Source organism: Vibrio sp. T3Y01 (genome assembly GCF_013114525.1).
Classification (GTDB): domain Bacteria; phylum Pseudomonadota; class Gammaproteobacteria; order Enterobacterales; family Vibrionaceae; genus Vibrio; species Vibrio chagasii_B.
This window is the reverse complement of the sequence record NZ_VTXJ01000001.1, coordinates 115,344-230,686: the sequence shown is the minus strand read 5'-3', so window position 1 is coordinate 230,686 and position 115,343 is coordinate 115,344. Positions and strand designations below refer to the sequence as shown.

Genomic DNA, 115,343 nt, shown 5'->3' with positions numbered 1-115,343 from the left:
AGGGCGTAGCAACAATTATCGCATAACGTCTGGGATGAATACTCAGCCATTATTCACTGATAAGTTACAAAAAAGGAGCGTATATACGCTCCTTTCTATTCCATCTAACACATATCTTACACTAGGTTCTATAAAGAACCTTAACCACGTGCCAGCCGAATTTCGTTTTAACAAGATGTGGGACCAGCGTCTCGCCAGAAAAACAAACCTTATCAAACTGAGGCACCATTTGACCTTTTTGGAACTCGCCTAAATCGCCGCCCTTTTTGCCCGATGGGCACGTTGAGTGCTTCTTCGCTAATGTTTGAAATTTAGCGCCCTTTTTTAGCTGTTTAATGATGTCTTCTGCTTGTTCTTTGTGCTTCACCAAAATATGAAGCGCTGCTGCTGTTCTTGCCATGATAACTCTCAGTTTGTTGCTGTCTGCTTGCCGACTTGCATTCGTCGACAGCGAGTATTTAGCGTGATTTTAACCCAAGAAACACCATTCTTCACTCAATAACCGAAAACAACCGCCTTAAAGCCCCTAAAAACAGTAGAGTTACTTGCCGCGACTGCTATTTCCCTTTAAATTATTCTTTATAAATTAAGCGTGTAGTAAATAGGAGCCAATTATGGCCAAACCGATCAGTAAAGCGAGTCAGTCACAGGGAATGTTGATGTTCAAATTGTCCCTCACTCAAAGTTTTGCGATTGGCACGCTTAAAGTCAGGGAAATCGTGCCTTTTCAACCGATGACCCAAATTCCCTACTCTCACCACCATGTGATTGGCACCGTGACCATTCGCGACCTTACGGTTCCAGTGATTGATATGTCTGCAGCGATTGGCTTTCGCCCGATCACTCCCGCTGAATACAATGATTGTGTACTCATCGTGACCGACTGCTTAAGAACGGTCGTAGCATTCTTAGTTCGCTCAATCGATAAAATCATTGAATGTGATTGGAAGAGTATTGAATCGCCACCTGCGAGTGTCGGTCGTAATGTATTTGTGACGGGCATTACTCGTTTTGAAGATCGTATCGTGCAAATGCTCGATGTCGAACTACTGCTCTCTAAGATCTACCCAGATTACGAGAACGCGCATATTCCAATGCTGACCGATGTAGAAAGGGAGCGCCTCAAGGCACTAAACATCTTATTGGTGGATGACTCTTTGATTGCGCGTAAGCAGCTATCTGACGCTCTCGACAGCATCAACATTCCTTATAGCATCTGTAATAACGGTTTGGATGCGATTGACCTAATGCGACGCCAAGCTAGCGTGGGCAAAGCGATTGACCTTCTTGTCAGTGACATTGAAATGCCGGGATTGGATGGTTACGAACTTGCATTTGAAGTACAAAACGACAGTGCATTGAGCCATGCTTACTGTATTTTGCATACCTCACTATCGAGTGAGATCTGTGTTGATCGTGCGAATCAGGTGGGTGCCCATGAAGCGCTTGAAAAGTTCAATGCGGGTGAGTTAATCGAAGCCATGCTACGCGGCGCAAAGGTCTTAAACGACGCCTCTACGGCTGCTTAGGGCTCTTCACGAAGCTAAACCAGCATCATGCTCAATGGTTTAGCTTCTAAGTCTCTTATTTCTTCAAATATCAATAAGTATAGAGCTAATCGCTAGCCACTCTTTTTCGGCGTAGCGCTTTTGGGCATAGAATAGCTCTTACTCACGAATTCCACTTCCTCTACTTCATTGACATGATTAGTGAAAGACGCCAATGCATACAGTGTGTTCGCAACTAAGTTAGCGTATTTAAAAAGAATCGGATCCGGTGACTTTTTACTTTCATGATGCTCAATGCTCACCAAAGCTCGCACCACTTTCTTAGCCTGGCAACGACACAAATGAAGCTCACTCGATACTCGATTCCCACCAGGTAATACGAACCCTTTGAAGCCACCTTCTAACTGCTCACGGATGCGGTGGTAATCTTGCTTAAGCTCGACCAGTTCGGATTCAGTAATCGCTAACTTCCCACGTACGGAACCATTCAAATGATAGATGTTCGGCTGCAGGCGTTGCAGGATCTCGCGAACTTGTGGTTCCAATTCCAATGAAAGAACCAATCCAACTCGGCAACAAAGCTCGTCCGACAGAATCTCAAAATCACAGATAGGACTGTCTTCATAAATAAACGGGTAACAGAACTCGTCCCAATCTCGACTTACTGGTTTCACGTAGCGATCCTTACACATAAATATTAATCAAACGCCAATATACCAAACTGTTTGATTTAGTCTGCTTTTTCTCACATCAACGCCCAGTGTGTTTACAACGATTTTTAGACGTAAAAAAGCCCTCACATTGGAGGGCTTCTTAAATAACCAGTTACATGAGGTTACTCGTTAGATACTTTTTTGTGGCCTTCTTGCAAGTGAACGAAATCTACTAGATCGTCACCCGATACTTGGTATGCCTGACCAAAGCCTTTAACGAAAAGGCCGTTCTCTGCTTTCAAGTTGAATAGAGAGAAATCTTGAAGCTGGCTCAAACCATCAATGATCTCGCCGAAACGCTCTTGCATCTGGCCGATCACTTGAGTCCAAAGCTCTGTTTCACGTTCTACAACACTCGCTTGCGCATCAAACGTTAAACGCTTACGTGCGTAAAGCTGCTTTGAGCTCTCTTCATCTTCAATCATCATCAAAGAAACTTGTGGGTTCTCTTTCAAGTTACGAGCGTGACGAGCAATATCAGAAATTAGAACAAAGTAACCTTCTTGGTTTTGAACGAAGGGCGCGTAGCTCACGTTCGGGCGGCCCTCTTCATCAACCGTTGCCAGTTGGAGGGTACGGCGCTCTTGGCGAAACTCTTTAATTTCTGGACCTAGGCGACCTTGTAGACGTTCTTGTTTTACTTGCTGTTCCATGGGTAGTTCCTTACTTCGCTTTCTCTGATTTATTATGTTTGCCCGAGGTTGAGCGATCATTAGCAAACTAAACGATCCTCGAGCATTGATGTCTTATTAACTATTACTGCTGATTCTTTTTAAGCTTGTTCTTTTAGTGCTTTGAAGCGTTCTACTTGGTCAGCAATAAGCTCTCGTTTTTCATTGCGGCCTAAGTAGATCTTGAAAATGTTCTCGCCCGTTTCACTGAAGAAACCGAAGTAATGACTTTCACGACCCATGAACGCTTTGCTCACCAAACCGATCTGCTTGATGTTGTCGAGTTTCAGGTGACCATGAAGCTCGCCTTCTTTGCCCATAAGGTTGTAGTAACCACGCGCTACATTGCCTTTCGGGAACGGCGCTTTTACTTCGAAGATTGAGCCGAATGAATGCACGATTGTAGTCACTGGGCCCCAACCCACTAAACCTTCAAGAATTTCTTGAGCACGGCTGCCATCTAGCATCACTGCCATGTCGTTTGGAAAAGCAGCAACCACTTCAACCTCTGAAACTCCGAGCTTCTCAGCAATCGCTGTAGGAAGCAGTTTTGGCTCTTCTTCTAGAATGCGAGCGACACGTTGTTCTAGAGTTTCTGTCATTTCTAATGTTGTATCTGTCATTGGATATATTTCCGTATAAACGAGTAATTTACGTAAGTTTAAAATTAAAAATTCGATATTAAGCGTGCTTCAAGCTTGCATGCGGGTGAACCCCCGAACCTGATGCTTTCTGCGCTGGGTGCATCGCTTGATATTCAGCGTTAAGCACTTGAATTACACTCTGAGCTAGGCTTACTGCCCAGAAGCTGCCAGCGATTGTGAGAGTCAGGTAGTCTTCAGATAGCTCAACTAAACCATTCTGTTCCCAGTGTTCGAACAGCGGTTTTAAATAGTCGAACGTCTCTTGTCCCATAAAGCTTGGAAGTGTGCTTCTTCTAACCACACCAGAATCAAAACCGGCCTTTAATGTGGAGAACGTCGGTTCCAAGGCACTCTGTTTAGTCATCATGGCAATAGGTAATTGGCCTTGCTTAATAGACTCCATGTAGCTATCTAAAGTTCGATGTTGCATCACACCATGGCCGCCAATGTTGCCACCAGCACCACAACCAACCGGAAGCACTTCGGCATAAGTTTTCGCTAAGCTGTTGTAAATGCTGCGTTCTCGGTTATCGCGAGTCCAGTGATTTATGCTCAGCTGTTTAACTTTGTGCTTAGCCATAAACTCAACGCCCGCTAAATACATGCTTGCCTTATCGGGTGTGTTGGCCGGTGGTGGGATTTTTCCTTTCTCAACGAGATTAAGCATAGGTGCATTGCCAGCAACGATCAGTTGGTAGAGGTCAATACCGTGTGCGCCCGTAGACATGTAGTCTTCTAAATCTTGTTGGAACACATCCATCGACTGATAAGGTAATCCATACAGTAGGTCGAGAACGATCGGTGCTTGCTCAGTACGACTTAAAGAGCTGATACGTTCTAGAACCACTTCACGGTCATCTAAACGTTTCGCGCTACGTCGTACTTTGGTATTGAAGCTCTGAATACCAAATGAGAAACGGTTGAAACCACCTTCAAGTGCGCTGTCGAACATGTCATCACCGAATCGGTTGATGCGCCCTTCTAAAGTCATTTCCACATCGTTTGCTAGAGGGAAGTGTTGGCGAATAGCCTTACCTAATAGCTCGACTTGTTTAGGCGACAGATCGGTTGGTGTTCCCCCACCAATATAAACGGCATGAAACAATCCAGACTGAGCCCATGGTGTGTTGGCTTTTTGCTTGAGCTCGACCATCAATGCATCGAAATACTCGTCTACCAATTTGCGACTTGCCGCATTTTGGAAAAAATTACAGAAAGTACAACGCACTCGACAAAAAGGAATATGGATATACAAGCAACGCTTATCCTCTTTTTTCCCTTCACTCAACATCAACTCATCAAAGAGCTCCAACTTCTTGCTCGGATCAACCGGAATTGAGCTTCCTCCGGCGTGTGCAGAATGCTTTTTGGCAAACGCAAAACGAAGCGGATCAGGGCTAGAAATGCCCAAGATTGATTCGTCAAATTTATAAATATTAAGACTCATATAATCTCTCTAAACACTTACATAGCAAAGTCTGGAAGACTATTCGCTAAAAACTGAGAGAATCATAAATAGGCGCAAATGATAATGCAATTGATAATTGATCTTATTTAGATTCTAAGCAATAATCTGCTACAGAATTTAGATTTGGTAAAGGATTGAAAGTGAACGTTCCTAGGTATGTTATTGCAGGTGGCGCATCGTTAGTGATTCATGCGGCACTATTGTTTGTCGCTCAAGAATCCAAAGTATTTGCGATGCCTGCAGGTAGCCAATCGAACACGGTATCGATCAACTTCACTCCAAAGAGCATGCCTTCTCAAGCTCAACAAAAAACTGTCACTGAGCCCGTAGAACCAGAACCAATCAAAGAACCTGTTTCAAAGGCTGAGCCTAAACCAACGGAGCCAAAAGCCGCTGAACCCAAGCAAGCTAAACCAACACCTAAGAAAAAGGCGATCACCAACAAGCCACAGCCAAAGAAAGTAGAAAAAAAGGTCGTTGAAAAGAAAGTCGAGAAGAAACCGGTTCAAAAGAAACATGTGACTGAGAAAAAGGTCGTGAAGAAAGAACGCCCTAAACCAAAAACAGAATCAACACCACAACCTGAAAAGTTAGCCGACAAGAAAGTCGATAAGAATATGGACGAGTCTGCCAACCAGCCTCAGGAAGTAAACCAAGGCGTCTCAAACCAAGAGCCAGTGTTGGTCACGAAGCCATCCTTTTCTGCTCGCCCTACACCGCCAAACTACCCTCGCCAAGCACGACGTCGTGGTATTGAGGGTGTAGCTACTTACGAGATCTGGCTAGACGCTGAAGGTAAACAAGTTAAACAAGCATTAGTAAATTCATCAGGCGCACTGATGCTCGATAACGCCGCATTAGAAGCCATTAAACAATGGAAGTTCTCACCTCACACTGTCAACGGCCGAGCAATCGCTCACCGTGTACAAATACCTGTTCGTTTTAGGTTGGATTAATCATGCAACAAATCAGTTACTTACAAGATCAACTTGGCTTAATGACTTGGCCTTTACTTATCTGTTCAGCACTCACGGCAATGATCATCGCTGAGCGAACCTTCCAAGTCATGCTCAGTATTGGTGTTGGCAAGCGTGCTATTCGCCGCGAGCTCAACCAAATATCACCAACCAACAGCCAAGAAATTGAAGCGCTTGCTCAGTCGATTTCAGGTAAACGACCGCTATTGTACAAGGGCGTGTCAATGTTGCTTGCTCACCACTCTTTCTCAAAAGGGTTGCGTGAAGATGCTGCTGGTATTTGGCTACAAGAAAAACGCCACCAGCTTCATGCAGGTTTAAGACTGCTTGGTTTGATCGGCGTGATCAGCCCACTCATCGGCTTGCTTGGCACAGTACTTGGTCTTATTGAGATGTTTAAAGGTGTTGCCGCTACAACAGGCAGCATTACACCGAACGATCTAGCCGACGGATTAGGCTTAGCAATGAGAACCACGGCAGCAGGTTTGATGATTGCGCTTCCTGCTATCTCAGGGGCGCAGCTACTAGGGTTATGGGCCGATCGAGTGCTAGCTCAACTGGAGCATACATTGAACTATGTGAATGTATGGTTAGAAGGCATGTCGATTCAAACCAATCAGTCCGGCGATGTGAATAGCGCAACCGTAAACCAAGCTTCTACCGGTGATGTGAGCCAAGCATGATTAAAACGCCCAACTCATCGAACACGCAAAGCCTAGCGCCGGACTTAACGCCGCTACTCGACATCATTTTTATCGTGATGGTTTTCCTATTGCTTACGGCATCGGTAAAGCTGGAATCGCTAGAAGTTGAGCTACCAAGCTCGGATGTCAAAAACGTTTCTGAAGTCCACAAAGATTCGATTAGCGTCAATATTTTAGACCACGAACCCTACTGGGCGATTAACGGCCAAGAGTACATCGACTGGGAAAATTTCAAGATAGCCTTGTTAGAAGAGACAGGTTCTACGAATAAAAAGCCAATCATCATTGGGGCAGATAAAGCCGCCAACGTGGAGAACCTAGTGAAGTTGCTTTCATTCCTTCAAGAGAACGGCATACCAGCGACTCAATTACTCACTGACGATGACTAGAACAACTCTCTATTTTCATGAGGTTAGGCTCCTGATTGATAAGACTAAACAACCAGAACTCAGCCTCTCTTTAGATTCGAACTCACAATGCGAACGGACTGCTCACTGAGTATCTTCGCGATACAAAAAGAAAATATAAAGAACTTATTATGAACAACTTAAACGTGCTCAATAAATTAAAGACCAAGACACATCTCCTTTCAGTTGCCGCTATGAGCTTGGCACTTAGCGCACCCGCAATGGCCAACGACGCTGAACAGCCTCGAATCATCAGTGCTGGCAGTGCCGTTACTGAGTTGGTTTTGGCATTAGGTGCTGAAGAGCAGTTAGTCGCGATAGATGTAACCAGCCACTTTCCTCAAGCAGAAAACCTGCCAAAAATTGGCTACCATAGAAACCTCTCAGCTGAAGGCTTGCTTGCTCTCGAACCCACCACATTGATTGGTTCTGATGAAATGGGACCAGACAACGCTATCTCTCAATTAAAATCGGCGGGTATCGATGTAGAAATCGTCAACACCGAGGCTAACGTTGAAGGGCTACTAAAACGTATCGACCAAATCGCAAAGATCACACACACCGAAGATCACTCACAACAAGTCAAAGCCGATGTGAATCAAAAGATTGCTGCACTAAAAGCAAATCAAGTACCGAAGAATGAAGCAAAGAAAATACTGTTCCTATTGCTGCACGAAGGTCGCCCTGCGAACGTTGCTGGCGGTGAAACATCACCAAATGCGATCATTGAGTTGGCTGGCGGTATCAACCCAGCCGCTCAAAGCCTTACATCTTACAAACCATTATCAATGGAATCGCTTGTCGAAATGCAACCTGATGTCATTTTAGTGAGTGGCCGTAGTTACCAAAAAATGGGCGGCGCTGATGCGATTCTTAAATCATTACCCATGTTAGCGGCAACCCCTGCAGGTATGAACAAGCAAATCATCACCGTGAATGGCAGTGCTTTGGTTGGTGGGCTTGGCCTAGAAAGTCTCTCTGAAGCCAAGCGTTTAAACGCACTTATCTACCCGCTATAACTCGACCACCCTATTTCTGCTATCGCTAATCCACTCCCCCTCACCACAGACTCACGTTGTTAGTAAAGGGGGTTAAAGTTAGAGATAGATATTGAGGCCCTTTATGTTGTTACGATCCGTCCCACTGAAAACATCGATGTTCGGCCTAGGTGCAACCCTAGCTTTTGTCGCACTGTACTCGATTACTGTTGGGCCAATGAACATTAGCTTAGCGGACAGCGCCACAAGCTTAATTCAACCAAACAATGACTTAGCACCTCACATCAACTTGGTGATTCAAGAAATTCGCTTACCTAGAACCATCTTGTGCATGCTGATTGGTGCAATCCTCGCCTTGTGTGGCGCAGTGATGCAGGGTTTGTTTAGAAACCCACTTGCAGAACCTGGCATCATCGGTGTGTCTGCGGGCGCAGCATTAGGTGCGGCATTGGCTATTGTTTTGTTTTCTGAGCTTTCACTTCAATACCCGGCATTCATGAACTTTGCCGCAGTGCCTGTATTTGCCTTTTTGGGTGGCGCTCTAACCACATTGCTGGTTTACAAACTTGGTACTGGCAAATTCGGCACCTCAGTGACTATCATGCTATTGGCAGGTGTGGCGATCAGCGCACTTTCAGGTGCAGGGATTGGCTTCTTAAACTTCATCGCAGATGATCAAATGTTGCGTGACCTGTCGCTATGGTCGATGGGGTCATTAGCAGGCGCTAAATGGTCAGGGATTATACTTGCTGCTGTCACCCTCGTTGGTCTATTCGTCGTTTTCTACCGCCAAGCAATGTCTTTGAATGCCTTACTCTTAGGTGAATCAGAAGCGCAACACCTAGGCATTCCAGTTCAAAAACTGAAACGACAGCTGATTCTACTGACGGCTGCAGGCGTTGGGATCACCGTTAGCCTGTCCGGCATGATTGGCTTTATCGGGCTGGTGATCCCTCATTTAGGCCGCATGTTAGCGGGTCCTGATCACCGAGTTCTATTGCCATTGTCAGCGGTGCTAGGTGCACTACTGTTAACAGCGGCAGACATGTTCTCACGCGTTGCTCTTGCACCAGCCGAATTACCGGTAGGTATTGTCACTGCGATTATTGGCGCGCCCTTCTTCTTGTACCTACTATTCCAACAGAAAGGGAGAATCCTTTAATGTTTCCTGCAGCGTTAAAAGCAACCGACATCGAAGTGAAGTTCGGCAGCAAAGTGATTTTAGATGGCGTTTCTATTGAGATTGAAGCAGGAAAGGTAACCACACTACTTGGGCCAAACGGCGCAGGCAAAAGCACACTGCTCAAAGCCTTATGCCAAGAGATATCAAGTATCGGCGACATTCAATATTTTGGGCATGCTAAAGACAAATGGCCTTCACACAAGTTGGCGAAACATCTGGCTATGCTTCCTCAACACAGTACGTTGACCTTCCCATTTTTGGCACGCGAAGTTGTCGAGCTTGGTGGCATTCCACTGCAAGAGTCAAACAAAACACTGACCAACATCGCGAACCAAAAAATGGACATCGCCGATGTATCTCACTTAGGAGAGAGGCTATACCCTTCTCTGTCTGGCGGTGAAAAGCAGAGAGTTCACTTGGCTCGAGTACTCACCCAACTCCACCACTCTGGCGATCAATGCATCTTAATGCTCGATGAACCCACCTCTGCATTAGATCTTGCCCACCAGCACAACACGCTAAAGATCGCGAGAGAACTTGCAGACAATCATAATGCTGCCGTTATCGTGGTATTGCACGACCTCAACTTAGCGGCTCAGTACTCAGACCGATTGGTGGTTCTGAAAGATGGCAACCTAGTGTGCGATGGCAGCCCTTGGGAAGCGCTCAAGCCGTCAATGATTGAGGATGTTTATGGATATAAAAGCATCGTAGAAAAGCACCCTACGATGAGCTTTCCTCAGGTACACCCAGCACAATAAACTCGATTTAGATCCTGCTCATTTTGAGCACCCTCTACTAATAACAATTAAGCCACTATAAGCCTCGATTTTATCGAGGCTTTTTTTATTGGCTCATAGCCTCTCTCTCGCCTTAAACTCAATTTTATTAGCAACCATAGCAATGAACTCCAAAACGCCTCACTAAGAGCGCTTGAGGCTCTATAAGTGAACATTATCAATTAGGGTTGCTTAGCTTTTCACAGTAAGGGCGAAGGAAGGGCATGAATGTAAACGGTTAAAAAGAAAAGAAATAACGACCTTGGATACAAAGAAATCAGATAAAGAAAGCGCGGTGAGTACGATGGAAAAAGAACAAGAGTACAAACGATAGGCACAAAAAAAGCTCCCGTAGGAGCTTCTTTCAGAATGCGTTGATTATTGGCTCATACGAATCAATGATTTACCAATCAACCACTCAAGTTCTTTACCGCTTGTATCGCCAAACTGAGTCTCGGTCAGCTTGTAAAGACGATCTATACCGTTCGCCGCAAATTCGTGCGCGCTTTCAGCAGTAACGATATGATGGAAAAGTAAACGTAAGATTGCTAGGAACTCCGCGTCTTCAAGCGCTTTAACCCAGCTAGCTGAAAATGCATCAAGACCATTTTCGAAATCAATGTGCTCCATGAACATCTTAAAGATTCGACCGTCTAGAGCAGCTGTGAAATCTGTTTTCTTTGGAAAGTGGTGGCTTATACCTGTACGAGAAACGCCCGTTTGCTGACTCAACGTCGTGTATGACATCTTGTCGTAACCCAACCTTAGTAACTGGTCTACAACGGCATCCATGATCTTCTGGATTGTGATTTCTGTATCTTCTTTACTACGCTTTGGCATATTCAGGCTCTTCTCTTTGTAAATCCATCTAACTCAATCAAATGAAGTCAGAATGAAAATTGTTATCAGCATTATGTGAGCAAGGCATTTTTTCGCAAGTATTTCCATTAAAATACCCGCCAGTACTTCGCATAAACAACTTTACAGTGCTGCCTCTTTGGGCACTTTGTCTAATTATTCTTCGAAAGTAACCTTACCGCTCTAAGTGGTTAATCTAAAATAACTACTTAGAATATCAAATACCCAACAATAAATTCATTGTATAAATACCTATCAAGCAATAGATAGTCTTATAAAATTAGTCACGACGCAACTAACTGAATGATATTCTAACAAATTAATGACACTGCTTTTCAACAAAACATGAGATAGATCACATACATATTTGTCGGCGCGAATGTACATATTCATTTAATCCCACAACAAACAACATAGCATACCAGTACAAATTAGTTCAAAGATTTTAATTTTTGTAGATACAGTTCAAATTGCTCGTTAGAATAACCTCAGATTTTGTAAGAGGATTATTTATGAGCCAAGATATTGGTAACAACGACGTATGTGAAGCTTGCGGCTGCGCGGGCGAAATCGGGTTCATCATCAAAGAAGGCGACGATGTTGCTGAGGTAACGGTTTACGGTAACTCAAAAGCCCTAATTGAAACTGAATTTGCAAAGTACGTAGAGCTAGCAAAGCAAGTATCTAGCAATGTTGAGTATGAAGCGTCAGAAATGACCGAAGAAAGTACTGAATTGCATGCACGCTTCAAGTTCGAAGTAAGCGCAGAAAAGATTATTTTCGAACTTAAGACTCGCTCTCTAGCGCGTTAATATAAGCATTTATGCTCTTATATAAAGACGAGTAAAATTACTCGTCTTTTTTTATTTGTATCCAAGCAAGTGCCCCATTCGTTTCAAAATCGTTTTCCGCAGCACACTGAATCACAACACCAGAGACTTCGAGTACCGCTCCAATACTGTATGCCTTGTCATCGTAATAACAAACTCGTTGCTGTTGACCGCTTTGAGTAACGACCACCGCAGCCTTCCCCGGCGTTGAAATTACTTTATTCGCATTGGCAGGCATTGAGCAAAACATTGCACTTGCTACCAAGACGCTCTTAATTATTTGTATATTTACTCTAGTCATCCATTTACCTGCCATTGTCGCTGAATTTCTGATTAGCCAAACGATTTCTATTTTATCTACCGCCAAATGGGTAAAACACTGTGCGAGAATAATTTTTCCATTATAGTGTTAACGTCTATCGTAATAAGAAGCCTGTTATGCTCAGAATAATTGCACTTATTATTGGTTCTTTAACCATAACAAATGTCAGTGCAGAACCAATCGATCACTATCAAATATTGAACCATCTGGACAATTACGGAAACTTATATCTCCGAAATAAGCCTTACACAGCGCTTCCAACCGGTTTAGTGGTCGATGGTAATCTTAATATCGAAAACACCCCGATCACACGTTTACCTAAAGGGCTTGATGTTAACGGCAGCCTCAAGGCTTCTAATAGTCAGCTAACCAGAGTAGCAAGTGGTGTAAAAATCAAAGGCTACGCCGACTTCATGGGGAGCAAAATCACCAGCTGGCCTAAAGGTGTAAGAGTCGGCGGGTTCATTAATTTCACTGACACTCCATTGCAAAGGCTGCCCAACGGCCTGCGAGTGAGAGGCGACCTCAGTGTGATTCGCACCCCTTTAACCGAACTGCCGAATGGCATTGTGATTGATGGTGACCTGTATATCGGCGGCTCAGCAATTACTGCATTCCCAGAAACGATGACGGTGAAAGGCAATATCTATTTAGGTGGCAACACCGTCACGACTTGGCCAACAAATTTAGAACTTGGCGGTGCAGTGGCGCGCTAGCCTTGCCTATGGCTTAGCCTCTTACCATCAAAAAGTATAAGTAAAAAACAAAAAAGGAGCTCAAGGCTCCTTTTTCAATTCAATCAATTAAGCGAAATCTTCGTTAACCAATGTTCTTCACTGGGTTCGCGTAGCTGTCGATCAAGTACTGACGCGCACCTTTTGGCAACGTTGCTAGCTTGTCTTCGAACTCTTTCTTAACCGTAGCTGTGATCGAGTCATCTTCTTTCTCTGCCGCCAGCAGGTTTACTGGGAACAGCTTGTAGTTATCATGGATCTGACGGTCAATCTCTTCAGCCAATGCTTCTGGAGTCTCAAAGTCTTGATCGATAACCTGACCAAATCCAACGTGGATGCGCCCTTTATTACCCACGATACCTTGGATAATGCTCTCGATATCTTCAAATTCGCCTTTTTCGTAACTGCCGTTTACATCTTTTTCAAACAGCTCGATCGCTTTAGCCGTATCACAAGGATCATTCTCATATGAGATAGAGACAGGAACAATCTTCAGTGACTTAACGTATTCAGGGAACGCCAGCTTCTGCTTACGTCCTTCAACATGAAACATTTTAAGGATGGCAGGATCAGTGAAGTCATTACCGTCTTTTGCACGGCCTTCTTTCTGAGCGATCCAGATAGAGTTACCAGTATCTAAAGAGTGCTTAATGTAAGAAGAGAGCTGGCCTAACGCTTTCATCATTTCACGCGGCCCTTTAAGCGAGCGCTTAACGATAAAGCTCTTATTCAAGCGCATCAACTCTGTCGCACACGGCTTCTTCAGAAGGTTATCACCGATCGCAATGCGACAAGTTTGGTGATTCTGTTGATGTAATGCGTAGTTCACCAACGCTGGATCCATAGCAATGTCACGATGGTTTGATACAAACAAGTATGCTTGATTCACATCCAATGACTCTAAGCCTGTGTACGTCACACCGTTTGTGGTGTTCGCTAGCGTGTCACGTAAGTACTTTTTCACTTCAATCTGAATGGATTCAACGCTAGTCAGCTTGCTCCACTTCATTTTTAAGTAAACACGTAGAATTGGGCTCATTAATGCTTGGAACCAAGCTGCGTGATTTGAAAAACGGTAGTTCAGAATCGCACTGATGAACTCTTCATCATTAATAAGACGGTTTAGTGCCGCTGGAATTTCATCATCGCCGTAAGGACGAATATCAACATATGGATCGGTTGGAGAGGTCATTTTTTCATTCATATAATAAAAAGCTGGCTCATTCTACGCGTTGTTTTGACTTCTCGCAGCTACAGAGCCCATACTTTTGACAAGGTCAGACCAGAAACAGTGAAAATCCCCTGTTATTGTTGGCATTCTTTAAGATTAACGGTAATCTTGACGCCCCAAAATTAAGGTACTATCTATGAACTTCGCTATTGAATATACATCGGCTTACTTTTCACACTTGGTGATCACACCACGCAAGAAAGTACTAAAACATAGCCTTGTATCGGTTCAAAGTGGCTTGGTTTTGATCAAACTGGGTAAGCAAGAGTACGCTGTTGAACCTGGCCAAAGCGTTTGGATTCCCTTTGACTGCTTAACTTCGTTGACTTACTTCCCAAACACTCAAGTTAGCCGTGTCGATTTCTCAGTGCGACTGACAGATGCCTTCCCGCGCCAAGCTGGTTACATCACGCAAACTAACCTCTCTTTGGCGTTGCTAGAGAAACTAGAGCTGACTCACGGCCGAGCTTCAGGTGCGAACAATACCGAGCAAGCGTGTAAAGATATGCTCTCTGTACTCAAGCAAGAAGTGTTGGCATTCAAACCACTGCTTTGTGAAAGTGCGTTGTCTCAACGATTCAATCAGTGGAACATTGATGACTCTAACCTGCCACAAGAGCACACCTTAGTCATGGTAATGCGCGAAGCGAAGAAGCGTATGCAATCAGGTCAAAAGCGCTCTGCCGTAATCGACGACTTATTCTCAGGTAAAGAAGAAGAGTTTGAACAGTTGTGTATGCTGGTGTTTGGTGACGACCTATAGTCATTAATCAGACCGATCGTCGCTAAGAAAAGCGAGAACCTAGATACTAAAAAGCCGCAAAAACTGAGTTTCTGCGGCTTTTTTAATTCTTAGTACTAATTCAGGTTAAATAGAAGCTAAGTTAGCAATCTTGAAGAACAATAGCGTACTTCTAAAACGGTAACTCGACCTGCATCATCAAATCGGCATCTCTTGAATCATGCCAACGATAATCAAAGCGCATACGAGGTTGCCCTTCTACTTTCTCTCCGAAGCCAATGCTTAATTGCAAACCATGGTTCAGTAGCCACTCTTCAGTAGACATATCATATTGCGCATCTTCTAAGTCTTCAGGAAACCACATCCCTAAGCCAACATAATTTGACTCAAGGCTTTGAGTTAACAGTGGTGCATCTTTGGTTTGAAGTACCCAGTCAGACCAATAGTCTGGTGTGCTCTCGGCTTCGTCTTCACTCATACCAGTGATTTCCAGCATGCGCTCACCAAAAGACTCAATGCTCGTAGAAAGATCTAGACAGCTATTCTCATCATCAGAAGTCAGCATGATTGAATCTAAGCTAAAAAAGTCACATTCAGCCTGTGCAGGTAAACTGCATGCTGCAATGATCATCGTCGCTGGTATCGCGCGCTTTAGCATAGTCATCAGACCTCTTGAATTAGTGAATCTACATTATTGTATACAGTCCGCTATCTTGCAACATCTTTGTAACTGACTTTGTGCTCAGTTTTGATACATCGCTTCCACTTATCAACGCATTACGAATGTCTGTGCTACGGATCTTCACCTTCTCTGGGCAAGCCATTACAGACCATCGCTCGGTAATCTCACCTGATTTATAGAACGATGAGAATTTGAAGAAGTTGTCCGGTCCGATAACAAACGTGAGTTCAGCGTCACCATGTAACTTTTGTAATTCACTGAGTACAGCATAAGTTGTCACACTTTCACCGGGCGTAAACAAACTCTTTTCGATCAATGATAGTTCAACTTGATCCAATGAAAGATCACTAATAAATGCGTTAACTAACTGACATCTCGTATCAAAGTCTAGCATCTCTTTTCCCCAAGCATGGGCAATACTCGGTACCAGAAGAATCTTGTCGAAATGAGCCAGTGAATCAATCACACTTTTATGCCCTAAGCTCGGCGGATTAAACGCACTACCGAAAATGGCTATTTTTTCCATTATTAATTGCTGCCTTCTCTTTCTAAGCTTGTGCAAAGAGGTTTTTAAATCGAATGATTTAGGTATGATAACACTAGATTTTTAATTTGCTTGCAGGAAAGGAATACGAATGGAACAGTTAATTCGTGACGAAATGCGCGTACTACCTTCAATTGACCCTCACTTCGAAGTGACTCGTCGTGTGGACTTTATCAAAACGAAACTTCAGCAGTCAGGCTGCAAGTCCCTGATCCTTGGTATCAGTGGTGGCGTAGACTCGACTACCTGTGGTCGTCTAGCACAACTGGCTGTTGACAGCTTGAATGAAAACTCTGGCAGCAACGACTACCAATTCATCGCAGTTCGCCTACCTTACGGTGAGCAAAAAGATGAAGATGAAGCACAACTTGCTCTCTCTTTTATCCAGCCTTCTCAATCAGTTTCTGTGAACATTAAAGCAGGTGTTGATGGACTTCACGCGGCTTCTCACGTTGCACTTGAAGGAACGGGTCTACTACCAACAGACTCTGCGAAGATCGACTTTGTAAAAGGTAACGTAAAAGCTCGAGCTCGTATGATCGCGCAGTACGAAATCGCAGGTTATGTAGGTGGTCTTGTGATTGGTACTGATCACTCAGCAGAAAACATCACTGGCTTCTACACCAAACACGGTGACGGTGCCTGTGATCTAGCGCCTTTGTTTGGCCTGAACAAGCGTCAAGTTCGTGAACTTGCAGCAACGCTAGGTGCGCCAGAGCTATTGGTTAAGAAAGTTCCTACTGCCGACCTAGAAGAGCTTGATCCACAGAAAGCCGACGAAGCAGCATTGAACCTTTCTTACGATCAGATCGATGATTTCCTTGAAGGAAAAGAAGTCCCTCAAGATGTGTCAGACCGCTTAGTAAGCATCTACAAAGCGACACAACACAAGCGCCAACCCATCCCGACGATCTACGATTAATAGTCTAAATTAATCTCAGAATCAAAAAGGCCGTAAGTTCAGTAAACTTCCGGTCTTTTCTATTCTATGTGCGGAATAACTTAACTAGTTAATCAACAACTTCGATATCGGTTTGAGGCACACTGCAACACGCCAGTATCTGTCCCATGTTCCGTTCATGTTCTTGCAGCGCTGGTACATCCGGTTGATGAACTTGTCCTGACTCAAGGGTCACTTTACAAGCACCACAGAAACCTGCACGGCAGCTTGATGCAATAGGCACACCGGCCGACTCGGCTTGCTCTAGTAAGGTTGACTGGTTATTACCTTCGAAAAGATAGCCGTTAACACTCAGTTGTAATTGCTTCACGGCTTCTTCAGTAGCCTGAGCGACACCAAATGCTTCTTGATGATAATGCTGAGGGTTAAGCCCCATTTGAATCAGCAGTTTCTTGGCATTATCCATAAAGCCATCAGGGCCACACACGAACGCTTGGCGCTTGTGTAACTCATCAATTTTAGCGACATGAGACACGCTTAAACGACCAGACAAACCATCCCACTCTTTCGTTGGTTGGCTCAATGAATAGATCACACGTAAACCTTCATGCTCTTTGGCGATCTGGTCAATCTCTGCTTGATAAGGGATATCTTCTTCGCTGCTGCATTGATGATAGAAAACCACATCATTAATCTGACCATGGTCTGCTAAATAACGAAGCATCGACAGCATAGGCGTGATACCGCTACCCGCAGAAAGCAATAATAAAGGGTGCGTTGGGTTCTTCTCTTCTAAGTAGAAAGCACCATCCGGGTTTTGCGCCACTAAGGTATCGCCAACTTGGAAATGGTCGTTCAACCAATTAGAGATCTGGCCATCATTGACGCGCTTCACTGAAATCGCTAAACGACCCGCGCGAGATGGGCTCGAAGATAACGTGTAACGGCGAGACACTTTTTCGCCATCAATCACCATTTCAATCGGCAGATGCTGACCTGGTTGGTAACTTGGTAAAGAGTGGCTCTCTTTCGCTGGCTCTAACCAAAACGTCGTAAAGTCTCGAGCTATCTCCTCACGCTCAACACAGGTTAGGTGCAGCGACTCTACCCATGTGTCTTCGTAATGCTCTTTTTCTTTGGTTTCGAGTACTTCAACCACATCACCTGCTCTAACCAAGCCTTCATTTTTCGCGACTAGGTTTTGACCAAAGAACACGCCACCACGATCATTGGCTCTGAATTTAGAGAAGGTATTCAGTGGCTCTTTTGTCGCTCTTAACTCGCCACTCTTAACATCCACAGTAGTTAGAATACAACGTTCACAAGGCTTCACCGCCTCGAACTCAACCTCACCAATTCGAATACGCTTCCAACCATCTTCAGCAAACGCTTCAGTGTTTGAGACCACGAAATTGGTACGGAACTGATCCATGGAATGCGTTTCAGGACTACGACGATTCAGCTCATCAAGAGAGGCTTGGCTGATGATTAACATTGGGTAGCCATCGGCAAAACTCACGTTATGACCCAACTTTTCACGAACACGATTCGATTGCTCACCAGAGAAAAGCAGCTCAACGCGTACACCCAATACATCACTAAACCAATCATCCGCTTCGTCACACGTTGTGTAGGCTGTGAAGCTATCTTTCCACACTGTTGCTGGTGCTTCTTGCATCTTAAAGTTCGCATACTTAAGGCGCAGTGGCTCTTTACCTTCATAAGTAAAAATCAAACCATCTGGCAGCAAGCTGGAAGACACCTTAACCATTTTCGGATATTTACGCGCCGTAACCATTGAGCCGTCAGCCAATGCCAGCATGAAACGTCTGTCAAAAGTGAGACCTTGTTTTTCAACCCAAGCAGAAGAAAGCGCAATGCCGCCCACTGATTTAACCGGAAACACATTGATTTGAGATAAGGAAGGAGCTTGCTCTGAAGCCTTTCGATCTAGAGGTGACTGCGACATAACGATTCCAATGTTTTGTAGTTTGTCCCAATGCTAACAAATGGTTATAAATAGATAAACTGGCAGCTATTAAACACTTGATACTAAGTAGACATAGGTAAAATGTTAGAGTCACAATATGTTCTAGTAGATCTACAATCTTAGAAGCTAACGACGATGATGCCAGACAAACTAATATCGCCCCTTTGTTATCCAACAGCATCAATATTTTCTTGCTATAACAACCAACAAAATTCAACTTCAGCTCCAAGTCCCCTTACGGTTCAATAAACACAATGAACCCAAAACTACATTTAAGGAGATGAGCAATATGCTGTATGTTTTTTTGACAACTGATTCAGTGAGCCCGGCTTACCCAAGTAATACCCTTGGAAGTAAGCTATGCCCTGTGCCTTGGCAAAACGCAGGTCTTCATAACTTTCAACCCCTTCTGACAGCAATTCAATTTGATATTTTCGAGATAAAAACCTAAGACGCTCCCAAAAAGCCGAATGCTCACTCCTGTTTCTCATTAAAGACCTATCAATCTTTAACACGTTTGGTTTAACTACACTAAGTAGAGCTTCACCAACGTTATATCCGCTGCCATAATCGTCTAACGCAATCTTAATCCCAAGGCCTCGACATACTCCAAACTGTGAGACCATCCGTTTCTTATCTATACCTTCTGGATATTGTTCATTTTCTGTAATCTCAATCCAAAGGGTGATACCTAACTTATTGCATGCCTGCCAAATTGGGTAAATATCACGAATAAAAGTAAAGCTCAAAACATGTAATGGAGAGATATTAATCGTTAGAAACTCTATATCAGTCTTACGAGACAAAAGCTCTTTCGACACAGCGAGTAAGAATTTTCGTGTAAACCATGCAATCTTCTCAGAGTCTAATAGACAGCGGATTGACGATTCAACGTCATGCCCTCTTTCCCAACGTAATAAAACCTCAGCACCGACAGTTCCATTGCCATTAGTTATCGGTTGAAAGACAGGGTAAAACAATCCCTGGTCAACATCTTCAATAAGTGCTTCGGCTTGCAAATTTTCAGACAACATGCTCGTATTCATAAACAAACCTCTTTTTGTGATTGATCGATACTACAGAGCAATAGATGGCAATGTTTAGCACGAACAAATCACATGTTGCTTTGAATGCCTATTTCCTGACACCAGAAGAGGACGAGAACACAAGCAGTTAAATGAATTTATGAGTCAGCTACCTTTAGGTATGTTACTAAAAAGACGCCATAATCCATCTTGACTAGCTATACTTCAATGAAGTCAAATTACACATAGAGATAATGGATGTTTGGTGACTATTTAAAGGAATTGAGACTCTCACTTGGCCTTACTCAGAATGAACTTGCTGTTAAGTTAAACCTTGCAGATGAAGAGTTTCGCTCTGTAGACGTAGTAACGCTAAGCCGCTGGGAAAGAGGAAGAACTAAGCCAACGCTTGCCAAGTGCCTTAGAATCTTGCGTTGCTTACAACTTGACTTGAGCGATTTTTATGAATTAATACCAAACCCAAACGAATCAAAATTATTAAATGAATTTTCTAGACTACGTTTTAATAACCAGCTGAGCAGGCTTTCATCGTCAAATTACGAAACGACGCAAAAGCCACAAGTATGTTTGATTACTGAGTTGCCACTTCTTCTGAAAGACGATGATAAAATACTATATAACCTTAAAGCTTTTTACGAAACGGCCAGCTATATTCCCAAAGGTCTATTCGACATCAATTTATACGACTATCAGCAAAACAAACGAGCTATTTTCAAAAGGTTTACGACAAAAAGTGGGCAACTTATAGGCCATTCACTTAGTTTTATCTTTGAAAGTGAATATTTTGACAAGGCAATCCATTCCAAAAACTTCAACATCAACCTAAAAAAGACTGTCAGTTATAAAAGTACGACTCCACTAGCCGTCTGTAACTATAACCGTTACTCTACTAGTTTCGAGGTGTTTAGGTGCATGTTAGTTTCTCAGTATATAAATCTAATCCGCTATTCAAATGTGCAACGTTATTACTTCTTTAATGCCCTACCTGAAAGTGGACAAATTTTAGAACAACTTGGATTCACGAAGGTAGCGTTTGATATTGAGTCAGATACCGGAGGTTTTAAATTGGGTAACCGAGCATTCGAACATTGTTTGTATGAAATTGATACTGCGACACTTCTTTCTCATCCTGAAATAATAACTCTTATAAAAACAACACAGTGGAATAATCAGAACTTAACACAAAGTAATTAAGCAAACCCAGAAAGTGCATACACTGTAATACCTACCAGATTAGAACCCCATACGTTCTATAATGTGAACACGGTTATCGCATTGAACTTTCATTGAATAAAAAGGATTTATCATGAACAAACTCGTCATTATCATCTTATGTGTACTGCTTCCACCTGTTGGTGTGTTCTTCGCTCGCGGCGCCGGGAAAGATTTGGTGATTAATATCATTCTTACTTTCTTCTTCTGGGTTCCGGGAATGATCCATGGTCTGTGGGTAGCCACCCGCTAACCCTTATTAACAAATAGATACCGAATAAAATACTTAGAAAAACAAGCTCCTAGCACTGAAGAGTTAAAAATAGGATGAAATGAAAGTGCTTTTCCACTATCATCCTGTCGCCTAAACGTAAGCGATTGCTTTCACAGATTTCGCCGAGTTTAGGCTCCAACTACATAACACTTCAAATGGTGGGAGCCTTCAATGACACAACTTACGATTACTCGTCCTGACGACTGGCACGTTCATCTACGCGATGGCGAAGTATTAAAAGATACAGTGCGCGATATCAGCCGCTACAATGGTCGAGCGTTAATCATGCCAAATACCATCCCACCGGTAACTGATACCGAAATGGCTCTAGCTTACCGTGAGCGCATCATGGCAGAGCAACCAAGCGAGCAGTTCCAGCCTCTAATGGCACTTTACCTGACAGACAACACAACACCTGATGAAATTCGCAAAGCGAAAGAATCTGGTGCTGTTGTAGCTGCAAAGCTTTACCCAGCTGGCGCAACAACCAACTCTGACTCAGGTGTAACCTCTGCAAAGAATATCTACCACGTACTAGAAGCTATGCAAGAAGTTGGCATGCTACTTTTGGTACACGGCGAAGTAACCACTCACGATGTTGATATCTTTGACCGTGAGAAAGAGTTCCTAGACACCGTTCTTGCGCCAATCGTGAATGACTTCCCTAACCTAAAAATCGTTCTAGAGCACATCACGACTGCAGATGCTGCGAACTTCGTAAAGAACGCGAACGACAACGTTGCCGCGACAATCACAGCTCACCACTTGCTTTACAACCGTAACCACATGCTGGTTGGCGGCATTAAGCCACACTTCTACTGCCTACCAATCCTTAAACGCAACACTCACCAAAAAGCGCTAATTGAAGCAGCGACAAGCGGCAGCAAAAAGTTCTTCTTAGGTACAGACTCAGCACCACACGCAAAAGGCGCAAAAGAGTCAGCGTGTGGCTGTGCGGGTTCTTACACAGCACACGCAGCTGTTGAACTGTACGCAGAAGTGTTCGAATTAGAAGGCAAGATTGATAACCTAGAAGCGTTCGCAAGCCACAACGGCCCAGACTTCTACGGCATCCCACGTAACACAGACACCATCACTCTAGTAAAAGAAGAGTGGAACGTTGCTGAAACCATGCCATTTGGTTCAGACATCGTTGTGCCAATTCGTGGCGGCGAGACGATCGCTTGGTCAGTAAAATAAGCACTCGCAAGGCAAAGTAAATACGTTGTAGATACCTCGTAAATACTTCACTTCAACTAAAAAGGGTCACCAGATTATGGTGACCCTTTTATTATGTATGAAAGGAACGCTCTAAGACGTTGTTTAAGCCCTACTTGCCGCGAACCTTCTCTACCACACTCCAAACCGCGACAACAAGTAACCCTGCCACTACACCAATCACGCCATTCAACAAAGTGGGAACAACTGCAGTAGCAATCGTATGTCCGCTGAAGTCCATGATGATAGGCTCAATCAAATGATGAATTGCGGGAACGTTATGAACCACGATACCACCGCCAACCAAGAACATGGCAGCCGTCCCGACAACAGCAAGCATCTTCATTAGCTTTGGCGCAAAGGAAACAAGCCCATTGCCAAGCTTTTCTTTTACTGCGCTACCGTCAGATGTACGTTGAAGATAGAAACCTAAGTCATCTAACTTAACGATCCCTGCAACCAAGCCATAGACGCCAATCGTCATCACAACAGCAATCAAACTCACGACAATAATCTGGGTCAAGATGCTGGTCCCCGTCACGGTACCCAGAGCAATCACAATGATTTCTGCGGATAAGATGAAGTCGGTACGAATTGCGCCTTTAACCTTTCTCTTCTCATAGTCCTCAATGGATTCACCGGCTTTACCTTCATCTCCATTGTCACGCTCTTGGTGAGCATGCGGAAAGAACTTTTCTAAGATCTTCTCAGCCCCTTCAAAGCAAAGAAATAAACCACCAATAAGAAGCAGTGGCATGATCAACCAAGGAATAAACGCACTGATCAATAAGGCAGCAGGTACAAGAATCAACTTGTTCTTAAATGAGCCTTTTGCAACCGCCCACACTACGGGGATTTCTCGTTCAGCAGAAACACCCGACACCTGCTGCGCGTTAAGTGCTAAATCATCGCCCAATACACCTGCGGTTTTCTTCGCTGCAACCTTAGACATCAGTGCAACATCATCTAGCACTGTGGCTATGTCGTCTAACAGTGTGAGTAAACTTGCTCCAGCCATTTTATTGTCTCTTTTAAAGGATTGAACAACAGATAAAATGTAACACTATCAATTCACTCATCAAAGTTATGAGTCTGTAAAAAATAAAGTCACAAACTGTGTTTTCTATTGCCGTCTCAGCGAGACAGGACTAGTCTGTCTGCATCTTTCACGAACATAAAAGAAAAAGTATAGATGAAAAGTGAATACAACTACCCTATCGGTGAACCTGGAAAAAAATGGCAAGAAGCAGAACGTCAAGCATGGTTTGCTCAAAGAACCGTTAAGCGCGAATATCAGCAAGAAGTCGTTCCTAAAATCCAAGCATTAGCAGACCGCTTTGATATCGAGCAATACGGCGCACTAAGCTACGATGAAGCTCGTTTCCCGCTTTTTGCAATCAAGAGCAAAAACTGGGATACATCAAAGCCAACCGTTCTGGTAACCGGCGGTGTTCACGGTTATGAGACAAGTGGTGTGCACGGTGCGATCAACTTCGCAGATACTCAAGCAGAGAAATACGCAACGCATTTCAACGTAGTGGTTGCACCTTGTGTCAGCCCTTGGGGTTACGAAGTCATCAACCGCTGGAACCCAAATGCCGTTGATCCAAACCGTTCTTTCTATGAAGGTACACCTGCTGAAGAATCAGCAAACTTACGTGCATTAGTGGCGTCTCTACCAGAGGTACTGGTTCACGTTGATCTACACGAAACAACAGATTCTGATGAAACTGAATTCCGCCCGGCACTTGCAGCTCGTGACGGTATTGAGTACATCGAAGGTATGATTCCAGATGGTTTCTACACAGTCGGTGACACTGAAAACCCTCAGCCAGAATTCCAAGCGGCTGTCATTGCTTCAGTTGCAAAAGTAACGCACATTGTCCCAGCAGATGCAGACGGTAAGATCATCGGCTCAGAGGTGACACAGCACGGTGTTATTAACTACCCAATGAAAGAGCTAGGCCTGTGTGGCGGCGTAACTAACTGCAAGTACGGGACAACGACAGAAGTTTACCCAGACAGCGACAAAGTGACAGACGAAGAGTGTAATGACGCTCAAGTTGCTGCGGTAGTCGGTGCTTTGGATTACGTAATTCAGCACGAATTAAACGCGTAAACTAATACCTAGCTCCCTAGAGCTAATCCCTAAAACTAAAAAAGAGCCACAAGTGACGATTCACTTATGCCTCTTTTTGTCCTTTCTGCTTGTCTCTAATTTCTTCTCAGGCATAAAAAAGCTCCCTTACACAATGCAAGAGAGCTTTGAAATCACGCTTAGCGAGGAGTCATTCACTAACTCCCTGCTTGGTTTCTTTAGTTAGCCGTTTCGCTAACGCTTGCTTGCTCTTTATCTACTTCAGTCAGTAGACCTTTCAACAAGCTGAAACAACCAATCAGAAGGATGATCGTAAACGGCAGTGCTGCAATGATCGTGATCGATTGCAGAGCTTGGATAGATTGAGTACCACCAATCCACAGCATTACCATTGCAATAGCGCCTGAGATAACCGCCCAAACCACTTTCTGTTTCACTGGTACTTCTAGTTTACCACCCGCTGTCATGCCATCAATAACAATCGAACCTGAATCCAGTGTCGTAACGAAGAACACAATGATCAGTGCAACAGCAATAACAGACAGAATGCTGCCGAACGAGTACGCATCTAACATATGGAACAAGCTTAGCGATACATCTGTGATGCCTTGGTCGAGACCGAGTTGACCCACGTGGCTGATCACCTGCTCGATAGCCACGCCACCGAAGATAGACATCCAAGCCGAGGTTACTAATGTCGGAATAATCAGTACGCAAAATAGGAACTCGCGAACCGTACGACCTTTAGAAATACGCGCTACAAACATACCAAAGAATGGTGCATACGCTACCCACCACGCCCAGTAGAATACAGTCCAGCCGTGCAACCATGTGGTGTCTTCACGACCTGAACTCTGGCTCAATGCTACGATATTTTTCACATACCCTGTTGCTGCAGTCGCGACAGAATCAAGCACAGTAGTGAAGTTAAGCACAGCAATAAGACCTAAGAACACAAATGCAATAACCATGTTTAGGTTACTTAGGAACTTAACACCACCGTCCATACCACGTAACACAGAGATGATCGCTAAGCCCATGATCAGAACGATGATAGATTGCTGAAGGAAGATGTTGTTATCCAAGCCAAACACGTGGCTGATACCACTTGCTGCTTGTGTACCACCCAAACCTAACGAAGTCGCCAAACCAAACAGAGTAACCAGTACTGTTAGCACATCGATCACATCACCCGTTTTGCCCCACACTCGCTCACCCAAGATTGGGTAAAACACTGAGCGCATAGATAGTGGTAGACCTTTGTTATAAACAAAATACGCTAGGCAAAGTGCTGTCATGCCGTAGATAGCCCAAGCATGGAAACCCCAGTGGAATACCGTTGCACCCAGCGCTAACTCACGACCCGCTTCTGTAAAAGGTTCTGCATTAAGCGGAGTACCAAACCAGTTGGTAAAGAACGCGGTTGGCTCAGCAACACCCCAGAAAATAAGTCCAATACCCATACCGGCTGCGAATAACATCGCTATCCAAGAGGCCATTGAATAGTCTGCTGTTGCGTCTTCGCCACCTAAACGAACTTTACCTAGAGGTGAGCATGCCAAAATAACAGCAAAAATTAACATGATGTTAGCTCCCCACATAAATAGGAAGTCAAACTTTGATAGAACTGCACCCTTGATGGAATCAATTGCCGCTTTGGCATCTGCTGGAGGCAGTGCAAGAAGGGTGATGATGAAGAGAAGAGATAAGCCGACTGAGGCTACGAAAACTGTGTTATGGACATCCATGCCCCATTTACTGACGTTGTCTTGACCCACTTGATAGTCAGTAGAATCAATACTGTACTTTTTTGATTTAAAACTCATAAATTATGATGTTCGCATATCCGATTCAACGAATATAAGGACGCTCTCCATATCCAACTACTACTTGATTGGCTCGCCGCACCGCCTAAATAAAAGGCAATAAAAATCACAATAGTTAGTGATAAATGGACTTACTGGCTCAATCCCAAGGCGCGCATTATAGCACAGCTCAAAGCATTTTGACTGAGATTTCGCTCAATAGTCGCCCAAACCACCGTTGATAATGATAGTTAACCTAATAAAAACAGAATAAAATAAAAGAACAAAATTATTTAAATACAATAACTTAAACCAAAAACACACACTGTAACGTCACATCCAAAGTTTCTGCATATAATTTTGATAATCGCCCAATTTACTTATAGCTCTAATAAAAAAACCCGCTATAGGGGCGGGCAAATTACCAAAGGTAAAAGAGAAATGGATGTTAGCGCTGCGTGCTGCAGCGCTCGACATTAGAGTGCGAAACAGAATCCAAGATTGTAGTCATCACCATTTTTCGCCGTGAACTCTTTATCTTCACTTGATGCATTTGGTCGGCCGCTTTCATCGCCCTTCACTAGGCTAACCCAGTGTCTGATTCCAGAAGAAATACTTGCGTCTGTTTGACCGAAGGTAGTGCATGTCTCTAGTTGGATATCTTCAATATCAACAAGCTCAAGGTTACCTGTGCCTTTCCGAGCGCCCATCGTCACTTCAACGTGCGTACCGCTTTCATCGCGAAACAGGATTGATGATGGTTTGGATTTATCACCTGTGTATGCCACAAAATGCTTAGCACGTTTCAGACCTGTGTGTTCACCATTTTTGAAGTAAACCTGAACATGTCGGTAGTCAATCTCATAGCTCACAACATCTTCATGAGAGCCCGACTCAAGAGGAAATAGAGTATCTAGCAACTGTTTCGCCATCTTCTGCTTTTCGAGTTGCTTGTCTGCTTTCACCATTTCGACGGCAAAGACAGCTTCAGCAATAAAAGTTGAATGGTTTCTGTGAAGTTCTGTTTTGTCTAGTGTCAGCATATTCATAGTCTATCCCTCGTACGGCTTTAAATTTCACTCGGGTCAAACATCCTAATTGACCCTTTTCAGATTTGTTCTTTACTGCTTGGTTTCCATGTTTTTCATACTACTGTTATTCTTGAAACAATTTCACAACAAAAATTACACACTGTGAATTTTACTAAATTGCTTTTTTACACACTCCTATTTTTAGGGGCAAAATGAGCATTAAGTCATTAATTTAAATAGACTTACACTCACCGCACTCTCATTTTTACGTCTTGTTTGATTTTGTGTAATATCCAACCCCTACCAGCTTGTTATCGATGACTCGATAGTAGGTATGCTTGGTTTCGACCTTACTCGATAATGGATTTAACCAGCGGTAGGTGTACACACCACGGCCATTTTCGCGTGCAAGATTCAACATATCGGTGAGTATCGGCTTATCATCTGGGCTCAGGATTTCGTTGTGTGATCGCCCAACTAACTCCGGTGACACGCCATGAGCTAGTAGCTTTCCAGAACTCATGTCCATCACAAACACATACAAATCTCCTTCCACAAAGCTGCCTTCAGCGTCATTGAACTCAACCAAGCTATCTTGTTCAGACTCCACTATCGCAGTCATCGCTCTCGCCAATAAATTCTTTGCCTCGGCCGCACTCGAACGTTCAGGGTAATAACCGACAGCGACAATCACATCGCCTACTCGCTCAAAGAACGTAGTTTTCGGTTCACCCATACGATCAGTCGGGTTCGTCCAGTGATATTTCACCTCGCCAAAACCGTTATGGACCGCTTTTGTGATCATTTCTCGGAAAAATGGATTGCCGTAAACATCTTGTGTGTCCAATACACTGTCGCCCACCAGCACCATGGAAGAGCCGCCACTGGCAAGAAATTGACCATCAATTCCGAGTGCAAACACGTATAACTCACCGTCTATGTACTCAGGGTCACTCATGAAATCTTTGACGCTTTCATCCCCCTCGGTTTGAACGTGGATTACCGCTTTCGCCAGCAGAGTCTTGGCTCTTCTCTCTGCCTCGCTCACCACGTGGGGCTCAGAAATATCAAGCACATTAACAGGCTTAGCTTGTTTCTCTGTTTCAGAATGTTCGGCACGTAAACTAATGCCACTCACGACAGCAAACACAGCACAGCCAATGAGAATGATTCTGGATAAATTCATGGTTATCTCTCCTAATAGCCCACTAAGGACGGAAGCCAAAGCGTAATTTGTGGGAAGAAAGCGATAACGAAAACGCCCACAACAGAAGCAAGAACAAAGGGATGGATCTTCGCGGTGATTTGCTCAACCGTGGAACCCCCTATTCCCGAGGCAACAAAGATGTTTTCGCCAAGTGGCGGCGTAGCAAAGCCTATCGATAAGGTACATACGACCACAATACCCACGTGGGTAGGATCCGCGCCTAACATGTACATGATTGGTAATAGAACCGGCACGATGATCATAATCGCGGCTAAGGTTTCCATGAACATACCGATGAACAACAGCAAAGTAATCGTAAGCGCCCACACCATGTACATGTTGTCAGTAAAACTGAGCAAAGATTCAGCCACCACCACTGGAATTTTTTGTTCAATCAACAAACGACCAAACACAGTAGCGGCAAAGAGGATCAACAACACACGCCCGGTAATCCACGTCGTGGTAGATAGCGATTTCATAACGCTTTTAAATGACAATTCGCGGTGAATAAAGACACCCACAAACAGCGAATAAAAAATTGCCACAACCGCTGATTCTGTTGGTGTGAACATACCGCTGTAGATACCACCTAGAATCAAGAATGGTGCCAGTATCGACCATAAACCTCGACGCAAGTAATGCCTTACATCACCAAATGACCAATTTTCAGTGAGCCCTTTATAGCCTTCACGCTTGGCTATGAAATAGTTGGTCAGTACCAATGTCGATGCCATGATGAAACCAGGCACAACGCCTGCGACAAACAGTTTTGGAATCGATAAAGAAGCGAATTGACCATGTTGAGCAATAGCTTCTGGTGGCGCCATTAAGCCCATCGCAGAAATACCAAAGATAACCAAAGGAATGGATGGTGGAATAATAATCCCCAAGCCTCCGGATGCAGCCGTAACGGCCGATGCGTAGCTCTTATCGTAGTCACGCTTAACCATCGCAGGCACCATTAGCATACCTACCGCGGCGGTTGTCGCTGGGCCAGAGCCAGAGATAGCACCGAAGAAAAGACAGGCCATTACCGTTGCCGCACCAAGTCCACCTGTTACGGGCCCAGCTAAGCTTTCGGCAATATCAACCAAACGTTTGGAGATCCCAGCCGCCTCCATTAATGCGCCCGCAAGCACAAAAGCAGGCAGAGCCATGAGCGGGAAGTTACCTACCGAAGTAAATGCGATTTGTACCAGTGCGATAGGATTTTTGTCGAGCAACATATAGGCTGCCATCGAAGCGCCGGCCAGTGATACTGTGATTGGTGCACCTAGAATTAACAGGGTTAAGAAGCCACCAAATAAAATTAGAGTTAAATAGGATTCCATTATTACATCTCTCTATTACGACTATTCTCTGTGACTACTGCATAGACTTTTGTGCAGTCATTTTTCGCAGCTCTTTCACTTCTGGATCTTCATTGGTTGCACCTTTGAATAGGCGCTCATAGTTGTTCCAGATAATTCGAATCATCATCAGGGAAAACGCGATAGGCAAAATCATGTAGAAGTACTTCATCGGGATGCCTGTGGTCTGAGACTTCCAAAACAGGTTCATTTTGTTGAACACGAAGTCATAACTGAGATAGACAAAGTAACCGTTAAAGCAAAGCCATAAGAAATCAGCGATAGTTTCACTGACGGTTTGCACAATGGGCGGAAAGAATTTGAAGTGAAAGCTCACTCGGTTGTGTGCTGACATCTTGGCCGCCACAACTGCCCCTAGATAAGCGAACCAAACGAACATATAAGTAGCGACTTCATCTCCCCACGGGATAGAGTAGTCGAATAGCTGACGCGTCAGGATTTGTGTAAACAGCAATAGGACAAAGCTTGCAAGCAACAAACAACAGGTATATTCCTCAATGTTGTTCAGGTGTTTTTTTATTGTTTTAGCGACTGACATATAACCTCCAATGTTGATTTTCACATGACAACCAGTCGCTCACGGTCCTAAAAGATCAGGTACAGAACAGCTCAACGAGTACAGCCATGTAAATGCCCTATCTCACTGTTCTATCGCTAGGTGATTAAGTCGCGGAGAACAGCAGATAGGGCGAATCTAATCGTTACTTTCTACCTAGTAACTCAAGAACGTCGTCTAGCTTGTCTTTGCCTCCGATGCTTGAGTAGAACTTAGGCCAAACTGATTTAGTCACCTTGCTGATCCACTCTTGCTCGTTGTCTGCTGGGTCTGTGAATACCATGCCTTTCGCTTGTAGCTCTTCGCGAATTTGATTTTCCGTGTTTTCTAAATAAGCGAAGCTGTGCTCTGTCGCTTCCTGACCAGCTTCAAGAATGATCTTCTGCATTTCAGGTGTCTGTTGTTGGAAGACCGTTTCACTCACGATGAGAGGTTCTAAAGAGAAAATGTAGCGAATGTTGGTCACGTACTTTTGTACTTCGTTAAACTTCATCGCATGCACTGTGATGTAAGGGTTATCTTGACCATCTACCACGCCCTGTTGCAGGCCAGTAAAGGTTTCAGACCAAGCCATTGGCGTTGGGTTTACGCCCCATGCTTGGTAAGAAGCAATCATGATTTCGTTACGAGGAACACGAATCACGAGCCCTTTAAGATCTTCTGGGGAAGCGACAGGCTTTTTCGAGTTAGTCAAAACCCTAAAGCCAGAATAAGCCCAACCGACAATACGAACACCAGCATCACGAATCGTGTTATCGACTAAGTCTTGGCCTACTTGACCTTGAGTCAGTAGCACAGCTTCTTCTGCGCTTTGAATCACGTAAGGCATGGTCAATAGACCAACGGTTGGAGAGAAAGGCGTCACGTTGTTGATCGCCAGTACAGAGAAGTCGAGAAGACCGATTGCCGCATCATTTACGGTGTCTTGCTCATTACCTAATTGGCCGTTCGGGAACAGATCGATTTTCACTTTACCGTCTGTTTTTTGCTCCATGAGTTCAGAGAACGATGTCGCTAATTCCCACTGCGTACCACCAGCAGCATCGCCGATGGCCATTTTAAAATTCGCTGCTGCCGCGGTATGAGATAGCACCGCTGTTGCTACAATGGTGACACCAGCAATAATTTTATTTTTAATAAATTTCATAGTCTTAACCTTTCCTTTCATACAGACTTCCTGCCTGTACTTTGCTCACAAGGTGACCTGGTACAACTTTCCTGGTCGTAGTTCTATTTCCCTATTTTGGAAACAATGTTCGGGTAGTTACAGCCTTTCATCCTTTAACGAATACCACTGATAAAGGAACCGCTGCCCCATTCTTCGAAACGGCGCAAACATCTCTGATTCCACCACTTCCCTCACGTTGGGGAACGGAAGTTTTGATTCAAATATTGGTAGTTCGAGCGTGTGACCTTCGCCTGCAATCCACTGAGCAAGACGCTTACCCGCTTGAGCGGAATACATCACGCCATTACCGCCATAGCCAAGGGCGTAGAAGATGGATTGTTTTGGATTCGGTTGATAGATCCTCGGCATCATGTCGTGGCTGACGTCCACCCAACCCCACCATGAATAATCGATTTTGATCTGATCGAGAGACGGGAATTTCCGAGTAAGGTCCGCTCTCAACATGTCTTCATATTTCTTTTCAGGTGCGTTCTTGCCACTGATAGCACTGCGTGTACCTATCTGTACCCGGTTATCCGGTAACAAACGGTAGTAGTGGCGCAGAATTCGAGTATCAGTAATCACCTGATTAGTTTTGAAGTTACACGCGACGATTTCGTCTTGAGTTAGCGGACGTGTGACCATTGAGTTAGACAGTACTGGCAACAGGCGATTCTTAAGTTCTGAATGCAAGCCTTGGCTGGTATACCCACCCGTACAAACACCGACAGAACGCGCCTTCACAACACCACCTGGCGTCTTCAGGTAATGCACACCGCCACGAGTCTCCCAGCCCATAACGGGACTCGATGGGTGAACTTTAACACCGAGTGCTCGCGCCTTTCTTAAGTAACCAAACGCCAGCTTCCCAGCATGAATGCCAATCCCTTCTGGCTCATGCATCGCACCTGCCGCTTCTTGATCACCAACGTAATCACGCTTTACGGTTTCTGCATCTAAGATCTGCGCATCGTAGTCAAACGTGTCGCGCAACAATTTGGCTTCTTTCTCGAGTGTTGCCATCACTTTTGGACGGTGAGCAACATATAAATGACCGCCAGGTTGTGGGTCACAATCGATGTCTTTGATCAGTGACTTGAAGGTTTCCATGCCATCGACACATTCGCGGTGCATCTTTAGCGCCGTTTCGAGGCCCCAGCGTTCAATCCATTGTGAACGCTTCAAACGCCCTGAGGCACACTGCGCTTGACCACCGTTTCGAGTGCTGCATCCCCAGCTTGAACGGTTCGCTTCAATCACTGTCGCTTTAATGCCATACATCTCAGCAAGGTGTATCGCAGTGCTTAGGCCGGTAAAGCCTGAACCGATAATCGCCACATCGACATCCATGTCCGATGTGATTGGGCCATCGTCTTCAGGTGGGGAACCTGCAGTATCTACCCAATACGTTGGGGCGTATTCTTTACCATGACCTGGCGTTTTATCCTTCAATGGATCGTACTTTGGATCGTATCTATCTTTTGCTTGTGTACTTTCTTTTGCTTGGGTGTTTTTCACCTTTGGCTGCACATCGGCAGCCGGTTGTTCCATTACTAAACTCATAATTCGACTCTCCTAGTCATAACACGTGAACGGGTTGCGATTTCGTGTCTAGCTTGTGGGAGTCAAAAGAGGTCTTGTTTTACGGAAGGCATTTTTTACGCTGATTTTTCCATCTTTCAGAGTAAACACATCGACCATGCGAGCTTCGATAATGCTGCCATCTGGGTTCGTAGCAGAAAACGTTGATTCACTCACAGCGCGATCACCGCACACAAAGTGGACAGGGTCACTCCAAGCAGCGTCTGGAAAATTCTGCCAAACCAATTCAAAGCTATTTCGAACCGCTTCGTACCCTTCGATAGTGTTTCCAACTAAGCCTTCACCAGCCACAGTATGGAACACACAATCTTCAGTCATGAACGACATTAACGCTTCGATATCATGGTTATTCCAAGCATCACTAAATGACTGTAAAAAGGCGGTGTCGACTTGGTTTTCCAGCACGAACGTCTTTGCATTGGTTTGCATATTCATATTCCAGAATCCTTTATGTTTACGTTATTGGTTTAAATTTCAGTAGCTTTGCGCCACTTTTTTATTAGAGTTTTTAAACTAGAAACCTGATTAATTTAACAACTTGATAACAAGTCGCACAACTCTAACTTCGAGTAGTGTTATATACAATCTCTAAGCTCACAGATTTCGTATTTTTATAAATTTAATTAGTGTTCTAAGTTTATTTAAACAAGACTTCACTCTATTTAAATAATTAAAATCAGACTTGAGCGAAGCCTTAATTCTCAATAAAGATATTAGTCGTTAGTCGAAGTCAAAATCTTGATGGTACTTTCGACCATATTGTTCCAAAGTTCGATTATGAGTATTAACTTGTAATTCGATATTGCTTCCATCTTTACCCATAACCTTATTTCCATCGACGTGTGATTCATTTTTCAAATCAACCAGTGTCTCTTCGTTATACTCTGTAGGTTCATTTAACACATTCATGGATATTAACTCCTTTATCAGATTTACTTTGGCGGACGGCAGAACATGAACGGATACTAGACCGTTTGAATATCCTTGCTCGTCGTACAAAGGTTGAATGGCATCATTGCAACCTTCCTTAAACGGATGAATGGAATACCATTTGTCCTTACGTTGTTCTTGCTTATCACAATCAGCAACATGAAATATCTGAGTTTTCTCAACACCACATGGTGTGAAGAAATCACTAACTCTTTCAAAATCAATTGCTTTAGTAATATTAATGCAGTCTTTACTCTGGCTATGACACAAAGCCCACAGCGCATTAACCAGGTTATCGCTCCATTCAAGTAAACGAGTGGGAAATCCCTGCTTCTTTGCTAAGCACATCAGCAACCAATCATTTATGTCGTGAGAGTGCAATGAATGCCCACCATAGATACGAACCGTTGAAAGCAAATCTTGTTCGACTCGGCGTAAGTTCTTACGATTAGAACGACCCAAGCTAGGCATTAAGTTATTGTTTTCGTAATCACAAACGTTATAAATCAACCCACAAGGCTCATTGCACTCGCTAATAAAAGAATCGATTATTTGATAAAGTTCTTTGAGTGAGCTTATATAACGTTTATTGTTCATGTTTATTTTCTACCACTCACCCATATAAATAATCATTCTTAGCTAAAAAATAAAGGTTAATGACTCTTCGAATACTCATACTAAAGTCGAATAAATCCAGTGACTCATCAATAATTACTATCTTAATATTCGGTTAATAATAATTATTGATAAAACCTCAGTTTAGATAAAATATTGTGTGGAGTAATCGCTATTTGGTTAGTGCTCTAATATTAAGAGCAATAAACGTGAAAAATATCACTTAATGCAAAAAGAGTTTTCTTTCACGTTCAATTTAATATCAAAAACCACCACTTAATTTGCTTGCCCGGCCCCGACCTCGATGGCATTCTCCTTAACACTTTCGATAATACGGTCCCGGACAAACTTCCTATTGGTTATACGTAATCTTTGTATTTATCTAGGAAACGAACCGGTTTAGACAATGCGTCTCGACGGAACGGGTCACCCAGTTCTTGAGTACACATGATCTCTATGATGGTTGTTTTACCTTCATTCATTTGCATGTCGATGGCTTTTTGTAGAGTTGGGCCAACATCTTCTAGCTTATCAACCGTGATACCTTCAGCGCCCATTGCTCGAGCGATCTCTGCAAAGCTTTGGTTATCCAGTTCACCTGCCACAAAGCGTCGGTTGTAAAAGTCGACTTGGTTCTTCTTCTCTGCGCCCCATTGACGGTTGTGGAATACTACCGCAGTCACAGGAATGTTATGACGAACACACGTCATGGTCTCCATCAGGCTCATGCCCCAGGCACCGTCGCCAGCATAAGAGATAGCAGGGCGATGAGGTGCAGCCGCTTTCGCACCAATAATGGTCGGGAACGCGTAGCCACAGTTACCGAAACTCATTGCCGCAAAGAAGCTGCGCGGTTTTTCAAAACGTAAATAGCTGTTTGCAACCGAGTTGATGTTACCGATATCCGTTGAGACCATTACATCTTCTGGCATCGCCTTTTCGAGTTCACGAAGTACTTGGCGTGGGTGAAGGTATTCGCCACCAGAGAAAGGAGTCTCATGCGAGTTTTCTTCAATCATGTCCAAGCTGAACGAGTCACGTTCGTGCGTCCACTCATCAAGTTCTTTTTCCCACAGCGCTTTTTCTGTTGCGACTGTGTCTTGGCGAGCGCCTTTGTTGTCATCACATAAGAGAGCACGACCTTCCAATCTCTCGGTTAGTGCCACTGCAGCCGCTTTCGCATCACCACAAATACCGACAGAGATTTTCTTAACCAAGCCAAGCATCTTGTTGTCTGCATCAATCTGAATGATTTTCGCGTTCTTCGGCCAGTAATCCATACCGTGTTGAGGCAATGTGCCAAATGGACCAAGACGTGTACCGAGAGCAATAACCACATCCGCTTGAGCCATCAATTTCATTGCAGCTTTCGAACCTTGGTAACCTAGTGGACCACACCATAATGGGTGACTTGCTGGGAACGAGTCATTGTGTAGGTAGCTGTTTACTACTGGCGCGCCCAGTCTTTCAGCCAGTGCTGCACACTCTTGAACCGCATCAGCCATTACCACGCCGCCACCAGAAATGATGACTGGGAATTTCGCTTCAGCAATCAAGTCTGCCGCTTCGTTCAGAGATTTTTCACCACCTGGGCCACGGTCTAAGCGTGCTGGTTGAGGGATCTCAGTTTGAGTCTCACCGTAAAAGTAGTCACGTGGAATATTAAGTTGAGTAGGCCCCATCTCGCTCATTGCACGGTCAAAGCATCGACCCGTGTATTCCGCCATACGGTCAGGGTGCGTCACATGCCCTTGATACTTAGTAAACTCTTGGAACATTGGAAGTTGGTTACACTCTTGGAAACCACCTAAGCCCATTGTTTTAGTGCCGGTCTCTGGCGTCACAATAACAACAGGGCTGTGTGCCCAATACGCTGCTGCAATTGCTGTTACACAGTTACTGATACCCGGACCATTCTGGCCGATAACCACACCGTGGCGACCAGAGACTCGAGAGTAACCATCTGCCATGTGAGCAGCACCTTGCTCGTGTACCACTGGGACCAATCGAATGCCAGCCGGAGCAAAGATATCCATTGCATCCATAAATGCCGAACCCATGATGCCGAACATATCGGTGACATCATTGGCGACCATAGTTTCAACGAACGCTTCTGATGGTGTCATTGTTACTGTGCCGGAAACAACCGTACGTTTTTCTTGCTCACTCATTCTTCCATTCTCCTTGAGTTAACCTAAATTTCATTTTTCGGAATGAATTGTCTCTTTTTCGAATTCAAATTCACCTTAGTAGTAGATTTTTTGCGCGTCAACTTTTTACGTTAAAATGGAACAATTCATTCTAATTAATAAAACTGGATCACATTATTGGTAGTTTTTCGTACAAAAAGTGCCGTTAACTCCAAGAGAGAGGTTAATAATCGATAGCAGTTCAAAAATCACAGCAGTCATGGAAGCGATAATGGGGAATAAAGAATGAACAATGAGGAATTGCGACCAACGCAACAGGTAAGTGTAAGAGAGCATTTCGGCATCGATAGCGACTTAACGGTATTGGCCTTTGAGAAAGCGGGAGAGTACGTACCGAAGATCGATCCCAACTACTGTTTTGATCCTGAAGTCACGCTCGCAATATTAGCGGGCTTCACATCTAACCGTCGCACGTTGATACAAGGCACACACGGAACCGGCAAGTCTTCTCATATAGAGCAAGTGGCAGCACGATTAAATTGGCCATGTTTGAGGATCAACCTAGATGGGCACTTAAGCCGATTGGATTTCATTGGCAAAGATAGCATCGTCATTAAAGATGGAATGCAGGTAACGGAATTTAAGGAAGGCATTCTTCCACAAAGCATCCAGCAGCCTATCGCATTGGTATTGGACGAATACGACGCGGGCCGACCTGATGTGATGTTTGTGATTCAGCAACTCTTAGAGCAAGACGGCAAATACACTTCTCTCGAGCAAAACCGAGTGATCACTCCCCACCCTTCTTTCCGCCTGTTTGCTACTTGCAATACACTCGGTTTAGGTAACTTTTCCGGTTTGTACTCCGGTACTCAAGTGCTTAACCATAGCCAACTTGACCGATGGAACATCATCGCGACACTTAACTATTTAGACCCACAACATGAAACTAAGATCGTGTTGTCAAAGCGCCCTGAGCTAAACAATGAAAGCGGTCAACAGTTAGTAGAGAAAATGATCGCCACCGCTGGTTTAACGCGAAATGGATTTAGAGCGGGCGACTTGTCGACGGTTATGTCGCCAAGAACGGTAATTACATGGGCTGAGAATATTCGAATATTCAACAATGTAGCCACAGCATTTAGGCTGTCGTTCCTCAACCGTTGTGAAGATGAAGAGAAAGAGCTAGTTCGCGAATATTACTTCCGCTGCTTTGGTGAGGCGCTAGAGGCTCATACTCAGAGCTATGCTCAGTCGGAGTCTTAATCAATGGCTAATATTTCCTCCCAACAGAAAAAGATCCTCGATATTGGCGTGTCGGTTGCCAGAGCGATCAGCGGTGAGTTGAACCTGAATTACCGAGGAGAGCGCCTCTACAACGGTAGTCGTCCTTGTTATCACTTATCGGCACACACCAACGATCTCACCTTTGTGTCACGCCATGAGCTCATCAACAGTAAATTATCGATGAACGGTAAAATTGACTCATCGGCATTGAGACTGCTGCTTTCTGATGCTGAACTTCACTATTCACTGCGCCCAAAAAACGAAGTCGAACGTTTACTTTTCGATTTTTGCGAACAGGTGCGAATCGAGTCACAAGTCCCGCTTTACCTAAAAGGCGTCACTAAAAGCATTCAGTTCAACTTTGCGTATTGGAGCGATCAATATCATCAAAATGGCTTTACCGAATCTCGCATTGGTATTTTGTTATTCACATTAATGCAGGTCATCCACACTCGATTAACAGGTGTCCCAGTCTCAGAGCCCATCGCTGAAACCATTGAATCAACTCGGGCAGGCATAGTGCCTATTTTCGGAAGCAGCCTAAAGCACTTGAAAGAACATCGAGCCGATCAACAACAGTTTGCTCACTATGCCAACGAGCTCGCGTCTCTGGCGCAAGGGCTCATCAACCAAGAACAAGAGAGTAATAATTCTCCGACACCAACGGTTGAAGCGGACATCAAAATCCTCGCGCAACTTGCTTTAATCGTTGATGGTGACATAGAAGATGAAAAGATTGATGCAGACATCACTGGCAGTAGTAAGGTCTTCGAATTGTCAGGCGCCAATTATCAAGTATTCAATTCAGAATTTGACCAAGTGATCGCCGCAGATAAGCTCGTCCGGCGTGCCCTATTATTCGAACTGAGACAAAAACTCACTGATGACTTGATGGCGAGACAAGTGAATACCCGACGCTTAGCCGCCATGCTCTCTGGTTTTGTTGCCACACCACAACGAATTCGACGCCAAGAACACCTAGAAGAAGGCATCGTCAACACCACCGCCATCACAAAGCTCATCACTTCACCTTTAGACCGTACGGTTTTTTATCAGCCTGAAATTGGTCCGTCCCACCAGTGTGCCATCACGTTTTTGATGGACTGCTCAGGGTCGATGCAAAAACACAGCCACAAGCTAAGCCTACTAATGGATACGATCCTCAAATCCGTTGGACTCGTCAATATCCCCTTTGAAATTATCGGCTTCACCACCAACAACTGGAACGGTGGCAAGGTCTATCGTCAATGGCTTAAACAAGGCCAACCGAAACATCCCGGGCGTTTAAACGAGGTTAGACATATCGTATTTAAAGATTTTGATACGCAATGGAGGCGTGCTCGACTCGGTATTGCTAGCCTTCGAAAAGCGGACATCTTCAAAGAAGGAATTGATGGAGAAGCGGTTCAGTTTGCTAGCCAGCGATTGCAGCAGCACGGTGCACAACGAAAGATCTTATTTGTGTTTTCTGACGGATGCCCAATGGATACCGCCACCAGCACAGCCAATGATCAATTCTATTTAGACAACCACCTCAAACAAGTGATTGATCGCGAGACGACCAAGAATAATATTGAAATCCACGGCGTCGGTATGGGGGTAGATTTAAGTCCCTATTATCGCAGCAACATCACGTTGGATACTCAAGAGAGCTGCTTGTTTGGACTATGTAGAGGAATCTTTGAGATGCTAAAGCGTGTTTAAACGGTGAAGCTTCGGCTAGCAAGTCGCTAGCCTCATTGATAGAGCGTGTATTACGAAGAGCCCAACAATGACCATGCCGACACGGCCATCAAATATCCACCAATCAACATCAATACACCAAACACCAACTTCCTCAGTTGATCATTAGACAAGGGTGGTGGAAAGCGCCGCGCAAACATGGTCACAAGCGCCACTACGGGAATAGCAATCGCAGATAGCCACAATATGCTGGCTTCCATATCGCCTGCAGCGTAAACATTCACGGTACGAGACATCGACGTGCAAGCGAACACCATCAGCAGTGTACTTCGCACCAGATCGAGCGTAAAAGGCTGCCGATAGAGATGGTAAACAATCGGTGGACCCGCCATCCCAAACAGCCCGCCCGCGAGACCAGAGCTAAACCCTGACACCAAAAAAGACAGGGTTGTAGAGCGCTGTGTTCTGGTTTTAGGTTTGAACATAAAACTCAGACCAGCGAATAACACCATAGCGCCCAACAAAGCTCGTAGGATATGCGTTGCAGATTCGCTCAATTCGCCCAGCAAGAACACCCCAAGTGACACGCCGGGAATAATACCGATCACCAACACCACAAGGATTTTTAGCTCGCCAAGCAACGGCTTGCCCATCAAAGCAACCAAGCAATTGAACAAGGTGACAATACTCACCACCGCGGCAATAACATTTAGAGAAACTAGATTAAGGCTGACCGTCAAACCAATCACAATGATGCCTAATCCAAAGCCCGTGACGGTTTGAAAATAGGAGCCTAGCGCAATGGTGGCCAAAATGGCGAGTAAAACCGGTAACTCCATTAACAATCCTAATTAGGTTATTTGGGGGTAAATATGAGTGCATATCAGCGTTAGTTTAAGCAACTAATGTTAATACCTAAATTCAAATGTCGGCTCTTGTCTTTCTTCAACATTAGCTTCAGTGTCAGCCTTAGAGCTAGACACTTTCCCTTGCTGCGCTTGTACCGCGGTAACGGCAATGACGTTAAAGATATCCTCTGCGCAGCACCCTCTTGATAAGTCATTGGCCGGTTGATTCAACCCTTGGAGCAAAGGACCAATGGCGACCGCACCACCTAACCTTTCTGCCAACTTGTAACCTATATTGCCCGCTTCGAGGTTGGGGAAGATCAACACATTGGATTGACCTTTCACTTCGGAATCAGGCAACTTTTTAGCCGCAATTTCGGTAACAATCGCTGCATCAAGCTGAACATCTTGGTCAACCGCAATACCAGGGCAACGCTGTTTCACGATCTGCGCAGCACTGCGCACCTTGTCCACCGACTCATGTTTCGCACTACCGTTGGTCGAGAATGAAAGCATCGCCAACTTAGGCTCTTCCATTAGCAATGCTTCAGCACTTTGAGAAGCGGCGACCGCAATTGATGCCAGCTCCGTTTCATTGGGGTTAATCACCAAACCACAGTCACTGAAAATCAGACCACCTTTTAGATTATGGAAAGGCTCACACAACATCATAAGGAAGAAACTCGATACCAACTCGCTATCGGGAGCAGGGCCGATGATCTGCAGTGCAGCTCGCACCACATCAGAAGTGGTATACACCGCACCATTAACCGTGCCATCTACTAACCCTTCCCTCACCATCAAGTTGGCAAAAATAAGTGGATCTTTAACCTTCTCCAAAGCATCTTCATACGTCATGCCTTTGGCTTTTCTTAACTCATATAGGCGCTCAGCTAATACGACTTTCAGAGCTGACGTTTGAGGTGAAACAATGTGAATACCGGCAAGATTAATATGATGCAACTGCGCAGCTTCAATAATCGCCTTCTCATCCCCCACTAGCGTGATATGGGCGAGCTGTTTGTCTATCGCTAATCGTGCTGCGGCGAGCACTCGAGGATCTTCCGCTTCGCTCAACACCACGCGCTTACGATCTAAGTGAGCCTTATCAATAATCCGTTCAATTGCCTTCATGATAAAATTCCATTTATTGAGATTAATTGTTCCATAATTTAACTTTATATTATTGAAATAATAAAAAAGGTCAAATATTATTCAGATAATTGAAGGAAATTGATTTGCTATGTACACTCTTACACATAGACATATCGCAAGGATGAATCACTGTATGCAAACAGAAACACCACAAGTTCAAGGAGATACGCCCACTCTTCGACTTTTTGCTCTATTAGAGGTAATCGCACAGAAAGACGAATTCATTTCTCTTCAAGGATTAGTCGAAGAAACCGGGCTACCGAAACCGACGTTACACCGTATGCTGCAACAACTGGAGTCAGCAGGCATCATTCAAAGAGATGGTGACGATAAGCACTACAGCTCAGGTATTCGACTCAGAAAACTGGCCGAAAACCTACTCTTCAATAGCACTATGCACAGTGCAAGACGCACGATTCTTGAAAACCTGCGTGCAGAAGTTGGCGAAAGCTGCAACCTGACAGCGCTATCAAGCGGCGAGATCATCTACCTTGACCGTGCAGAAACGGAAGCCCCACTTCGTTTCCACCTCCAACCAGGTTCTCGCGTTCCTGTGCATTGTTCGGCTACCGGCAAACTGTTTTTGGCTCACATGTCGAAATCACAGCGCAGACGACTGATCGAGAATGTGCCTCTGACGCAGTACACAGTGAAAACCATTACCGACTACTCCGTTCTAGAACAAGATATCGAAGAAGCGAAGATCCAAGGCTATGCCATTGACGATGAAGAGTTTCTTCCAGGTTTGGTGTGTATTGCGGTACTCATCCCATCACCAACCGGTCAATCCAACCTTGGTTTAGCAATTCAAGCACCTGTGATTCGAGTGAAGCCAGATGAAGCGATTAAGTTTTTGCCTGCACTGCAAAAAGCAGCGAAAGCACTAGCGAAAATCGAAGCAGACAACTGGGGCCAACAATAAAGCGTTAGAGGCTATCTGGCTCCTGGTCAGCGGTAAGTTCACTCACAAGGTCAACACGTGTTAAGTAATCATCAATAAGGAACCACAATGCTCAAAATCAACAACAAGCAATTACTCTCTTTTATGGTGACAGAAGCAGACAGCGCGGTTGCGGTCACCAACCCAGCAACCGGTGAGGTTATTGGCTATGCGCCAATCTCTACCGAAGTGGAGCTAGATAACGCTATCAAGCGTGCAAATATCGCGCAGAAAGAGTGGGCACAAGTGCCAGCTAAAACTCGCGCTGCGCTTTTGAATAATTGGTATAAGTTGATCCTTGAAAACAAAGATGATCTTGCTCGCTTAATGACTATGGAACAAGGTAAACCATTGGCAGAGGCCACTGGCGAAGTGGTTTACGGCGCAAGCTTTATTGAGTGGTTCGCCGAAGAAGCTAAACGCACCTACGGCGACTCGATCCCTAGTACGGCGGCAGATAAACGCTTAGTCACCATCAAACAGCCGATTGGGGTAGCATGTGCCATCACGCCATGGAATTTTCCAGTTGCGATGATCACCCGTAAAGCAGCGCCTGCACTAGCGGCTGGCTGTAGCTTCATTGTGAAGCCTTCTGACGAAACACCACTTTCTGCGTTTGCGGTCGTTAAACTGGCTTACCAAGCTGGAATCCCTGAAGACCTTATTCAAGTGGTTTTAGGTAATAGTCCGGAACAAATCGGCGAACTGTTTACCTCTCACCCATTAATCAAAAAGATCTCATTTACCGGCTCTACCCGTGTTGGCAGCATCTTAATGGCGCAAGCCGCCAAAGGCATCAAACGTACCTCAATGGAACTTGGCGGCAACGCACCCTTTATTGTATTTGACGACGCAGACATCGACGCTGCCGTGCAAGGTGCAATGGCATCTAAATTCCGCAATGCAGGGCAAACCTGTGTTTGTGCTAACCGATTCTATATCCACAGCAAGGTACACGACGAATTTGTGGCTAAGTTCGACCAAGCTGTACAGCAGCTTAAGGTCGGCAACGGCTTAGATGAAGGCGTCAACATTGGTCCAGTCATCAGTGAAAGAGCAAAGCAAAATATCCAAGGCTTAATTGACCGAGCGATTGAACAAGGTGCACAGCCAGTGACACCAACTCAATTACTCGATGGCCAGTTTATTCAACCCGTCATTCTTAAAGACGTGAAACATGACATGGACATCGTTCAGCAAGAGATTTTTGGCCCTGTCGCTCCAGTTATGAAGTTCGACAATGATGAAGAACTCATCGAGATGGCGAACGATACGATTTATGGTTTAGCGTCTTACTTCTACAGCCAGAATATTCACCGTGTGTGGAAGGTAGCAGAAGCGCTGGAATACGGTATGGTTGGCATCAATGACGGCTTGATCTCTACTGAAGTAGCACCATTTGGTGGGGTGAAACAGTCGGGTATTGGTCGTGAAGGGGCAAAAGAAGGCATCGATGAGTACATGGATATTAAGTATCTATGTTTTGGGGGAAATTAAGGTTTTGGTGGAACTTAAGGCTTCGGTGGAAACTAGACTTTTCTCTTCGCTCCTCTAACCCTCTAAAAACGAAAGCTAAAAAAAAGCCGCGCTATTATTGCGCGGCACCTTGGGCTCGGTTAAGGGGTGTTTCTTTTTTAGTATTTTACATTCTCTGTTTTTATTATTCGTTCACTCCGCTATTTCAGCGGATTTGGCTTTTTGTGCTTTCGCTTATCTGCGATTCAACACTTTCCGACTCAAGCACTCTGCGCTTTCAACTTTAGACGCATCGCGTGTAACACTGGCTCGGTATAACCGCTTGGCTGAGCACAGCCTTCAAACACCAACTGACACGCTGCAGAAAACGCAATGCTGTTTTCAAAATTAGGCGCCATATTCTGGTAGCTTGGATCCCCAGCGTTTTGCTCATCAACCACAGCAGCCATGCGCTTCATTGTTTTCATAACTTGGGCTTCATCGCAAATGCCATGGCGTAACCAGTTTGCAATGTGCTGGCTTGAAATACGCAGCGTGGCACGGTCTTCCATCAGTCCTACGTTATTAATATCAGGAACTTTCGAACAACCTACACCTTGGTCAATCCAACGCACTACGTAACCTAGAATGCCTTGCGTATTGTTATCCAATTCATTTTGAATATCTTGTGCAGTCAGCTTTTGATTACCCAGTAGAGGAATAGTAAGGATATCGTCAACGTTCGCTCTCACACGCTCGCGCAGCTCTTTTTGGCGACTCGGAACACTGACCTTGTGGTAGTGTAAGGCATGCAAAGTAGCCGCGGTTGGCGAAGGAACCCAAGCGGTATTAGCACCCGCTTGTGGGTGACCAATTTTGGCATCCATCATCTTCGCCATGTTATCTGGTTCTGGCCACATACCCTTACCAATTTGGGCTTTACCTTGCAGGCCACAAGCTAAGCCCAGATCAACGTTTTGATCTTCGTAAGCGCCAATCCATGTCATGGTTTTCAGTTGTGTTTTAGGTGTAAATGGACCCGCTTCCATACTCGTATGAATCTCGTCACCCGTTCGGTCCAAGAAACCAGTGTTGATAAAAACAACTCGATCTTTAGCGGCGCGGATACACTCTTTCAAGTTCACAGAGGTACGGCGCTCTTCATCCATTATGCCAACTTTGATAGTAAAGCGCTCTAACCCTAATGCATCTTCAATGCGACCAAAAAGTTCATTGGTAAATGCTACTTCTTCAGGGCCATGCATCTTAGGTTTTACGATATTGATGCTGTTAGCTGTCGAGTTTTGATAAGCACTGTTGCCTTTCAAATCGTGCATTGCGATCAGTGAAGTGATCATGCCATCCATGATGCCTTCAGGTACTTCATTCCCTTCCTCATCAATGATCGCTGGGTTCGTCATTAAATGACCAACATTGCGAACAAACAACATGCTTCGGCCTTTAAGCGAGATCTCACCACCCGTTACGCTGGTGTATTGACGATCTGGATTCAAGCTACGAACAATAGTCTTGCCATTTTTTTCTAATGACTCTTGTAGATCACCTTTCATCAAACCTAACCAGTTACGGTAAGCCAGTGCTTTATCTTCACCATCAACAGCGGCTACTGAGTCTTCACAATCCATAATGGTAGTCAGTGCAGATTCCACCAGCACATCTTTAATACCGGCTGCATCAACGCTGCCGATTGGTGCACTAGGATCGATTTGAATTTCAATATGAAGGTTATTGTGTTTAAGCAGGATACAAGAAGGCGCACTAGCGTCACCCTGATAACCAATAAATTGATTGCGGTCGATTAGCGTGACTTCTTCGCCGTTATCTAGAGTCGCGGTAAGCGTGTTGCCGATACTCACGTTACTGATGCTGTATTTAGTCACGTCTTTATGAGAAACGCCATTGAGCGGTGCGGCATCATCAAGGAAACCACGAGCATAACTCACCACTTTGGCACCACGTACCGGGTTAAAGCTGCCGCCTTTCTCGGCGCCATCACTCTCGCTGATCACGTCTGTGCCGTAGAGCGCATCATATAGACTGCCCCAGCGCGCGTTTGCTGCGTTAAGTGCAAAGCGCGCGTTCATGATAGGCACTACAAGCTGCGGCCCAGCTTGTGTTGCGATTTCAGGCTCAACATTGGCAGTCGTTACTTGGAAGTCATCGCCTTCAGGTACTAGGTAGCCGATCTGCTGTAAGAACTGTTTATATTCTGCAGCATCCAGTGTTTGACCCGCACGCTCTTGGTGCCACACATCGATTTGATGTTGGAGATCTTCACGCTTGATAAGCAATGCTCGGTTCTTTGGTGCCAGATCTTTAAGGATGGTTGCAAATGACTGCCAGAAGTCTTCTGCAAGAATACCCGTGCCGGGGATGACCTGTTCATTAACTAATTGGTAGAGGGTGCTATCTATGCTCAAGCTTCCCTGTTGAATACGACTGCTCATAAAATCTCTCTCAAGTTAATCACTGACTACTTACTTAAATTTACGTAACTGACGAAAATTTAGCTAATTTATGCAGCTTATAATGGACATTCACAAAAGAAATACCATAAAAATAGGGTTATTCTGTCACACCACTTTCGATTTCATTGGCGACACTTTTTATCAAGCGACGCATCCACTGGTGGTCTGGATTGGTTTGTAACAATGGGCTCCACGCCATCTTCACTTCAAAAGGTTCGATGGCAAAGGGAGCGGGTTTGATCAATAACTTAGGGTTGTTACGTTGCAGCTGTGCCGCTTTGGTTGGGATGGTAAGGATCAGGTTTTTCTGTTGCGCGAATAGAATCGCTGACAGGTAATGTCGAGTGAACACAGTAATGTTTCGGGTCTTACCAATACGCATTAGCGCTTCATCGATCCACCCTAACTTCTGCGCCTCACTTGGGTTAATCCCGACCCCCGTACCCATACCGGTTTTACTCACCCAAATGTGTTGCGCTTTTAAATAAGAAAGAATATCGAAATTGTCAGCTATCGGATTATCGCAGCTAAATAGGCAAGAAAAACCGTCGTGCCAAAGGCTCATCTGGTGAAAGGATTGAGGAATATCGTCGAAGCGGTTAATGATGATATCAACGGTCCCCTGCTCTACATCCTGATAACTCACGTCACTTGGCGTCATAATATCGAGTCGTATTTTCGGCGCTATCTCACTCAACCTTCTTAATAGCGGCTGGATAATGGTGGATTCAGCATAATCACTCGCCATGATACGGAACACGCGTTCACTGTCTTCTGCATTAAATTCCGTCGTCGGCTGCAAGGTCTTCTCTACATTCGCCAAGATGTTGCGAATCAAAGGTTGCAACTTTTGCGCTCGCTCGGTTGGCACCATTCCTTCACTGGTTCTCACCAATAATGGATCCTCAAACAGATCGCGTAATCGGCGCAGTCCATTACTCATGGCTGGCTGAGTAATACCTAACTGATTCGCTGCACGTGTAACGTTTCTTTCACGTAGCAACATGTCTAAATACACAAGTAAATTAAGGTCTATACGAGCAATATTCATATAAAAAATACCGAATATAATAACTATAAATTAACAAAATTATCACATGCGTGGTTATTCTTTGTCCATAGCAAAGTTTTAATCCAAGCCAATTTGGCAACCATACCCCACGTGAAACTAAGGAATAGTTATGTCGCAAATTACACAAGATATCGAAATGATAGAAGTTGCAAAAAGCGCTGCAGGTGCTCCATGGGATGCAATCAATGCTGAATCTGCTGCTCGTATGCGAGCTCAAAACAAATTCAAAACAGGTCTAGATATCGCGCAATACACGGCAGATATTATGCGTGCGGATATGGAGGCTTACGATAAAGACAGCTCTCAATACACTCAGTCTCTAGGTTGCTGGCACGGTTTTATCGGCCAACAAAAGCTGATTTCTATTAAGAAGCACTTTGATGGTAAAACAGATCGCCGCTACCTATACCTTTCTGGTTGGATGGTTGCAGCACTTCGTTCAGAATTCGGCCCACTTCCAGACCAATCAATGCATGAGAAAACGTCAGTTGCAGGCCTAGTTGAAGAGCTATACACCTTCCTACGTCAAGCAGATGCTCGTGAATTAGGTGGTTTATTCCGTGAACTAGATGCAGCTCGTGAAGCTGGCGATGTCGACCTACAAGACCGCATTCAAGACAAAATCGACAACCACGTAACACACGTAGTGCCAATCATCGCCGATATCGATGCAGGCTTTGGTAACGCAGAAGCGACATACCTAATGGCTAAGCAAATGATTGAAGCAGGCGCATGTTGTCTACAAATCGAAAACCAAGTTGCCGATGAGAAGCAATGTGGTCACCAAGACGGCAAAGTGACCGTACCTCACGCTGATTTCCACGCGAAACTTCGTGCACTTCGTTACGCTTTCCTTGAGCTAGGCATCGACAACGGCATCATCGTTGCTCGTACCGATTCACAAGGTGCAGGCCTAACCAAAGAAATCGCAGTAGTGAAAGAGCCAGGTGACCAAGGTGACATCTACAACTCTTACCTAGATGTTGAAGAGATCGATGTAGCTGACATGAAACAAGGCGACGTTTGCTTCAACCGTGAAGGCAAGCTGGTACGTCCTAAGCGTCTACCATCTGGCTTGTACCAATTCCGTCAAGGTACTGGTGAAGACCGCTGTGTATTTGACTGTATTGAAGCAATTAACGCTGGTGCCGACCTACTTTGGATTGAAACAGAGAAGCCTCACATCGGCCAAATCAAAGAGATGATGGATGGCGTTCGTGAAGTACACCCTAATGCGAAACTGGTATACAACAACTCTCCATCGTTCAACTGGACACTAAACTTCCGTCAACAAGCATACGACGCAATGGTTGAAGCTGGTGAAGACGTTTCTGCCTACGACCGTGCTAGCCTAATGAGTGCTGAATATGACGAAACTGAATTGTCTAAACGAGCTGATGACAAGATTCGCACATTCCAAGCAGATGCGTCTCGTGAAGCAGGTATCTTCCACCACCTAATTACTCTACCTACTTACCACACTGCAGCGCTGTCTACTGACAACCTTGCAAAAGAGTACTTCGGTGAACAAGGCATGTTGGGCTACGTTGCTAACGTTCAACGTAAAGAAATACGCCAAGGTATCGCATGTGTTAAACACCAAAACATGTCTGGTTCAGATATGGGTGATGACCACAAAGAGTACTTCGCTGGTGAAAACGCACTAAAAGCAGCGGGTGAACTGAATACATCGAACCAATTTGATTAATCGCTAGCACTTTTTTGATTAGTCACTAACACTTTTGATTAATCGCTAACGCTAAAGCCTCCCCCGCCCTTCTCTCTTACTTAGGTAAGATCCGGGGGAAGGCTTTGAGATAAAGCTTGTATGGCCGGCTTTATCTCAAAGTCTCAGATTTGTGCCCTAACCCACGGTCAGCTAAGCAACATCTGTTTAAGCTAACCGTATTCATGTTTTATTAGATTCCTGTTTGTTGAAATTTCTTTTGATTGAGAGTGCCTATGACTTCAATACCTAAACACCTACAAGATGCAAAAACACTGCTATCAGAAAATGGTTTCGCAACAGGTGATACTTGGTATCACGGAACCTCTTCAGCATTAATCGCTTCCATTAAAGGCCAAGGGCTAAAACGCTCGGGCGATAAAGCACTCAACCAAGCCGCCGTAAAAACCATGGCAACCATCGGCAATAACTACACCGAATCTGTAGAGCCTGTGTTCCTAACTCAGAGTAAAGAGCTTGCGTACTACTGGGCACAACAAACGGTGAGAGAGCGCAGCGTTCGTTTTGAAGGTGAGGAACAACCTGTTGTATTAGAGGTGAATTTATCTGAAAAACAACGCGCTAAAGTAAGACCAGACGTTGGCGCAATGAGCTTGCTGATGATGAGTGTGGGCGAGCAGTTCATGGCTCATCTCGCCAAGGTTTACCAAGATAACAAGATTGCAGGCCCTGATATCGATCTTCGTACTGCAGACCGCATGGATTACCTAAATAAACTGGGTATGGCATACATCGATGAAGATATCAGCCGAGCTTGCGTTGTTGAGTTATCCGAAAGCGAAGTATCAGAACCTGAATTATCTGAGGCGGAATAAACCGTTACGAGCTTACGACAAGACACTAGTCAAAAAAAATGGCTCCCAATCGGGAGCCATTTTTGTGTGAGACGTTATATTTGATAGCTAGCTTAGACTACTGACACAAACGGCCTTGCTGCGCGGCCTGAACCATTTCGATATCGCCTTGTAGAGAGCGGTATACAATCGTATTCCACACTTCACCATTATCCATTTCAAACTCAATCGCGTAATTCAAACCAGCCACCACTTGAGTTCGAACACTCAAGATTTGTTGAAGCTTTGCAGACGTGTTCATTTGGCTAAGCACGGCGTCTAGCGCTTGCTCTGCTTGTGGTGTGACTTCACTTTTCGACCAACCACCAGTTAGGTTTTTAGTACTACAGATCGGATTCGTATTCTCTTGTGATTGACTCATCACTTCACCATTCTGACTGCATCCAGCCAGAGCAACCACGCCAACTAAAGTCGCTACTCCAAGTAGTGATGTTAATCGTGCTTTCTTCATAAATCCTCACTAAATAAATCATTCAGTTTTAACAAGTGATCACACCGTTATCTCGGTGTTTCATATGCTTACAAGCTTAAACCGCTAATGTCATCACTTCATCAGAGATTATGGTGTAACTACTCTATTAACACAGAAAACTGTCAGAAAAACAAAGCCGAGCACTCATACTCGGCTTGTTATCTATATATTCGAGATTTGCGCCTTAATGAAAATAGACCAACATCTCGACATCATCACCTTGCTGTTCTGCACTTAACAAGAAATGTAAGTACCCTTCCTCAGTCACAGGTATTTGTAGATACTCATTGCTGCCACGATAATCCGACGCATAGTCATGCTGCCCAACGGTTGGCCAATATGCACCGCTTGCAAACAGATCAACATTACCTTTCTCTGCTGGATCATTATTTTGATCGATTAGCCATACGCGAACTTCTTGTACTCCCTCTGGAACATAAACGGCAGCGTAACGTTGTTGATGAACAGTAAACAGATGAGCTTTACCAGATTCTAATACCACAGGTGTTAGGTCATCTTGCTCTGGAGACGGTGGAACGGGTTGTTCTGTTTCTAACGATGCAAGCAATGTAACACCACTAAAACCGGTACGCCCAGTCACGCTCATGTAGTAACGGCCTGGCTTAATATATCCCGTTGTCTCTGGCTCAAACGTCACCAACTCATTACTGCCATTACCATACTGGCTGAACTCAAAGTCATAGTAATGCGCAGCGCGGTTGTAGCTCATGTAGAGATCAGCATCCCCTTGAGGTTTCCCTTGAATTGACACCTCAAAGTGTATGGTGTTCTCAGGGACGTCTACATAGAATAGCTGCTCACTGTATGCTTCACCACTCAACACTAGGTTTTGGTTGGCAATAAGAGTCTTGATTTGATCACTTGGTTCTGTCGGATCCGTGGGTTCTCCAGGCTCAGGTTTATCTTCACTTGTTACCGTATCTAGCCAACGTTCAAATTCACCGTCGTACTGTTGGCCAAGCACTTTTACCTGCTTTGCCCATTCAGCAAACTGACCAGAACGAGACAGCGCCAGTAAGCTTTCCACTTCATTTGGATGCTCTTCTAGCATAAAGCGGGTCGCCAAATACCCCCATCGGTAAATACGGTTTGAATCATGAGAGTAAGTGGTCGCAAGTACATCCGATAGGCGCATCTTTCCACTATCAATTAAGCGAATTGCGGCATCATAGCCTTGCTTGTAATGCATATACTCGGCGAACCCTTCCAACCACCACACCACATAACCATGAGCCAAGTTATCATTAAATGAACCATGTAGATTGAAGCGCGCATCTAGGTAGTGCGTGTATTCATGTTCAAAATTCAGAATGGAGAGCTCATCCCCATTGTCGTAACGGTAAGCCACGAAACGCGCTACATTCTCCAAGTCGGCCGGATTGCCTTCTAAGTACTGACCACCGTTATCCGTCGTATTACCAAACAGGAATGAAGAGTAGTCAACATAACTGCCTTTACTACCAAACACCGCGATCTCAACATTATGATTGTTGTCATCAGCCACCGGTTGCTGCCCTGTATTGGCAACTTGGTGAAAGTCTGCCTCTTTAGCTGCCAATACATCACACGCCTTTGCAGCTTGTAACTCAGTTAAATCTTGAGAGCGAAGAATTGCAGGGCCTGGGCACTCGTAGCGGTTAGGTAAGATACGTTGAGCAACGTCGCGTTTCGCCTGTTCAAGATCGAGTCCGTTCAACCCCTCTGGTGCAAAATATCCCAGCATTTCTACCGCCGCTAGCCATAGTTTATCGTGCTCACTACCCAGAGGATTTTGCACTATTACATCTTGCATCACCTGCAACGCTTTATCTTTAGTCGCTTTATCTGGGCTTGCTAGCAATCTTCCCGTCTCGCGCACCGCGTTATAAACCAAAAAGCTCGCATCTGTATCCAAAGCCCAGCGATTGTCACGAGCAAACCTCGCTAGTGTATCTATATGTTGAGTGTTGTTTGCTAGGTAATTGTAGAAGTCATCTCGAGCAGCATGCCCGGCCATCGCTCTGAATAGATTATTGAGCCCATCAACCCAATGTGAGTCTTGCGCCGTTTGACGGTTGAAGTGGCTAAGTGCCGCAAGTTGTGCATCCATAGTGAGTGGAAGTTGCTTCACGTTGTCGACCATAAGCGTCAGGCTCTTCAGCGCACCAACTTGTTCTCGCCCTTGATTTAGCGAATTAGGATTAGCAAGAAATGCATTGGTTGAATGCGCAAAGCGTTCACTTAAAGCCTCAGAGAAATCTTCTTCTCGCGCGTTATAACGAACGTAATAAGCTGCACGAACAAATTCACCTAAGTTTTCAAGTTTGCGTGCTTGCTCAGCTTCGCCTCGGTAACGGGCTATCTCTAAGTTAAGTAGATTACTGATTTGGTTCAGACTAGCTTCGCTGTAGATATTGGCTAACGAATTCTTCGATGCTGAGAACCAAGATCTATAGCAACTGTTGTCTGCTAGTGAAACGGCATGAGCGAGATCAGATGACAACTGAAGCTCAGGCACCTCACACTGATTTTCAGCGAAAGAGAAAGTAGATGCACTAGAAAGTAAGCAAGCTAGCGCCAAACGGTGACGTGGGAATAAAAGAGTTTGAGACATAATTATATTTATCAATTGTATGCTTGGCTCGTCGTTATATTCCCTACAATTATAAAGGTGAATTTAGTTGCGTATTAATTATGAGATTGCTTCAAAAAATAGATATTTGGTATCAGTTTATAAAACCAAAGGTTTATGCTCGCTAGCTAAATGTTAGGCTAGATCTATGAATAGCACCTAAGTTATTGAGAAAAAACTAATTTAGCACTTCATAAACTAGAAAAAGTTCGGTTGTTAAGAAAATACGCAAGTAGTAGACTTGCGCTCGATTATGCAACTTGTTTTCATTTCATAGACACAAGCAACGTTATTTATACACAACTGAAATAATGTTAGCTCAAGGCTTACATAATATAAGTGTCAGGAAATAAGTGCAGATCGAATAAAAATAATTATATAAACCTAGGCTAGATTCACACCATGAAATTACTGACGTCTTTAGACTCGCTGTTGGCTAGCGATGAGTCTATTGAAAAGAAACAACGAGTATTGATCGATCTCGTTATCAATACTTATCAGCCACAACAACGCACTACTCTTTTCCAAACCGTTACTGATTATCGCCGTAACCTCCTAGGTTCTTTGTACCCAGAGCACCAACACAAAAGTCTTTCAGTATTATTTGAGTTGATGGATTATCGGGACCTGGTTCAACGGTATCCGAGTACTTTAGCTCCTGATATGGTTCTGTTAGAAAGAGCGGCCAGCCAATTCTATATGTCTTGGTTGGACTTTTGGTGTGAATGTGAAATTGCCGCAATAAAGACAAAATCGCCGCTCAACGATAGAGCTATCTCACGTATCGAGCTACCGATTAAAGATTGCGCGTACTACGGCGCGATCATTGAACACATCGAATCCGACTCTCTCATGGTACAGACACCGTGCCACCCACAAGCGATGCCAATCAGTGATGCTATTGCTTTGAGTAACCTAGAAACCTTCATAAAAGGTGAGAAATGGTTTGAGATGCTGCCTCTGCTGCACCTTTCACAATCTGGGAAGCACTTTATCTTACTTAAGCACCCTGTTGATGAAGCCTTTCCAACGCTGGTCTCTTCAGCGCTGATTCAAGACTGGGCAAAAAATGATACTTGGTTAAGCTATGCCCCCCCCTTCAGCAACGAAAACTGGCAATACTGCTTGCCCGAGCACGGCTACCAGCAACTCTCAGAGTTACAGATTTTTACACCTTCAATACTTTCAAAGTGTTGCTCTCTGCCAGAGTTCGACAGTACCTTCCACTTACAGCTGTCGGATACTAAAGCCATATGTGAAGTATTACGCCTAACCGTCAGCGGCAATACTCAGCAAAAACTCTACTTCCTCTACCTTGCTCAAAAAGAACTCATGAGTGTACTGCATCAAGTAGGTTACAAGGCTGGCTTCACTATCATCGAGCAACCTTTCATGCTCCAGTTTTATCAAGCTATCGATCCTAAAGCCTATTTCCACTCTGGGTTCTGTGAGCTAAATAACGACGGTACCACTATTTATCGTGGCTTTTGGAATTTTGAAAAGATGGTTAACGTATTCAATGACACTGATTTTCGTGGCTACAAACACGCCGTGCGTAGCAGTAGAAAACTAAGAGTTAGAACAACGTCAAGCTCGGAAAAAAAAGATGAACATGTTTGATTTCGGCTTGGAGGCGATTGTCTACGCTAAGGCGATAACGCTTCTCGCAACCGTTGCCATCGTAGTCATGTGGTTAATCTACTATTGCTATTGTCTTAAGCAAAAAGGTAAAACCATTGCAGGGACTCACCACGTCCCGTACATCGCTTATTCGGTTTGTATTGTTGCTTGGATAAGCAGCAATGCCTACTTCCATACCGATTTATTGCTGGAACTTGGTTCGTCCGTAGCCGTGTTCGCTGCTAAATTTGCCAACCTCGCCTCTTGCTTTGCCTTTGCTTTTGCATATTTTTTCTCGTGCCAGCTTGCAGCTGAACAACGTAATGGCAAGGTACACCTATGGCAACAAGCCATCTTCGTCAGTTTTAGCGTCTATTCCTTGTTTATCAACCTTAGCCCGAACTTAACTGTTGAAGACGTCACCATTTTTGGTCCAAGTCTGTTTGTCATCGAGTTCGGCCCGCATACGCCTTACTTCTTCACTGGAATGATCAGCTTAGTGGTGTTAACCCTTTGCAATCTGGTAGCGATGCGCGCCAACAGCAGCAAACTGGTACTCGCCAAAACCAGCTATATGATCGCTGGTATCTTGGTATTCATGCTGTCTACTGCAACCATTCACCTCGGCATGACGTACTTCTTAAGAGATTTCTCACTGACTTGGTTACCACCAGCACTATCAATCAGTGAAATGCTGTTTGTAGGCTACGCGCTTTTAACCTCTCGCTTCTACAGTGTGAAATATCTTGCTTACATGAGCCTTAATGCGTTGTTGGTCTGTGCAATACTGGTAATACCCTTCGGCGCGATCTTCATCCCTCTGACTGACGATAATCAGTGGCTAATCGCAATCCCGATCTGCGCGCTGATTGGCATCACATGGCACGTCCTCTACAAGCGTGTCAGCCGCTATGCCTCTTTCTTTGTTTACGGAAACAAGAAAACACCAGTACAGCAAATACTGGCCTTAGAAGAAGACTTTAAGCTGTCGATTGATGATGCAATGCGCCGTTTAGGTCAGCTGTTGCAAATCCCTGAAGACAAACTTCGCCTTGTTAATAGCAACTACAACGAAACCTTCTACGAAGACTATCTTTCAACCAACAAGTCAGTTCTAGTGTTCGACGAGTTATCGCAAGAACTTGATTACACAGCGCCTTCCAAACTTTCGCTCAAAGCTCTCTATGACAAAATGAGCTCAAACAACACCGCTTTGGTTATGCCGCTGTTTGGACAGGGAGAATCGGTCACACATCTGCTGGTGTCGTCCCACAAGAGCAACGATCAAATGTTCTCTAATGAAGAGATCTCAGCGCTGCAAACCCTGCTTACCCGCGTTCAAAGTACTATCGAAGCTGATAGGCGCATTCGTCAAAGTAGAGCGCTCGCCAACTCCATAGCCCATGAAATGCGTAACCCACTTGCTCAAGTACAATTGCATTTCGAGGTCTTGAAACAGCACATCGAAAACCAAGCCTCAGCAAAGCAGATCCAACTTGATATTGAGAACGGACAAGCCGCAATTCAACGTGGGCGACAGCTCATAGATATCATCCTAAGAGAGGTAAGCGACAGTTCTTCTGAGCAAGGTCCTATCCTGATGACTTCTATCCACAAAGCCGTAGATCAAGCCGTCAGCCACTACGGGTTTGAGAATGAAAAGATCATCGAAAGGATTCGTTTACCACAACATGCTGACTTTGTTGCGAAACTAAACGAAACCTTATTCAATTTCGTGATTTTCAATCTGATCCGTAACGCGATTTACTATTTTGATTCGTACCCAGATAGCCAACTCGAAATCAGCACCCAGGTCGGTTCTTACGAAAATATCCTCACTTTCAGAGATACAGGACCAGGTATTGATGAGACGATCACACACAAGATCTTCGACGACTTCTTCTCTTACCAGAAAAGCGGTGGTAGCGGCTTAGGGTTAGGCTACTGTCAACGTGTTATGCGCTCGTTTGGCGGCAGAGTCGAGTGTAAGTCGAAGCTTGGTGAATTTACTGAATTCCACCTGTATTTCCCGGTTGTGCCCAATGCACCAAAAGCTGATGCGTTACGTACGCCTTATTTCAACGACTGGAAGCAAGGCCAAGTAAATATCGAAGAGACTAGCGAAGAGAACAGCGAAGCCAGCCCGCAAGTTCAGAGCACTCAAACGGAACAACACAGCGCGGACTCACTGGCAACACCAGTGACAACCAACGGGATAGCGCCAACCGTGCTCATCGTTGATGATAAAGAGGTACAACGCACCCTTGTTCAGATGTACTTGAGCAGGCTCGGTGTAAATAGCTTACAAGCTAAGAATGGTGAGAATGCAGTTGAACTGTTTAGAACCCATCAAGTCGATTTGATTCTCATGGATGTACAAATGCCAGTCATGAACGGCTTTGACGCAAGCCAGATCATCAAGGCACGCTCACCTAATACGCCAATCATCGCGCTTTCTGGTGAGTCAGGGCAACGTGAGTTAGACATGATCAATCAGTTAATGGATGGTCGATTAGAGAAACCAACATCACTAGATGCACTGCAAGTTGTACTTGATAAATGGCTGTACAAAGGTACGGCAACAGAGGCTTCCAAAGAGGCTGAAAGTGAATAATGAAACGCTATCGTGCTACTAATAATGATCTTTTAACTTATCCATAAACGCAAAATGTCCCCTCAAGAAAGGTTCTTGAGGGGATTTTTATTATGGGGTGAACTCGTGAAATTCAGCGAGTTATATTTCATTAATATTGTTGTTCGATCAGCCGAACAAAGTAACCCCCGTTTCTTGGTTAATTGAAATAGACTGTGCCACTCCATTTCTGACCAAGCTTAAATTAATAACGTTCGATCGCCATTCGATATCAGAAACTCGAACCTCATCGTTTTGCGTCAAGTTATATACCGTGGCAACTTTAAGAACCGCTTCTTGGCTACGCAAAATAGTGTAAGCTAAATCACTAGTTGCAGGGTTGTCCGGCGCATACCCCAACAACAGAGTTGCTGAACTATCCGTTATCAGCTGCTGATTAAATTCGGTTTGTCCATCAATCGAATAACGTAAATTAGTGGACGCTTTAAGAGCCATCTCATGGCAGCCCGTCATTCTTGCTAAAGGCCCATCTAGTGGATTGTCGCAACCTTGTGCCTCTGCCAAAGCGCAGTGTTGTCCTCTGACATGCCAGACCAAATCTAGTTGTTGTTGGTGAGGATTTTCCGCGGTATTGAATTCAATCGCCACATCCCCTAACCACAGAATTTGACGGCGAAACATCACATCTTTGTACGCGACCAAATCCCACTGAACAATAGTATGGCTATCGACCGTCGGTAACTCACCACACCAATCTGTTTGTGTGTCTAACCATGTGTAGGACTGTTCTTTTACAAACGTATTCACTTGAGGGTTGGCTGGCGGTTGATTCTCCTGATTCACCGCCAAGGTGTTGTGCGTCACCGTATTTTTATAGTACCCATAATGCAGTTCAGCACCGTACCCTGTTGTTCCCAAGTCAGGCAAAATTTCTTTACCATTTCGAGTAATGATCACCCCTAGTCGATCATAGTGATCGTGCTCACCACCATACGGAGAGTGCTTAATTAATAGCATGTTATCGTGCTCTCGATCGTGCATGATCGTAACGCCTGATTGTTCTGCATGAATAGACTGGCACATAAGCGGCTCTGCCACAGGTAATGCATCAACACCGTACAACAGCGCGTCGATATTGTTGCGTGGCGAATCTTGATAGATGCTCTGTAACGCCGATGCAAATAAAGGGTCTCTGAACTCACGATACCCGAATTCGAAGAGGTGGCTATGAGTTAACTTCTCTTGACCCGCAATACAATCGTTCAGACGTGGAAAGTCACCCGTATTGATGAGTAGTTTGAGCGGGAACGCCAACATGGTATGGAAGTTTGGCACCGATTGTAGTGAGTACTCTGTTTTACATGCCATTTTTTCGAAATTCAGAAGTGCTTGTAAAGCGTAGTAATGATAATGGATAGAACCTTCAAACCATAAGCCCTCCCCCTTTACACCATGCTCTAACTGATACTTCAAGCCATAAGGGGTGCTCACCGCAAAGTCGATGAATTTTCGGTCACTAAGTATCAAGCCTATTACGCCAATCGTCGCGGAAATCTTCATTTCATGGTTATGCAATTGATCAGCTCGATGTTGCATCAGGAACTCAGCACCCTCGCGTAACAAGCGCTGTTCAATAAACAATTGCTCTTCGGTATTCAACTGCTCTTTAACGAAATCATAGCCTCGAGCAAAATCAATATTGCAATTCGCTTCACAGAGAGTCTGCGCATTTGCTTTGCCTGGACCGTTATATGGAATTCCGCCGTGTTCTTCGTAATTCGGGTAGTATTCAGCGTAACCCAATAAGATCTCACGAACTTTTTCGAAGTATTTGCGATCTTGAGTAATGTGCCAAAGCAAACCCAGGTCATTACACGCTTTCGAATTGAGCCCATTAAGCCAACGCCACCATGCTCCGTCATAAGGCTCCCCAGTAAGCACCTCGCCATCAACAGGGCATACATGTTCAGTAGGTCGATCTCTATCCCAACTTAAGCGAACCCCATGCGTGGGGCAAAAATAATATAAATTCCATGTTGCGCGGGCATCAGGTGGAACGAGAGTGTCTGAAGTAAGCACAACCTGATTATCTTGAATAATTTGTTCGATGATCTCTTGGCTGGCATTTTGGCGAATGACCGCCATTTCCGGAGAGGTAAACTGCAGCATAATGGATACCTATACTAAATCTTTAGATGAATGAAAATTGAAGTATTGTTTGGCGTTTTGATAACAGATGTTCTCGACACTCTGTTTAAGCAAAGGCTCATCATTCGGTAATTCCCCGTCATCGACCCACTTACCGAGTAAGTTACATAGAATGCGACGAAAATAGTCATGACGAGAGAGTGACAATACGCTGCGAGAGTCGGTTAACATTCCGACAAACCGTCCTAGAGCCCCTAAATTTGCTAGATCTTGAAGTTGTTTTTCCATACCCGCCTTATGATCGTTAAACCACCACGCAGAACCAAGCTGCACTTTACCTGGCTGCGCATCACTATCTTGAAAGGCACCTATGATTGACCCAAGCACCGGGCTATCTTTCGGGTTAAGGCTATATACGATGGTCTGAGGGAGTTGACGGTCTTGATCTAACAAACTCAATAAATGACTAAGGTTTTCTGCAATTGGGTTGTCACTGATAACACTGAACCCCGTACCGCCACCTATATCATCAAAGCGGCGCTTATTCACATTAGTTAACACTCCAATATGAATTTGCATCGACCAACCATGCTTATGATAAGCCTTGCCAAGCACTTCAAAAACGGCCGTCTTAAACTGCCAAATTTCTTCACTATTCAGCGTATCACCACGTTTGACCTTTGCTATAGCTTGATCAAGTACGTCAGGGTGATAGTGTGAAAAATCCACAACTTTTAACCCTAGGTCAGATAATCGGCAGTTATGCTGCGCAAAATAGTCCACACGAGACGTGATTGCTTGAGCGTAGCTTGCAAAATCGACGATATTAATGTCAGTGATAAACGCCAGTGAATCGAGTGTCTTTTGAAAACTACTTTGATTCTCTATTTCAATCAGGCTGTCAGCGCGAAATGTCGGCAAGACTTGTACAGCAAATTCTGAACGATTCAGTTTATCGTGATAGCTCAAATCGCTAAGTGGATCATCGGTAGTGCACAAGGTATCGACTCGACTCTCTTTAAGCAGACTTTGGAATCGGTGAGACTCTTGGCTGAGTTTTTGATTACAGTGTTGCCAGATAACCGCGCAATTCTCTGAGTTGAGTAGTAAATCGAGGCCGAAGTATTTCTTAAGCTCCAAATGACACCAGTGATACAGCGGGTTGCCGATAAGATACGGCATGGTCTCACACCACTTTTGAAACTTTTCATAATCACTCGCATCACCTGTGATGTAATACTCATCGACTCCGTTACTTCGTAATGCACGCCACAAGTAGTGATCGCAACTCAACCAAGCCTGAGCAATATTGTCGTATTGATGGTTGTCATGAATCTCTTTGGCATCTAAGTGGTTGTGATAATCAATAATGGGAAGCCCTGCCGCGTAATCGTGATATAAATGCTTGGCAGTGTCCCCCTGCAATAGAAAATCTTTATGTATGTATGAAGGCATAATTCAAACTCTTGTAGAAAACTGTATTGATAAACTTTAGGGAAAAATTCAATCATGAAATTGTTTCCTAAAGCCCCTCTACGAGGTGGTTCATATAAGCCAGAGAGACAGCCCCTCTGGCCTATGCTCGTGTTACTTTTACCTAACTAGTTGTTGAAAATTAGTTAGATGTAGACACTTCTAACCGAGGCGTTTTCTTCGCACTCTTCAATAACAGAGAACCCACAGTAACAATCACTGCGCCGCAGAAGACAAAGGCCATACGACCCCAGAACGGGTTCGGGATTAGTACCATCGCCGTTACAAGCGCACCGAAAACCAAAATGAGCTTGCCCAACATGTCACGTTGTTGGCGATCCATTTCATCTTGTCCTTCCTCTTCGATAACAGGGGTTGCAACATCACTCCAAAACTCTTTAAGTTCGGTGTTTCGTTTACCGACTGGCTCTTTGTAGAACTTGGTTGTTAGACAGAAGAAACCACCAGTAATCACAAGGTGACCAATAACTCCAAGCAGAACTTTTAGGTCACTTGCTTCGCGTCCTGTGAAAGGAACCTCTAGATTGAATAAATTGGCAACGACGTCTGCTGTAAGCACAAAACTCACGACATAAGATACAATCATACCCACCACTAATGTCGCCCAAGCTGCCCAGTCAGGTGTTCTCTTAATAAACATACCGAAGAACAATGGCACTAGAATTGGCATTTGTAATAGCGTACTTACGTACATCATTGCGTCGAAAAGGCTCAGACCACGCAGAGAGTTAATGAACAGAGCCACCATGATGATCAATATGCCAAAGACCATGGTCATAAACTGACTCACTCGCATCAACTTCTTGTCATCCGCGTTTTTGTTCATGATTGGCGCATAAAAGTTACGCACAAACACACCAGAATTTCGGTTTAAGCCTGAGTCCATGGAAGACATCGTTGCCGCAAACACAGCAGACATAAGCAGTCCCACCATACCAACAGGCATAACGTTTTCGACAAACACTAGGTAGACCGCATCAGCTGCTTTACTACCAAGTTCAGCCGCGTGCACAGTTGCCGCTTCAGGATAGATAATTGCCGTTACCCAAGGTGGTAAGAACCAAATTGCCGGTCCTATCAACATCAATGCAAACGCTAGGAGTGCTGCTTTACGTGCGTTAACTGAATCTTTCGCTGTTAAGAAACGATATGAATCTTGCATGTTGTTGATGTTTTGCAGCTGCTTAACGAACATGAAGATAAACCAAGATATGAACAGCAATGGATAGTTCATATCAGAACCCATGACACTATCGGCAGGGAACTGTTCAATAAGATTCGTTGGGCCACCAATTTTTGCCAATGCAGCCACAGCACAAACCACCGTCACCGCCATGATCACAACCATTTGCACAAAGTCTGAAGCAACCACCCCCCATGCTCCGCCCAGTACAGAAATAAAGAGAACAATCAAACCAGTGACAATAATCGTGGTTTCGATATCAACTTTAAACACAGCACTAACGAAGAGTGCGAGACCATTTAGCCAAATACCGGTGTAAACCACACTTGTCGGCATTGTCGCCCACGTAAACACTTGTTCATTCGTTGCACCGAAGCGACGACGCACACCTTCAATAGGTGTAACAACACGCATTTGTCGAAAGCGGTATGAAAAGAACAACCACGAAAGTAGAAAGCCAAATGCGTTCGCCATGAAAATAACCATGATTGGGAACCCATCGGTAAAAGCTTTACCCGCAGCGCCAGTAAATGTCCAAGCACTAAACTGCGTCATGAATGCGGTAGAGCCAACCATCCACCACAACATCTTGCCTCCTCCACGAAAGTAATCACTGGTAGAGCTGCCTGCAAAGCGTTTGAAGATGACGCCAATCGCTATCATAAAGATAAAGTAGACACCAACAACGAGCATGTCGATATTCATTAAGAACCCCTTTTCATTATTGCTCCGCTAAAATGATTTAATTTTTAAAATACCGTTTCATTATTGCATTAACGACATTTTATTTAAGGGTAACCTGTGATTTTTGTGATCCAAATAATGCAAAAGTCATACAAATGAGATCGAGGTTGGATTATTGAGATCGGCGCTTTTTAGGTTGAAAAGATCATTGATGGATATTTAGATACATCGTGGCGAGAAGGAGCAAAAATAGATCAAGTAACCTAGGGATATAGCGACCAAATTACGAGCCTAGGAGGTATACCAAGCCATGACTCAGGCGCCTATCGCTTGGTATTTACTGAATATCAGCCACTAATTATCCAAACACCGGATATAAAAAAGCCAGCCTCATTGGGCTGGCTCTCTGAAATCAAACGTTTGAATTAGTCCAAAAGCGAACGAACATAATCAGTAATTTCTTGGTTTTGGCAGTTATCAAAGAAACACTGTTGGAAACGAGGGCTACCCACAGCAGTCTTCACTAGACCTTGATCGATAGCGCGCAGTGAATCAATAAAGTTATCCTTCACTACCGCTGCTTTTACCTCATTAAGAAGCGCGGCATTGCGTTGTTGTGGCTCTGCTCGCTCTAACGGGTAACCTTGACCACGCTCACCTGTAAAAGCTTTTTCAAAGATGTAACGAACGTTCAGTTCACCAGCCCAACCAAAACCTTTCGCAAAAGCGAGCGCGATAGCGTTGCCGTTGTTGATTTGGTTAAACAAGAACGCATCAGAAGGCTCTAAACAGTAACCACAAACCACGCCTGGATGTAAGTTCAGCGACATCAAAGCACCTTGGCCAGTGCCACATCCTGTCACAACAAAATCAACAGCCTTTGAGTTAATCAGAATGCTCGCCATAATACCTAGATGAATATACGTTAAGTGGTGATCGTTCTCGTCTGTCATTCCTAGGTTGAAAACATCGTGACCAAAACCACCAGCAACTGAATCTAGTTCAGCTGATACCATTGCATTTTTGCCTGCTTGACTGTTTTCCATCATTAGTGCGATTTTCATTTACTTTCTCCCGCAGCATTGCTGCAAATTTAAAAATTAGTGCTCAAATGTTCGTTCTAAAAAATTTAGAGCTTAAACAAAGTCTTTACGCATTGGCGTAAAGTTATCAATTAATACGCCGGCTTCTAGGCAAACACAGCCATGTTCGATACCCGGCTCTTTGTACATAGTGTCGCCTGCGCGCACCACTTGCGTTACATCGCCAATAGTGAACTCAAAGGCTCCCGACAAAACGTATGTGAGCTGCTCATGAGGATGGGTATGCAACGCACCAACAGCGCCGGTTTCGAAATGAACTTCTACAGCCATCACGTTCTCGCTATGAGCAAGCACCTTGCGAGAAACTCCCGCGCCAAGATCTTCCATTTTCACGTCTTCGTTATACACAAACATGTCGTTTTTATTCCTGTTGTTGCGGCGTAATTTTGCACTTGGCGTTATCTTGGTATAGACGAAAAATAGTAACGAGGTTAATACCTATCACTGATATTTCCATCAGCGAGCCACCAATTGAACCAATAATCAGATTATTAGTTAGCCAGCATGCAGCTCCCAATAAAAAGCCGACTCTTAGTGCAATGCCGTTCAATCTAAATATTGAGTACGTTCCGATAATCGTTCCCGCTAAAGGCAGAAGTTGATACCAATGCTGGGCAAAACCGATTCCACTGCCAACCGCAAGGGCAATAAATAACCCTGCAGCCCACAGCGATTTGGTATACATCGAGGTGCCAGTTCTTAATGCTGAAATCAAAGCACCGATTGCCGATGTAATGGAACCCAATAATACAAAGTGAATAAGATGGTTAACGTTCAACATCAACATAACCACTTTGAGCTTTTTGTCGTCCTTCTGGTAAAAGGTCGAAAGGCCCAGAAGGAAACTTACTAGCCCTATAGCTTGTGCAACGTTCTCATTAACCATCTTATATTACAAAAATCGTTATCGTGCTAACCATCCACCATCAACAGCAATGGTATAGCCATTAATGTAATCCGATGCAGGTGATGCTAAGAACACACATGGGCCAGCGACATCTTTTGGTGTACCCCAGCGATTAGCAGGAATGCGCTCAAGAATAGCTTGGTTACGATCAGCATCTTCACGCAATGCTTGAGTATTGTTGGTTGCCATATATCCAGGTGCAATAGCATTAACATTAATGTTATCACTCGCCCATTCGTTCGCCATTGCACGGGTGATGCCCATTACAGCACTCTTAGACGCAGTATACGAAGGAACACGAATACCACCTTGGAAAGAGAGCATTGATGCGATATTAATGATCTTTCCGCCAGTACCCTGCGCTTTAAACTGCTTCGCAACCGACTGAGACATAAAGAAAACGGTCTTAGTATTGATGTTCATTACGTCATCCCAGTTTTGCTCAGAAAACTCAATCGCATCTTCTCGGCGAATAATGCCAGCATTATTAACAAGGATGTTGATGTGGCCAAACTCAGTCAGCGCTTTATCTATAATTCCAGGAATATCTTCCTGCTTTAGAAGGTCAGCACGTACGTCTAAAAACGTATGACCCGCTGCATTCATTTTTTCGATGGTATCTGTTGGCTCAACACGATTTACGCCAACCACTTTACATCCAGCTTCAGCTAAACCAATTGCCATACCTTGACCAAGACCGGTATCACAACCCGTCACTATCGCTACTTTACCTTCCAGATTGAATAACTCTAACATCATGTTCGCTTCCTCAATTACGTTTAGTGTTGTGGCATTTCTGTAATGTCGCCCACTCGATTTAGTCATACAATAAAACATAAAATCGTTACTGACAATTATTTTTGAAACGACATTTCAAAAATAATTTCTAATTAAGTTAAAACTTTGAAGTTGATCGTTCTCGTTTTTTATTTTTTTGAAAAGGCTTTTTAGAAATTACGAAAAGTGGTATTTTGTCTTGATATTAGATAGCCCAAAGGAAGAAAAATGGAGAAGTCCACCCAACCAGAAGCCGTTTCATCGGTATTAAAAGTTTTTAATATTCTTGAATCTCTGGGGGAACAGAAGGAAATAGGCGTATCAGACCTTTCGCAACGTCTAATGATGTCTAAAGCCACTACCTACCGCTTTCTACAAACAATGAAAATGCTTGGCTATGTGTCTCAACAAGGCGAAGCTGACCGATACTCACTCACATTAAAGATGTTCGAACTTGGTTCAAAATCACTCGAGTGGGTTGATATGATCACAATTGCAGAGAAAGAGATGCGTGTGATTTCAGAAGAGACTAATGAAACCATTCACTTAGGTGCGTTGGACCATGGCTCTATCATCTACATACACAAGATCGATTCTAGCTTCGCGCTGCGCATGCACTCGCGCGTTGGTCGAAGAAATCCTCTGCATACGACTGCGATTGGTAAGGTTTTATTGGCAGAACGTGACGAAGAATTCGTTCGCACTCAGTTGGCAGACGCCGAGTTTGTGAAAAGCACAAAAAATACCCTTGAAAACGTCGACCAACTTATCGACGAACTTAAAGCGGTTAAGCTACAGCACTTTGGCGAAGATAATGAAGAACAAGAGCCAGGCTTACGTTGTATCGCAGCTCCAGTTTACGACCGTTTTGGTACCGTAATTGCTGGCGTCTCAATTTCATTTCCTACCATTCGATTTGATGAAGAGAAAAAAGCTCACTATGTGGCGTTACTGCACAACGCAGGTAGAAATATATCCAAGCAACTAGGGTTTAATGATTACCCAATCAAATAATGAAAAGGCAGCAATTATTGCTGCCTTTTTTATTGCAACTTGTCCCATCGATTACCTACCCAAGAATCATCGACAAGTCATGCCGTGCGTAAATTGAACAACATAAAGCTCAGATAGATCACTCCCCCTTCCTCAAATCATGTGAAGACCATCAAGCCTATAACCCACCATAAACCGTGATCTCGAAGATCACCTAAACCAGATATTTTAGGGATTTGGCAACAATTCCATGATTTATAAGGCAAAAAGGTTTATACATAATAATGTGTTATCTAATCGACTAATTCATCATGACGCTCAAAGAAATCCTAAAAATTCCCAATGTCCGCTACTTCTTGATGTTCAGAAGCAGCTACTTTGCGCGTTTTTACTACCCTATATTCACCTTACTTTATTTAGATTACGGCTTGACCCTGTCTCAATTCGCCATGCTCAACGTAGTTTGGGCGGCCACCATCGTGCTTGCAGAAGTGCCATCGGGGGCGTTCGCCGATACCTTAGGTCGCAAAAAACTTGTAGTGCTGTCTTCGATTGTGATGTTCATTGAGATCGCCATGATCGCACTTGTGCCAACCGGAGACGCTAACTTGGTGTTCATGGTCTTTTTGGTCAACCGGATACTCAGCGGGTTAGCCATGGCATTGGCAAGCGGTGCTGATGAAGCACTGGCGTATGACACTTTAAAGGAACAAGGCAATGAAGAGTTGTGGCCTCGTGTGTTGCAAATCCAGCTTCGTGTCGCCTCAAGTGTAGGTATATTTGTCACCTTAATTGGTGCGGCGATGTACGATGTGAATTTCATGGCGAACATCTTTCATGCTCTTGGATTAGCAGAGCCAGAAAGCACCAAAGACCTGATGCGTATTCCTGTATTTGCCACGCTATTGGTCGCGCTACTCGCGATTTATGCTGCGGTAAACATGCGTGAAGAGAAGAAAGTGATACCAAATGGTCAAACGAAGTTAGCAACGACCATCGCCAGCCTCAAGTTAACCGCTGATACAGGTAAGTGGGTACTCGCTACGCCCTACGTGCTTTTCATACTGCTCTACTACAGCCTGTTCGAACACACATCGCGCATGTTCCTCACTATGAACAGCCAATACTATCTTGCCATCGATATTCCAATTATTTACTTCGGTTTTATTGGCGCGGGAATCAGCCTATTAAAAATCATTTTAGCGGGCCAAAGCCGTAGACTGGCAGAAAGTATCGAGCCGAAAACCTTTATTATCGTCATGGGCTTAGCAAGTATCGCTACCTACTATTGGATCAGTTTGGGTTGGTCAATCTATGGGGTAATTCCTGCACTGGTGCTTATCTTTATCATCATGACGATGAACATTTTTATCAGTTACCACCTGAACAAAAAGACCGAGTCGCATAACCGTGCCACCGTTCTTAGCTTTAAAGGTTTGATGTTTAACCTCGGTTATGGGCTGATCGGTATTTTGTATGCTTACTACTACAAATTGGTTTCTAATAATTACTCCGAGCAAGAGATAGAGCAAAACCTCGCGTTCTTGGCGTCGCTATCTTCGTTCTGCTATTACTTCGCCTTTCTGTTCGTAATAATCAGCGGGTGGTTCTACTTTAAAAACAAGAAGACACCGATCTTTTAAATTTCAGTGCCATGCCAAATCGGAGCAAAGGTGAAGCTCTGCTCATAAAAAGACCGCTTTCACTTCTCAGCTGGTAATTTTTTGTTAACATAATCATTAAATTACCTCACACACGGAAGCGCCATGTCTTTTAGTTGGATCGCCTTTACCCTGCTTGCTGCCTTTAGCCAATCTTGGCGTAATGCCTTTCAAAGCAAATTAAGTGGCACCATGAGCGTGGCTGGTGTGACGCTAGCAAGATTTATATGGGCAGGTCCGATCGCCCTGCTCTACCTCTACGCTTTGTATCAATGGCAGCCAGTCTCCGCGCCCAATTTTTCCAGTGAGTTTATTTTCTATATCGTTGCCGCAGCAATCATGCAGATCCTCGCGACCGGCTTGATGGTGATGCTATTTAAGCTCGAAAACTACGCCATAGGTGCAGGGCTTGCCAAATGTGAAGCTCCTGTTTCTGCTGTACTTTCCGTGTTGTTCTTTGGTACAGCGTTGAGTGTTACAGGTTGGATAGGCGTATTGATCGGCACATTGGGCGTGCTCATCATGAGTAGCGCTTCTGGTTGGCGAAGCCTCTCTCCTAAAGTCTTTTGCTTGGGTATGGCATGTAGCACCGCCTTTGCCTTGACCTCGCTTTGGGTACGTGAAGCGAGCCTAAGTATTGGACTCCCTTTCCCTCATAGCGCTGCTTGGGTGCTGTTTTTGGTCATTAGCCTGCAGACATTAATTATCTGCACGTTTCTCCTGATTAAAGAGCCAGATACATTGCACCTGATATTCAAAAAATCAAAACTGGTTGTGATGACAAGTTTAGCGAGTGTGATTGGTTCTCTTGGTTGGTTTAGCGCGATGTCTCTTCAAGCCGTGCCATACGTGAAAACATTAGGCCAAGTCGAAGTGGTCTTTATGGTATTAATCTCCTACTTCTGGTTAGGGCAGAGCATTGCCCGCAAAGACATCCTTGCGCTGATATTGCTTTCCGTCGCTGCAATCCTTGTGATGTGGCAATAGAGGCTATTGTTGCAATAGAAAGCTTCGTGGTAATCAAGAGTTATGTGCTAATAAATAGCTGCGTGGCAATAAACAGTAAGGTTTATGCTCACTTTTCAGTTACTCTCTCCAAACCTTTACGCCGTCTAAAAATCATACGATGGCGTAAAATGATAAGAACCACCTTCCCATAATTTTTATAGTGCGCCTATCAGCTATCCACATATAACTTTAGCCAATAGGAAAACAATCTATGAAAACATTTGTTCAAATCACTCTAGCCACGATCCTTGCGACAACGTCAATGATGACACTGGCAGAAACAACAAACGGCGCTCACTCTCAAGCCGAAGCTACAACCGTAAAACATGAATCGATGACAGTAACGCTTAACGATAAACACTTTGCGGCTACGGCAGCTACAGTCAATGCAATAAGTACTACACAGACAGCCACACAAGCGTCAAACAACAAAACAAAGTCAGCACAAGAATCCGACATATAGTCTCAAAATCAGTGACACGAAAATGAGTTACTTGGTTGAACAGCACCAGTCTGGCATTATGAAACAGCATTGATGGGAATAACTTACCAGTTCCCACCAATGCATATCCTATTGCCAACACCAGACTGCTTGTGAACGCGCTATCTAGAAAGCGAATACGTTCACTTAACCCAACTTAAGTAATCGACTCATGACAGATACCAAAAGAAACACCCGAATTAGCCAGTTCCGATTCGGGCAGCCGAAAGAATCTCTCAAGATCGAGCATGTCACTTTAGGGGCACTCGATATAGATAAGGTTCGAGTACAAATTGAAGCGACCAACATCAACCCTAGTGACCTATTGTCGATTTACGGTGTTGGACAATACAAACACAGCCACCAGCCGCCCAGAGTGCCAGGGTTTGAAGCAGTAGGTACGGTTGTAGAGTCTAGCCACTCTGAGTTTACTGTGGGCCAGCGAGTGCTCGTGGCAACAAGTGGAACATGGCAGAAATACGTCGATGTTTCACCTGACAACCTTTTCCACCTGCCTCAACATCTAGATAACGGATACGCGTGTCAGTTGTACATTAATGCACTCACCGCATGGATACTGACAACTGAAGTAGCAAAGTTGACCCAAGAAGATGTATTAATCATCAACGCTGGCAGTTCAGCCATTGGTAAAATTTTCTCCCAACTATCACAATCGCTTGGCTTTCAAACCATTGTTGTAACGTCACAACCCAAACGCGCTCTTACGACTTCAAAGCATGTGTTGGATACCAAAAATGACTTGGTTGCACAAATCAGGCAACTTGGCCTACCTCAACCAACTGTTGCTTTTGATGCGATTGGCGGGTCACCCGGAACAGATCTCATTCATACTCTGGGCAGACAAGGGCGCTTTATCAACTATGGCACGCTGTCTCTGGATTTTTATGAGCCACGCTTCTTCGAATACGCAAAAGAGCACGCTATCGATTTCAGTACCTTCTTCTTGAGGTATTGGGAAGAAGCTGAAGGTAAAAAAGTACGCCGTGACCAATTCGAGTCCATGCTCGATCACTTCATCGAGAACGAGATTCAACTCGAAGTCGACCGTTATTTTCCTCTCGAACAAATTCAGACAGCGATTGATCTTATTGAATCAAAAACCACACGATTAGATGGCAAGATCATCCTGATCCCTTCTTAACACAAGATGTACTCGGAAGTTGTGGTTCTCTATCAACAACTTCCACCTGCCACTGATCTATTCCTCCTCTTTTAAAGTACAAGTTATTAATAATTCGATATAAATCGCTCTAATTACTGAAATTGTCGTCTACAGTTTGATAGAGCCTATCGTGATAATAATCGCCAACACGTAACACCTTTAATGATCATTTTTTGATTACAAGGAGAGGAAATGGAAAGCCCAGTTGTCACACTGCAGCAGGCCAGTAAGAGCTTTATTGATGGCAAAGAGAGCCATCAAGTACTGGACAATATCGACTTCAATCTAGGGACTGGTGTCAGCGTTGCTTTGACTGGAGCAAGTGGCAGTGGCAAGAGTACTCTACTCAATTTAATTGCGGGCTTTGAACCACTTTCAAAAGGCGAGTTATGGCTCGATGGTAAAAATACATCAGCTTGGAAAGACCAACACTGGAGCCGTTTCCGCCACCAAAAGCTCGGCGTTATCTTTCAGCAGTTCAACCTGCTCACCCCACTCAACGTAAAACAAAACATCGCCTTTCCATTGCATTTAAACCAACAGAAATGGGGAGCTTGGTGTGATTACTTAGTCGAAGCATTAGGTATCAGTGAACTACTTAATAGACACGTATCAGCCCTCTCTGGTGGACAACAACAGCGAGTCGCTATCGCTCGAGCATTGGCTCACAAACCTAAACTTTTGCTTGCAGATGAGCCCACAGGAAATCTAGATCATAAAGCGGGGTTGGAGGTGATGAGATTACTAAGTGAAATCACTACACAAGGCAACACCGCTGTATTATTGGTAACGCACAGCCCTGAATGCGCTGATTTCATGCAGAGACAGCTGGTCTTAGACAATGGAAAACTCAAGCATATGAGCCAAAATCAAGCCAGTGAGATGACTCATGCTAAAAGCTAATTCTACTAGCTTACTAGCTCGCTTAGCGATCACGCACACCAAACTGACGCTAAACCTATTCGCCGCGCACTATCGTCAGTCACCATTGCAAGCTGCGGCAATCTTGATTGGTATTGTGTTGGCAGTCACCTTATTTGTCGCGGTACAAGCCATCAACTTGAATGCCAAACGTAGCTATGCAGAATCCACCGAACAACTGAGCGCTCAGGCTCAAAATCTAATCATTCCACCAGCAGGACAAAACTACCTACCTGAATCGCTCTACTTTAAGCTAAGACAAAACGGACTCAGCGCGATACTACCTGTGATTGAGGGGCGTGTGAGAGACGATCAGGGACGTCGTTGGTCATTCCAAGGCAGTGAGCTCATCGCCGCTCTTACCTCAAGAGCTCGCTACTCCAAAGAGAACGAACAAAGCATATCTCTTTTTGATAATGCACTTCCCCTACCTCAACTCTTAGCAGGCAAGCCCATAGTAATGATGAGCCAGTCGCAGCATCAAAGCTTAGACGAAGTGGAAACGCTGATCCTCGATGACATCGTTACCCAAGTGGTTGTGCTGCCTGATGAGTGGCAACTGGGGAGTCGAATGCTGATGGACATAGGATTCGCTCAACAACTGCTCAACAAACAAGGTCAACTGAGCTATATCGCCGTTTTTAATGTCGAGAACCAACCACAAGATAACTGGCAGAGTCTCATCGCAGAACAAGGGCAATGGATCACTAACAACCAAAGTACCGATCTCGGCTCAATTACCGACAGCTTTCACCTCAACTTAACTGCCATGAGCTTGCTCGCGTTCTTGGTAGGTTTGTTTATCGCTTATAACGGTGTGAAATACAGTTTACTGAAACGTAATCGACTACTGGTTCAAATTCAGCAAGCCGGTGTGGCACCAAGCATGGTATTTTCAGCTTTGCTTATTGAGCTTACCGTTCTGGTCACCCTAGGAGCTTCACTCGGTTTCATTTTGGGGATTCAATTGAGCCACTGGCTCCACCCCACCGTGGCGATCACGCTAGAACAACTTTATGGCGCAACACTTTTGCCTGGCACATGGCAGTGGTCATGGTTAGTTCAGGCCTTATTGCTCACCTTAGCTGCCACACTTGTTGCCTGCTGGCAGCACTTTAAGCAACGCATTCAACAACCGCTCTCTTCTCATGGTGGCTTTTATCAAACGCCAGAGGCTTCAAACGAAAACCAACTGTTTATCATCGGAATAACACTCACGGGTATCGCATTAGCTGGCTTGTGGCTTAGCGAACACCACCGCTTCACTATGGCGTGGCTTGGCGTGTTAGTGGTATCTATTCCTCTGTACCTACCTAAAACGCTTAGTGTATTAGCAGATTGGAGTGAACAGCGCACTCAGTCGGGGTTGATGCAGTACCTGTTCGCTGAATTGCGAGAGCTCATCTCTCCGCTCTCCCTTGCCATGATGGCACTGCTGCTTGCTGTAACGGCTAACATGGGAATGAATACCTTGGTAGGCAGCTTTGAATCCACTCTAAAGCAATGGTTAGAACAGCGACTGCATGCCGACATTTATGTTAGCCCAGCTCAAGGTGAAATCGCTAATGTCGAGCATGCTTTAGAACAGTTTGAGCACATTGAAACCGTTTATAAGCAATACTATGTCGACGATAACTTGCAAGGCTTACCCACATTACTCGGCACCAAAGACGAAGATACATTAGCGCAGACCATGGTGTTCCAATCGCAGCTTGATAACTTTTGGCAACGCTTCTATCAGGGTGAATTAGTAGCGATCAGCGAACCCACCGCGGTGAAGCTTGGTTTGTCTTTGAACAGCGAACTCAAGCTCGACTCTATTCCAAACAAATCACTAGTCGTCGGTGCTATTTTCCACGACTACGGCTCACCCAATGGCGAGGTATTGCTTGCCCCTAATTTATGGCTTGAAAGTGGTTTTACTACCTTGCCGACTAGCCTAGGGGTTAAAGTCTCTGGTGACCAACAACAAGTCTACGAACAGCTGCGCCAGCAATTGAACTTGCATCCAAGTCAGCTCTACGACCAAGCTCAGATCAAATCCCTCGCTTTAGACATCTTTTCACAAACCTTCGCCATCACTCGTGCATTGAATGGCGTCACCTTGATGGTTGCCGTCATTGGCCTATTCTGTGCGTGTTTCATGTTACTCGATGCACGTAAGGCTGCTATCGCAAGGTTGTATGCACTTGGCGTAAGCCGCAAAAAGTTAATGGCGATGGTTCTCGGGCAAATCGTTGTGCTTGTGACCTTTACTCTGGTTATCGCCATCCCACTTGGTGCGATGGTTGGCTACGTGCTAACAGACATCGTCACCCTGCGCGCCTTCGGTTGGAGCTTAAATTACCAGTGGAACTGGAGTGATGCGCTCAGCATATCCGTCATCACGATTGTTGTGGCGGTGATTGCAACACTCATTCCTCTATGGCGATTGGTCAGTAAGCCTGTAGTATCCAGTTTGCAAAGTGAGGTGTTGTAATGAACATTAGCTTGAAGAGTAAGTTAATCAGACTACTTGCTATCTCACTTGGTCTGCTATCTCTATGGGGCTGTGATAAGGCCGATCCGACTTCCGCTCAAAACATGGGATCAATACTCGGCGGGAACAGCGAACAGCAGAGTGATCAATTCAGTCCCGTCATTAAAGGCGTTGAACTCACCTTCCCTGAAGACCATCAAGCACACCCGAGTTTCCGTCATGAGTGGTGGTACCTAACAGCCAACCTTATCGATGAGGACGGCAACACACTAGGCGTACAATGGACACAGTTCCGCTTTGCCGCAGCTCCAGAAAACAGCGCCGAACAAAACAAGTCAACCGCATGGCAAAGCCAACAGATCTACATGGCGCACAGTGCCGTCACCACCGAAGACAAACACTACGCCGATGAAAAATGGTCACGCGATCACGCAGAATTGGCAGGGGTCAACACATCACCATTTCGCGTCTATCTTGATGATTGGCAGTGGACATCTTCTACTGATGACTTATTCCCAGCCACATTAAATGCTAACTCAGAGCAGTTTGGCTACTCGTTAACACTGACTAGTAACGCTCCCTACCAAAAACAAGGAGAGCAAGGCTACAGCACTAAAAGCAGCGATGGCAAAGTCGCTTCCTACTACTACAGCCAACCATTCATAGATGTATCAGGCGACGTGACGATTGATGGTGTGACACATCAGGTTTCAGGCAAAGGTTGGATAGACAGAGAATGGAGCTCGCAGTTCTTACTCGACTCTCAACAAGGCTGGGATTGGTTTGCACTGAGACTCAGTGATGAAACCAGCCTAGTCGTATTCCAACTGCGAAACTCAGCAACAGGCGAAGCCAGTTATGCTCACGCAAGGCTGATGCAGCAAAATGGTTCTGGTACTGCCATTTCGCAGCAAGACATTACTCTCACTGCAACCAAACAAACAGCAATTGATGGGCGCGATTATCCAACAGAGTGGCTGGTTTCAATTCCAAGCCAGCAAATAGAACTGACAGTCTCGGCACTCAACCCAAACGCAAAAATGCCACTATCGGTTCCCTATTGGGAGGGTCCAATCTCAATTAAAGGAACACACTCAGGTACAGGGTATATGGAGTTGACCGGGTATTAGGTATGTCTGAGCAGTCATAAAGCAATGACAATAAAAAGACATGAATTAACCAGCCACCTATTCAAATCGAACGCTCTTGTCACAGCGTAAAGTCATATTCGCTACAACATCAAATAATTAAGTACAACCAAGTCAATAAGTTAAATCCACACCTAACAACGCAACCACTCAATAGTGAGATTCCGTTTTGTGAAGCGATCATGCATCGACGTCTGTTTAATAAATACTAACAAGTATAAGTTTTATATATATTACCAAGAGTAAAAACAACAAAAGCTAATAGCTTAATATTTGGCTACGCGGTTCATTCTTTACAGGCAACACCATCACGATTTTCAGGGTCATCATCCAAATTAATTGACCCTGTATGTTAGAGAGTATCGGTCCAAGGAGGTCACAGCGCGCTCAAACATAGCTAGGTGGACCTGACATTATCAAGCAACTCAAATATCCAATTCATATAAAGGGAAAAAGTGAAAAACAATAATGACAGTGTAATTACAGCGCATAAGCTAGCAAGCCCAGGGCGTCGTTATGTAGGGGAGCTCATCGATACTTTCATTAGTGCTATCATATTCATGCTCTTTCTTTCGTTAGGTAATTCAATCGGCTTATCTCAAGATATAACAGGTTGGTCAGCGAGCTTGATAGCAGCTTCGTACTTCCTACTTTCTGATGGTTTGCCGAGAGGTCAAAGTCTTGGCAAGAAACTACTGGGAATTTCGGTTATAGATTCGGTTACAGGAGAAAGTTGTAGTTTAACACAATCACTCTTTCGTAATTTGCTATCACCATTGCTTGGCATTATCGACGCATTTTTTATTCTTGGTAAAAAGAGGCAGAGAATAGGTGACAAGTTGGCGAAAACGGCCGTCATCATTAACTAGCTACAAACAGTGGCAGCTCGAGAGGATACTATGGAACAAGAAGAACAGGAGTTATATCACGCTGCCGTTGACCTGATTAAAAAACGGTATCCGCGAGGCTGGGGCGGGGCTGCGGCTGTAAGAACGGAAACAGGCAAAATTTTAACTAGTATTGCTCCCGATACGAAAAATGATGCACTTTCTCTTTGTATGGAGGTCGGCGCCTTTCTGGAAGCGCATAAATTGAACGAAAAAGTCACGCACTCTCTGTGTATCTGTCGAGAAGACGAGAGTAGTGAGTTTTTGGTGCTATCTCCTTGTGGAGTCTGCCAAGAAAGACTGGTTCATTGGGGAGGCGACGTTAAAGCAGCTATCTCAACAAAAGAGAATAAGCTGGTGTTCAAAACTATCCGTGAATTAATGCCACACCACTGGTCGTTAGTAAATGGAACCACTCTATAACAAAACACTTATTACCAAGCCTCGAAGCCCCTAAGCACTCTATACAATGCTTCTAGGGATGGTACGTAACATGATAACTGGTAATTTGAAATCTACGCTAGGGAGCTCTATTGGACATTTTAATTCAGCAAGAAATCGATCTTCATCAATATGAAGTTCGACAAAACAACAATGATATTAAGCGTTTAATACATCCCGATTTTTCTGAAGTCGGTCGCAGTGGCGATAGCTATGACTTTATGTCTATCGTCAAAATGATGAGAGCAGAGGAACCTTCCACCTCAAAAATTCACTCACAAAACTACGAATGCCTTTTACTAAGCCCTTCGGTACACTTACTAAAATATCAGACTGCTTTGGTAAGTGAACTTGGTGATGTGAGTAACTATGCCAAACGTTGCTCTATATGGGTTTTGACTGAGGCTGGTTGGCAGCTTAAATATCACCAAGGCACACCATGTTTACCTTTCGATCTAACCTACAGTTAAGACATCGCATCTACCCCTTGAATCTCGATTTTATTTAAGTACATAGTAAGGAGATACATGATTAAACTTAGAGAAATGCGCCATGAAGAGTACCCCGCTTACTGCGACTATTTTATTGACGATTACAGCAGTGAAATAGCGAAAAACTATGGCCACTCTATGGAGCGATCCGTTGAGTTAGCTAAAAAAGATCTACATCGTTGCTTCCCGAATGGCCTTGAAGGAAACGAGCATTCGCTTCTTTGTATTGAAGCTCAGTTAAATGGACAAGCATGTCTCGTCGGCTACCTTTGGCACTCCATTAATACAGAAGATAAATCTACCTTCATCTACGACTTCTACGTATCTAATTTGTACCGAGGTGCTGGCTATGGAAAGCAAGCTCTGAGCCTATTAGAGCAGCAGCTTAAGGAGCATGGTATTGAACAAATAAAGTTGAGAGTTGCATACCATAATGAAAGAGCACTGAAGCTCTACCAAGCAGTGGGCTTCTCTATTACTGGTTTTAATATGTCTAAGAAAATAGGAGCTGTTGAAGCCTAAACCCACATAACCGAGTAATAGAACAGCTAAACATAATATTTGAGTGAGGATGAATTTAATCCACTCATCTCTATGGACTAAGTTCTGTACTTACCTGTTGTCTCAATAAGTATCGAAGGAAACCTGTGAGCGAAGATATTTACAGCAAGATGTGGCAACGCTTTAAAGTTGCATCTGAAACCGACCAATATGAACTAGATTCACATCTATTAGATCTCCCCAACGACACTCGAAGAGGGATCACTGCTCTAGCCTATCTAAAACAAGGCAACAATGCTCTTCTCGATGAAATAATGAGATTTCAAGAAGCTGTACACATACTCGAACCCGACCAATATTATCATCCTAGGGAGGAGTTGCATTTAACCATTCTTTCCATCATTTCATGCGTTGCTAACTTTGAAATAACTCAGGTTAATGCTCAATCCTACATTGAGGTTTTCAATAAAGTTGTAGGTTCAATTGCACCTATTGAGATTGAATATAAAGGCATAAGTGCTTCTGAAAACTGTATCATCCTCCAAGGCTTTCCTATAGGTAATGGACTTGAACAGTTCCGAAACAAGTTGCGTGAAGCGTTAGTAGAAGAAGGGCTACGAGTCACTTTCGATAGTCGATACAAACAGGTCACTGCTCACAGCTCTTTGATTCGCTTTAGATCACCAATCAATAATGCTCAGCGACTTTTTAACCTCTGTGAACAATATCGAAATCATACGTTTGGTCGGATTATTCTTAATGACTTCGAACTGGTTTTCAATAACTGGTACCAACACTTGGATATCACTCAATCGTTATCTAGAACCTGCATATCACTCAACACAAACACGAAGAGCATGGCTGAAGCTTAACGATGTTGCTTATCGATACACTAAGTGTTCTCTACTGCAAATAGCACTCACTAATAAAGTGTTCGCAAGATAAAAAGCCATCACTAGGATGGCTTCTTTGCATTGGCTTCAGTTTATATATCAACCGTTACAGCGGCTGTCATATATGTCATTTACCCAGCTTGGGTTATCAATGAACGGGTTACGGTTGCCTTGCCATTTAACGGCTTTTTCATGGCGATTACGTTCCCAATCATCGACAGGATCTGCGTTATGCCATTGTAGTAATGTGCACAGTTTTCCAACCTTAGGTTGCCCTGAAGAGCTCGACGTGTCGTCGACTAAGTACAAGTCAGGCATTTTTGCGTTATTTCCTTCATAGCGTACGGCCATGTAGAAAAGCGAACGGGCGGTATCCCCTTTCACTGCATCGCGAGGTTCAAAGCTGTCGTAATCCGTCTTGTTAAGCGGTGATTTTTTCAATGGCGCTCCACCAAAGTCGAAGTCTTTGTTCGAACGAATTGAGTTAATCTCTGCGTCGGTTGGTTGTAGGTGATGAATGTCAGTGTAACCCCACTGATCTTTGCGCTTGAAACCAAAAGATTTTGGCCAAAGGTGTTCACGGTTCCAAGCATTCTTGTCGTTGTTGCCTGATGATGTAAAGTCTTTGGATTGTGAACGACCGCTATAATACAAAATCACATTGTTCGGGTTATTCGGATCTTCGTTGGTGTCTTTCAATGCAGACCACACCTGAGTGTAAGTGAGTTGCTTTTGCCCGCGAGCAGCAATCACACCGAGCATATCTTTTAAGGCATTCCCACTTAGCCCCTCTGCTTCAAGGTAGTAACCATCAGGGTAGCTAGTATTAGCAAGCGCAACTGGACTAAGAACCGTCGAAATCAGCAAGAGGCTTAGATTTAAACGCATTTTCATTGTTTTTATTATCCTTGTTATTGTTGTTATTCACCCACCATTTATGAGTGCCCCCATACTCTACAAAACACAATTTATATGCAATCGGTTTGTTTTGAAAATAATATGGGTGGTGCAATAAAATAGCCGAACGCATTCTTCATTTGCGTTCGGCTAATACTCATTTGATTGGGTTGTGGGGCAAAGTGCGACAGTAAACCTACTGCGTCAAGTCAGCTTTAATCTGGTCAACTTGATTCACCAGAGAAGTATCCTGGAAATATTCACGGTGTGTTTTTCCTAAGTACAGCTTCTTGTTTTTAACGCGTTGATCCAACTTATCTTTAATAACGGTGCCTTGTACCAACTTGTTGTTTAGCTCGTCGGCGATAGCAGAGCTGTCTGATACTTTGTTTCCTTTCGTATCATAATAACGAACTTTGCCGATATTCTTATCAAATGGGTCGCAATACGCAGCACCTAAGTCACCGTCACCAATAATGCGTTTGTATTGAGCTTCGCTGATTGGCTTCTCTTGATTTGAGACCAGCTGGCTTCCTCGAACACACCAGTTAATTCGAGTACCTACATCTGGGAAATACGCAGAAATTAAGTTAATGGCATAATATGTATCAGGGTCTGACGATTTTGACTTCCCATATCTATCAATCACCTTACCGCCCACAACTTGGTACTCAACCTCGCCATTGTCATAAGACTCCAAAAAGTAGCTGTTTCTAAACATCTTGCTGAAACTGACGTTATCAACAGAACGCCCGCTATCAGATTTAAAGCTTTTCAGTTGTTGTTTATGCTGAATACTACCCGTTGTAATGTTGGTCACGAGACCAATCACTGTGTTTTTCGCAGAATCAGTTTGCCAAGCGGTGTAGTTACTTATGTTTTGTTGAGGTGTGTTTGTAGTAGCATCGGCGTCAACACTGTACTTATAACGAAGCTCAGTAATGTCTTCGCCAACTTTGCTTTCTTTAGCATACGATTTGTAGCGGCGAGCTTCGCAATCTTGAAAATTTGCATCATAGTAAAAATAGCTGATCCAATCTTTTGCTTCGATCGTTTGCTTGGTGTTAACGATATTCTCTACTCTACCGTCTGCGAGATAAATGCCACGGAAGTCTTTAAGATCTTTTCGTTGCTTAGCCGATAGCCCCTTGTTGAATTCATCTTCCCAACCAATACTATAAATATTGAACAGGTTCAGGGACTTTTCGCACTCTTTGATATCAGTGCTACCAATGGTATTTTCCGAATACATAGCAGGTCTGCTAGCGAATTTCTTTGCTGCATCATCTTTGGGATCAGCCACGCTACCTTTGGCGGGAGTGACCGACATTTGAGGCACTACGGTTTGTTTCTTTTGAGTCGGGGGTGTCGAACCGCCGCCGCCACCTCCGCATGCAGTAAGTGTGGCAACTAACACTGATATGATTGAGATTTGGAACTTCAAGGTTTTCCTCGATACGTTGAGCAAGTGGTAAATAAATCATCACCGAATTACCGAAAGAAAACTAAACGCTTATATAACCAAATTAAAACCATAAAAGAATCAGGTCTAGAATCAAGCTAAAATCAATTGAGTTTAGCCAAATAAAACAATGGTTTAGATATAAAAATCATAACCTCCACACTGTTAATCGAAGGAATTAACTAAACCTATTACAACAAACGGTTCTTATACTGCTCTGGTGTTTGTCCTGAATACTTCTTAAACATACTGATGAAAGGGCTGGCTTGGTTGTAGCCTAACGTAAGCGCAACTTCTTTAACCGACTGCCCATTTCTTAGCAGATCCATTGAGTATAAATAACGAACGCGCAAGCGCCACTCGGTAAAGCTCATACCCAGTTCGCTTTGGCAGTGACGCGACAAAGTACGCTCGGTAGCATGTACTTTCTCCGCCCAATCTTTCAACGAAATCTCATCCGTTGGGTTCTCTTCTATCGCCGCTAAAATAGGCGCAAGGTACTTGTTGTCAGTAGACGGTAGGAAGTGGTGTTCAACTTGGCGCTCTGCGAGTTGATCCAATAAGACCTGGACCAATCTCTTGTCTGGTTCGGTTTGTGCGACGTTGATATCACGTTGACGAAAGTCATCAATAATCGAAGAGACTATCGGCGTGATCTTAATGAGGCTGGTCTTTTCTGGTAGGTGCTGAGTTAACTCTGGTGCGATATTCAGTGAACAGTAGTCCAAAGGTTTACGGTTATAGCTGCAATGCCTGACCCCTGCAGGTACCCAAATCGCAAGGTGTGGTGGTGCTAGGAAGCGCGTATCCTCTGCTTCCATTTCAAGAATCCCACCACTGATCAGTTGAACTTGTCCCCAAGGGTGACTGTGGACACGAGTTTCGGTATTCGATAAGAACGCTTCGAAATTCATAAATACGTTGGATGGTGCCTTATCAATTGATAAGGATGGGTGCAGGTTTCTTGAGTGTTTTTTCAATCTTGTCTTCCTATCGCGCCTGATGTCTTTTTAAAGATATCTGTAAGTATAACGACCTGTCAAACTAGCCGCATCAACTCATTTTGCGATGGAATTCACATGCATTATCTTTTACCTTTTTTCACAGTCTGTATCTGGGGTGCCAATGCGATTGTCAACAAGCTCGCTGCAAGCACCATCGAACCAAGCGCGATGAGTTTTTACCGTTGGTTTATTGCGATGTTAATTCTGACTCCTTTCTGCATTCGCTCGGTTATCAAACAGTGGCCAATCATCAAACCAAACTTATCCAAGCTGGCTTTCCTTGGCTTTCTAGGCATGGTGTTGAACCAATCTTTAGGTTACTACGCTGGCTTAACCACTTCCGCTTCGAACATGGCTTTGATTACATCATTAGTGCCATTGATCAGCGTATTTCTTAGCGTTCCACTACTTAACAAGTCGATTTCAAGTTTGAGTATTGTAGGCGGTGTGTTGTCTCTATCAGGCTTAGCGTTAATGCTTGGTAAAGGCGATCCCCTATTCTTCATCCATCAAGAGTTAACGCAAGGCGATGGCTACATGTTAATCGCAGCTTGTGTGTACGCTTCTTACTGCGTGTTGCTAAAACGTTGGAAAATGCCGATCAGCAACTGGGTAGTCATCTACATGCAAGGGATATTCGCGGTCGCGATGTTGGCACCACTTTGGTTAACGAGCGAACAACTCGTCCCTTCACAACAAGCTATTCCTTTGATTGCTTACGCAGCTATAGCGGCTTCCATTTTGGCACCTTGGATGTGGGTTAAAGCAATTGACACGATTGGCGCTGATTCAAGTGCGATGTTCATGAACCTAATGCCTGTCGTCGCGATTGTATTAGCATCGACATGGTTAGGCGAAGAGATTAACCAGTTCCATATCATTGGCGGTATCATGGTCGTTTCTGGTGTTATCCTTGCTCAAGTAAAAAGAAAACCGAGACTGGAAGCGCCACTACCTCAACAAAGTTAGGCAAAATTCCCATGCTTTAAGCTTCCTACACACGAACAAGTTTCACTTAAGAATGCCTGCGTTACTCCGCAGGCATTTTCGTTTTTTCATACCGCTTTCAAATTCCATTAATGCACACTTGCTGTATTGCAACCTTTGCCCGAGTCATGTTTAATGCATTGAGTACTGTTTAAGTTGTAAAAGGAATTACAATGACTCAACCAAAGCTACCTCTGATTATCTCATCACTTCTCGCACTCTCTTCCACTTCAGCTATTGCCGCTTCTGTGCCCTCTGGTACTTCACTCGCCAAAGAACAGCATTTTGTTCGTGGTAATGGTGCAGAGCCAAATACGCTAGACCCTAGCTTCGTCAACTCTGGCATGCCAGGAGACATTATCGTCAACGATATGTTCGAAGGCTTTGTTATCGAGAACAGCGATGGACAAATTATTCCAGGACAAGCTGAAAGTTGGACATTCAGCAACGGTGGAAAAACGGTCACATTCGTTTTAAAAGACGACCTTAAATGGTCAAATGGTGATCCTGTGACCGCAGCAGACTTTGTGTTTGGTTGGCAACGTGCCGTGTCTCCTAAAACGGGCAATAACACCGGTTTTGTTTTCTCGACGGCAAATATCGTCAACGCCAGTGAAATTCTAGCTGGAGACAAAGATCCCTCAGAGCTAGGGATTAAAGCACTCGACGATCGCACGGTAGAAATATCCTTATCGAAACCTACTCCCTACTTCATGAGTTTAATGAGTATTAAAACCTTCTTCCCTCTGCCAACTAAATTAGTAGAAGAGAAAGGAGAGCAATGGACTCGTGCAGAAAACATTGCGACCAATGGTGCTTACACTCTCAGTAAATGGGTTCCCAATGAATACGTCGAAGTGACGAGAAATCCAAACTATTGGGATAACGATTCAACGGTTATTAATAAGGTAACCTACCTAGGATTATCATCTCAAAACGCTGAGCTTATTCGTTATCAGTCTGGTGAGATTGATATGACCAATCGCGTACAGCTTGAGTACTACCAAAAACTTGTCAAAGAGAGCCCAGAGCAAATTAAAGCGCAAGCTTTGCTAGGTTCTTACGTCTACTCGTTCAATACGCGTCAGGCACCATTTGATGATGTCAGAGTACGTCAAGCACTAAGCATGGCCGTCGACCGTGAGATACTAGTAGATAAGCTAACAGGGCAAGGTGAACCCGAAGCCTACAGCGTGACACCGAATAATATTCCTAACTACACGGCGCCGAAATCAGTATTTGAAGCATTAAATAGTGTCGAACGCCAAGCCAAAGCGAAACAGCTACTTGAAGACGCTGGATACAACGGAGCAAACCCTCTGAAATTCACACTCACCTATAACACCAGCGAGAACCACAAAAAAATTGCCATCGCAATTGCCTCGATGTGGAAGCCTCTCGGGGTGAACGTTGAATTACAAAACATGGAATGGAAAGCATACGTCGCAGCAAAAGGAACCGGAGACTATCAACTTGCTCGTTCATGGGCATTTGGCGATTACCCAGAACCTTCTGCTCTTCTAGAAGCATTCACTTGCGATCACACTGCAAACGAAAGCGGTTTCTGTAATCCAGAGTACGATGAGCTTTTACAGCAAGCAAGCAAGACGGAAGATCAGGCTAATCGCTTTGCTTTATACCAGCATGCTGAGTCGATATTAAACGAATCTGCAGCAGTTATGCCTCTATATCACTACAATCACACTCGATTAGTGCGAAATACCCTCAAAGGCTTCCCAAACAACAATCCGAAAGGAAATATCTACGCGAAGGATCTATACTTCATACAACAGTAAAAGTGAGCTCAACAATAAAGACTTTTAACTACCACTTTGGTGGTAATGAAGATAGAATCACTTTAACGAACCAGATAAAACAACGGTTAGTTGGCTAACATTATAAAGGTACCGCGATGAGTACCTAACAGCTTAAAAACACCTAGCACTGCGCTAGGTGTTTTTTTTCAGTATCGAACTCCATGAGCCTAGTCCGCAGCCTCATAAGCCCAACAAACAACAACCTTCACCTGCTTGTCATCCGTTTGAAAAAATACTCGTAACCTTGAGATTATCCGCTTTAAATTATTTCGTCTTAAGTATATTGTTATTAGCAAGTAACACGCATGTTATGCAATAAAATAATAATGAAGGAAGACACATGAGCAGTAACAATAGCCGACAAGATGGTAAACGAGACGTTACTCTGCGTTTTTTAGCTGAACCCGGGGATGTGAACTTTGGTGGTAAGGTTCATGGTGGCGCAGCAATGAAATGGATCGATTTAGCGGCCTATGCTTGCTCTGCAGGATGGAGTGGCAAATATTGCATTACAGCCTACGCTGGTGGTATTCGATTTGTTGCCCCAATCCATGTAGGTAACTTGGTAGAAGTAAGTGCAAAAGTCATCTATACCGGTTCCTCTTCTATGCATATTGCTATCGATGTACAAGCCAGCGATCCTAAAGAATTGAATAACCGACTAACCACTCACTGTATCGTTATTATGGTTGCGGTGGATGAAAATGGTAACCCGACTAAAGTCCCAGAATGGATTCCAGAAACACCAGAAGACATCGAACTAAGAGATTCAGCTATTCGCCTCATGAACATGCGTAAGCAGATCGGTGAAGAGATGGAAGCGCACGTGAAGTACCTGAAATAAGGTTAATCATTAGCCCTACAGTATCATTTAACAGCTATTTTTCAGCCCAAATAGTTTCAATGCCAGGTACTCGCTTGGCATTCGTTTATCTAACCCTACCTTCCTATCTAATAAGCCCCAAAAGCACTCTGTTACGGCCATAGAGCGTGATTCTCTGCCAACACTTAGAATGAATTGCCCTAAGCTCAACGATTTATTTTGACTGTAATAAAGTCGTCATTTTGCTCTGGTTAAATACCGCCAATCATAATGGATGTATTAAATTTCCCGGAGCCACACTTGAGCGTCACACGCCCCACTCTTAGCGAAGCTACACTGAACAATTTGAAGGCTGTTGAGTACCAATGGGTTAGAACTTTGTACGTCGAAGGCTACGACAGTAATGAGATCAACCACTACATCCAAACCTGTTTCGGCGGTGACTCGACATTTGCGGATCTGTTTCGTCGCGTGGCCTTGGACCAAGAAAGTATCTATGTATTACTGCAACACCTTGGATGCGCTCCTTCAAGTAAAGAGTTCTGACTCAATACTCAACCAAACACTTCACAAAACTAATATCCAAAACACCTTATATAAGCACGTGAAATAACGAGTAAAAGCTCTAAAAGGCATAACTGTGTCTATGTCCTTTTTTTATGCAATATCTATAGTTGTTGCATACAAATCATTGAAGTATCACGCAATGGAATATTAGCAATATATCAATAGACTATTAGCCCCTTATACTGAATGTCTGATTTGTGAGACTAGTTCATTTCCTCAAGTAACCGAGATGATGCAGTCAATGTTTAGGAGAGATGTGACTCGAAACTTTGAATACTCAAGCCGTTGTAAACATAACAACCGCGCTGGGTAGACAGTGAACGAGTAAAGCTGACACAAAGGTAAGATTAAAAACAGCAGGCATAAAAAAACCCAAGTAAATACCTGGGTTAGAGTTACAAAAACCACTAATCATTAATAGCGTAAGGAACCTGATTAGTAGCCAGCTATGCGTAACCTGAGGGTTATTTTTATTACTGATCGGCGGCCAAACCAAATGATGTAATAAAAATGCCAATATAGAGCGACCACGAAGGTCGCTCTTTTTCTTTCTTATAGGATACAGCTTATCCTTTTACACCACCTGCCGTCAAACCGCCAACTAACCAACGTTGAGCAAGTAAGAACACGATAGTGATAGGAAGCGCTGAAAGCACAGCCGCTGCCGCAAAGTCACCCCATAAGTAGTTTTGAGGGTATAGGTATTGCTGCATACCTACTGCTAGCGTGTAAGAGTTCACATCAGTAAGTAGGATAGACGCTACTGGAACCTCACCAACTGTCGCAATGAAAGATAGGATAAACACAACTGCTAGAATTGGCACAGACAGCGGTAGTAGAACCAGTCTGAATGCTTGCCATGGCGTAGCACCGTCTAGTGCTGCCGCTTCTTCTAGAGAGTTATCAATCGTCTCAAAGTAGCCTTTAATCGTCCATACGTGCAGTGCGATACCGCCTAAGTAAGAGAAGATCAAACCACCGTGCGTATTCAAGCCTAAGAACGGTACGTATTGTCCAAGTTTGTCGAACAGTGCGTAAATTGCCACAAGAGCCAATACCGCAGGGAACATTTGGAAAATCATCATCGCTTTCAGGATTGTGTTCTTACCTTTAAAGCGCATACGAGCAAACGCGTAAGCTGATGTCGTAGACAGTGCCACAATCAGAATCGATGTAATACCCGCAACTTTCACAGAGTTCCACAACCAAGTCAGTACTGGGAATGGTGGTGCAGTTACCGAACCATCAGCATTCGTTACTGAGATACCTAGTGCAAGTTTCCAGTGCTCCAGAGATGGGTTATCTGGAATCAAGCTACCTGTTGCGAAGTTACCTTCACGGAACGAAATTGCGATGATCATCAGTAGTGGGAAGATAATCATTGCCAGGAAACACCACAACAGTGCATGTGTTGCCCACACTCGGTATTTAAGGCCTTTACCTTGTACCATAGCCATTGTCGTGCTCCTTAATCTTGAGACAGTTTAGTGAAACGAAGGTTTAGTAACGCTAGTGCACCAACCAATAGGAAGATAAGCGTCGCGATAGCACTTGCTAGACCAAAGTCTTGACCGCCACCGCCTTCGAATGCAATTCGGTAGGTGTAGCTTACAAGCAAGTCTGTGTACCCCGCTGGCTCAGAAGTACCAATCATGTTCGGGCCACCGTTTGTCAATAATTGAATCATTACGAAGTTGTTGAAGTTAAAGGCAAACGCTGCAATCAGTAGCGGTGTTAGCGGCTTAATCATCAATGGGAACGTGATACGCTTGAAGTTATCCAAGAAGTTCGCACCATCGATTGCTGACGCTTCGTATAGGTCATCAGGAATCGCTTTAAGCAGACCCATACACAGAATCATCATGTAAGGGAAACCTAGCCATGTGTTTACAATCAACACCATGGTTTTCGCAAGAATCGGGTCAGAGAACCAGTTCGGGCTTAGACCGAAGATATTCTCAAGTACCATGTTGATCTCACCAAAACTCTGGTTGAATAGACCTTTAAAGATAAGAATCGAGATAAACGCTGGTACTGCGTAAGGCAGAATCAGTAGAACTCGGTAAACGGAACGGCCTTTCAGCTCTTCCCACTGTACGATGTTTGCAAGCACAAGGCCGATAACCAGTGTGAACGCAACTGTACATACAGAGAAAATAACCGTCCAAATGAAGATACTAATGAAAGGTTCTTTAATACCGTCATCTTTCCACACACGCTCAAAGTTATGTGTGCCGATGCCAACTACAAAGCCAGGAGAGATTGTGTTGCCCGTAAATTCGCCATTTGCGTCAACAGGTTGATAGAACCCCACATCCATATTTGGCTTTAGAACATCACCGGTTTCATTATTAACCAGTGTTTCACCATCTTCTTGAAGTGTATAAAGCGGAGCAACTGAAGCAAACTTACGTAAGCCACTCATGCGGATGTCATCACCGTTTGGCAGGTGGAAATCAACACCGCTGATCGCTGCTCTATTTTGGATGATCGCTTTGATCTTCTCTTTTTCACCTTGAGTCGATTCGATAACTGATAGGTCCATGTCTGTCGCTGTCATACCTTCTAAAGAAAATACGTCAGTCGCTAACAGTTGATCGCCATCTTTAACCACGATCTGGTGGCCGTTATCTGTTTTGTACAAAGTGAATGGGTAGCTTTCACCGCTTTGGAAAGAGCGGTCTAGAAGAACGGTTTGTGTACGCTCTAGAGAGAGTTGGTTTTTTGCGCTGTAGTTAGTAAACGCGAGCCCTACGGTGTATGCCAATGGGAAAAGAATGAACAGAATCATTCCGGCAATACCTGGGTAGATATAACGGTGGGCGTAAGTTTTCTTACTACCAAAAATGTAAAGTGCCAAAGCCGTTAAGATCACAGTAAGCAATGCAAAAGCAAGCTCACCGCGAGAATACATTAGAATTGTAGCGTAGCCGTTAATTAAGCCAACGCTACCAAGCAACCCCCATTTGATGAAGACGCTTTTACTGCCTGGAAGGCTTGATGGTGCTGGGATAGCATCTGTACCTTGAACTGACTGCATAGAGGAACCTGCTAGCGATATAGATAAAAATTGAAAAGTAAGGAGAGGTTGCCCCCTCCTTAAAAGGTAGTGCTTAGTTATTACTTAGTCATGCGAGATTCAGCACCTTTCAGGGCTTGGTCTACTGTTTGTCGACCATCAACTACGTTGCCGATCGCTTCTTCCATGCTGTACCAGAACGTTGTGAACTGAGGGATGTTAGGCATGATTTCGCCGTTCATCGCGTTGTCCATTGTTGCTGCGATACGAGTGTCGCTGTCTAGTTGACGTTGGAAAGAGTTTAGAGCAACAGCGCCTAGTGGCTTGTCGTCGTTTAGGCTCTTCATACCTTCATCAGTCAGAAGGTAGTTTTCCATGAACTCAACCGCTAGGTCGCGGTTTGGAGAAGCTGTGCTGATACCACCAGCCCATACGCCAACGAAAGGCTTAGACGCTTTACCGTTGAATTTAGGCAGTGTTGCTACGCCGTAGTCTACGCCAGCTTTCTCGATGTTTGCCCAGCCCCAAGGACCGTTGATAGTCATTGCAACGTTACCCGCAACGAATTCAGACTCAGCTACTGAGTAGTCCATGTCTGCTGAGATAACTTTGTCTTGTACCATCTTCTCGATGAAACCTAGAGACTTCTGAACACCATCAGTCGCTACGCCCGCATCTTTAATGTCGTAACCTTCTGCAGTCTGTTTGAATGCGTAACCGCCGTCAGCTGCTAGTAGAGGCCATGTGAAGTATGCGCCACCACGTAGAGGCCACATGATCGCTTTCTTGCCTTCTTTTTGAAGTTCAGCGTTAAGTGCTGGGATCTCTTCCCAAGACTTAGGTGGGTTAGGAACAAGTGCTTTGTTGTAGATTAGAGAAACTGACTCAACAGCAACAGGGTATGCGATTGTCTTACCTTCGTAAGAAACTGCGTCCCATGCGAAGTCTACGATACCTTCTTTTGTCTCTTTAGAAGGTTTGATATCAACAAGAAGACCTGCTTCCGCGAAACCACCGAAACGGTCGTGTGCGTAGAAAATCATATCTGGGCCGTCACCAGCAGCTGCAACTTGAGAGAACTTCTCTTCTAGTTTGTCAGGGAAAGCTACTGTTACTTTAACACCAGTATCTTCTTCAAAGCGTTTGCCTACTTCAGCCATGCCTTCGTAAGCTTTGTCACCACCTACCCAGATTGTTAGTTGTCCTTCTTCGATAGCAGCGTTTGCACCAAAAGAACCCAGAGCAACTAATGTACCTAGAGCTACAGCGCTTAGAGCGTTTTTCATGTGAATATCCTTTTTATATTTATACGTAGGGCACATCTAACAAGACGAGCCAGTTTTCGACGGTTATGATCTGAGAAAACAGCCCCTAGCTCATCATCCTAGCCACTACGCCCTAGCTATTATGGCTTAAATTCGTGATCACCATCCGGTCAGATTAGAGACTAGAATCACAAAACACATACTCATCGTGATCAGCATCACCGTTATGCGGTGGATTTATTTGAACTGGATCGCCAATTATTATTAAACCCCTATATCTACTCCTCCCCTCCTACTCCCCCTAGTTAATTTTCCATTAGGAGGATGTACGCTTACGCTAATTCACCGAAACTGCATCCATCCAAGAGTGGATAGTAAGAACCCTTTACCAGCGAGTGTTGTGTTTCATACATAATGCATTAAGTTGGCTTCACTGCCCGCTGTTGTCTTTATTAAGCATCGAGCTAAATCTGTGATGGAATCACGGGGGAGGTTTAGCTGGATGTGGGGGAAATAGGCACCAGTTTGGCTATGACGGGTGGGCTTGGTTACAGAATCCAAGTCTCACCCACTTTTTTCTTACTCACTCAATACTTACCAATTCCTACAGTTACTGCTGACCCAAAAATTTCTTATAATGATAAGCAGTAAAACTTAAAATTTGATCGATCGAGGACAAGCTAGATGGCGAGTGTCACGTTAAAAAACGTTTATAAATCATATGGTGATGTACAGATTTCTAAGGACGTAACCTTAGACATCAACGAAGGTGAATTCGTAGTATTCGTTGGACCATCAGGTTGTGGTAAATCGACGCTATTACGTTGTATCGCAGGTCTAGAAGACATTACGTCTGGTGATTTGTACATTGGCGATCAACGCATGAACGACGTTGAGCCATCTAAGCGTGGCGTAGGTATGGTGTTCCAATCATACGCGCTATACCCTCACCTAAACCTTTACGACAACATGTCTTTCGGTCTTAAGCTAGCGAAAGCGGACAAAGCAGAAATTGATAAGCGTGTTGAGCATGCGGCTGAAATCCTACAGCTTGGTCACTTACTAGAGCGCCAACCTAAAGCACTTTCTGGTGGTCAACGCCAGCGTGTTGCAATTGGGCGTACTCTGGTTTCTCAACCAAACGTATTCCTACTGGATGAACCGCTATCTAACCTAGATGCTGCTCTGCGTGTTCAAATGCGTTCACAAATCACTAAACTACAACGCCAGCTTGGTTGCACCATGATCTACGTTACCCACGACCAAGTGGAAGCGATGACAATGGCTGACAAAATCGTTGTACTTGATGGCGGTTACGTATCTCAAGTTGGTAAGCCACTTGACCTATACCACTACCCTCAAAACCGTTTCGTTGCTGGCTTTATTGGCTCGCCGAAGATGAACTTTATGTCTGTACACATTGAACAAGCGGAAGCAGAGCGCGTACTGGTACAGCTTTCAAACGGCATGACTTTCTGGATCCCTGTTGATGGTACAACCGTTAACGTTGGTGACCGCATGTCACTAGGTGTTCGTCCAGAGCACTTGATGTCTGCAGAAGCGGGCGACGCAACGATTGAAGGCGAAGTGATGATTGTTGAGAAGCTAGGTAACGAAACTCAAGTTTACCTAAACCTTGAAAGTGCAGATGCTGATGTTATCTACCGTCAACCAGACACACTAACGGTTGAGCCGGGCGACAAGCTTGCTATCGGTATCCCAGCGCACCGTTGTCACCTGTTCCACAGCGATGGCAAAGCATGTCGTCGCCTGTACAAAGAGTACGGCACTGAATAAGCGCTAAGCCTTTAAGATATAACTTGCCCAATTCAAATCCCTCTTACGCTGTAAGGGGGATTTTTTCTTTAGATTCGACCTGTATCAGTAAGCAATAAAAAAGGCCTAGCGTGTGCTAGACCTTTATCTGTTTAGTTTGAGCCTCAGCTCAACCAATCATTTAACGCTGTAACCCAACAACTAGGTTTGTTTTAAACTTAGTGAATTGGCGTATCATTCTTTTTGTTGAACTGACCAAAGTGCGCTTCTAATACTTCAGGTGTCAGTTTGCCTTCCGCTTCTAGTCGCTTGAACTCAGCAACAATCGCTTTCTGCTCTTCAAGTGATGGCAGTTTTACTTCTGGCTCATCGCCCATCACTTGAGTCATCTGCTCTAGTTCTTTTTCAAAATCGCTCATGATACATACTTACCTAAATATTAAACCTAATCAGATTTTACTCATTTCCGCTCTATGATGCTAGGTTGATTGAAAGCAAAGCCCGAAACCAGATCAAGCTAAAGGCAGTTAGAAGCAAATGAGTCCACCAATAAAAAGAGCCGGATTCACGATGAAATGAATCCAGCTCTTCGTCTATATCACTTTCTAAGCCATGTTACAGCTTGAAAGGATTAAAGCTTGAATGAACCAACCATCTTATCTAGGCGAGAAGACAAGTCACGAAGCTCTTGGCTCGCCTCAGCAAGTTGCTCCGCTGTGCCCGTTGTAACTTCGTTGATCGCGTTGATCTCTTCGATATTCTGATTAATGGTGTGAACCACCGTTGATTGCTCTTCAGTTGCTGTTGCGACTTGCGTGTTGCGGTCTGAAATATCAACGATACGGTCAGAAATACCACCCAATACATCAACCGCTTCATCCGATGCTGATACACCTTCAAGCGTAATCACTTTACCCGCACTCATTGCGGTTACCGCATCTTTTGCATCGCTTTGCAGTTGGTTGATCATCTTCTGAATCTCTTCCGTTGAATCTGCAGTACGACTTGCTAAATTACGAACTTCATCCGCTACTACCGCAAAACCACGACCTTGCTCACCGGCACGCGCAGCTTCAATCGCAGCATTCAATGCAAGTAAGTTGGTTTGCTCTGAGATATCACGGATAACACCCAGAATAGAGCCAATGTCTTGCGTTGTTGAAGCAAGCTGCTCAACCACTTGACCAGTGCTTTCGATGTCTTGTGCCAAACGGCTTATCGCATCTTTTGCTTTGTTAACCACAGAGCGACCAACTTCAGTATTACTCGAAGCTTGTGTTGCCGTTTCAGCTGCGGTTGCGGCGTTCGATGCGATCTCGCTGATGGTCATACCCATTTGGTTGATCGCTGCCACCACTTGAAGAGTTTGGTCACGTTGCTCTTGGCTGTTGTCATGGGTGATGTGTGCTTTGTTAGAAACGCTCTCTGCCGCCACTTGAAGCGCTTGGCTTGTAGAGCATACCTCCTTCATCGACTCATGAATCTTTTCAATGAACCCATTGAAGCCTTTTGAAAGCTGAGCGATTTCATCATTGCCTTTCACTTCAATACGCTGCGCAAGATCACCGTCACCTTCACCAAGGTCACTGAAACGCTTAGCCAATAGCTTGATTGGCTGAGTGATGCTGTTCGCTAGTACTACGCCCATCAAGATAAATGCTAATGCCACTACCGCAGTCATGATCAACATCTTTTGGGCTGTCTCATCTAGCTCAGCAAACACTTCACCTGTTGGAACAACGCCAATAACGAACCAATCCATTGACGACACGTACAAACTTGCCACAAACAGTTCTTGGCCTTGGCTCTCTGTCGTGATCAGGTTGAAACCTGACTTATTCAGAAGTTGGCTTGCTTGAGGGCCGTAAAGTTGTTGAAGAGAAGAATCACTGCGAGAACGCTCACGGTGAATCTGCACGTCACCTTGGCTGTTGGTTAAGAATACAAAACCAGTATTCTCAATTTTGAAGCCGTTAAGAAGGCTCACCATGTCGTCCATCGATTTTGATAGACCAGACATCGCCAAACCAGAAGGCTGTTGGTAGTTAGCGAACATCTTCACTTCACCGTTGGCTTCTTGGAACATGCTCACCATGGTTGGCTTCCCAGATTGAGTAAAGCCAAAGAACCAACCATCTTGTTGTTGATTAAGCTGGCGTAGGAAGCCATTTTGGTTCCAGTAATACGCCGTTTGACGGTTTGCTACTGAAGCATCATTTAAGTTGTATTGGTTACGCACATTATTCAGTTGTTTAACCAACTTACTCTCTAACGCTGGATCGCGATCTGTCGACTCGATTGCATCAGAAATAAATTCATTTGAAGCGATTTGCTCAGCAGCCAGTAATAACTGGGAAACTTCACGGTCAATCTCACCATTGATTCGCTCTAGCATTCCAGGAAGTTCAATATCGACCAATCGATGACTCAATACGTCTCGTGCTTGTTGCTGTGCCATCGCGCCAACAATAACCGTAGAGGCAAGAACCGCAAAAGTAATACCTAGTACTACCTTTTGCTTAATACTCAGAGAGTTAGTTTTAAACATATTTGGACCTTTTAAAAAGAATCGCTCTTCATTTGTATCCCAAAAACAGGGCTTTTTAGTGCACTCTTAAGCTAAAATGCACAGTCTGAGTTATGTATCGACCAATACCCATAAATCTAAAGAGTCATATCGCAAAAATTTGCAAAACAATGTAATAAGCAAAATCATCAAAAATCGTACAGCATCGGCACACCAAATATGCCGTCATTCGACCTTCATCGACCCTCTACGCAATTAAAACTTCCATACACAACTACCTCAGTAAGCACTTTGGTGTATAAACATCGATTGATATGGTAAAAACCACCTATCAAACGCGTTTCTCGCTAAGCGCTTGTAAATCATTCCAAATTTGAAAAAATAAATTACGTAGATGTACCGGAACTTTTTGCTTTCGAAAAGTGACCAATACTCACAATAAAAATCAAATGGATACCCAGAGAGTCCAAAATGCACAAAACGAATTTCGAAGTCCTTCAAAACTATTTAGAGTCTCAAATCATTGGTCAGCAAGAGCTCGTCAAACAACTGATGATCGCATTACTTGCTGATGGTCATATTCTGGTTGAAGGTCCTCCTGGGTTAGCGAAGACCCGCGCAGTCAAATCACTGGCTGATTGTGTTGAAGGGGATTTCCACCGCATTCAATTTACCCCTGACTTACTGCCTGCGGACTTAACGGGTACCGATATCTTCCGACCTGAGACAGGGGAATTTACTTTCCAATCTGGGCCGATCTTTAACTCGCTTATCCTGGCGGATGAGATCAACCGTGCTCCTGCAAAAGTGCAAGCGGCGATGTTAGAAGCGATGGCGGAAAAGCAAGTCACTGCAGGCCGAAAAACCTACGCCCTGCCAGACTTGTTTTTAGTGATGGCGACACAAAACCCGATTGAGCAAGAAGGCACATACCCACTGCCTGAAGCTCAATTAGACCGCTTCCTGCTGCACCTAGAAGTTGAATACCCAGACATGGAAAGCGAGCTTGAGATCCTGCGACTCAACCGCGGTGAAGCTCAAGGTAACGAATCGGTACAACCACAAGAAATCTCTCAGCAGACTATCTTTGAAGCGCGCCAAGAAGTACTCAATATCCACATGGCAGATACCATTGAGCAGTACATCATCAGACTAGTAATGGCGACTCGCCAACCTAAGCAGTACAGCGACCAACTGGATCAGTGGCTAGATATGGGCGTGAGTCCGCGTGCAACGATTGCTCTAGACCGCTGCGCTCGTGCACATGCTTGGCTTGCAGGTCGCGACTATGTCACACCTCAAGATGTTCAAACGATGGCATTTCCTGTCTTGCGTCACCGCTTGCTTCGTAGCTACCACGCACAAGCTGAAGGTGTCACAGCAAACCAAGTGATTGCACACCTTATTTCGTTGGTTGGTAGCGCATAGGAACACGCGCATGAATAATTTATTACCGAACCACAGTGACGGCGTGATGCTGAACCTAGACGAACTGTTGCAGTACAAAGCGCAGTCTGTTCAATGGTTGCCTCCAGCGAAAAGCCTCTGGTCACAGCTTAATGGTCAACACGAAAGCAACCGCAAAGGTCGCGGTATGAATTTCTCAGAAGTTCGCCAGTACCAAGCGGGCGATGACATACGCAGTATTGACTGGCGAGTAACGGCAAGAACAGGCAAAGCGCATACTAAGCTGTTCTCTGAAGAGAGAGAGCAGCCTGTCATCTTGTACTTGGATTTATCAAGTAGCATGATTTTCGGTTCAACCCTATTGCTGAAATCGGTTCAACTTGCGCACTTTGCTAGTCAATTGTGCTGGTTAACCGTCGCTCAAAAAGACCGAATTGGCGCAGTCATCGATACCGGCAAAGAAATCATAGAAATCAAACCGAGTGGCAGTAACCATGCTCCTTTGCGTATTTTGCAAAAAGTCATAGAAATCAATAATGCAGCGCTAACCAACGACGATAATCGTTGCGATACCACCTTGGAGCATGGATTGAAGTCTCTTCATCAACTTTGCCCAAAAGGAAGCGATATTATTATGCTCAGTGACTTTGTGCGTTACCAAGAAAGTGACTACTCACTTATCGGCCAAATTCGCCGACACAACAGAGTACGTCTGGTACATTTTTATGATCCGCTAGAGCAAGGTCAAACGGCCTATAAAGGCTCAAAACAAGTCACCGATGGCAATAAAACGCAATGGTTTAACTTCTCCTCTACGAAAGAGAAGCAAAAACTCAATCACGCGTTCTCACTAAAAAAGCAGCAGCTACAACAACTGAGCTTATCTCTCGCGATACCCTATAGCTCGTTGTCGAGTGCACTGCCATTGATGAGCCAGATATCAGGATCTCAGTCATGAAGCAGCCCTTAGATTTAAGCCCTGTAATTACACCAGATGCGCCAACATGGTGGCCTCTAGCGTGGGGTTGGTGGGCAGTGATTGTCACATCCATCATCTTGATTGCCCTTGTATTTTTTATTGTAAGACGCAGGAAAAACAATCAACAGGCGAAGCAAGAAGCGCTGTCTTACTTCACTAATAGTCAGTCTTCAGATCGTTTATCTCCAAGTGAAGCACAACGCATCCTTCGTCAGGCTGCATTGAGCTACTTCCCACGAGAAAAAGTAGCAGGCCTAGCCGGCGATGATTGGTTGAAGTTCTTAGACGCGCAATTGAAAAAACCGTTGTTTGTAGAGAAACAAGCTCATTGGCAACAGTCACTCTATCAAGATCCAACTTCAATGAACGAAGAACAACATAAAGTCCAACAACAATTGGTGACTGACTGCGAAACTTGGATTCGCAAAGCCCTTCCTCCAAAGCGAGGTCGTTATGAGTAATCTCCTAAGCACTAACTTACTAAACATTGAATTCGTTTGGTGGTGGATGTTTTTCCTCGCGCCATTACCGTTTCTCGTTTACTTGTTCTCACCTAAAGCAGAATCAAGCGGTGCTCTCAAGCTTCCATTTTTGCCAGAAGACAGTAATACCAAAACGCCAAGCACCCGCTTGCCAAAGGCGCTGTCAGTGCTTATTTGGCTACTGCTAGTAACGGCGAGCGCTCGCCCGGTCTGGTATGGCGAACCCGTTGAGTTTCAACCGAAGCACCGTGATTTGATGTTGGTTGTCGACCTCTCCTACTCCATGAGCCAAGAGGACATGCAATTCAATGGCGAGTACATCGACCGCTTATCGGCAGTGAAACATGTGTTGAGTGACTTCATTGAACGCCGCAAAGGCGACCGAGTTGGTTTGGTGCTCTTTGCCGATCATGCCTACCTACAAACACCTTTGACTTTGGATAGAGACACGCTGTCACAGCAACTCAATCAAGCAGTCCTAAGACTGATCGGTAATCAAACCGCGATTGGTGACGGCATTGGCCTAGCAACCAAGACCTTTGTAGATAGTGATGCGCCTCAACGTGTGATGGTTCTACTTAGTGACGGCAGCAATACCGCCGGAGTGTTAGACCCATTAGAGGCTGCAGATATTGCCAAGAAGTACAACGCAACCATCTACACCGTCGGTGTTGGCGCAGGCGAAATGATGGTTAAAGAGTTCTTCATGACTCGTAAAGTAAACACCGCTCAAGATTTAGATGAACGCACGCTAATGGAAATAGCAAAACGCACTGGCGGCCAATATTTCCGGGCGCGTGACAGCAAAGAGCTGGCAACGATTTACGACACTATCAACCAACTAGAACCCGTGACAAATGCGACCAAAATCTGGCGACCACAACAAGAGTGGTTTGTATGGCCTTTGTCGGCTGCCATGTTCTTCGCATTTATGCTGTTAGCCATTAGGAGAAACAATGTCTAACTTTACTTTTATCTACCCATATTGGTTGTTAGCACTTGCTGCCCTGCCCGCTATTTGGTGGCTCAGCAAGAGGCAATCAAAACAAGGGTTATTGGCTTCTCATATCGCGCGATATTTAGCCCCAGAATCAAGCAAACCGTCTAAAAACCGCAGTACTTACTTTGGGATCTGGTGGTTGGTTGGTGTTATTGCGCTAGCCGGACCAAGCTTTCAAAACAATGAGCAGCCTAGCTTTGAAAAAACACAGGCACGAGTTGTGATGATGGATATGTCGATGTCGCTCTACGCTACCGACATAAAACCAAACCGTTTAACGCAAGTGCGATATAAAGCGCTCGATCTACTCTCATTGTGGAATGAGGGCTTAACCGGAATGGTCGCTTACGCTGGCGATGCTTATACCATTAGCCCACTAACGTCAGACATCAACACCATTAAGAGCCAAGTACCGAACTTGTCTCCGGATATCATGCCTTACCAAGGCAGTAATGCCCCCGCAGCGGTTAAGCTTGCCATTGAGATGATGACTCGTGCAAAGATCTACCAAGGTGATTTGGTACTCATTGCCGATGACATCGATGACCAAGAAAAGAAAGAGATCGACTCGCTACTATCTGGAGGCAATTGGACGCTATCTATCTTAGCTGTGGGCAGTGAAAGTGGCGCACCAATCTCATTACCAAGTGGCTCGATGATGCAAACCGACTCAGGACAGACGGTAGTGGCAAGAACCAACTTAAAAAACATGCGCGATCTGACACGCAGCTATGGTGGCACCTTTACTGAGGTTCAATTTGATAATTCGGATGTTGAACACATAGCGAATTATCTCGACCGCATTGCAACAACGACAGAAGTAACCAAAACCAATAACTCACTCAACACCAGAGTCAACAATGGCTTTTGGCTACTGCCATTCCTCTTGCTACCTGCACTTGGGCTTTTCAGAAAAGGCGTTATTTGGTGCGGCTTGGCTGTGGTTTTGTCTTTTAGCCAACCGAACACGGCGTTTGCAAGCCCATGGAAAACCGACGACCAAGTAGGTTATCAGTTTTATCAAGATGAAGATTTCCAGCAGGCTGCGGAACAATTCAAACAGCAAGAGTGGAAAGGCATCTCACAGTACAAAGCGGGAGACTTCGAAGCGGCTGAGCAAACACTACAAGGTTTAACTGATGAAAGTGCTCGTTACAACCTTGCGAATGCTCAAGCACAGCAAGGCAAGTACGATCAAGCGATCGAAGAGTATCAACGCATTCTCGAAAACAACCCTGCTCATGAGTATGCGAAGAAGAATCTAGAAATCGTGAAACAAGCTCAGAAGCAGCAACAGCAACAGCAACAGCAACAGCAAGATAATTCTGAATCCAAAGACCAAAAAGACCAAGACCAAGGCCAAGACCAGCAGAATCAGCAAGGTCAGCAAGGTCAGCAAGGTCAGCAAGGTCAGCAAGGTCAGCAAGGTCAGCAAGGTCAGCAAGGTCAGCAAGGTCAGCAAGGTCAGCAAGGTCAGCAAAATGATTCTTCGCAAGGCTCACAGGATCAACAACAAAACTCTGCAGATGCTGAAAATTCGCAGAGCAAAGCTGATAGCCAATCTCAAAACACAAACCAAGATCAAGCCGAAGACCAATCGAGTGCAAACGCAGGCGAACAAGAGGGCGAGCAATCTAAGCAGCCGAGTACAGCAAGCCAGTCTGAGGAAAAAGAGCAGGATAAGCCACAGCCTCAAAGTGCAAGCGCACAGCAAGCTTCAGATAAGAAAGGTGATAAAGACGCTCAACAGGCTGTAGCACAGGCCTCAGGGCAACCGCTATCGAGTGACCCGGATATGCGAAAGCTTGAGCAAGTAGAGAGTGCGCGTGACCCAAGCCAACTGCTTAAAGCGCAAATGATTTTACAAGCACAACAAAAAAGTGCTCCTAACAACCAGAACAAAAAGTGGTAACCATGCGATTTCTAAACAAGCCATTTTTATCGATAGCCCTAACGCTGCTGTTGGGCGCTTTCTCGTCATTTTCAGCATTGGCTGCTAATGCCGTAGCAAGTGTTTCACAGAACAGTGTCACCAAAGATGAAGTCTTCCTACTTAGAGTTACCACCGACGAGAAGGTCTCTTCTGATGCTCTGGATCTCACCGCGCTTCAGCAAGACTTCTATGTTGGCACACCAAGCTTTGGGTCATCGATGCGCATCATTAATGGTAGCCGTTCGGTGTCAAGCGAGTGGAACATCACCCTTGCTCCACTGCGCTTAGGCCAGATACAGATCCCTAGCTTTGACATTGAAGGGGTTAAAACCAAGCCTATCACCATCAATGTCGCCGTTAATAAAGCGGCGCCAACTCAACATGATATGGCTGAGTTTCAACTTAATCTAAGTAAGAACTCACTATACCCACAAGAGACCGCAGAGCTTGATGTAAAACTGATCATTAAAGCGGATCCAAGAAGGCTTCAAGATCCGATAATCGCGCCACCGAGCTCTTCAGGCTTAGATGTGGAACCTATTGGGGAATCAAAGCAATTTCAAGACGTTCTCAATGGAAAGGAGGTGACGGTAGTTCAACAGTCATTCCGTATCTCATCGCAAAAAGCAGGTCAATTTAAGCTGAACGGGCCGAAGCTAACAGGAGCTGTTGTCTACTCAACCAACAACTCTAGTACAACACGTTTGTTCCAACTCGACACACCCGTTGAAACCTTAGATGTCACCGTAAAGGATGTGCCAAAAGGCTACAAGGGTGAGTGGTTACCAACATCAAACTTCAAATTGATACAGCAATGGTCTGATAGCCAAGGTAACGAATTAACCGGTAACAAAGGATTAGAAGGCGATAAGCAAGCCATCGAAATGGAAGCGGGTGATTCGTTAACTCGTACTATTACCATGACGGCGAGTAACTTAACGCAGCACCAACTACCAAAACTGAATATCACTTACCCTAAATCGGTTCGTGTTTATGAAGAAAAGCCGCAATTTGGTACCACACAGTCCGGCGATGCGGTGGTGGTGTACAAACAGGTTCTAATCCCAAAAGAGGCAGGAAACATGTCACTTCCGGATGTTTCCCAAGCTTGGTTCAATACTGATGCCCAATCAGAACAAACCAGTAAAGCTCAGGGCCTAGAGCTAACCGTAACAGCAAGTGATCGTGTTGTATCAAGCGCACCTCCTGTTGCTAGCGCGCCGCTCCAACAAACAGCGCCAACGGTGATTAACGTCGATAACCCAGGGTTCTGGCCTTATCTCACCGCCCTATTTGCAGCTTTGTGGCTAATCAGCTCAGCATTGGCATTCTACTTCTGGTCACGCCGCGGTGTAACGACAAAACCAACACGCACTGTTGAACGTCAATCAGATACCGCAGAAGCGCTTATTGAAGCTCTAAGAACGAAAGATGGCGTGATGACCAGAACCTTATTCGAGCAATGGAAATCTGAAAATACAGATCTAAGTGATGAGACGTTACAAGCCGTTGAAGCCGAACTCGCCAAGCTAAACCAAAGCCTTTATGGTAAAGCCGGTTCACCAGCCCAAACCTGGAGCCCTGAGCTGGCAATCAAAGCAGTGAAGAAGCCCAAAAGAGTCGCGAGTAAAAAGCAGAATAGCTCGCTAGAAAAGCTTTAGTCGACACTGCTCATCAAGAACAGTAAAGCACAAAGGCCGTTGATCATATGGAGATTAACGGCCTTTATTTTAAGAAAGAGAGACTGTGACTTTTTTACGTTTTAATGCAGAAACAATTCGATTTCGCCCCGAATCTTTGGCTTGATACAAGGCTTTATCTGCCTTGCCATACAACAAATCAAAGTCGAACTGATGCTGGTCAGACGTTATCGAGGCATAACCAACGGATGCGGTTAAATAGGGGCTGGTACTACTTTCACAATGCAGGATTTTTGCCTCTTCAATGCATTTTCTAATCGACTCTGCGCGTTGCTTTGTCTCTGAGTGATTCGTGCCAATCATCAACAACATAAACTCCTCTCCGCCAATCCGACAGAAGGTTTCTTTATCATTGTGAACATGGGCATTCAGTATCTCACCTACTGTCCTAAGAGCCGCATCCCCTTCAGTATGACCATAGACACTGTTGTACAAACCAAAGTGGTCGAGGTCGACGAGAATCAAGCCAAATGTGATTTCGTTCTGTAAGGCAAACGCCCCTTGATCGTCACCGTTCAAGTCTTCTAAAACCTGCGACAACATACGGCGGTTTCCAAGGCGCGTCAGAGGGTCGAGTTTAGAAATGATATCTAATTGCTCATTCGCCAACTCTAGCTCTTGGGTGCGCTTACTGACTTCTTGCTCCAGTGTTTCATTGAGCTTTTTAAGTTCTTCTTGAGCCATGGTTCTTTGCAGCACCTCAGCAAGGCTCGAAGCAAAGATACGTATGACCTCACGAAGCTGTGAGGTAAGCGGGCTACGAGTTAGCAAGTTATCGGCAGCGATAAACGCAATAGGCTCACCCGTGTTTGTGGTGAGCATAGTCATGGCCGTCCAACCAACGCCGACAATATTGAAATCATGGTAAATAGGGACCGATTCTTCGAAGGCGACTTGATTCGGGCAAGCACGCGCTGCGGCTACAATGTCACGTTCCACCAGCTCAGAGCGATAATAGGACTCATCGACAATATCGCCTTTGATGTCGGTACCCCAAGTACCCTGCATGTAACTGCACTTTTTGTCTGTTAGGAAAACAGCCAGTCGATCGATACCTAGATGTTGAATCGCAAAACTAACGGCAGACTTACAGACTTCACTGACGCTATCGCATCGAGACAGCTCAACCATACTCGAGTGCAACATACGTATGTTCTGCTCTTGGCGCTTGCGAATATAGATCTGAGAAAGCAGAGAGCCAAAAGACTCAAGCATCTGCTTTTGATAGTTAGTAATCGGTGAACGATGAATGTAGTTATCCATGGCAATCCAACCAACAGGTTTATCGCCTTCACGCAAGATGAGCATGCCATTCCAGCCCTGCCCGACCACCTTACCTTCTGTATACAGAGGTGCATTATCGATGATGACTAGATTAGTATGGTTATCAGACAGCGCTTCGATGTATTCCGCTTCAAGTTGATGCAAATCGTATTGAGTGTGGTGTTCACTGTTGGTTTTACCCGCTTCGTCGGTGCCATAAGTACCACTGAAGCAGCGCTTTTTCATATCAAGTAACATGAAGATCGCACGATCAAACCCTAACCTATCTCGTACAGCCTCAACCGATGCTTTATACAAAGCGTCTAGTGATTCGGGATTGGAAAGCTCAAGCGCGACCTGATGAACCAACTTCATGTTCTCAACAAACAGTTCACGTAGCTTTATCTCATCTAAATATTGAGCTTCACGAGTGTCTCTATTTTTGATTTCAAGCGCCGCATTCTTTTCGGCACGAATACATTGCCAACGGGCAGCCGCGAGCTGTAACACATCAAGATCTTGGTCAAAGGTTTGATTAACCTTCTCAGCATTGCAATTTTGAACAATTAAATAAGTTCTGGAGGCAGGCGCGTTGTCGAGCATCATGATAAACGACTCCCCACCAAGCACTTTCATGTGTTCCCAATTACAGGTGTTGATTGCCATCGGTAACACACCGTCTGCGGTATCAAACTGTGAGACCCACGGCCAAAATGTAGAGGGGTAGCTCGCCAATGAGGTTAGGTCGCCATAAGAAAAAAGCGGTAATGCGTCGCTCTCCGGCGTCGGTTCAGCAAATATTCCTATCCCTTTTGGAGTAAGTACCTTAACTAGATAGTCAAAAAGAGACTCAGCCAACAGACGGTGGTCGCGTGTCGCAGATATTTGTTTTGCAAAGGCTTTAACAGGCACAGCTTCCTTCCATTGGCGATTAAGAATAAAGCAAAAATACAGAAGGCTTGATATGCAATCAATGTAAGTAAAAATGAGATGTTAAGCGGGTCGCAGTTTCACCTTTTACATTATCACAAGCATGAGAAGGACGACAAAAATGGGATTCTCTGCCCAAATTTTCGTCGACATTAGGGCTTTTTTAGAGGCATAAAAAAGCCCCACCTAAAGTGGGGCAAAACTTCCATCGCTTATAGTTATAGTGATAATTCTATTGATCGAATCGATTATCTAACCTGCGTTTCAGTTAGTGTGCAAAGGTATCTAATCGCTTAAACACCGCACGTAAATCATCGATTAACCAAAGTCACCGTTTACGTAACCTTTAGTACGATCATCTTTTGGTTCACTGAAGATAACACTGGTTTCGTTATGCTCTACAAGCTCTCCCATGAGGAAGAAAGCGGTACGGTCTGAGATACGACGCGCTTGCTGCATTGAGTGCGTTACGATAACGATAGTGAAGTCTTTCTTCAGATCTTCCATCAATTCTTCAATCTTGTGTGTCGCGATTGGATCTAGAGCCGATGTTGGTTCATCCATCAGGATTACATCTGGTTCCATTGCAATCGTACGTGCGATACATAGACGCTGTTGTTGACCACCAGACAGACCAAATGCATGCGCTTTAAGACGGTCTTTTACTTCATCCCACAGTGCAGCACTGCGTAGCGAGCGCTCAACCACTTCATCAATGTGTTTTTTGTCTTTGATACCTTGAGCACGTAGGCCGTATGCCACGTTCTCGTAGATGCTCATTGGGAACGGGTTTGGCTTTTGGAATACCATACCTACGCGGATACGTAGGTCAGCAACATCGATATTACCGTAGATGTCAGTGCCATCCATATCCAGCTTACCCTTAATCGTAACGCCTTCAATTAGGTCATTCATGCGGTTCAAACAACGCAATAGTGTTGATTTACCACAGCCAGACGGGCCAATCAGAGCAGTAACCTGGCGAGTTGGAATTGGCAGGTTGATAGATTTAAGCGCTTGGTTGTCGCCGTAAAACAGATCTAGGTTCTCAATATCAAATTTGTTCATGTTCGTAATCTCTAAATTCTTAAATTCGTGTCTAACTTGATGCTTTCTTTATCACGGGGGCTCTCTTTATTGTTGAGCCAGTAGCTAGTGAGCTTAGTAAGTTGCCGTGTTGAAGCGTCTCGCAATCAGTTTTGTAACCATGTTGATCAAGAGAACCAATACGATTAGGACTGTCGCCGTGCCGTAGGCTTGGTTCCACTCATCGATAGTAAATAGCTCTGTTGTCAGCTTATATAAGTGAACCGTTAGTGTACGTCCAGAATCAAATACAGATTCAGGAACACGTGCCACCATACCTGCTGTTAAGAACACAGGCGCTGATTCACCAATTACACGACCAATACTAAGAATGACCGAAGTTAAGATACCTGGCATTGCGCTTGGTAAGATCAAACGCCAGATAGTGTAGATTTTTGAAGCGCCAAGGCCATATGAGCCTTCACGGTAAGTTTGTGGTACTGCCATCAATGCTTCTTCTGTAGTACGAATGATTACAGGAAGAATCAGAATACTTAGCGTTAGTGCACCCGATAGAATCGAGAAGCCAAGACCAAGAATCGATACAAAGAAAGTCATACCGAATAGACCGAAGATAATCGACGGAATACCCGCTAGAGACTCAGTACAGAACCGAATCGCTTTAACCAGTCGGCTACCAACTTTCGCATATTCAGTTAGGTAGATTGCCGTCATGATACCCAGTGGTGCTGCAACGGCAATCGATGCAATTACCATGTAGATCGTGGCGATGATCATTGGGAAAATACCACGCTCTTCACCAGTACGAGTGTAATCGTCAGTGATGAAGTTCCAATCTACGTATTGCAGACCGTTCGATAGGATGTACCAAATAATCCAGAATAAGAAACCAACAGTGACTGCTGCTGCCGCCCAGATAAAACCCTTTAGGATGTTATCTTTAGTTTGACGGGCTTGTTTTAGTTTTACGAGATCCATATTACTCATCCCCGCTTACTTCGATTTTTCACGGTTAAGATAAAGTAGAGCACCATTTAACATCATGATGAACACTAGAAGTACAACACCGGTTGCGTAGAGTGCATTTGCGTGAACGCCACTTGCGTAAGACATCTCAATCGCAATGTTTGCTGTTAGTGTACGAGCCGAGTCCAAAATACCTTCTGGCATTGCTGGAGCGTTACCCATCACCATGATGATTGCCATGGTTTCACCAAGTGCACGACCGATACCTAGAATCACACCAGTCATAATGCCTGAACGAGCAGCAGGAACGAGCAGCTTAAAAATCGTATAGATTTTAGAAGCACCCAGTGCAAGTGAACCTTCTTTGTACGTACGAGGTACCGCACGAATCGAAGTTTCAGAAACCGTAATAACGGTAGGAAGAATCATGATACCTAGAACGATGATACCTGCCAGAATAGTGTTACCCGCTGGTACAGAGAAGATGTTCTGAATCATTGGAACGATGATTACTAGACCAAAGAAGCCGTAAACTACCGACGGGATACCCGCTAGAAGTTCAACTGCTGGTCGAATAATATCTGCAAGACGCTTAGGAGCAATCTCAGCAATAAAAATAGCGGTTAGTACACCTACTGGAACACCAACAACTACAGCGCCTAGTGTCGACACAATCGATGCAACAATCATAGTTGCAACACCGAATAGAGCTGGAGGTAACCAGTCAACACCCAAAACGATGCCAGAAACACCGGCTTCTTGGAATGCAGGGATACTCTCTGCAACGATAAAGTAAGCGATAACGGCTAGTGATACGATGCCGATTACAGCACTCGATAAGAACAAGCCGTGGAAGATTCTTTCTCTCCAGTCAACGCGCTTCTTGGTGCGCAGACTCGGCTTATTGATTTGAGTCGCTTCAGTATTCATAAGCTTTTCACTATTTGCGATGGTCATATATAAAATCTCAAACTTTGTGGCTCAAAAAGAGCTCGAAATAACCAAAGTTGAAAGAAAAGGCTCAGCCTAAAGTCAGGCTGAGCAATCATTTAAAGTGAGTCAGTTAAGATTAGTTAACTGTGATGTAGCCTTTCTTACCAGCGATAGCTTGAGCTTCGTCTGCAACCATCCAGTCTAGGAACTGTTGAGTTTCAGCTGTTGGAGCGCCAGACTTGTAAAGTACTAGGAAAGGACGAGCAACTTTGTAAGAACCGTTCTTAACGTTATCTACAGTCGCTTCAGCGCCGTCGATAGTTAGAGCTTGAACAGATTCGTCAACTGTACCTAGAGAGATAAAGCCGATTGCGTATGGGTTGCTTGCTACAGAAACTTTAAGTGCGCCGTTACCGTTAGCAACTTGTGCACGTTGAGAGATAGCCGATACTTTCTTATCGCCGATCTTCTTCTTAAGCTTCATGATGTCTTCGAATGCACCACGTGTACCAGATGCAGTATCACGAGTGATTGCTACGATTGGCTTGTCTGCACCACCAACATCTTTCCAGTTAGTGATGTCGCCTTTGTAGATTGAAGTGATTTGCTCAGCAGTAAGAGCAGATACTTCGTTATTTGGGTTTACAACAACTGCGATACCGTCACGAGCGATAACTAGCTCTTTCAGGTCAGCAGATTTCTCTTCTTCTTTAAGGTCACGAGAAGAGATACCTAGGTCAGCACTTCCATTTTTTGCTGCTTTGATGCCTGCAGAAGAACCTGGAGCTTGAATTTCGATGAACACTGGTTCGCCTTTATTCATGTAGGTTTCTGCAAAAACTTCAACCAGTGGAGAAGCACTGTTAGAGCCAACTACAGAGATAGTTTCTTTAGCTGAAGCTGTATTCACTGTTAGAGCGCCTAGAAGTGCGATTGCACCGATAACTGTCTTTTTCATCACAAATTTCCTTTAGTGGCGTTATTGCCGTAATGTTGTGTTTGCTTGAACGGTGCCCACTTTAGAATCCGAATGTGACAGTTGTGTTTCACTAAATTGAAGCCTATATGACAACTGCAATTTATTTTCTTGTTTTCTCCTTATTAGATGCCTTCGAGGTAATACATTGCCTTGTTCTATAAGCACTAAGTATTTATTCCAACCAAATTAAAACAACCCGCTCAAATAACCATCAATGCTGATTTTTACGTAGAACATGGCCAACTCTCCCCTTATTAGCCTTACCTTTACAAAGGTTAAAAGGCTTAATTGAACGATAAATAATCAATATTTATCAAATACCTATCGCATATATCTAAATCGAATCTATTACTGATTGAATTGTCATTCTCAGAAGTTAGAATCACCTGCTAATAACAATAATAACAATTGCTTCTGCTCATTTATTTATTCAAAGAGGGACATTACATGCGCCAACTTCTCAGTGGCTTATCTATAAAAATACAAATACTAATACCTGTACTCTTTTCCGTCGTATTGCTTTTGACGGGGGTTATTATCGGTGGTGACAAACTAGAAAATGCCTTTAAAGAGGTATCTATCGCAACAGACCAACTGATCCTACATAAAGAAGAACTCAGCGAAATCGTCGACAACAGCTACGGTATGCGCATCAAAGCGATCTACAGCTTGTTCAATGCAGATGATGTGAAAACGTTAGTTCAAACTCTTAATGAAAAGCGCGACCTAAACACTCGTCTATTAGACTCCTTAAATACTGTGCCGGGGATGCAAGACGAAGTGGCAGCAATGAGTAAGGCGATGAATCACTATGTCGACTTTTCTCGTACAACAATGCTTCCTTTGCTAAAGGCAAAACATGGTAATTCAGCTCTGTCTTCTGACTTCGATGCACGTTACCAAGTGGCTATTGACCAATACCGTCATGCAGGTAACGAGATGGTACAAGCCATCAATACCCTATCTAAAAAGCTCAACTTACTTGCAACGCAAGAAGTAGACATCAATGGTCAGCAACACACCAATACACTTAATACGGCAACGGTAGCTCTATTAGTTATCCTTTCAATCGCATTACTCATCAGTTGGGTACTCGCAAGCATCATTGTTAAGCCGATCAGCAATATTCAAGCAACTATGCGCGAAGTCGCAAATGGTAACTTGCTAGTAAAAGCAGAAGAGTACGGCGACAACGAAATCTCTCGCTTAGCAAAAGACGTAAACCAATCAGTAGACCAACTGCGTGACACCGTAAGTTCACTTTCTCGAATCAGTATTGAAGTCGCTTCTGCATCCACAGAGCTGGCTGCAGTAATGACGCAATCAAGCGTGAACTCAGATCAAGAGAAGCAAGAAGTTGAGCAAGTTGCTTCTGCAGTGAATCAATTGGAGAGCACAGCTTCTCACGTTAACGAAAATGCAGTTCAAGCAGATTCGGCATCTAAGCAAGCCGACGAAATGGCAACGCACAGCATGAGTTTGTTTAACGAGAGCAACAAAGCCAATGAGCAAATGGCTATTCAGCTTAGTGAAGCAGCGAATGTTGTGGGAACACTGAAAGAGCACTCAGAACAGATAGGTAAAGTGATTGAGGTGATTCAAAGCATCTCTGAACAGACCAACCTACTTGCGCTGAATGCAGCTATTGAAGCGGCGCGTGCGGGAGAAAGTGGTCGTGGTTTCGCTGTGGTTGCCGATGAGGTTCGAATGCTAGCGGCACGTACTCAAGACTCAACCAAAGAGATACAAACCATTATCGAAGGTTTGCAGGTTCAATCTGGCAATGCGAACGAGAGCATGAGCAGCTCACTGGCGATGCTAGAGCACAACCAAACACTTGCAGCTGAAGTAAGCGAGGCTCTTTCTGGTATTGCCAACTCGGTAACAGACATGACGGAAATTAACACTCAGGTAGCCTCTGCAGCCGAAGAGCAAAGCCAAGTGACGTCAGACATCAACCGCAATATCTCCAACATCTACAGCTTAGTAAGCCAGAACGTAACCGGGATTACTCAAGCTGCTGCTGCAAGCCATGAGCTATCGAACCTTGCAGAGCAACAGAAACAACAGTTGGGTTACTTCAAGGTTTAGGGTTTGACTTTATAGTCGAAACAACCCGCCTCGTAGCAAAAAACCAGTCACTCGTGACTGGTTTTTTTATTCATAGGCTCTTTCATTGAACGAACCTCACTACTCAAGCTCTGCGTCCCAAATCCGTTCTATCGCTTCTACTCTTCGGATCTGCTTTGAAGGAAAGTGGGCAACTCTGAGTTCCGCGATTGTCTCTTGTCGTTCGACTTGTGATAGCCCTGCGTCGTCTAAAATATCTTTTCGTTCCGCTAAGTAAATCTCTAAAGTCCCCTCAAAATCAGCTCTTTGTTGGTCGAGCTCTTCAAGCCTTTGCGCGGCATCTTCACCCACCAGTTCATTTCGCTTCAAGTATTTCTCTTGCTGTTCAAGCCCTTCAGACTTGGATAATTGTTGAAGCAACACCTGATTCTTGTGGCTCGTTTGGACGTAGTCTGCTTGCTCAGAGATTAAAGAATCTAACCGTTGTTGGTATTCCAGCTCACTCAGCCCTTCTTGCTTCAATCGAAGCTTCTCTAAAGCAACCTCCCTCATTTGGTTATCGTGAGTAAATAAGATACTTATCTCGCTCGGGCTAAAAAACTGAGCCTGGAGATCAAGTAAGGCTTGGTTTAAGCGTTGCAGATCATCGACAGAGAGCGAGGTGGGGTCGAACTGAACGTCCAATGACGTCAATGCCGACTTGTAATCAAGATATTTGGCAAACAAGGCTTCATCGACAATTGCACCTTTTGATTGAGCATGGTGCTGAGCAACGTTGTTACGAATATCTTCAAGGGTTAGCTCTGTTTGTCCAGAGACGAAGTAATCCATAGTGTCTTTGGCCGATGCACTATCAATATCAGTATCTTGTTGAGAGCTCACTTTCAACGAGGAGATACTTTGTTGTTCGTCACCGCTTGGGTTTAAGCTCTCTTCCACTGGATATAAAATAAAGACCGCCGCTGCACTCATCAGGGCTATCGTGGTTATCGAAAAAATGGCGGCCTTATTCATTATATTTTCCTTATTGTGTTAACGAATCATCAGTACAAGCTACAAGCCAGCCAACTTCAATCGGTTCGCGTGCTGGCGATACAATGTTACCGGGTCAGTCTCAAACAAATGATGGATGCCCAACAAACCGTTGATCTCATCCAGATGATTCATTTTGTAATCATCCCCAATCACTTTACCTAGGTGAGCACTACAAGCTCCAACAAGCCCATCATTTGGTTCGTTAAACGCTAAACCTAGCACTGTCATCGCCGCATCGGTCGGGTCCAAAAGATTGGTAAAAGTGGAAGACCCTGTCCATGAGTAGTAATAAACGCCGTTACTGGCTTGCCACTCACCATCACCACATGCAGAGGTTGGAACCCCTTCAGGATAAAATTGATTGAAAGCAAGAGAACCTTCTGTCGTCAACGCTTCTAGTGATGCCAAGCCATCTTGTTCGAGGTCTGAGCCACCAGACAATAGATTGATGAGTGTCGTCAAACCACCCGCCAACTTAACCGCAATTCCCTCAGTGACAGACCCTTCAGGTACGGTTCCACGAACTAAATCCGCTACCTTTGAACCTTTATGAACGCCGCCAATACTCGTTACCGATGCGACAAGGTCTGGTCTGACAGAGGCCACATACCGCGCCGTGGGGCCACCATGACTGTGCCCGACAAGGTTAACCTTATTTGCTCCTGTTGCCGCTAAAAGTGTCTCGACCTGAGCCAATAATTGCTCTCCCCTAACCTCTGAACTATTCGTCGCTGATACTTGTGCAACGTATACGCTCGCGCCATCTTTGGTTAAAGATTCAGGCACCCCATAAAAGTAATCCACACCCGCTAACGTATCGAACCCAAATAAGCCATGTACCAACACAATGGGATATTTGGTTTCCGTGTATCCACTTACCTCTAATGCCGAAGCGCTTGTTCCTGCATAGGCACCCAAACTGGATAGGCAGGCGATTGTCCAAATTAATATCTTCTTCAATGCTCTTTCCTTAAACAAGTTAGACCTCTGATGAGTAAGAGAAACGTAGGTGATAATTTTATAAAACTAAAAAGAGTGACTCGAGATTTGTGATGTTGAACTGGAAATAAACAATAGGGATTAACATTAGGCAGGCGAAGATCAATCAACAAAAATAACAATAAGACATTGATTAAATTAACATTTAATGGGGATTACGTGTTAATTACTTACTCTCGAGGTTTGAGAGCAATAACCAAAAAATCGTTGGAAGTTTGACATTTATGCCAGTTATTAAACACCAAGAAGCTGAATGTGTTGACGGTAATTATCAATTATCGATATAGGTCATACCGGCCATTTACTTACTCAGTTATCAACAATAAACAACGTTTATTCGGCTTACCTACACATAAAAAGAGAATACAGTAATGAAAAACACGGCTTTAATACTCGCGTTAACAGTGCCGTTTGGTGCTTATGCTGCTGAAAATTCAACACCAACACCGGAATCTATTTCCTCTGCTCAAGTACTCAGCACACAAGATTCAGAAACCTACTCTTACGTCCGATGTTGGTATCGCACAGATGCCTCTCATGACTCAGCCGCTACCGATTGGAAATGGGCGAAAAAAGAAAACGGGGACTATTATACGATCAACGGATATTGGTGGTCGTCCGTCTCGTTCAAAAATATGTTTTACAGTGATACTCCGCAATCTGAAATCAAACAGCGTTGTGAACAAACACTCGATATCCAGCATGATGCCGCAGACATTACCTACTTTGCCGCAGATAATCGCTTCTCTTATAACCACTCAATTTGGACCAATGACAACGCTATTCAAGGAAATACGATAAATCGCATTGTTACTTTTGGTGATAGCCTTTCTGATACTGGAAATCTATTTAACGGATCTCAATGGGTTTTCCCAAATGCGGACTCGTGGTTTCTAGGGCATTTTTCTAATGGCTTAGTCTGGACAGAATACCTAGCAAAAGCCAAAGACGTCCCTTTATATAATTGGGCTGTAGGTGGCGCAGCAGGTACCAATCAGTATGTCGCATTAACCGGGGTATATGACCAAGTCACGTCCTACTTAACCTATATGAAAGTCGCCAAAAACTATCACCCAGAAAACTCGCTGTTTACGCTGGAATTTGGGCTCAATGACTTTATGAATTACGACCGAGAAGTCGCTGATGTCAAAGCCGATTTCAGCAGTGCTCTCATTCGATTGACTGAATCTGGAGCCAACAATATCTTGTTATTCACATTGCCTGATGCGACAAAGGCGCCTCAATTCAAGTACTCGACAGAACAAGAGATCATCAAGGTTCGTGGCAAGATCATTGAGTTTAATCAATTCATTAAAGTACAGGCCGAGTATTACCAAAACATGGGGAAAAATGTGGTGCTGTTCGATGCAAGTGCACTGTTTGCAAGCATTACCGACAACCCACAGCAGCATGGCTTTAGAAATGCGAGTGATGCTTGCCTTGATATCAATAGAAGCTCTGCTGCTGATTATTTGCGAAGCCATAGCTTGACCAATGACTGTGCTACCTATGGTTCAGATAGCTATGTATTTTGGGGCGTAACACATCCTACTACCGCTACTCACAAGTATATTGCCGACCATATCTTGGCATATTCGTTCTCTTCCTTTAATTTCTAGTGATTTAGCAACTGATCTGTATGTTCAGATGCCAAATGAAATACTAGGTATCAGTGGCTTACATAGACTACAGATACAAAAAAACCGCCTATTTAGGCGGTTTTTATTTATCTAAGTTTTATCAATAGAGCCTTTAAGCTGACTAGTGATTACTCGTCGTCCACTTTTGGCGCGACTTTCTTCTTAGGGATAAATACGCTATCACCCACAGCCACATTTTGATGGAAACTCTTATCGCGTTTAACTGGCTTCTTCGCTGTCTTCTTCGCTTGAGGTTTGCCCGCTTTCTTAGCTGGACCGCCCTTCTTGAAGGCTGGCTTACGAGGCTTGATGCCTTTGAACTTGCCTTTTAGCCCTTCAAGAACAGAGAAGTTAAGGTCTTGCTGCAGGTAAAGCTCAACACGCTTGAAGCTGTCCCAGTCTTTTGGACCCACCAAAGAAATTGCATCACCTTTATTA

At 44.4% G+C, this 115,343-nt stretch carries 101 protein-coding genes (1 of these 101 only partly in view); 49 read left to right on the top strand and 52 right to left on the bottom strand.

All coding sequences use genetic code 11. The features are described from left to right. Positions 1–121 precede the first annotated feature (121 nt). Positions 122–451 carry a peptidylprolyl isomerase PpiC gene (gene ppiC, locus F0232_RS01015; RefSeq protein WP_081090320.1) on the bottom strand — a complete coding sequence of 110 codons (330 nt, stop codon included), beginning with the start codon at positions 449–451 and terminating at the stop codon, positions 122–124. Positions 452–614: 163 nt separating this feature from the next. Here ppiC and F0232_RS01010 point away from each other — a divergent pair, with 163 nt between their 5' ends. Continuing rightward, positions 615–1,529 (top strand): chemotaxis protein, encoded by a 915-nt coding sequence (locus F0232_RS01010; protein WP_017630084.1) that lies wholly within the window; start codon positions 615–617, stop codon positions 1,527–1,529. Positions 1,530–1,621: 92 nt separating this feature from the next. Here the strand turns inward: F0232_RS01010 and F0232_RS01005 are convergent, their stop codons facing one another. The 4 genes from F0232_RS01005 to hutW all read right to left on the bottom strand — a co-directional run bounded on the left by F0232_RS01005 (position 1,622) and on the right by hutW (position 4,983). Next, positions 1,622–2,182, bottom strand: a complete 561-nt coding sequence (locus F0232_RS01005) for an ATP:cob(I)alamin adenosyltransferase (RefSeq protein ID WP_102332676.1) — start codon at positions 2,180–2,182, stop codon at positions 1,622–1,624. Positions 2,183–2,343: 161 nt separating this feature from the next. Then, the gene (gene hutZ / locus F0232_RS01000) at positions 2,344–2,874 is read right to left on the bottom strand and encodes a heme utilization protein HutZ (RefSeq protein WP_102295703.1); all 531 of its coding nucleotides are present in this window, start codon (positions 2,872–2,874) and stop codon (positions 2,344–2,346) included. A gap of 119 nt (positions 2,875–2,993) precedes the next feature. Beyond that, complete coding sequence (gene hutX, locus F0232_RS00995; RefSeq protein WP_105058410.1) at positions 2,994–3,515, bottom strand: heme utilization cystosolic carrier protein HutX; 522 nt, start codon at positions 3,513–3,515, stop codon at positions 2,994–2,996. Between the two features lie 58 nt (positions 3,516–3,573). Next, the gene (gene hutW, locus F0232_RS00990) at positions 3,574–4,983 is read right to left on the bottom strand and encodes a heme anaerobic degradation radical SAM methyltransferase ChuW/HutW (protein ID WP_105058411.1); all 1,410 of its coding nucleotides are present in this window, start codon (positions 4,981–4,983) and stop codon (positions 3,574–3,576) included. Between the two features lie 161 nt (positions 4,984–5,144). On the opposite strand from hutW, the gene F0232_RS00985 reads away from it, so the two are divergent. The 6 genes from F0232_RS00985 (at position 5,145) to F0232_RS00960 (ending at position 10,034) form a co-directional block, all read left to right on the top strand. Further along, positions 5,145–5,960: an energy transducer TonB gene (locus F0232_RS00985; protein ID WP_105058412.1), complete on the top strand. Its 816-nt coding sequence runs from the start codon at positions 5,145–5,147 to the stop codon at positions 5,958–5,960. 2 nt (positions 5,961–5,962) lie between these two features. Next, complete coding sequence (locus F0232_RS00980; protein WP_105058413.1) at positions 5,963–6,664, top strand: MotA/TolQ/ExbB proton channel family protein; 702 nt, start codon at positions 5,963–5,965, stop codon at positions 6,662–6,664. Next, positions 6,661–7,074, top strand: a complete 414-nt coding sequence (locus tag F0232_RS00975) for a biopolymer transporter ExbD (protein WP_105058414.1) — start codon at positions 6,661–6,663, stop codon at positions 7,072–7,074. The genes F0232_RS00980 and F0232_RS00975 overlap by 4 nt, the downstream gene beginning before the upstream one ends. A 149-nt stretch (positions 7,075–7,223) precedes the next feature. After that, entirely contained in the window at positions 7,224–8,111 is an 888-nt protein-coding gene (locus F0232_RS00970) for a hemin ABC transporter substrate-binding protein (protein ID WP_061032211.1), read from the top strand. A gap of 103 nt (positions 8,112–8,214) precedes the next feature. After that, positions 8,215–9,252 (top strand): iron ABC transporter permease, encoded by a 1,038-nt coding sequence (locus F0232_RS00965; protein WP_061032210.1) that lies wholly within the window; start codon positions 8,215–8,217, stop codon positions 9,250–9,252. Beyond that, positions 9,252–10,034, top strand: a complete 783-nt coding sequence (locus F0232_RS00960; RefSeq protein WP_105058415.1) for a heme ABC transporter ATP-binding protein — start codon at positions 9,252–9,254, stop codon at positions 10,032–10,034. Before F0232_RS00965 ends, F0232_RS00960 begins: the two co-directional genes overlap by 1 nt. Before the next feature lie 396 nt (positions 10,035–10,430). Here F0232_RS00960 and F0232_RS00955 read toward each other — a convergent pair whose 3' ends face one another. After that, positions 10,431–10,892 (bottom strand): TetR/AcrR family transcriptional regulator, encoded by a 462-nt coding sequence (locus F0232_RS00955; protein ID WP_061032208.1) that lies wholly within the window; start codon positions 10,890–10,892, stop codon positions 10,431–10,433. 530 nt (positions 10,893–11,422) lie between these two features. On the opposite strand from F0232_RS00955, the gene F0232_RS00950 reads away from it, so the two are divergent. Continuing rightward, the gene (locus tag F0232_RS00950) at positions 11,423–11,722 is read left to right on the top strand and encodes a YfcZ/YiiS family protein (protein WP_061032207.1); all 300 of its coding nucleotides are present in this window, start codon (positions 11,423–11,425) and stop codon (positions 11,720–11,722) included. Between the two features lie 37 nt (positions 11,723–11,759). Here the strand turns inward: F0232_RS00950 and F0232_RS00945 are convergent, their stop codons facing one another. Next, on the bottom strand, positions 11,760–12,056 hold the full coding sequence (locus F0232_RS00945; protein WP_061032397.1) for a YnjH family protein: 297 nt from the start codon (positions 12,054–12,056) through the stop codon (positions 11,760–11,762). 122 nt (positions 12,057–12,178) lie between these two features. Between F0232_RS00945 and F0232_RS00940 the strand changes: the two genes are divergently transcribed. Next, complete coding sequence (locus F0232_RS00940) at positions 12,179–12,778, top strand: hypothetical protein (protein WP_008215701.1); 600 nt, start codon at positions 12,179–12,181, stop codon at positions 12,776–12,778. Between the two features lie 103 nt (positions 12,779–12,881). On the opposite strand, the gene F0232_RS00935 is transcribed toward F0232_RS00940, so the two are convergent. After that, positions 12,882–13,988 carry a 1-acyl-sn-glycerol-3-phosphate acyltransferase gene (locus tag F0232_RS00935; RefSeq protein ID WP_032498059.1) on the bottom strand — a complete coding sequence of 369 codons (1,107 nt, stop codon included), beginning with the start codon at positions 13,986–13,988 and terminating at the stop codon, positions 12,882–12,884. A 175-nt stretch (positions 13,989–14,163) separates the two neighbouring features. Here F0232_RS00935 and F0232_RS00930 point away from each other — a divergent pair, with 175 nt between their 5' ends. Beyond that, on the top strand, positions 14,164–14,790 hold the full coding sequence (locus F0232_RS00930; protein ID WP_061032206.1) for a hypothetical protein: 627 nt from the start codon (positions 14,164–14,166) through the stop codon (positions 14,788–14,790). 151 nt (positions 14,791–14,941) lie between these two features. On the opposite strand, the gene F0232_RS00925 is transcribed toward F0232_RS00930, so the two are convergent. Beyond that, a complete protein-coding gene (locus tag F0232_RS00925; protein ID WP_116871305.1) occupies positions 14,942–15,433 on the bottom strand; it encodes a hypothetical protein in 492 nt (163 codons plus the stop codon). Between the two features lie 22 nt (positions 15,434–15,455). Further along, positions 15,456–15,977, bottom strand: a complete 522-nt coding sequence (locus tag F0232_RS00920; protein ID WP_061032204.1) for a nicotinate-nicotinamide nucleotide adenylyltransferase — start codon at positions 15,975–15,977, stop codon at positions 15,456–15,458. A gap of 109 nt (positions 15,978–16,086) precedes the next feature. On the opposite strand from F0232_RS00920, the gene nadE reads away from it, so the two are divergent. Further along, positions 16,087–16,917, top strand: coding sequence for an ammonia-dependent NAD(+) synthetase (gene nadE, locus F0232_RS00915; RefSeq protein WP_061032203.1), 831 nt, complete (start codon positions 16,087–16,089; stop codon positions 16,915–16,917). Positions 16,918–17,005: 88 nt separating this feature from the next. On the opposite strand, the gene F0232_RS00910 is transcribed toward nadE, so the two are convergent. Both F0232_RS00910 and F0232_RS00905 read right to left on the bottom strand, forming a co-directional pair. Next, positions 17,006–18,865 (bottom strand): hybrid-cluster NAD(P)-dependent oxidoreductase, encoded by a 1,860-nt coding sequence (locus F0232_RS00910; RefSeq protein ID WP_105058417.1) that lies wholly within the window; start codon positions 18,863–18,865, stop codon positions 17,006–17,008. Positions 18,866–19,158: 293 nt separating this feature from the next. Further along, on the bottom strand, positions 19,159–19,932 hold the full coding sequence (locus F0232_RS00905; protein ID WP_105058418.1) for an EAL domain-containing protein: 774 nt from the start codon (positions 19,930–19,932) through the stop codon (positions 19,159–19,161). Between the two features lie 237 nt (positions 19,933–20,169). Between F0232_RS00905 and F0232_RS00900 the strand changes: the two genes are divergently transcribed. From F0232_RS00900 to pyrC, 3 genes are all read left to right on the top strand, one after another. Beyond that, positions 20,170–21,126, top strand: a complete 957-nt coding sequence (locus F0232_RS00900) for a helix-turn-helix domain-containing protein (protein ID WP_061016446.1) — start codon at positions 20,170–20,172, stop codon at positions 21,124–21,126. A 112-nt stretch (positions 21,127–21,238) separates the two neighbouring features. Beyond that, the gene (locus F0232_RS00895; RefSeq protein WP_017059962.1) at positions 21,239–21,397 is read left to right on the top strand and encodes a YqaE/Pmp3 family membrane protein; all 159 of its coding nucleotides are present in this window, start codon (positions 21,239–21,241) and stop codon (positions 21,395–21,397) included. A 192-nt stretch (positions 21,398–21,589) separates the two neighbouring features. Continuing rightward, positions 21,590–22,618 (top strand): dihydroorotase, encoded by a 1,029-nt coding sequence (gene pyrC / locus F0232_RS00890; RefSeq protein WP_105058419.1) that lies wholly within the window; start codon positions 21,590–21,592, stop codon positions 22,616–22,618. Between the two features lie 130 nt (positions 22,619–22,748). Here pyrC and F0232_RS00885 read toward each other — a convergent pair whose 3' ends face one another. Next, entirely contained in the window at positions 22,749–23,654 is a 906-nt protein-coding gene (locus tag F0232_RS00885; RefSeq protein ID WP_105058420.1) for a DUF808 domain-containing protein, read from the bottom strand. 174 nt (positions 23,655–23,828) lie between these two features. On the opposite strand from F0232_RS00885, the gene F0232_RS00880 reads away from it, so the two are divergent. Then, the gene (locus F0232_RS00880; RefSeq protein ID WP_171750655.1) at positions 23,829–24,755 is read left to right on the top strand and encodes a M14 family metallocarboxypeptidase; all 927 of its coding nucleotides are present in this window, start codon (positions 23,829–23,831) and stop codon (positions 24,753–24,755) included. Positions 24,756–24,952: 197 nt separating this feature from the next. On the opposite strand, the gene F0232_RS00875 is transcribed toward F0232_RS00880, so the two are convergent. From F0232_RS00875 to xsc, 10 genes are all read right to left on the bottom strand, one after another. Beyond that, entirely contained in the window at positions 24,953–26,560 is a 1,608-nt protein-coding gene (locus F0232_RS00875) for a BCCT family transporter (RefSeq protein ID WP_105058422.1), read from the bottom strand. 455 nt (positions 26,561–27,015) lie between these two features. After that, positions 27,016–27,588, bottom strand: a complete 573-nt coding sequence (locus F0232_RS00870; RefSeq protein WP_061032195.1) for a malate synthase — start codon at positions 27,586–27,588, stop codon at positions 27,016–27,018. A gap of 247 nt (positions 27,589–27,835) precedes the next feature. Next, positions 27,836–28,756 carry a cache domain-containing protein gene (locus tag F0232_RS00865; RefSeq protein WP_105058423.1) on the bottom strand — a complete coding sequence of 307 codons (921 nt, stop codon included), beginning with the start codon at positions 28,754–28,756 and terminating at the stop codon, positions 27,836–27,838. Between the two features lie 11 nt (positions 28,757–28,767). Further along, positions 28,768–30,108, bottom strand: coding sequence for a TRAP transporter large permease (locus F0232_RS00860; RefSeq protein WP_061032193.1), 1,341 nt, complete (start codon positions 30,106–30,108; stop codon positions 28,768–28,770). A gap of 34 nt (positions 30,109–30,142) precedes the next feature. Further along, positions 30,143–30,685 (bottom strand): TRAP transporter small permease, encoded by a 543-nt coding sequence (locus F0232_RS00855; protein WP_008215727.1) that lies wholly within the window; start codon positions 30,683–30,685, stop codon positions 30,143–30,145. 163 nt (positions 30,686–30,848) lie between these two features. Further along, the gene (locus F0232_RS00850) at positions 30,849–31,850 is read right to left on the bottom strand and encodes a TRAP transporter substrate-binding protein (RefSeq protein WP_105058851.1); all 1,002 of its coding nucleotides are present in this window, start codon (positions 31,848–31,850) and stop codon (positions 30,849–30,851) included. Positions 31,851–31,967: 117 nt separating this feature from the next. Next, on the bottom strand, positions 31,968–33,434 hold the full coding sequence (locus F0232_RS00845) for an FAD-binding oxidoreductase (protein ID WP_105058424.1): 1,467 nt from the start codon (positions 33,432–33,434) through the stop codon (positions 31,968–31,970). Between the two features lie 48 nt (positions 33,435–33,482). After that, positions 33,483–33,908, bottom strand: a complete 426-nt coding sequence (locus tag F0232_RS00840; protein WP_105058425.1) for a nuclear transport factor 2 family protein — start codon at positions 33,906–33,908, stop codon at positions 33,483–33,485. Positions 33,909–34,193: 285 nt separating this feature from the next. Then, positions 34,194–35,000, bottom strand: coding sequence for an FRG domain-containing protein (locus F0232_RS00835; protein ID WP_105058426.1), 807 nt, complete (start codon positions 34,998–35,000; stop codon positions 34,194–34,196). 377 nt (positions 35,001–35,377) lie between these two features. After that, a complete protein-coding gene (gene xsc / locus F0232_RS00830; RefSeq protein WP_061032189.1) occupies positions 35,378–37,189 on the bottom strand; it encodes a sulfoacetaldehyde acetyltransferase in 1,812 nt (603 codons plus the stop codon). Positions 37,190–37,453: 264 nt separating this feature from the next. Here xsc and F0232_RS00825 point away from each other — a divergent pair, with 264 nt between their 5' ends. Continuing rightward, positions 37,454–38,434 (top strand): MoxR family ATPase, encoded by a 981-nt coding sequence (locus F0232_RS00825; protein ID WP_105058427.1) that lies wholly within the window; start codon positions 37,454–37,456, stop codon positions 38,432–38,434. 3 nt (positions 38,435–38,437) lie between these two features. Beyond that, positions 38,438–40,159, top strand: coding sequence for a cobalamin biosynthesis protein CobT (locus F0232_RS00820; protein ID WP_105058428.1), 1,722 nt, complete (start codon positions 38,438–38,440; stop codon positions 40,157–40,159). 50 nt (positions 40,160–40,209) lie between these two features. On the opposite strand, the gene F0232_RS00815 is transcribed toward F0232_RS00820, so the two are convergent. Continuing rightward, the gene (locus tag F0232_RS00815; protein WP_105058429.1) at positions 40,210–40,977 is read right to left on the bottom strand and encodes a sulfite exporter TauE/SafE family protein; all 768 of its coding nucleotides are present in this window, start codon (positions 40,975–40,977) and stop codon (positions 40,210–40,212) included. Between the two features lie 69 nt (positions 40,978–41,046). Beyond that, positions 41,047–42,120, bottom strand: coding sequence for a phosphate acetyltransferase (gene pta / locus F0232_RS00810; protein ID WP_105058430.1), 1,074 nt, complete (start codon positions 42,118–42,120; stop codon positions 41,047–41,049). Positions 42,121–42,274: 154 nt separating this feature from the next. Here pta and F0232_RS00805 point away from each other — a divergent pair, with 154 nt between their 5' ends. Continuing rightward, positions 42,275–43,063, top strand: coding sequence for an IclR family transcriptional regulator (locus F0232_RS00805; protein WP_008215739.1), 789 nt, complete (start codon positions 42,275–42,277; stop codon positions 43,061–43,063). Between the two features lie 87 nt (positions 43,064–43,150). Next, complete coding sequence (locus tag F0232_RS00800; protein WP_105058431.1) at positions 43,151–44,578, top strand: NAD-dependent succinate-semialdehyde dehydrogenase; 1,428 nt, start codon at positions 43,151–43,153, stop codon at positions 44,576–44,578. Between the two features lie 239 nt (positions 44,579–44,817). On the opposite strand, the gene F0232_RS00795 is transcribed toward F0232_RS00800, so the two are convergent. Both F0232_RS00795 and F0232_RS00790 read right to left on the bottom strand, forming a co-directional pair. Then, positions 44,818–47,004 carry a malate synthase G gene (locus tag F0232_RS00795; protein ID WP_105058432.1) on the bottom strand — a complete coding sequence of 729 codons (2,187 nt, stop codon included), beginning with the start codon at positions 47,002–47,004 and terminating at the stop codon, positions 44,818–44,820. A 118-nt stretch (positions 47,005–47,122) separates the two neighbouring features. After that, entirely contained in the window at positions 47,123–48,076 is a 954-nt protein-coding gene (locus tag F0232_RS00790; protein WP_061032182.1) for a LysR family transcriptional regulator, read from the bottom strand. Between the two features lie 130 nt (positions 48,077–48,206). Here F0232_RS00790 and F0232_RS00785 point away from each other — a divergent pair, with 130 nt between their 5' ends. Then, a complete protein-coding gene (locus tag F0232_RS00785) occupies positions 48,207–49,805 on the top strand; it encodes an isocitrate lyase (protein ID WP_105058433.1) in 1,599 nt (532 codons plus the stop codon). A 254-nt stretch (positions 49,806–50,059) separates the two neighbouring features. Next, a complete protein-coding gene (locus F0232_RS00780; protein WP_061032180.1) occupies positions 50,060–50,659 on the top strand; it encodes a hypothetical protein in 600 nt (199 codons plus the stop codon). A gap of 97 nt (positions 50,660–50,756) precedes the next feature. On the opposite strand, the gene F0232_RS00775 is transcribed toward F0232_RS00780, so the two are convergent. Both F0232_RS00775 and F0232_RS00770 read right to left on the bottom strand, forming a co-directional pair. Then, on the bottom strand, positions 50,757–51,149 hold the full coding sequence (locus F0232_RS00775; protein ID WP_102425312.1) for a cystatin domain-containing protein: 393 nt from the start codon (positions 51,147–51,149) through the stop codon (positions 50,757–50,759). Between the two features lie 205 nt (positions 51,150–51,354). Beyond that, positions 51,355–53,784, bottom strand: coding sequence for a M9 family metallopeptidase (locus F0232_RS00770; protein ID WP_105058434.1), 2,430 nt, complete (start codon positions 53,782–53,784; stop codon positions 51,355–51,357). Between the two features lie 420 nt (positions 53,785–54,204). Here F0232_RS00770 and F0232_RS00765 point away from each other — a divergent pair, with 420 nt between their 5' ends. Together F0232_RS00765 and F0232_RS00760 are read left to right on the top strand one after the other, a co-directional pair. Next, positions 54,205–55,422, top strand: coding sequence for an acyl-homoserine-lactone synthase (locus F0232_RS00765; protein WP_105058435.1), 1,218 nt, complete (start codon positions 54,205–54,207; stop codon positions 55,420–55,422). Continuing rightward, positions 55,415–58,036, top strand: coding sequence for a hybrid sensor histidine kinase/response regulator (locus tag F0232_RS00760; RefSeq protein WP_171750663.1), 2,622 nt, complete (start codon positions 55,415–55,417; stop codon positions 58,034–58,036). Before F0232_RS00765 ends, F0232_RS00760 begins: the two co-directional genes overlap by 8 nt. A gap of 147 nt (positions 58,037–58,183) precedes the next feature. On the opposite strand, the gene F0232_RS00755 is transcribed toward F0232_RS00760, so the two are convergent. The 7 genes from F0232_RS00755 to kduD form a co-directional block, all read right to left on the bottom strand. Further along, positions 58,184–60,184, bottom strand: coding sequence for a heparinase II/III family protein (locus tag F0232_RS00755; protein ID WP_105058436.1), 2,001 nt, complete (start codon positions 60,182–60,184; stop codon positions 58,184–58,186). A gap of 9 nt (positions 60,185–60,193) precedes the next feature. Then, positions 60,194–61,618 carry a glucuronate isomerase gene (gene uxaC, locus F0232_RS00750; protein WP_105058437.1) on the bottom strand — a complete coding sequence of 475 codons (1,425 nt, stop codon included), beginning with the start codon at positions 61,616–61,618 and terminating at the stop codon, positions 60,194–60,196. A gap of 160 nt (positions 61,619–61,778) precedes the next feature. Further along, positions 61,779–63,545, bottom strand: coding sequence for a transporter (locus F0232_RS00745; RefSeq protein WP_105058438.1), 1,767 nt, complete (start codon positions 63,543–63,545; stop codon positions 61,779–61,781). Positions 63,546–63,949: 404 nt separating this feature from the next. Continuing rightward, positions 63,950–64,588, bottom strand: coding sequence for an RpiB/LacA/LacB family sugar-phosphate isomerase (locus F0232_RS00740; RefSeq protein WP_061032173.1), 639 nt, complete (start codon positions 64,586–64,588; stop codon positions 63,950–63,952). Positions 64,589–64,660: 72 nt separating this feature from the next. Then, a complete protein-coding gene (locus tag F0232_RS00735) occupies positions 64,661–64,981 on the bottom strand; it encodes a cupin domain-containing protein (protein ID WP_050650946.1) in 321 nt (106 codons plus the stop codon). Between the two features lie 7 nt (positions 64,982–64,988). Beyond that, entirely contained in the window at positions 64,989–65,513 is a 525-nt protein-coding gene (locus F0232_RS00730; RefSeq protein WP_061032172.1) for a YgjV family protein, read from the bottom strand. 18 nt (positions 65,514–65,531) lie between these two features. Further along, the gene (kduD, locus tag F0232_RS00725) at positions 65,532–66,293 is read right to left on the bottom strand and encodes a 2-dehydro-3-deoxy-D-gluconate 5-dehydrogenase KduD (RefSeq protein WP_061032171.1); all 762 of its coding nucleotides are present in this window, start codon (positions 66,291–66,293) and stop codon (positions 65,532–65,534) included. A 246-nt stretch (positions 66,294–66,539) separates the two neighbouring features. Here kduD and kdgR point away from each other — a divergent pair, with 246 nt between their 5' ends. The 13 genes from kdgR (at position 66,540) to F0232_RS00660 (ending at position 79,377) form a co-directional block, all read left to right on the top strand. Beyond that, complete coding sequence (gene kdgR / locus F0232_RS00720; RefSeq protein WP_048609766.1) at positions 66,540–67,325, top strand: DNA-binding transcriptional regulator KdgR; 786 nt, start codon at positions 66,540–66,542, stop codon at positions 67,323–67,325. Between the two features lie 290 nt (positions 67,326–67,615). After that, entirely contained in the window at positions 67,616–68,947 is a 1,332-nt protein-coding gene (locus tag F0232_RS00715) for an MFS transporter (RefSeq protein WP_061032170.1), read from the top strand. A gap of 123 nt (positions 68,948–69,070) precedes the next feature. Beyond that, the gene (locus F0232_RS00710; protein WP_105058439.1) at positions 69,071–69,952 is read left to right on the top strand and encodes a DMT family transporter; all 882 of its coding nucleotides are present in this window, start codon (positions 69,071–69,073) and stop codon (positions 69,950–69,952) included. A gap of 232 nt (positions 69,953–70,184) precedes the next feature. Then, positions 70,185–70,436 (top strand): hypothetical protein, encoded by a 252-nt coding sequence (locus F0232_RS00705; protein ID WP_105058440.1) that lies wholly within the window; start codon positions 70,185–70,187, stop codon positions 70,434–70,436. 190 nt (positions 70,437–70,626) lie between these two features. After that, on the top strand, positions 70,627–71,616 hold the full coding sequence (locus F0232_RS00700; protein ID WP_105058441.1) for a zinc-dependent alcohol dehydrogenase family protein: 990 nt from the start codon (positions 70,627–70,629) through the stop codon (positions 71,614–71,616). 213 nt (positions 71,617–71,829) lie between these two features. Continuing rightward, positions 71,830–72,540 carry an ABC transporter ATP-binding protein gene (locus F0232_RS00695; RefSeq protein WP_105058442.1) on the top strand — a complete coding sequence of 237 codons (711 nt, stop codon included), beginning with the start codon at positions 71,830–71,832 and terminating at the stop codon, positions 72,538–72,540. Further along, the gene (locus F0232_RS00690; protein WP_105058443.1) at positions 72,527–75,037 is read left to right on the top strand and encodes an ABC transporter permease; all 2,511 of its coding nucleotides are present in this window, start codon (positions 72,527–72,529) and stop codon (positions 75,035–75,037) included. Before F0232_RS00695 ends, F0232_RS00690 begins: the two co-directional genes overlap by 14 nt. Further along, positions 75,037–76,167: a lipocalin-like domain-containing protein gene (locus tag F0232_RS00685; RefSeq protein ID WP_105058444.1), complete on the top strand. Its 1,131-nt coding sequence runs from the start codon at positions 75,037–75,039 to the stop codon at positions 76,165–76,167. Before F0232_RS00690 ends, F0232_RS00685 begins: the two co-directional genes overlap by 1 nt. 473 nt (positions 76,168–76,640) lie before the next feature. After that, positions 76,641–77,054, top strand: coding sequence for an RDD family protein (locus tag F0232_RS00680; protein WP_105058445.1), 414 nt, complete (start codon positions 76,641–76,643; stop codon positions 77,052–77,054). A gap of 30 nt (positions 77,055–77,084) precedes the next feature. Beyond that, positions 77,085–77,495, top strand: a complete 411-nt coding sequence (locus tag F0232_RS00675) for a cytidine deaminase (RefSeq protein ID WP_105058446.1) — start codon at positions 77,085–77,087, stop codon at positions 77,493–77,495. Between the two features lie 110 nt (positions 77,496–77,605). Then, positions 77,606–77,983 (top strand): DUF4440 domain-containing protein, encoded by a 378-nt coding sequence (locus tag F0232_RS00670; protein WP_105058447.1) that lies wholly within the window; start codon positions 77,606–77,608, stop codon positions 77,981–77,983. Positions 77,984–78,040: 57 nt separating this feature from the next. Further along, entirely contained in the window at positions 78,041–78,526 is a 486-nt protein-coding gene (locus F0232_RS00665) for a GNAT family N-acetyltransferase (RefSeq protein ID WP_105058448.1), read from the top strand. A gap of 125 nt (positions 78,527–78,651) precedes the next feature. Continuing rightward, positions 78,652–79,377: a 2'-5' RNA ligase family protein gene (locus F0232_RS00660; protein ID WP_105058449.1), complete on the top strand. Its 726-nt coding sequence runs from the start codon at positions 78,652–78,654 to the stop codon at positions 79,375–79,377. 120 nt (positions 79,378–79,497) lie between these two features. Here the strand turns inward: F0232_RS00660 and F0232_RS00655 are convergent, their stop codons facing one another. From F0232_RS00655 to F0232_RS00645, 3 genes are all read right to left on the bottom strand, one after another. Next, positions 79,498–80,292: an endonuclease I family protein gene (locus tag F0232_RS00655; RefSeq protein ID WP_105058450.1), complete on the bottom strand. Its 795-nt coding sequence runs from the start codon at positions 80,290–80,292 to the stop codon at positions 79,498–79,500. Positions 80,293–80,491: 199 nt separating this feature from the next. Continuing rightward, on the bottom strand, positions 80,492–81,739 hold the full coding sequence (locus F0232_RS00650; protein ID WP_105058451.1) for a hypothetical protein: 1,248 nt from the start codon (positions 81,737–81,739) through the stop codon (positions 80,492–80,494). 209 nt (positions 81,740–81,948) lie between these two features. Then, entirely contained in the window at positions 81,949–82,737 is a 789-nt protein-coding gene (locus F0232_RS00645) for a helix-turn-helix domain-containing protein (protein WP_061032159.1), read from the bottom strand. A 99-nt stretch (positions 82,738–82,836) separates the two neighbouring features. Between F0232_RS00645 and F0232_RS00640 the strand changes: the two genes are divergently transcribed. The 4 genes from F0232_RS00640 (at position 82,837) to F0232_RS00625 (ending at position 86,934) form a co-directional block, all read left to right on the top strand. Next, positions 82,837–83,730, top strand: coding sequence for a DMT family transporter (locus F0232_RS00640; RefSeq protein WP_061032158.1), 894 nt, complete (start codon positions 82,837–82,839; stop codon positions 83,728–83,730). Positions 83,731–83,921: 191 nt separating this feature from the next. Continuing rightward, on the top strand, positions 83,922–85,544 hold the full coding sequence (locus tag F0232_RS00635) for a peptide ABC transporter substrate-binding protein (protein WP_105058452.1): 1,623 nt from the start codon (positions 83,922–83,924) through the stop codon (positions 85,542–85,544). 361 nt (positions 85,545–85,905) lie between these two features. Next, positions 85,906–86,409, top strand: coding sequence for an acyl-CoA thioesterase (locus tag F0232_RS00630; protein WP_004737700.1), 504 nt, complete (start codon positions 85,906–85,908; stop codon positions 86,407–86,409). A gap of 279 nt (positions 86,410–86,688) precedes the next feature. Beyond that, positions 86,689–86,934 (top strand): hypothetical protein, encoded by a 246-nt coding sequence (locus tag F0232_RS00625; protein WP_032498029.1) that lies wholly within the window; start codon positions 86,689–86,691, stop codon positions 86,932–86,934. Between the two features lie 587 nt (positions 86,935–87,521). Here F0232_RS00625 and malG read toward each other — a convergent pair. The 3 genes from malG to malE form a co-directional block, all read right to left on the bottom strand. Beyond that, positions 87,522–88,412, bottom strand: a complete 891-nt coding sequence (malG, locus tag F0232_RS00620) for a maltose ABC transporter permease MalG (RefSeq protein ID WP_061032156.1) — start codon at positions 88,410–88,412, stop codon at positions 87,522–87,524. Positions 88,413–88,423: 11 nt separating this feature from the next. Continuing rightward, positions 88,424–89,995, bottom strand: a complete 1,572-nt coding sequence (gene malF, locus F0232_RS00615; protein ID WP_061032155.1) for a maltose ABC transporter permease MalF — start codon at positions 89,993–89,995, stop codon at positions 88,424–88,426. 80 nt (positions 89,996–90,075) lie between these two features. After that, the gene (gene malE, locus F0232_RS00610) at positions 90,076–91,260 is read right to left on the bottom strand and encodes a maltose/maltodextrin ABC transporter substrate-binding protein MalE (RefSeq protein WP_061032154.1); all 1,185 of its coding nucleotides are present in this window, start codon (positions 91,258–91,260) and stop codon (positions 90,076–90,078) included. A gap of 663 nt (positions 91,261–91,923) precedes the next feature. Between malE and malK the strand changes: the two genes are divergently transcribed. Further along, positions 91,924–93,036, top strand: a complete 1,113-nt coding sequence (malK, locus tag F0232_RS00605) for a maltose/maltodextrin ABC transporter ATP-binding protein MalK (RefSeq protein WP_008215804.1) — start codon at positions 91,924–91,926, stop codon at positions 93,034–93,036. 197 nt (positions 93,037–93,233) lie between these two features. Here malK and F0232_RS00600 read toward each other — a convergent pair whose 3' ends face one another. Together F0232_RS00600 and F0232_RS00595 are read right to left on the bottom strand one after the other, a co-directional pair. Further along, positions 93,234–93,434 carry a chromosome partitioning protein ParA gene (locus F0232_RS00600; RefSeq protein ID WP_105058453.1) on the bottom strand — a complete coding sequence of 67 codons (201 nt, stop codon included), beginning with the start codon at positions 93,432–93,434 and terminating at the stop codon, positions 93,234–93,236. A 212-nt stretch (positions 93,435–93,646) separates the two neighbouring features. Next, positions 93,647–95,563, bottom strand: a complete 1,917-nt coding sequence (locus F0232_RS00595) for a methyl-accepting chemotaxis protein (protein ID WP_105058454.1) — start codon at positions 95,561–95,563, stop codon at positions 93,647–93,649. A 450-nt stretch (positions 95,564–96,013) separates the two neighbouring features. Between F0232_RS00595 and F0232_RS00590 the strand changes: the two genes are divergently transcribed. The 6 genes from F0232_RS00590 to F0232_RS00565 are packed head-to-tail and all read left to right on the top strand — an operon-like array spanning position 96,014 to position 103,004. Continuing rightward, a complete protein-coding gene (locus tag F0232_RS00590; protein WP_102425566.1) occupies positions 96,014–96,970 on the top strand; it encodes a MoxR family ATPase in 957 nt (318 codons plus the stop codon). Positions 96,971–96,980: 10 nt separating this feature from the next. After that, positions 96,981–97,907 (top strand): DUF58 domain-containing protein, encoded by a 927-nt coding sequence (locus F0232_RS00585; RefSeq protein WP_105058455.1) that lies wholly within the window; start codon positions 96,981–96,983, stop codon positions 97,905–97,907. Further along, positions 97,904–98,389 (top strand): DUF4381 domain-containing protein, encoded by a 486-nt coding sequence (locus F0232_RS00580; protein ID WP_105058456.1) that lies wholly within the window; start codon positions 97,904–97,906, stop codon positions 98,387–98,389. The genes F0232_RS00585 and F0232_RS00580 overlap by 4 nt, the downstream gene beginning before the upstream one ends. Further along, positions 98,382–99,374, top strand: a complete 993-nt coding sequence (locus F0232_RS00575; protein WP_105023844.1) for a VWA domain-containing protein — start codon at positions 98,382–98,384, stop codon at positions 99,372–99,374. Before F0232_RS00580 ends, F0232_RS00575 begins: the two co-directional genes overlap by 8 nt. Then, positions 99,367–101,322, top strand: a complete 1,956-nt coding sequence (locus F0232_RS00570) for a VWA domain-containing protein (protein ID WP_171750654.1) — start codon at positions 99,367–99,369, stop codon at positions 101,320–101,322. Before F0232_RS00575 ends, F0232_RS00570 begins: the two co-directional genes overlap by 8 nt. Positions 101,323–101,324: 2 nt before the next feature. Next, positions 101,325–103,004: a BatD family protein gene (locus tag F0232_RS00565; RefSeq protein ID WP_105058458.1), complete on the top strand. Its 1,680-nt coding sequence runs from the start codon at positions 101,325–101,327 to the stop codon at positions 103,002–103,004. Positions 103,005–103,073: 69 nt separating this feature from the next. On the opposite strand, the gene F0232_RS00560 is transcribed toward F0232_RS00565, so the two are convergent. The 5 genes from F0232_RS00560 to F0232_RS00540 all read right to left on the bottom strand — a co-directional run bounded on the left by F0232_RS00560 (position 103,074) and on the right by F0232_RS00540 (position 109,140). Further along, the gene (locus F0232_RS00560) at positions 103,074–105,218 is read right to left on the bottom strand and encodes a GGDEF domain-containing protein (protein ID WP_105058459.1); all 2,145 of its coding nucleotides are present in this window, start codon (positions 105,216–105,218) and stop codon (positions 103,074–103,076) included. A gap of 336 nt (positions 105,219–105,554) precedes the next feature. Next, positions 105,555–106,304 carry a phosphate ABC transporter ATP-binding protein PstB gene (gene pstB, locus F0232_RS00555; RefSeq protein ID WP_004737715.1) on the bottom strand — a complete coding sequence of 250 codons (750 nt, stop codon included), beginning with the start codon at positions 106,302–106,304 and terminating at the stop codon, positions 105,555–105,557. Between the two features lie 93 nt (positions 106,305–106,397). Then, positions 106,398–107,261 carry a phosphate ABC transporter permease PstA gene (pstA, locus tag F0232_RS00550; RefSeq protein ID WP_032498030.1) on the bottom strand — a complete coding sequence of 288 codons (864 nt, stop codon included), beginning with the start codon at positions 107,259–107,261 and terminating at the stop codon, positions 106,398–106,400. Positions 107,262–107,276: 15 nt separating this feature from the next. Beyond that, a complete protein-coding gene (gene pstC, locus F0232_RS00545) occupies positions 107,277–108,206 on the bottom strand; it encodes a phosphate ABC transporter permease subunit PstC (RefSeq protein WP_008215818.1) in 930 nt (309 codons plus the stop codon). A 112-nt stretch (positions 108,207–108,318) separates the two neighbouring features. Continuing rightward, positions 108,319–109,140 carry a phosphate ABC transporter substrate-binding protein gene (locus F0232_RS00540; protein WP_102424660.1) on the bottom strand — a complete coding sequence of 274 codons (822 nt, stop codon included), beginning with the start codon at positions 109,138–109,140 and terminating at the stop codon, positions 108,319–108,321. Positions 109,141–109,608: 468 nt separating this feature from the next. Here F0232_RS00540 and F0232_RS00535 point away from each other — a divergent pair, with 468 nt between their 5' ends. Further along, complete coding sequence (locus F0232_RS00535) at positions 109,609–111,252, top strand: methyl-accepting chemotaxis protein (RefSeq protein ID WP_105058460.1); 1,644 nt, start codon at positions 109,609–109,611, stop codon at positions 111,250–111,252. Between the two features lie 99 nt (positions 111,253–111,351). Here the strand turns inward: F0232_RS00535 and F0232_RS00530 are convergent, their stop codons facing one another. Next, positions 111,352–112,245, bottom strand: a complete 894-nt coding sequence (locus tag F0232_RS00530; protein WP_105058461.1) for a lipase secretion chaperone — start codon at positions 112,243–112,245, stop codon at positions 111,352–111,354. Between the two features lie 39 nt (positions 112,246–112,284). Continuing rightward, on the bottom strand, positions 112,285–113,226 hold the full coding sequence (locus F0232_RS00525) for a triacylglycerol lipase (protein WP_105058462.1): 942 nt from the start codon (positions 113,224–113,226) through the stop codon (positions 112,285–112,287). A 410-nt stretch (positions 113,227–113,636) separates the two neighbouring features. Here F0232_RS00525 and F0232_RS00520 point away from each other — a divergent pair, with 410 nt between their 5' ends. Further along, positions 113,637–114,884, top strand: a complete 1,248-nt coding sequence (locus tag F0232_RS00520) for an SGNH/GDSL hydrolase family protein (protein WP_105058463.1) — start codon at positions 113,637–113,639, stop codon at positions 114,882–114,884. Positions 114,885–115,033: 149 nt separating this feature from the next. Here the strand turns inward: F0232_RS00520 and F0232_RS00515 are convergent, their stop codons facing one another. Next, positions 115,034–115,343: the 3' end of a DEAD/DEAH box helicase gene (locus F0232_RS00515; protein ID WP_061032142.1), read on the bottom strand. The gene runs 1,022 nt beyond the window's last position; 310 of the gene's 1,332 nt are visible here — the last part of the coding sequence; its start codon lies beyond the right edge, outside the window — the gene reads right to left on this strand; the stop codon is at positions 115,034–115,036.

What these genes read in the sequence shown, in the direction of transcription:
- F0232_RS01010 (WP_017630084.1), top strand. Translation starts at nt 615, where the DNA reads ATGGCCAAACCGATCAGTAAAGCGAGTCAGTCACAGGGAATGTTGATG.
- hutZ (WP_102295703.1), bottom strand. Translation starts at nt 2,874, where the DNA reads ATGGAACAGCAAGTAAAACAAGAACGTCTACAAGGTCGCCTAGGTCCA.
- hutX (WP_105058410.1), bottom strand. Translation starts at nt 3,515, where the DNA reads ATGACAGATACAACATTAGAAATGACAGAAACTCTAGAACAACGTGTC.
- hutW (WP_105058411.1), bottom strand. Translation starts at nt 4,983, where the DNA reads ATGAGTCTTAATATTTATAAATTTGACGAATCAATCTTGGGCATTTCT.
- F0232_RS00980 (WP_105058413.1), top strand. Translation starts at nt 5,963, where the DNA reads ATGCAACAAATCAGTTACTTACAAGATCAACTTGGCTTAATGACTTGG.
- F0232_RS00975 (WP_105058414.1), top strand. Translation starts at nt 6,661, where the DNA reads ATGATTAAAACGCCCAACTCATCGAACACGCAAAGCCTAGCGCCGGAC.
- F0232_RS00970 (WP_061032211.1), top strand. Translation starts at nt 7,224, where the DNA reads ATGAACAACTTAAACGTGCTCAATAAATTAAAGACCAAGACACATCTC.
- F0232_RS00965 (WP_061032210.1), top strand. Translation starts at nt 8,215, where the DNA reads ATGTTGTTACGATCCGTCCCACTGAAAACATCGATGTTCGGCCTAGGT.
- F0232_RS00960 (WP_105058415.1), top strand. Translation starts at nt 9,252, where the DNA reads ATGTTTCCTGCAGCGTTAAAAGCAACCGACATCGAAGTGAAGTTCGGC.
- F0232_RS00955 (WP_061032208.1), bottom strand. Translation starts at nt 10,892, where the DNA reads ATGCCAAAGCGTAGTAAAGAAGATACAGAAATCACAATCCAGAAGATC.
- F0232_RS00950 (WP_061032207.1), top strand. Translation starts at nt 11,423, where the DNA reads ATGAGCCAAGATATTGGTAACAACGACGTATGTGAAGCTTGCGGCTGC.
- F0232_RS00945 (WP_061032397.1), bottom strand. Translation starts at nt 12,056, where the DNA reads ATGGCAGGTAAATGGATGACTAGAGTAAATATACAAATAATTAAGAGC.
- F0232_RS00940 (WP_008215701.1), top strand. Translation starts at nt 12,179, where the DNA reads ATGCTCAGAATAATTGCACTTATTATTGGTTCTTTAACCATAACAAAT.
- F0232_RS00935 (WP_032498059.1), bottom strand. Translation starts at nt 13,988, where the DNA reads ATGACCTCTCCAACCGATCCATATGTTGATATTCGTCCTTACGGCGAT.
- F0232_RS00930 (WP_061032206.1), top strand. Translation starts at nt 14,164, where the DNA reads ATGAACTTCGCTATTGAATATACATCGGCTTACTTTTCACACTTGGTG.
- F0232_RS00925 (WP_116871305.1), bottom strand. Translation starts at nt 15,433, where the DNA reads ATGACTATGCTAAAGCGCGCGATACCAGCGACGATGATCATTGCAGCA.
- F0232_RS00920 (WP_061032204.1), bottom strand. Translation starts at nt 15,977, where the DNA reads ATGGAAAAAATAGCCATTTTCGGTAGTGCGTTTAATCCGCCGAGCTTA.
- nadE (WP_061032203.1), top strand. Translation starts at nt 16,087, where the DNA reads ATGGAACAGTTAATTCGTGACGAAATGCGCGTACTACCTTCAATTGAC.
- F0232_RS00910 (WP_105058417.1), bottom strand. Translation starts at nt 18,865, where the DNA reads ATGTCGCAGTCACCTCTAGATCGAAAGGCTTCAGAGCAAGCTCCTTCC.
- F0232_RS00905 (WP_105058418.1), bottom strand. Translation starts at nt 19,932, where the DNA reads ATGAATACGAGCATGTTGTCTGAAAATTTGCAAGCCGAAGCACTTATT.
- F0232_RS00900 (WP_061016446.1), top strand. Translation starts at nt 20,170, where the DNA reads ATGTTTGGTGACTATTTAAAGGAATTGAGACTCTCACTTGGCCTTACT.
- F0232_RS00895 (WP_017059962.1), top strand. Translation starts at nt 21,239, where the DNA reads ATGAACAAACTCGTCATTATCATCTTATGTGTACTGCTTCCACCTGTT.
- pyrC (WP_105058419.1), top strand. Translation starts at nt 21,590, where the DNA reads ATGACACAACTTACGATTACTCGTCCTGACGACTGGCACGTTCATCTA.
- F0232_RS00885 (WP_105058420.1), bottom strand. Translation starts at nt 23,654, where the DNA reads ATGGCTGGAGCAAGTTTACTCACACTGTTAGACGACATAGCCACAGTG.
- F0232_RS00880 (WP_171750655.1), top strand. Translation starts at nt 23,829, where the DNA reads ATGAAAAGTGAATACAACTACCCTATCGGTGAACCTGGAAAAAAATGG.
- F0232_RS00875 (WP_105058422.1), bottom strand. Translation starts at nt 26,560, where the DNA reads ATGAGTTTTAAATCAAAAAAGTACAGTATTGATTCTACTGACTATCAA.
- F0232_RS00870 (WP_061032195.1), bottom strand. Translation starts at nt 27,588, where the DNA reads ATGAATATGCTGACACTAGACAAAACAGAACTTCACAGAAACCATTCA.
- F0232_RS00865 (WP_105058423.1), bottom strand. Translation starts at nt 28,756, where the DNA reads ATGAATTTATCCAGAATCATTCTCATTGGCTGTGCTGTGTTTGCTGTC.
- F0232_RS00860 (WP_061032193.1), bottom strand. Translation starts at nt 30,108, where the DNA reads ATGGAATCCTATTTAACTCTAATTTTATTTGGTGGCTTCTTAACCCTG.
- F0232_RS00855 (WP_008215727.1), bottom strand. Translation starts at nt 30,685, where the DNA reads ATGTCAGTCGCTAAAACAATAAAAAAACACCTGAACAACATTGAGGAA.
- F0232_RS00850 (WP_105058851.1), bottom strand. Translation starts at nt 31,850, where the DNA reads ATGAAATTTATTAAAAATAAAATTATTGCTGGTGTCACCATTGTAGCA.
- F0232_RS00845 (WP_105058424.1), bottom strand. Translation starts at nt 33,434, where the DNA reads ATGAGTTTAGTAATGGAACAACCGGCTGCCGATGTGCAGCCAAAGGTG.
- F0232_RS00840 (WP_105058425.1), bottom strand. Translation starts at nt 33,908, where the DNA reads ATGAATATGCAAACCAATGCAAAGACGTTCGTGCTGGAAAACCAAGTC.
- F0232_RS00835 (WP_105058426.1), bottom strand. Translation starts at nt 35,000, where the DNA reads ATGAACAATAAACGTTATATAAGCTCACTCAAAGAACTTTATCAAATA.
- xsc (WP_061032189.1), bottom strand. Translation starts at nt 37,189, where the DNA reads ATGAGTGAGCAAGAAAAACGTACGGTTGTTTCCGGCACAGTAACAATG.
- F0232_RS00825 (WP_105058427.1), top strand. Translation starts at nt 37,454, where the DNA reads ATGAACAATGAGGAATTGCGACCAACGCAACAGGTAAGTGTAAGAGAG.
- F0232_RS00820 (WP_105058428.1), top strand. Translation starts at nt 38,438, where the DNA reads ATGGCTAATATTTCCTCCCAACAGAAAAAGATCCTCGATATTGGCGTG.
- F0232_RS00815 (WP_105058429.1), bottom strand. Translation starts at nt 40,977, where the DNA reads ATGGAGTTACCGGTTTTACTCGCCATTTTGGCCACCATTGCGCTAGGC.
- pta (WP_105058430.1), bottom strand. Translation starts at nt 42,120, where the DNA reads ATGAAGGCAATTGAACGGATTATTGATAAGGCTCACTTAGATCGTAAG.
- F0232_RS00805 (WP_008215739.1), top strand. Translation starts at nt 42,275, where the DNA reads ATGCAAACAGAAACACCACAAGTTCAAGGAGATACGCCCACTCTTCGA.
- F0232_RS00800 (WP_105058431.1), top strand. Translation starts at nt 43,151, where the DNA reads ATGCTCAAAATCAACAACAAGCAATTACTCTCTTTTATGGTGACAGAA.
- F0232_RS00795 (WP_105058432.1), bottom strand. Translation starts at nt 47,004, where the DNA reads ATGAGCAGTCGTATTCAACAGGGAAGCTTGAGCATAGATAGCACCCTC.
- F0232_RS00790 (WP_061032182.1), bottom strand. Translation starts at nt 48,076, where the DNA reads ATGAATATTGCTCGTATAGACCTTAATTTACTTGTGTATTTAGACATG.
- F0232_RS00785 (WP_105058433.1), top strand. Translation starts at nt 48,207, where the DNA reads ATGTCGCAAATTACACAAGATATCGAAATGATAGAAGTTGCAAAAAGC.
- F0232_RS00780 (WP_061032180.1), top strand. Translation starts at nt 50,060, where the DNA reads ATGACTTCAATACCTAAACACCTACAAGATGCAAAAACACTGCTATCA.
- F0232_RS00775 (WP_102425312.1), bottom strand. Translation starts at nt 51,149, where the DNA reads ATGAAGAAAGCACGATTAACATCACTACTTGGAGTAGCGACTTTAGTT.
- F0232_RS00770 (WP_105058434.1), bottom strand. Translation starts at nt 53,784, where the DNA reads ATGTCTCAAACTCTTTTATTCCCACGTCACCGTTTGGCGCTAGCTTGC.
- F0232_RS00765 (WP_105058435.1), top strand. Translation starts at nt 54,205, where the DNA reads ATGAAATTACTGACGTCTTTAGACTCGCTGTTGGCTAGCGATGAGTCT.
- F0232_RS00760 (WP_171750663.1), top strand. Translation starts at nt 55,415, where the DNA reads ATGTTTGATTTCGGCTTGGAGGCGATTGTCTACGCTAAGGCGATAACG.
- F0232_RS00755 (WP_105058436.1), bottom strand. Translation starts at nt 60,184, where the DNA reads ATGCTGCAGTTTACCTCTCCGGAAATGGCGGTCATTCGCCAAAATGCC.
- uxaC (WP_105058437.1), bottom strand. Translation starts at nt 61,618, where the DNA reads ATGCCTTCATACATACATAAAGATTTTCTATTGCAGGGGGACACTGCC.
- F0232_RS00745 (WP_105058438.1), bottom strand. Translation starts at nt 63,545, where the DNA reads ATGAATATCGACATGCTCGTTGTTGGTGTCTACTTTATCTTTATGATA.
- F0232_RS00740 (WP_061032173.1), bottom strand. Translation starts at nt 64,588, where the DNA reads ATGAAAATCGCACTAATGATGGAAAACAGTCAAGCAGGCAAAAATGCA.
- F0232_RS00735 (WP_050650946.1), bottom strand. Translation starts at nt 64,981, where the DNA reads ATGTTTGTGTATAACGAAGACGTGAAAATGGAAGATCTTGGCGCGGGA.
- F0232_RS00730 (WP_061032172.1), bottom strand. Translation starts at nt 65,513, where the DNA reads ATGGTTAATGAGAACGTTGCACAAGCTATAGGGCTAGTAAGTTTCCTT.
- kduD (WP_061032171.1), bottom strand. Translation starts at nt 66,293, where the DNA reads ATGATGTTAGAGTTATTCAATCTGGAAGGTAAAGTAGCGATAGTGACG.
- kdgR (WP_048609766.1), top strand. Translation starts at nt 66,540, where the DNA reads ATGGAGAAGTCCACCCAACCAGAAGCCGTTTCATCGGTATTAAAAGTT.
- F0232_RS00715 (WP_061032170.1), top strand. Translation starts at nt 67,616, where the DNA reads ATGACGCTCAAAGAAATCCTAAAAATTCCCAATGTCCGCTACTTCTTG.
- F0232_RS00710 (WP_105058439.1), top strand. Translation starts at nt 69,071, where the DNA reads ATGTCTTTTAGTTGGATCGCCTTTACCCTGCTTGCTGCCTTTAGCCAA.
- F0232_RS00705 (WP_105058440.1), top strand. Translation starts at nt 70,185, where the DNA reads ATGAAAACATTTGTTCAAATCACTCTAGCCACGATCCTTGCGACAACG.
- F0232_RS00700 (WP_105058441.1), top strand. Translation starts at nt 70,627, where the DNA reads ATGACAGATACCAAAAGAAACACCCGAATTAGCCAGTTCCGATTCGGG.
- F0232_RS00695 (WP_105058442.1), top strand. Translation starts at nt 71,830, where the DNA reads ATGGAAAGCCCAGTTGTCACACTGCAGCAGGCCAGTAAGAGCTTTATT.
- F0232_RS00690 (WP_105058443.1), top strand. Translation starts at nt 72,527, where the DNA reads ATGCTAAAAGCTAATTCTACTAGCTTACTAGCTCGCTTAGCGATCACG.
- F0232_RS00685 (WP_105058444.1), top strand. Translation starts at nt 75,037, where the DNA reads ATGAACATTAGCTTGAAGAGTAAGTTAATCAGACTACTTGCTATCTCA.
- F0232_RS00675 (WP_105058446.1), top strand. Translation starts at nt 77,085, where the DNA reads ATGGAACAAGAAGAACAGGAGTTATATCACGCTGCCGTTGACCTGATT.
- F0232_RS00665 (WP_105058448.1), top strand. Translation starts at nt 78,041, where the DNA reads ATGATTAAACTTAGAGAAATGCGCCATGAAGAGTACCCCGCTTACTGC.
- F0232_RS00655 (WP_105058450.1), bottom strand. Translation starts at nt 80,292, where the DNA reads ATGAAAATGCGTTTAAATCTAAGCCTCTTGCTGATTTCGACGGTTCTT.
- F0232_RS00640 (WP_061032158.1), top strand. Translation starts at nt 82,837, where the DNA reads ATGCATTATCTTTTACCTTTTTTCACAGTCTGTATCTGGGGTGCCAAT.
- F0232_RS00635 (WP_105058452.1), top strand. Translation starts at nt 83,922, where the DNA reads ATGACTCAACCAAAGCTACCTCTGATTATCTCATCACTTCTCGCACTC.
- F0232_RS00630 (WP_004737700.1), top strand. Translation starts at nt 85,906, where the DNA reads ATGAGCAGTAACAATAGCCGACAAGATGGTAAACGAGACGTTACTCTG.
- malG (WP_061032156.1), bottom strand. Translation starts at nt 88,412, where the DNA reads ATGGCTATGGTACAAGGTAAAGGCCTTAAATACCGAGTGTGGGCAACA.
- malF (WP_061032155.1), bottom strand. Translation starts at nt 89,995, where the DNA reads ATGCAGTCAGTTCAAGGTACAGATGCTATCCCAGCACCATCAAGCCTT.
- malE (WP_061032154.1), bottom strand. Translation starts at nt 91,260, where the DNA reads ATGAAAAACGCTCTAAGCGCTGTAGCTCTAGGTACATTAGTTGCTCTG.
- malK (WP_008215804.1), top strand. Translation starts at nt 91,924, where the DNA reads ATGGCGAGTGTCACGTTAAAAAACGTTTATAAATCATATGGTGATGTA.
- F0232_RS00600 (WP_105058453.1), bottom strand. Translation starts at nt 93,434, where the DNA reads ATGAGCGATTTTGAAAAAGAACTAGAGCAGATGACTCAAGTGATGGGC.
- F0232_RS00595 (WP_105058454.1), bottom strand. Translation starts at nt 95,563, where the DNA reads ATGTTTAAAACTAACTCTCTGAGTATTAAGCAAAAGGTAGTACTAGGT.
- F0232_RS00590 (WP_102425566.1), top strand. Translation starts at nt 96,014, where the DNA reads ATGCACAAAACGAATTTCGAAGTCCTTCAAAACTATTTAGAGTCTCAA.
- F0232_RS00585 (WP_105058455.1), top strand. Translation starts at nt 96,981, where the DNA reads ATGAATAATTTATTACCGAACCACAGTGACGGCGTGATGCTGAACCTA.
- F0232_RS00580 (WP_105058456.1), top strand. Translation starts at nt 97,904, where the DNA reads ATGAAGCAGCCCTTAGATTTAAGCCCTGTAATTACACCAGATGCGCCA.
- F0232_RS00575 (WP_105023844.1), top strand. Translation starts at nt 98,382, where the DNA reads ATGAGTAATCTCCTAAGCACTAACTTACTAAACATTGAATTCGTTTGG.
- F0232_RS00570 (WP_171750654.1), top strand. Translation starts at nt 99,367, where the DNA reads ATGTCTAACTTTACTTTTATCTACCCATATTGGTTGTTAGCACTTGCT.
- F0232_RS00565 (WP_105058458.1), top strand. Translation starts at nt 101,325, where the DNA reads ATGCGATTTCTAAACAAGCCATTTTTATCGATAGCCCTAACGCTGCTG.
- pstB (WP_004737715.1), bottom strand. Translation starts at nt 106,304, where the DNA reads ATGAACAAATTTGATATTGAGAACCTAGATCTGTTTTACGGCGACAAC.
- pstA (WP_032498030.1), bottom strand. Translation starts at nt 107,261, where the DNA reads ATGGATCTCGTAAAACTAAAACAAGCCCGTCAAACTAAAGATAACATC.
- pstC (WP_008215818.1), bottom strand. Translation starts at nt 108,206, where the DNA reads ATGACCATCGCAAATAGTGAAAAGCTTATGAATACTGAAGCGACTCAA.
- F0232_RS00540 (WP_102424660.1), bottom strand. Translation starts at nt 109,140, where the DNA reads ATGAAAAAGACAGTTATCGGTGCAATCGCACTTCTAGGCGCTCTAACA.
- F0232_RS00535 (WP_105058460.1), top strand. Translation starts at nt 109,609, where the DNA reads ATGCGCCAACTTCTCAGTGGCTTATCTATAAAAATACAAATACTAATA.
- F0232_RS00530 (WP_105058461.1), bottom strand. Translation starts at nt 112,245, where the DNA reads ATGAATAAGGCCGCCATTTTTTCGATAACCACGATAGCCCTGATGAGT.
- F0232_RS00520 (WP_105058463.1), top strand. Translation starts at nt 113,637, where the DNA reads ATGAAAAACACGGCTTTAATACTCGCGTTAACAGTGCCGTTTGGTGCT.